The organism is Achromobacter sp. JD-1, from assembly GCF_038594925.1.
Taxonomy (GTDB): Bacteria; Pseudomonadota; Gammaproteobacteria; order Burkholderiales; family Burkholderiaceae_B; genus Achromobacter; species Achromobacter spanius_C.
Genome location: NZ_JBCGCS010000002.1, coordinates 110,590 through 197,366, shown reverse-complemented (window position 1 = coordinate 197,366; position 86,777 = coordinate 110,590). Strand labels below are relative to the sequence as shown.

The window sequence follows — 86,777 nt, the reverse complement described above, 5'->3', positions numbered from 1 at the left end:
CGTGCATCCGCCGTGCGGGGGAGGGCGAAAATTTTCTGTGCTTTCCTAGGGTAATCCCGCGTTCCAAAACGCAGTCGTGCAACCATTCGGCAAGCTGAACGAAACTATAATGAAAGAAATTTCGCTCGTACCCAGCAAGAATGCCGTCGCGCTCGCACGAAGACGGCCAGTACGGCTCTTGTATTGTTCATCCATTAATTTGGTTCGTCCTAGGGGGATCAACACCTAGGAAAGAGAGGCATGGAACTCAGTTCAGCGGCATTCTGGATAGCGCTGCTCCAGATCATTTGGGTCAATATTCTGCTATCGGGCGACAACGCCGTGGTCATTGCGCTGGCGGCGCGTTCGCTGCCTCCGGCGCAGCAAAAGAAAGCGATCACGATCGGCTCGGCCGCCGCGATCATCATGCGTATCGTGCTGACCTTGGTAGCCGCCAAGTTGTTGCTGTTGCCGTACTTGAAGCTGATCGGCGCGTTGCTCCTGGTCTACATCGGCGTGACGCTGCTGTTGCCGGAAGGCGAAGAAGATGGCGCGGGCAAGACGCAAGGTAATCTGCTGACCGCGATTCGCACTATCATGATCGCCGACTTGGTCATGAGCCTGGACAACGTGGTGGCCGTCGCCGCCGCGGCAATGGGCGATACGACTTTGCTGGTGTTGGGCCTGGCCATCAGCATCCCCTTGGTCATCTTTGGCAGCACGCTGCTTTTGAAGGTCATCGAGCGCTTCCCCGTCATCGTCTGGGTGGGTGCGGCGTTGCTGGGCTTTATCGCTGGCGAGTTGCTGGTCGGAGACCCCGCCTTGCAGGAGCCGGTGGCCCGTATTGACGCGGCCTTGGGCATTACCCATCACAGCTTCGCGCTGATGACGGGCGCACTGGGCGCGGTGCTGGTGTTGGCGATTGGTAAAGTTTTACTGATGCGCCAGAAAGCTGAATGAAAGCTGAATTACAATAATCAGTTGTTTTGAATGATCCTGCCGTGCCGCGCGCGGCGCGGCGGGATGGCCGGCTCGGGACCGGCCTTTCTTTTCATAAATGCCTTCGGGGGTTCTATAGTGCTTGAGTTTTTCCAGACGCTGAGTTGGGCAGCGGTATTCCAGATCATTCTCATCGACATCCTGCTCGGCGGCGATAACGCGGTCGTGATCGCGTTGGCGTGCCGCAATTTGGCGCCCAAGCAGCGCATGCAGGGCATTCTTTGGGGCACCGCGGGCGCCATCATCCTGCGTGTCGTGCTGATCGCTTTTGCATTGACGCTTCTGTCGATTCCGTTCCTGAAGGTCGTTGGCGGTTTGCTGCTGGTCTGGATCGGCGTCAAGCTCCTGATCCCCGAAGACGACGCGCATGGCAATGTGAAGGGCGGAACGTCCATCGCCGCCGCCATCAAGACCATCATCATCGCCGACTTCGTGATGAGCCTGGACAACGTGATCGCCATTGCCGGCGCGGCCCAGAACGCCCACGCCGACCATCAGATCGGCCTGGTCGCCTTCGGCCTGATCGTCAGTGTGCCGATCATCATCTGGGGCAGCACGCTGGTTCTGAAGCTGATCGACAAGTATCCGCTGGTTGTTACCTTTGGCGCGGCTCTCTTGGGCTGGATCGCGGGCGGCATGCTGATTACCGATGTGGTTGTCGAACGTCAATTCGGTGTGCAGCCGACTACGGTTAAAATCGCTGCAGAAATTATCGGCGCCTTGCTCGTTGTTGTCCTTGGACGGTGGCTTGCAAGCCGCAAAACCGCTTCCAAGGAATCAGCACATGAGTCTGCGTAGATCCGTCGATCCCCAGCAATCCGAATCGGGCCTGAGCCTCCTTCAGGGCCTTTTCGTGCTGGCCATCCTCGGGATAGTCGCGACGGTCATCGTCTCCAATTTCGTTTGATGACCGCTCGTGTCTCTTCCGCAACGCCTGGTCATCGCGACCCGCGCCAGCCGGCTTGCCCTTTGGCAAGCTGAGCATGTGCGTGACCGACTGCGCACGCTGTACCCAGCGTGCGCAGTTGAGCTTCTTACCCTGACGACCCGAGGCGATCAGATCCTGGACAGAACCTTGTCCAAGGTCGGTGGCAAAGGTTTGTTCGTCAAGGAACTTGAAAACGCGTTGCTCGACGGACGCGCTGATCTGGCCGTGCACTCCTTGAAGGACGTGCCGGTGGATCTGCAAGCTCCGTTCGAGCTCTGCGCAATTCTTGATCGCGCGGACCCGCGCGACGCCTTCGTCTCCAATCGCTATGCCAGCCTGGCTGATCTGCCAGCGGGTGCCGTCGTGGGTACGTCCAGCCTGCGCCGCGAATCGCAGATACGCGCGCGCTTTCCGGAGCTGGTGGTCAAGCCGCTGCGCGGCAACCTGGACACCCGCCTGGGCAAGCTGGACAAAGGCGAATACGACGCCATTGTGCTTGCCGCCGCCGGCCTGGAACGCCTGGGCCTGGGGGCGCGTATCAGCAGCCTGCTGGACCCCGCCGATAGCCTGCCGGCCGCGGGGCAGGGCGCGTTGGGCATCGAAATCCGCAACGATCGCGACGACATGCGCGCGTGGCTGGCGCCGCTGATCAGCGCGCCCACCACGTCGTGCGTGCTGGCGGAACGGGCGGTGTCGCGCAGGCTGGGCGGCTCCTGTCAGGTGCCCTTGGCGGCCTTCGCCCAGATCTCGGGCGATACGCTGTCGCTACGCGCACTGGTGGCCTCGCCGGATGGCGTACGCATGGTCCGTACGGCCCACAGCGGCCCCGTGGCCGATGCTGAAACGCTGGGCGAAGCTGCTGCACAAGAGCTGCTGGATGCCGGCGCCGCCGTCATCCTCCAGGAACTGCTGCAAGCCGATCCTCGGCCGGACTGATGTCCAGCCCCGCCCGAGTCGCCGTCCTGACGCGGCCCGAGGGCCGTAACGAGGCGCTGGCCGGCCGTCTGACCGACGCCGGCTGGTTGGCTTGCACGCTTCCAGCCCTGGAAATCCATGCATTCGAGGTTCCCGCCGCGCAGGTGCCGCGTCCGGCGGACTTCGACATGGTTGTGTTCGTCAGTGGCAACGCGGCCAAGCAATACCTGCGGCAACTTTCAGTCGCGCATGGCGAAGGCGTGTGGCCCGCTGATGTAATCGCCGCCACAGTGGGCCCCGCCAGCGCGCAAGCGTTGCGCGAATCGGCCGCCTTTTGCGCGAATACAACAGTCCTGCATCCCGGCGACGACGCGCCCAGCCACGATTCCGAAGCCTTGTGGAAGGTCCTTTGCGGCTTGCCCGGCTTGCCGTCCCGCGTGCTGCTGGTGCGCGGCACACAGGGCCGCGACTGGCTGGGCGACAAGCTTGAGGCTCACGGCGCCGTCGTGACGCGCCATGCGGCCTATCTCAGGCGTCCGGCTGTCTGGGATGCCGAGGCGCTGGCGGCGTTGCGGCGCTGGGCGGACGCGGGCGTTCGCGCCACCTGGCTCATCACCAGCGGGGAAGGCGCGGATGCCATACGCGCGAACCTGGACGCGGCGGGCCTTGCCTCATGGTGGCAACAATGCCGTTTTGTGTTGACGCACCCGTCGCTGGCGCGCCGCGTCCCACCGGCCTGTCATGGCGCCGACGGGCCAGCAATGGTAAAAATCTGCTTGCCCAACGACGAGTCGATATTCCAGGCTTTTGTTGCTGCTTGATTCGTTGCATCGGACTGACACCGAATACAATCGCGTCATGACAGACAAGACTCCCGCTACCGATCCGGTCGTTCAAACGGCCGCCCCGGGCGCAAGCGCGCCCGCATCGGCCCCGGCCGATCCCGTCAAGGCCCGTCCGGCCAAGCGCGGCAATGGCCCCTTGGTCACCGCCCTGATAATCGTCATCCTGCTGGCCGTGGGCCTGGGTTATGCGCTCTGGAAACAACGCACCCAGTTCGTGTCCGCCGGGCGCGAGGTGGCTTCCCGTATCGACACCCTGACCGCCGACGTCGCACAGGCGCGCAAGGACACGCGCGAAGCGCTGGCCTTGGCCCAGGCGCAAGCTGGCCGCGTGGGCGAGCTTGAAGACACCGTCCGCGAAACGCAAAGCCAATACAACGCGCTGCAACTGGCCTGGCAGAACTTCAATGACAGCGCCAGCGATGAACTGCTGGCCAACGACGTTGAGCGACTTCTGACCATTGCCAATCAGCAATTGCGCCTGGCCGGCAACGTCTCCAACGCCATCGTTGCGCTGGAAACCGCGCAATCGCGTCTGGCGCGTGCCGACCGCCCGCGTTTCTCCAGCCTGCAGCAAGCCATCAACGGCGACCTGGACCGCCTGCGCGCGGTGTCCACGGTGGATATCCCCGCCCAATCCGCACGCATCGAACGCCTGGTGGCGCTGGTGGGCAAGGCGCCGCTGCTGGTGCCCGATGCCGTGGCGCCGGGCGTGGCCGCCGCTGGTGAAGCCCAACCGGCTGCCGCACCCGCGCCCGCCATTGATCCGCAAGCCGGCCTGCCCGCCGACGCGCCGTGGTGGCAGCGCTGGCGTGCCGAGGTCGTCTCCTGGCCCGGCCGTGCCGGCTCGGCACTGGCCCAGGAACTGGGCGGCTTGATCACCATTCAGCGCGTTGACGAACCCGCCGCGCTGCTGCTGTCGCCAGAACAGGCCGACCAGGTGCGCGGCACGCTGCGCCAGCGCCTGCTGACCGTTCAATTGGCCATGCTGATGCGTCAGCCTGCCATCTGGAAGAGCGAGCTCGACAACGTGGGCGTGACCTTGTCCAAGTATTTTGACAGCCGCTCCCCCGACACCGTCGCCGCGCAAACGCTGGCACGCGAGTTGGCCCAGACCGACATCGCCGTGCGCATGCCTGATGTGGCCGACAGCTTGAACGCCGTGGCCGCCTTGCGCGCCGCGGGCTTCAAGACCAGCGAGCAGGACTGAACCTTATGCGTACTTGGTTCTGGACACTGCTGCTCGCCGTCATCGCCGTCGCCCTGGCGGTGGTGCTGCGCTCGCATTCCGGCAACGTGCTGTTGCTGGTCTGGCCGTGGCGCATCAACATGTCGCTCACGCTGGCGGTGCTGCTGATCGTAGCAACCTTCATCGTGCTTTATGTGGGGCTGCGTCTTCTGGCGTGGCTGCTTGCCATTCCGGACCGCGTTCGCGTGTGGCGCGGCAAGCGTGCGCAGGCGCGCGACCACGAATTGCTGGAACGCGGCTGGATCGGCCTGCTTGAAGGCCGCTACGCCGTGGCCGAGAAAGACCTGACCAAGCTGCTCGACCAGACCAAGGTGCAGACGCGCCGCGTGCTGGCGGCCTTGTCGGCGGCGCGTGCCGCGCACGGCTTGGGCGAGTTCGATCGCCGCGACCGTCTGTTGGCCACCGCGCAAGAGCAGGCTGGCACGGACCCGGGCATGGTTGAAGCCGCCGCAACGGTGTCGGCCGATATGCTGCTGGACCAGGGCCGTCCCGAACGCGCGCTGGCGGTGCTTGCGCCCCTGGCTGACGGCGGCGCTCGCCACCTGCACACGATGCGCCTGCTGCTGCGCGCACACACCGCGCTGCATCACCATGAACAAGTCTTTACCCTGGCTCGGGGCCTGGTGCGCCGCAATGCGCTGGCCCGCTCCGAAGCCGATGCGCTGATCGACGCTTCCGGCGCGGCGCGTTTGCGCGCAGCCGCCCATGGCGACGCCTGGCGCGCCATCTGGAAAGACTTGAAAGCCGAAGAGCGCCTGCTGCCCGACGTCGCCTTGTCCGGTGCGGCTGCCTTTGATGCCGCTGGCGAAGCCAACGAAGCGGCGCGCGTGCTGGAAGCCGCCATTGCCGTCAAGTTCAATCCGACCTTGGTGGCGGCTTACGCCCGCTGTGAAGCCGAGCAGGTGTCGCGCCGTCTGGCCAAGGCCGAGACATGGCTGCAGCAGCGCCCGACCGACCCCGACCTGCTCACCGCATTGGGCATGCTCTGCCTGAACGGCCAGTTGTGGGGCCAGGCCGAACGGTACCTGTTGCGCAGTCTCAGCCGGCGCAGCGATGCACAAACGCACGCCTTGCTGGGTAGCCTGTATGACCGCCTTGACCGGCCTGCTGACGCAATGCGGCACTGGCGCCTGGCAACCGCCGCCAGCATGGCGCTGCCGGTACTGGCCGCCGACGGCGCGCTGCCCGCCGCGGATACCGGCTCAGACCCGTATCGTGTAGACGCCGAAGGCGGCTATGCGGTGGGCTTGTCTGACACGGATGGCGACGCCGATATCGCTGGCGATTACCTGCCGCTGCCGCCCGCCGTGGCGGCCTCGGCCTCTGATTACGTGCTGGACCCGGATGCCCGCGTCAGCCGCGACCAGCGCGACCGCGCGCTGGCGCCCGAAGACGCGCCGCTGGCTGGCGGCACGTCCGACATTGACGAGTACTTCGACAGCGCCCCGATTCCGGCGGCGGCTTTCGATGACCCCGTGCCCACGTATTCGCAGGCGCCTGCCACCAGCCCGAAGCCCGCGCCCGCCCCGGCGTCGGCCCCCGTGCCGGCGACCAAGCCGCCGTTCAAGGACGACGGCTCGCTTTGAACATTTCTTCAGACAAACAACAAGGTTGAATCATGAGTCTTGATCGCGTCTCCCCTGGCAAGAAGCTGCCGGAAGACTTCAACGTCATCATCGAAATCCCCATGAACGCCGACCCGGTGAAGTACGAGGTCGACAAGGACACGGGCGCGATTTTCGTTGACCGCTTCATGCTGACCGCCATGCACTACCCGTGCAACTACGGCTACATCCCGCAAACCCTGTCGGAAGACGGCGACCCCGCCGACGTGCTGGTCCTGACCCCGTTCCCCATCCAGATCGGCGCCGTGGTGCGCTGCCGCGCCATCGGCGTGCTGGAAATGGACGATGAGTCGGGCGGTGACGCCAAGCTCTTGGCCGTGCCGATCGAAAAGCTGTACCCCCCGTACCGCAACATCAAGTCGTACGAAGACCTGCCGACCGAAGACGTCGCCCGCATCCAGCACTTTTTCGAGCACTACAAAGATCTCGAAAAGGGCAAGTGGGTCAAGGTCAAGGGTTGGAAGGGCGTGGACGCCGCTCACGAAGAAATCGTGAACAGCGTCGAACGCTACAACAAGGCCTGATCAGGCTTTGGTCCGCGCCGGTGCTGCACCGGCCGGGGCCCTGATGCGGCGTGGCCGCGACGGCATGATGCCGATTGCCGCCGCGCCGTTGCTTTGTGGGGCTTGCAGGTTCTGCGACACCTCGGCCGCCGCCACCTGGATGCGCGCCTGCAATACCTCCAGGCGCTGTGGCGACGTATGCGCCTGGGCGGCAATGAACACCAGGCTGCCCACCACTTTTTGCTCGGGGCTGAAGATGGCCGCGCCGATCCCCATCAGGCCGCGATCGACCTCGCCGTGCGACACACACACGCCCGCCGTGCGCAGCCGTTTCAGGTTGGCGCGGAATTCGTCCCAGTCTTCGCCCAGGCCGGCCTCGCGGATTTCGGCCGCGTGCCACAGCATCAGGTTGCGCAACTGATAGGGCGGCAGGTTCGCCAGGATAGGCTTGGCCGTGGCGCCCCGGAACATGGGAAAGGGCCGGCCGCGCGCGTAGCTCGATTCGATGGAGTTGTCGGTCCAGTAGCGGTCCACGCACATGACCTTGTCGCCGTAATAGCTGCATAGCATCAGGTTGGCGTGCAGTTCGTCGCCCGTGGCGCGCATGACGTCGCGCGCGGCGCGCATCAAGGGATCATGCTGACGCAGATGGCGGTCCAGTTCAATGATGCGTGAACCCAGCACATAGGCGCCGCCCGCCGTGGGCGCCAGCAGCCCGCTTTCGGTCAATGACTTCAAATACCGATACGCCGTGGCGCGCGAGCAATCCAGATGCGCCATGACGTCCTCCTGGAACGCGGCGGTGGTGTCGTCGCGAAAAAGGTCGAGTATGGACAGCATGCGATCGGGAGTGCTCATTGCTTCGGGACGTGCCTAGTGAATGTGGAAGCCGCCGTTGACGTCGACCACGATGCCGGTTGAATACGAGGACAGGTCCGAGGCCAGGAAAAGAATGGCTTGCGCCACTTCGGCGGGTGAGCCGAAACGTTGCAGCGGAATGCCCTGTTTGAGTTCTTGTTCCCAATTTTCGCCGAATTTTCCCAGCGTCATGTCGGTTTCAATAATGCCCGGCGCCACGCAGTTGGCGCGCACGCCGCGCGGGCCCAATTCGCGCGCCAGCGCTTTGGTGAAGCTGATGACCCCGCCCTTGGACGCCGCGTAATGCGAACCGCCCAGCAACCCGCCGCCGCGCAAGGCGGCGGTGGATCCCAGGTTGACGATGGCCGGTTGCCGCGTGCTCTCCAGCAGCGCGGGCAGGGCGGCATGCGTCACGTTGTAGGTGCCGGTCAGGTTGACGTCGACCATGCGGCGGAATTCATCTTCGGGCAAATCCCAGATGCGTGTGGCGGCGACGATGCCGGCGTTGTTGACCAGCACGTCGATGCCGCCCAGGGCCGCATTGGCCAGTTCCAGGGCGGCCTCGCACGAGACGCCGCGCGAGACGTCGCAGTGCAGGTTGACGCGGCGATCGGTCAGGGTGCTGGCGCCGCCCTCGGGGTAGGCGTAGTCCAGCACCGCGACGCTGGCGCCCTGCGCAAGAAACAGGTCGACGACCGCCGCGCCGATGCCACGGGGGTTGGCGCCCCCCGTGACCACGGCGCGCTTGCCAGCCAAGAGCGACAGCGCGCCGTCCATCACGACTTCACCAGCGAGCAGCCGCCTTCCTTGAGCGGGCGGAACGCCTGTTCGGCCGGAATCTTGCGCACCAGCTTGTAGTAGTCCCAATCGCGCTTGGACTCCGACGGCTTCTTGACCTGGAACAGGTACAGGTCGCGCATGATGCGCCCGTCTTCACGGATGCGTCCGTTCTCGGTCATGAAGTCATTGATGGGGGTCTCGTGCATTTTCTTCAGCACGGGTTCCGACGCATCCGAACCCGCTGCCTTGATGGCGTTCAGGTAGTGCATCGTGGCGCTGTAGTTGCTGGCCTGCACCATCGACGGCATGCGGCCGGTGCGCTTGAAGTAGCGTTCGGACCACTGGCGCGCCTTGTCGTCCTGGTCCCAGTAGAAGGGTTCCACCAGGTTCAGCCCTTGTGCATATTCCAGCCCCACGCTGCGCACGTCGACGATGCTCATGAAAAGCGCCGCCACGCGTTGCTTGCTGCCCATGATGCCGAATTCGAACGCCTGCTTGATGCTGTTGATGGTGTCGCCGCTGCCGTTGGCCAGGCCGATGACCTGCGCTTTCGATGCCTGCGCCTGCAACAGGAACGACGAGAAGTCCGAGCTGGCGATGGGGTGGCGCACACTGCCCACCACTTGCCCGCCCTTGGCCTTCACCACGGCCATGGCGTCGCGTTCCAGCGAATGGCCGAAGGCGTAGTCGGATGTGATGAAGAACCAGCTCTTGCCGCCGTCTTCGATCACGCCGTTAGCCACGCCGGTGGCGTAGGCATAAGTGTCGTAGGTCCAGTGCATGCCGTTGGGCGAACACGCCTTGCCCGTCAGGTCGGCCGAGCCCGCGCTGGTGAAGATCACCACGCGCTTCATCTGGCGGGTCAGGTCCTGCACGGCCAGGGCGATGGCCGAGTTGGGCACATCCAGAATCAGGTCCACCTTGTCGTTCTCGTACCAGCGGCGCGCGACCGACACCCCGATGTCCACCTTGTTCTGATGGTCTGCCGAGATCACTTCGATGGGCTTGCCCAGCACGGTGCCGCCGAAATCCTCAACTGCCATCTTCACTGCCTCGACGCCAAACTTGCCGGACAGGTCCGCCATCATGCCGGACTGGTCGCCCAGCACGCCGATCTTCACGACATCGTCCGATACCTGCGCCATGGCGGGCACGGACAGGACGCCCAACACGCAGGCGGCAAGGCTGTTCTTGAAACGGGTCTTCATGGGGTGTCTCCTTGGGGGCTAGTTCTTTTGCGCGCCGCCCTGTGCCGGGCGGTCATGCGGGTTAGTGCAGGGTCTTGCAGGGTTGAAAAGCCGGTCGGCCTATTCCAGCGTCTGGCCAGCGTAGGCGTCGATGAACAGATTGGGCTTGAGGAAAAAGCTGAGCACCAGCGCGCCGTTGGGCGCGCGGGCCACATGCTGGTTGCCGCGCGGACGCCAGACATAGTCGCCCGCGCAGACCTCGCCTTCGGCGTCCACGATGGAGCCTTCCAGCACATAGGTTTGTTCCACTTCCACGTGTTCGTGCAGCGGCAGTTCGGTGCCGGGCTGCCAACGGAACAGGGCGGTCAGCAGGCCGCTTTCCTTGTCCTGCATCAGCACCTTCATGTCGATGCCTTCCACCTGCGTGGGCTTCCAGGGCAGCTCGGCCACTTTCAGGAAGCGCGATGCCAATGGCGGCAGCGCATTGGCCGCGGGGCAGCCGGGGGTTTCAAGGGCCATGATTGTCTCCTAGCCATTACTCGTTATCGAAGATAAAGCAAGAATCTTGTTATTGAGCGTTTAAAAATAGTCGCGTATATTGAGATTGATGTCAACTTTGTTTTTGCAGCCGAAAAGCAAGGACGACACAGGCCGGACCTAGAGATTCGGTGCATATAAAACAAGGAGACAAGCTTGAAACACGACTATCTGGACCAGACGTTCGGTCTGGCGGGACGCGTCGCGCTGGTAACGGGCGCGGCACGGGGGCTGGGCTACGCCATTGCCGAAGCGCTGGGCCGAGCGGGTGCAAGGGTGGTGGTCAACGACCTGTCGCAAGCTGCCTGCGACACGGCCGTTGCCAGCCTGGCGGCGCAGGGCATCGCGGCCCATGGCGTGCCTTTCGACGTGGCGGATGCCGGCGCGGTCGCCGACGCAGTGGCTCAGTTGGAAAACGCGGGCCTGGCCATTGACGTGTTGGTCAGCAACGCCGGCAATCAAAATCGCAAACCCGTGGTCGAGATGACGCCCGCCGAATGGCAGGCGTTGCAGAACGTGCATGTGAACGGCGCCTTCCATTGCGCGCGCGCCGTGCTGCCGGGCATGGGCAAGCGCGGCTTTGGCCGCATTGTGCTGATGTCTTCCGTGGCGGGGCAGGCCACCATGCCCAACATTGCGGCCTACGCCACCGCCAAGGGCGCCATCGCTGCGTTCACGCGCGCCTTGGCCGTGGAATGCGGCGCCAGCGGGGTCACCTGCAACGCGCTGGCGCCGGGTTTCGTACGCACCGATTTCACGCAAGGCCTGCAAGACAACCCGCAGTTTCAATCGTTCCTATCTACATCGGTGCCGGTGGGCCGCTGGGCCACTCCGGAAGATGTCGCGCCCGCCGTGGTGTATCTGGCCTCGAAGGCCGCTTCGTTCGTCAACGGGCATGTCCTGGCGATCGACGGCGGCCTGTTGGCCCGCATGTAAGAGGCCCATCATGACGACCCCAAGCACCCAAGCGGTTCTATCCGCCCAGGGGCTGGTCAAGCGCTTTGGCGGCTTCAATGCCGTTGACGGCGTGACCCTTGCCCTGCACGAAGGCTCCATCCACGCCCTGATCGGCCCCAATGGCGCCGGCAAAACCACCTGCTTCAACCTTCTGACCAAGTTCCTGACGCCCGATGAAGGTGTCATCCACTACCGAGGCCGCGACATCACGGCGCTGGCGCCTGAACAGATCGCGCGCCTTGGCATCGTGCGCTCATTCCAGATCTCGGCGGTGTTCCTGGGCCTGACGGTGCTGCAGAACATGCGCGTGGCGCTGATGCGCCAGCATGGCGACGGCATGCGCTTCTGGCGCAGCCGGCGCAGTGTGGACCACCTGAACGAACGCGCGATGGAACTGCTGGACGCGGTCGGCCTGGCCAACCTGGCGGACGCGACGGCGGCTCTTTTGCCTTACGGCCGCAAGCGCGCGCTTGAAATCGCGATGACGCTGGCGCTGGACCCCGAGATCATGCTGCTGGACGAACCCATGGCTGGCCTGGGCCAGGAAGACGTAGTCCGCATCACGGCGCTGATCCGGCGCGTGTCGGTCAAGCGCAGCATCCTGATGGTTGAGCACAACCTGTCCGTGGTGGCGGATCTGTCCGACACCATCACCGTGCTGGCGCGCGGCGCCGTGCTGGCGCAGGGCGACTACGCGGCGGTGTCGCGCGACGAACGCGTCATCACCGCGTACATGGGTTCGGACGAGGAGGCGCACTGACATGCTGGCGATCAAAGACCTTAACGCCTGGTACGGCGAATCGCACGTGCTGCATGGCGTGAACATCGACGTGAATCGGGGCGAGCTCGTCACCATCCTGGGCCGCAACGGCGCCGGCAAGACGACCACCTTGCGCGCCATCATGGGCATCATGGACAAGCGGCGCGGCTCCATTCGGCTGAACGGACAAGAAACCGTGGGCATGGCGCCGCACCGCATTCCGCGTCTGGGCGTGGTCTATTGCCCCGAAGAGCGCGCGGTGTTCCGCAGCCTTAGCGTCACGGAAAACCTGATGCTGCCGCCCCGGCTGGCCGACGGCGGCATGTCGTTGGACGAGATCTACACGCTGTTTCCCAACCTGCGTGAACGCAGCGCCAGTTCCGGCGGCAACCTGTCGGGCGGCGAGCAGCAGATGTTGGCCATCGCGCGCATCCTGCGCACGGGCGCGCAATTGATCCTGCTGGACGAGCCCACCGAAGGCCTGGCGCCCGTCATCGTGCAGCAGATTGGTCAAGCCATCCGCACGTTGAAAGCGCGCGGCTTCACCATCGTGCTGGTCGAGCAGAACTTCCGCTTCGCGACCAAGGTGGCCGACCGCCACTACGTCATGGAGCACGGCTGCGTGGTGGATCAGTTGTCGGCGGATGAGGCGCGCCGCGATCCCGCCCGGATCGCACGCCGCCTGGGCGTCTGAAAGGAGAATTCCTGTGTTCGAAATTTTCGGTGTGCCGTCCTCGGCGCTGTTCGGCCAGCTTCTGCTTGGCCTGATCAACGGCTCTTTCTACGCCTTGCTCTCGATTGGGCTGGCGGTGATTTTCGGCTTGTTGAACATCATCAACTTCGCCCATGGCGCGCAGTACACGGCCGGCGCGTTTCTGGCCTGGATGCTGCTGAATTACCTGGGCGTGAACTACTGGGCCGCGCTGGTGCTGGTGCCGCTGATCATGGCGGTGTTCGCCGTCGTGGTTGAACGCCTGTTGATTTCCCGCACCTATCGCATGGACCACTTGTATGGGCTGCTGCTGACCTTTGGCATTGCCCTTCTGATTGAAGGCGGGCTGCGTCAGGCCTATGGCGTGTCGGGCCTGCCCTACACCATTCCCAAGGCGCTGACCGGGGGTGTGAACCTGGGCTTCATGTTCCTGCCTTGGTACCGCGGCTGGGCGGTGGTGGTGTCGCTGGTGCTGTGCCTGGCGGTATGGGTGCTGATCGAGAAAACGCGCGTGGGCGCCATGCTGCGCGCCGCCACCGAGAACCCCACCATCGTGCGCTCGTTCGGCATCAACGTGCCCTTGCTGATCACGCTGACCTACGCGCTGGGCGTGGCGCTGGCCTCGGTGGCGGGCGTGATCGCGGCGCCCATCTATCAGGTGAGCCCGATGATGGGGTCGAACCTGGTCGTGGTGGTGTTCGCGGTGGTGGTGATTGGCGGCATGGGGTCCATCATGGGCGCCATCGTCAGTGGCTTCGGGCTGGGCATCATCGAAGGCCTGACCAAGGTGTTCTACCCCGAGGCCGCCAACCTGGCGATCTTCATCATCATGGTGCTGGTGCTGCTGTGCAAGCCGGCCGGGCTGTTCGGCAAGCCTTTGCAGGTGCAAAACGTGCTGGCCGCCGAAGCCACGCGCCAACCGGTGCAACTGAGCCGCCGCGCCATGCGCGTGGCGATGGCGGTGCTGGCCGTGGTGGCCTTGGCCGCGCCGTGGTTCGTCTACCCCACGTTTTTGATGAAGGTGCTGTGCTTTGCGCTGTTTGCCGCGGCATTCAATCTGCTGGTTGGCTACGTGGGCTTGCTGTCGTTCGGCCATGCCGCGTTTTTTGGTGCGGCGGCGTATGCAACCGGCATCGTCATGAAGCTGCTGGGCGCCACGCCTGAATTAGGGCTATTGGCGGGCGTGGTCACTGGCGGCTTGCTGGGGCTGGTGTTCGGCGCCATCGCCATCCGCCGTCAGGGCATCTACTTCGCGATGATCACCCTGGCGCTGTCGCAACTGGTCTACTTCATTGCGGTGCAGGCGGGCTTCACGGGCGGCGAGGACGGCTTGCAAAGCGTGCCGCGCGGCAAGCTGTTCGGCATTTTCGATCTGCAAAACGTGATGCCGATGTACTACTTCACGCTGGCGGTATTTGCCCTGGGCTATGCCTTCGTGCTGCGCGTGCTGAATTCCCCGTTCGGTGAAGTGATCCGGTCGGTGCGCGACAACGAGCAGCGGGCGCGGTCCCTGGGCTATTCCACGTCGCGCTACAAGCTGCTGGCGTTCACGCTGTCGGCCTCGGTGGCGGGCTTGGCGGGTGGGCTGAAGGTGCTGGTGTTCGGCGTAGCGTCGCTGACAGACGTGCACTGGCACGCCAATGGCGAGGTGGTGCTGATGGCGCTTCTGGGCGGCATCGGCACGGTGTTTGGTCCGCTGGTCGGCGCCCTGACGTTCGTGTCCCTGCAAAACTATCTGGCGCCGCTGGGTTCGTGGGTGCTGATCGTGCAGGGGGCAATCTTCGTCCTGTGCGTGCTGCTGTTTCGAGACGGCATCATGGGCTTGGTGTCGCGCGCCTGGTTGGCGGCGACGAGCGCTAAAAAGGAGTCCTGATGTTTCTGCATGTGGTGATGTTGCAACTGTCGCCCGCCGCCGATGGCGATTTTCATGCCCGCGTTCAAGGCTATTGCGAGCGGATCCTGGCCGAATGCGACGGGGTGTCGGGTTATGCGTTCCGGCCCAATCAGGCCAGCCGCGCCGATGGCCTGACGCATGCCGTGGTGGCGGCCTTTGCGGACAGCGCGGCGCATGACCGCTATCAGGTGTCGCCCGCGCATCAGGAAATGAAAACCTACATGGCCGATTTCATCGACCGCCTGGTGGTTTTCGACGGCGAAATCCCTACGTTTTCCTGAACGAAGCGCAGGCGCGCCGGGCGGCCCGGAAAGGGATAAACTCGCGAATGATTTTTATCGCCGGGCGGGCAGCCCGGCTGAGAACCCCCGGTCGCCGGGGGTAAGATATTGGCCGGTTTACAGTCACGTACTTGTCATAGGTTGATCGCTCATGGACTACGTATTACCTCCCCAACCGCCCGTGGCGGTCCCCGTTGCCGGCAGCGCCGCGCTGTTCCCGGTGCGCCGCGTCTACTGCGTGGGCCGCAACTACGCCGAACACGCCAAGGAAATGGGTTTCACCGGCCGTGAAGACCCGTTCTTCTTCTGCAAGCCCGCCGACGCCGTGCGCTCGGTGGCTGATGGCGAGACGGGCAAGATGACGTACCCGCCCAAGACCTCGAACCTGCACTACGAAATGGAATTGGTTGTGGTGCTGGGCAAAGGCGGCCGCGACATTCCGGTCGACCAAGCCAACGATTGCGTGTGGGGTTACGCGCTGGGTCTGGACATGACCCGCCGTGACCTGCAAGGCGAAATGAAAAAGCAGGGCCGCCCCTGGGAAATCGGCAAGGCCTTCGATGAGTCCGCCCCGATCGGCCCGATCCACCCGCGCAGTGTCGTCGGCACGCTGGACAAGGGCGCGATCTGGCTGGATGTGAATGGGCAGCGCAAGCAGTCCAGCGACATCTCGCAGATGTTGTGGAATATTCCGGAAAGCATTTCCTACCTGTCGGGCCTGTTTGAACTGCAACCGGGCGACATCATCTTCACCGGCACGCCCGAAGGCGTGGGCGCCGTGGTGCAAGGCGACGTGATCACGGGTGGCGTGGAAGGGCTGGGCGAACTGCGCGTGCAGATCGTCTGACCCGTCTTGGCCTAGATTTTGTTTCTATCGTTCAGGAGTTGACAGTATGCGCGGCAAGATCGTGCTGACCGCCTTTGTCGTATTCGGATTCGTGCTCGCCGGTTGCAATACCGTGGCGGGGATGGGCCGCGATATGTCCCGGGCCGGCAATGCCATCACCAACGCGGCCGACAAGTAAGACATCGTCGGCCAGGTTGTACAGGCAGGAAAAAGCCCCTTGAAATTTCTTTCAAGGGGCTTTTTTCATGCGGAGAGCACCGTGCCGTGACGGCACAGGCCTTATAGAACATGCCTTACAGCACGTCCCCCGCATAGTCGGCCAGGCGCGAACGTTCGCCGCGCTGCAAGGTAACGTGGCCGGAATGCGGCCAGCCCTTGAAGCGGTCAACCACGAACGTCAGGCCCGAGCTGCCTTCGGTCAGGTAAGGCGTGTCGATCTGGGCGACGTTGCCCAGGCAGATCACCTTGGTGCCGGGGCCCGCGCGGGTTACCAGCGTCTTCATCTGCTTGGGCGTCAGGTTCTGCGCTTCGTCGATGATCAGGTACTTGTTCAGGAACGTGCGGCCGCGCATGAAGTTCAGCGACTTGACCTTGATGCGCGAACGGATCAGGTCCATGGTGGCGGCGCGCCCCCAGTCCCCATTGCCTTCGCCTTCGCCCATATTGAGCACATCCAGGTTGTCTTCCAGCGCGCCCATCCACGGCAGCATCTTTTCTTCTTCCGTGCCGGGCAGGAAACCGATGTCTTCACCAACCGGCACCGTGACGCGCGTCATGATGATTTCGGTGTAGCGCTTGGTTTCCAGCACCTGCGTAATACCTGCCGCCAGCGCCAACAGCGTTTTGCCCGTGCCTGCCTGGCCCAGCAGCGACACGAAGTCGCACTCCGGATTCATCAGCAGGTTCATGGCGAAATTCTGCTCGCGGTTGCGCGCGGTGATGCCCCAGACGTTGTTCTTGCCGTGGGTGTAGTCGCGCAGGGTGGCCAGCACCGCCATCTTGCCGCTGACTTCGCGCACTTGCGCGTAAAGCGGCATCTGGCCTTCGAAGTAGACGAACTGGTTGACGACGAATTGCGAGCACAGCGGGCCGTGGATGCGGTAGAAGGTGGTGCCGCCTTGCTGCCACGATTCCACGTCCTTGCCGTGCTTGTTCCAGAAGTCTTCGGGCAGTTGCATCACGCCCGAATACATCAGGTCCGAATCTTCCAGGACGTGGTCGTTGAAGTAGTCTTCCGCGGCCATGCCCAGCGCACGCGCCTTCAGGCGCATGTTGATGTCCTTGGACACCAGCACCACTTCGCGCTGCGGGAATTTTTCTTGCAAGGCGCGCACCACGCCCAGGATCTGGTTGTCGGCCTTGCCCATGGGCAGGTCGGACGGCAGCGTGCTGTGGATGGCGGTCGTCTGGAACATCAGGCGGCCGGTGGCGTCCTTGTTGCCCAGCTTGGCCAGCTCCAGCCCTTCGTCCAGTTGCGTGGCGTCTTGCACCAGCGCGTCCAGCGATCGGCTGACCTGGCGCGCATTGCGCGCCACTTCCGACATGCCTTTCTTTTGGTGGTCCAGCTCTTCCAGCGTCATCATCGGCAGGAAGATGTCGTGCTCTTCGAAGCGGAACAGCGAGCTGGGGTCGTGCAGCAGCACGTTGGTGTCCAGAACGAACAGCTTGCGCGGCTCGTTCTGGGCGCGCGGCTTGGCGCGTTTGGTTGGGCTGGTTGCGGCCTTGGCCGGACGCGCCGGTGTGCTGGCGGCGGGTGCGGGGGCGGGCGGAGGCACTTGGCGAGCGGGCGCGGGAATCTGCGCCTTGCGGGCCGGGGCCGTCATGCCGTCGAGTTCGGGCTGCATGAGCAGCTCGTCATCGTCATCGGCAAGCGCGACTTGGGCGTTGGACTGCGCAGCGGCAGTCTTGGTGGTGCGGGCCTGCGCCCGGGCGGTGTCGCCCGAGGGGAAGGTCAGGATGGCTGCGGGACGGGTGGGCAACTTCGGAAGCGGCATATGCGTCACTCTCCAGGGTGGGCCAGCTATAGCGCCTGACGGCTGTTCCGGTACGGCTAACCGATGCTTTTTGCGGCCTGCAGGACTTCCTTGGCGTGGCCCGGGACCTTCACCCCGCGCCACTCCTGCACCAGCACGCCATAGGCGTCGATCAAAAAGGTGCTGCGCTCAATGCCTCGCACCTGTTTGCCGTACATATTCTTCTGCTTGATGACGCCGAACAGATTGCACACGGTTTCGTCGGCGTCGGAGATGAGGGGGAAAGGAAGTTCGTACTTGGTCTTGAAGTTCTCATGCGACTTGAGTGAGTCGCGCGAGATACCGATGACCACGGCGCTGGCCGCCAGGAATTCGGCGTGCAGGTCGCGGAAGTCCTGGCTTTCGGTGGTACAGCCAGGCGTGTTGTCCTTGGGGTAGAAATACAGGATCACGGCGCGGCCCTGGCATTGTTCCAGGCTGATCGGGCCAATGGTGCTTTCCGCGGTGAAGGGCGGGGCGGGCTTGCCGATGCTGGGCGTCATTTCTGTGATTCTCCGTTGGGAGGGATAAGGGCGACGACCACGCGTCGGCCCTCAGCCATCAGGATGTTGTAGGTGCGAGAGGCGGCGTGCGTGTCCATGATCTCGACGCCGATTCCCATGGCCAACAGGGGACGCAACACTTCGGGACGCAGGAACTGTTGCCGGGCGCCCGTGCCCACCAGCAGCACTTCGGGCGCATTGGCCGGGCGGCTGGGGCTGGCTTCCGGTTCGTCCAGGAAGGCCATCGGGTCGCGGACGGGCTCGGTCAAGCCGGCCGCCTGATGCAACAGGGAAGAGGTGATGTCGGCCGGCGATGCAGCGGGCCATTCGGCAACTTCGCCTTCGGGGCCAAATGCGACCGACGAAGAAAAACGGACTTGGTTGACCTCGATGTAACCCTCACCGTAAGCGGTGACGGTGTTCAGCGCGGCCGTTGCAGGATCGGTATGCAGCTTCAATAAAAACTCCGGCTTGATGGGCTTGATGATAGCGCATCAGACTCGCCATGGGTTGCCATGATGGGCGCTTTTTACGAGGTAGGAACGGCCGAAAAAAACCCTGTCTTTTCAATGGGGAAACGGGCCCGTTTTTGCCCCATTTGCCGCATGGCCGTCGTTGCGCTAGATTACAGGGTTTTGCTGCGCTGCAAACGTGTGCTGGCGCGGCCTTGAGCCCTTTTCCCCTTCGCGCGACCGCGCCCTGGTTTTTTCGCCCTTTCCGCCCCTAAGGATTCCCATCATGAGGAAGTTCTCTCGCATCGAGCGTTTGCCCCCGTACGTTTTCAACATTACTGGCGAGCTCAAGATGGCGGCGCGTCGGCGGGGCGAGGACATCATCGATATGTCCATGGGTAATCCGGATGGCGCAACGCCCAAGCACATCGTCGACAAGATGGTTGAGGCCACCTCGCGCCCGACCACGCACGGCTATTCGGTGTCCAAGGGCATCCCGCGTCTGCGCAAGGCCATCTGTGACTGGTATCAGCGCCGCTACGCGGTGGAATTCGATCCGGATTCCGAAGCCATCGTCACCATCGGTTCAAAGGAAGGCCTGGCCCACTTGATGCTGGCCACGCTGGACCGCGGCGACACGGTGCTGGTGCCCAACCCCAGCTACCCGATCCACATCTATGGCGCCGTCATTGCCGGCGCCAACATCCGCTCGGTGCGCATGACGCCCGGCGTCGATTTCTTCGAAGAGCTGGAACGCGCGGTGCGCGAATCCATTCCGAAGCCCAAGATGATGGTGCTGGGCTTTCCCAGCAACCCGACCGCGCAGTGCGTGGACCTGTCGTTCTTCGAACGCGTCGTGGCGCTGGCCAAGGAACACGACATCCTGGTGGTGCATGACCTGGCCTACGCCGACATCACCTTCGACGGCTACGTGGCTCCGTCCATCATGCAAGTGCCCGGCGCGCGCGATGTGGCCGTCGAGTTCTTCACGATGAGCAAGAGCTACAACATGGCGGGCTGGCGCATCGGCTACATGGTCGGCAACCGCGAGCTGGTCAACGCGCTGGCGCGCATCAAGAGCTATCACGACTACGGTACGTTCACGCCGATCCAGGTGGCCTCGATTGCCGCGCTGGACGGCCCGCAGGACTGCGTGAACGAGATCGTGGCCCAGTACCAAAGCCGCCGCGACGTGCTGGCGCGCGGTCTGCACGAAGCAGGTTGGAATGTGGAAATTCCGAAGGCGTCCATGTATATCTGGGCGCAGATCCCCGAACCCTACAAGGCGATGGGCTCTTTGGAATTTGCCAAGCGTGTCCTGTCGGATGCGAAAGTGGCCGTGTCCCCCGGGATCGGCTTCGGCGAGTATGGCGACGACTACGTACGCTTCGCTCTTATCGAAAACGAGCAGCGCACCCGTCAAGCGGTGCGCGGCATCAAAGATATGTTCCGCAAGGACGGATTGCTGAAATGAATACCCCTGAACGCTCACCCGTCGCGCAAGGCCCCGAGGGCGGCGCGATGCGTCCCATGAAGGTGGGCCTGCTTGGTCTTGGCGTGGTTGGCGGCGGCACATGGAGCGTGCTGTCGCGCAACGCGGAAGAAATCGCGCGCCGCGCCGGCCGCCGCATCGAAGTCACGCGCGCCGCCGTGCGCGACGTGGCCAAGGCGCGCGCCCGCGTGGGCGACTCGATCCTGGTTGATACCGATGTGCATGCGCTGGTGCGCGACCCTGAAATCGACATCGTCGTTGAATTGATCGGCGGCGACACGCTGGCGCTGGAATTGGTGATGGAAGCCATCGCCAACGGCAAGCACGTCGTCACCGCCAACAAGGCGCTGCTGGCCAAGCACGGCAACGAGATCTTCGCCGCTGCCTACGAGCGCGGCGTCATGGTCACGTTCGAGGCCGCGGTGGCCGGCGGCATCCCCATCATCAAGGCGATCCGCGAAGGCCTGACCGCCAACCGCATCCAGTGGGTGGCCGGCATCATCAACGGCACCACCAACTTCATCCTGTCCGAAATGCGCTCGCGCGGGCTGCCGTTCGCCGAGGTGCTGGCCGAAGCCCAGCGCCTGGGCTACGCCGAAGCCGATCCCACCTTCGACGTGGAAGGCGTGGACGCCGCGCACAAGCTTACGCTGCTGGCGTCCCTGGCCTTTGGCGTGCCGGTGCAGTTTGACCGCGCCTACATCGAAGGCATCTCGCAACTGGCCGCCGAAGACATCGAGCACGCCGAGCGCCTGGGTTACCGCATCAAGCTGCTGGGCGTGACCAAGCGCCGCCCCGATGGCATCGAGCTGCGCGTGCATCCGGCCTTGGTGCCGTCCGAGCGTTTGCTGGCCAATGTGGAAGGCGCGATGAACGCCGTGCTGGTCAAGGGCGACGCGGTCGGCCCCACGCTGTACTACGGCCAGGGCGCGGGCGAAGAACCCACCGCTTCGGCCGTGGTGGCCGACCTGGTCGACGTGACGCGCCTGCACACCGCCGACCCGGGCAACCGCGTGCCGCACCTGGCCTTCCAGCCAGACGCCATGTCGGACACGCCGATCCTGCCGATCGAACTGGTCAGCACCTCGTACTACCTGCGCCTGCGCGTGGACGATCAGCCGGGTGTGCTGGCCGACATCGCCCGTATTCTGGCCGACCGCTCCATTTCGATTGGTTCGATGATCCAGCAGCCCTCGCACATCGGCGGCGCCGACATCATTTTCCTGACGCATGAAGCGGTGGAAGGCAACGTCAATCAGGCTATCGAGCAGATCGAGTCGATGCCGTTCGTGCGCTCCAAGGTGACCCGATTGCGCGTGGAGAACCTGACATGAAATACGTCTCGACCCGTGGCGGCATGGCCGCCCAGCCGTTTTCCGACATCCTGCTGGAAGGCCTGGCGCCCGATGGCGGGCTGGCCGTGCCGGAGCAACTGCCGCAAGTGTCCGAGCAAACGCTGGAATCGTGGCGCGGCCTGTCGTACGCGGACCTGGCGTTCGAGGTGCTGTCGCTGTTCGCCACCGACATTCCCGCCGACGACCTGCGCCGCCTGACGCGCGCCGCCTACACGCAAGAGATCTTCAACAGCGAAGACATCGTGCCGCTGCGTCCACTGGACGGCGGCCTGACGCTGCTGGGCTTGTCCGAAGGCCCGACGCTGGCGTTCAAGGACATGGCCATGCAGTTTTTGGGCCAGGTCTTCGAATACGTGCTGGCCAAGCGCGGCACCACGCTGAACATCGTGGGTGCCACGTCGGGCGACACGGGATCGGCCGCTGAATACGCCTTGCGCGGCAAGCAGGGCGTGGCTGTCTTCATGCTGTCGCCGCATGGCCGCATGAGCGCCTTCCAGCGCGCGCAGATGTATTCGCTGCAAGACGAGAACATCCACAACATCGCGGTGCGTGGGGTGTTCGATGAAGCCCAGGACATCGTCAAGGCCCTGGCCAGCGACCTGGAATTCAAGACCAAGTACCGTCTGGGCGCGGTCAACTCGATCAACTGGGCGCGCATTGCCGCCCAGGTGGTGTATTACTTTCACGGCTGGTTGCGCGCCACCGACAAGCCGGGCCAACAGGTGTCGTTTGCCGTGCCGTCGGGCAACTTCGGCAACATCCTGTCGGGCCACATCGCGCGCAGCATGGGCTTGCCGGTGCGCCGCCTGGTGCTGGCCACGAACGAGAACAACGTGCTGGAAGAATTCTTCCGCACGGGCGTTTATCGTCCGCGTCCGGCCGAGCAGACCTACGCCACGTCCAGTCCGTCCATGGACATCTCGCGCGCGTCCAACTTCGAACGCTTCGTGTTCGACCTGGTGGGCCGTGACGCCGCCCGGGTGAAGGCTTTGTGGACGGCGCTGGCGCAAGACGGCTCGTTCGACTTGTCCGACCTTAAGCCGCAGTTCGAATCGCGCTACGGTTTCGTGTCGGGCCAAAGCTCGCACGAGGCTCGCTTGTCGACGATCCGCGCACTCTACGACGAGACCGGCGTGCTGGTCGATCCGCACACGGCGGACGGCGTGAAGGTGGCGCGCGACTTCGTCGAACCGGGCGTGCCGATGCTGGTGCTGGAAACGGCCTTGCCGGCCAAGTTCTCCGAGACCATTGAAGAGGCCCTGGGCCGCCCGGCCACGCCGCCGGGCAACCTGGCCAATCTGGAATCGCTGCCGCAGCGCGTGGAAATCATGGATTGCACACTGGCTGATGTGCGCCGCTTCATCGAGGCGAACGCGAAGGTCTGAACCTGTAACCGCTTGCGGTTTATGTAAGTGCAAAAACCCCTTGCCGGCTTGTCCGCAAGGGGTTTTTTACGATGTGGGACGCGGGTATTACGTTCTTTCGCAATTTGGCCACAACCCGACACCTTATTGGGGCCAGATTCCCGATACAGTGAATTCACCTATTCACACTTGGAGAACACGCCCATGAACCTGAAGACCATGACGTTGGCCCTGGTGGTGACCGGAGTTGGGGTACTGGCCGGATGCTCGTCGCCCTCGGTCATTCAGCAACGGGACGGAAGCTCGACCGTAACGTCCGATGCTCCGTCTTATGACGAAGACGCCGGCATGTACGAGTACGACAAGGACGGCAAGAAAGTCAAAGTCAACAAGGACGATGTGAAGTCCATCGAAGAGGTCAAGTGACCGCCGTTGCGCCAGAGCCGCAATGAAAAGAAGCCCCTTGAGCAGTCAAGGGGCTTCGCGTTTCTGGCGGGGCTTACGTCTTACGTCGCCTTCGCCGCTTCTTCCGCGTGGTAGCGGCCCACGCGCTCGACTTCGTTCTTCGAGCCCAGGATCACGCTGACGCGCTGGTGCAGCTTGTCGGGCTGGATGTCCATGATGCGCTGGACGCCGTTGATGGACGCGCCGCCGGCCTGTTCAACCAGGAAGCTCATGGGGTTGGCTTCATACATCAGGCGCAGCTTGCCGGCCTTGCCGGGTTCGCGGGCGTCCCAGGGGTACATGAAGATGCCGCCGCGGGTCAGGATGCGATGCACGTCCGCCACCATCGAGGCGATCCAGCGCATGTTGTAGTCCTTGCCCAGGGGGCCGGTGGCGCCGGCCAGGCAATCGTCGACGTAGCGCTTCATGGGCGGAGCCCAGTGGCGCATGTTCGACATGTTGATGGCGAATTCCTTGGTGTCTTCGGGCACGCGGATGTTCTCGTGCGTCAACACCCAGGAACCCATCTCGCGGTCCAGCGTGAAGCCCACCACGCCGTTGCCGATGGTCAGCACCAGCATGGTCTGCGGGCCGTACACGGCATAACCGGCCACGACCTGCTTGTTGCCCGGCTGCAGGAAATCTTCTTCGCAGACGGGGGCGCCCGACACATTGTGCGGGGCCTGCAGTACCGAGAAGATGGTGCCGATGGAGACGTTCACGTCGATGTTGGACGAGCCGTCCAGGGGATCGAACAACAGCAGGTATTCGCCCTTGGGGTAGCGGTTCGGAATCAGATGGATGGTTTCCATTTCTTCCGAGGCCATGGCCGCCAGGTGGCCGCCCCATTCGTTGGCTTCAAGCAGAATCTCGTTGGACAGCACGTCCAGCTTCTTCTGCACTTCGCCTTGGACGTTTTCGCTTTCCAGGCTGCCCAGGACGCCGCCCAAGGCGCCCTTGCTGACCGCATGGCTGATGGCCTTGCAGGCGCGCGCGACCACTTCGATCAGCAGTCGCACTTCCGGCGCCAGGGCTTGGGCGGAGCGTTGTTGCTCCACCAGGTATTGAGTCAGTGTTTTACGTTTCAAAAGGGTCTCCCTATGCTGCGAATTCTAAAGCCTTGGATACGATTTCCTGCACGTTGCGCGACAGCCCTTCATGGGCGCGCACCTGTTGCAGGGCGGCCTGCATGGGCGCGCGCAGGGCGGGCACGAAGCGCGACCAGTTATCCAGCGCGCGCGCCAGCCGGGCCGCGATTTCGGGATTCAATGCGTCCAGCGCCAATACCTGTTCGGCCCAGAACGCATAGCCCGAGCCGTCCGGGTGGTGCATGCCGCGCGCGTTGTTCAGGCAGAACTGGAAAATCAGCGCGCGGGCGCGGTTGGGGTTGCGCAGCGTGAAGGCGGGGTGCGTCATGAGTTCACGCGCGGTTTGCACCGTGGTCGAGCGCGCGGCGGCCTGCAAGGCGAACCACTTGTCGACCACCAGTGGGTTGTCGCGCCACTTGTCGTAGAACGCCGCCAGCGCTTCCTGCGGGAAGTCGCCCTGGCCGTAGTTGATCAGGGCGGACAGCGCGGCCATGCTGTCGGTCATGTTGCCGGCGCGTTCGTACTGCTGTTCGGCCAGGCGTTGGGCATCATGTTCGCCTGCGGCCAGCAGGTGGCCGAGCGCCAGGTTCTTCAGCGCGCGCTTGCCGGCGGGCACCGGAGCGGGGCTGTATTCGCCCGGCGTCTGGTTCTGTTCGACAGCCTGGCGGAATTCGGCAGCCAGTTGGCGACCAAGTTCGGCGCGCAGGAAATCGCGGGCCACGGCCAATGCGGGCGGGTCCACCGCGTGCATGCGCTCGGCCAGCGTTTTTTCGGACGGCAGGGCCAGCGCGCGGGCGCGGTAGGCGGCGTCGATAGCCGGGTCGGTCAGCAGCGCGCGCCAGGCGTTGATGAAGGCGGCGTCGGCGTGCAGGGTACGACCCGCCTGACGAGCTTCGGCCAATGCGAGGATCTGGCGCGTGGCCAATTCCTGGCCGGCTTCCCAGCGGGCGAAGGGGTTGGTGTCGTGCGCGGACAGCAGCGCCAGCTCTTCGTCGGTCCAGTCATAGTCGACGATGACCGGAGCCGAGAAATCGCGCAGCAACGAGGGCACGGGGCGCTCGTCGATGTCTTCGAACACCCACTGCTGGCTGGGTGTCGTCAGCTCCAGCAACGCGGTGTCGCGGGTGGCGCCGTCGTGACGCAGCGGCAGGGCGTGGCCGGCCTGATCCAGCAGCCCGATTGCAAACGGGATGTGGTAGGGCGCCTTGACGTAGTCGGGGCCAGCTTTCTTCTCGACGCCCACGGGCAGGCATTGCTGGGTCAACGTGACCGTGCAGCGGCGCGTGGCGGGGTCATGTTCCAGCTTGACGGCAACGCGCGGCGTGCCGGCCTGGCGATACCAGCGGCGGAACACGGAAAGGTCGCGGCCCGGGTGCTGGCGGACATAGACCGATTCCATGGCGTCAACGAAGTCGTCGCAGGTGACGGCTTGGCCGTCGTGGCGGCGGAAGTATTCGTCCATGCCGGCGCGAAAGCCTTCCTCGCCCAGCAGCGTGTGCTGCATGCGGATGACTTCGGCGCCTTTTTCATACACGGTCGCCGTGTAGAAGTTGCCGATCTCCTGGTAGCTTTCCGGGCGGATGGGGTGGGCCATGGGGCCGGCGTCTTCGGGGAACTGGGCGGCGCGCAGCGCCACCACGTCGTCGATGCGCTTGACCGCGCGCGCGCTGGCCGCTGCGGCGGCATCCATGTCGTGCGCCATCATGTCGGCGCTGAATTCCTGGTCGCGGAAAACCGTCAGGCCTTCCTTCAGACTCAATTGGAACCAGTCGCGGCAGGTGACGCGGTTGCCGGTCCAGTTGTGGAAGTATTCGTGGCCGATCACGGATTCGATGCCCTCGTAATTGGCATCCGTGGCGCTGTCGGCGTCGGCCAATACGTAGGCGGCGTTGAAGATGTTCAAGCCCTTGTTTTCCATCGCGCCCATATTGAAGTCATGGACGGCGACGATCATGAAGCGGTCCAGATCCAGTTCCAGGCCGAAGCGGGTTTCATCCCAGCGCAGCGCGCGGACCAACGAATCCAGCGCCCATTCAGTCTTGGTTTCGGAACCCGGGTCGCTATAGACCTGAAGCAGCACGTCGCGGCCACTGGCCGTCTTGACGGTGGTTTCACGGTGCGTCAGGTTGCCAGCCACCAAGGCGAACAGGTAGCAGGGCTTGGGGAACGGGTCTTCCCATTCCACTTCGTTGCGGCCGTCAGGCAACTGGCGTGATGCCATGAGGTTGCCGTTGGACAGCAATACCGGGTATTGGGGCTGGGCGCGCAGCGTGACGCGATAGCGCGACATCACGTCCGGACGGTCGGCAAACCAGGTGATGCGGCGAAAACCCTCGGCTTCGCATTGCGTGAAGAAATTGCCGCCCGAGACATACAGGCCCATCAGCGTGGAATTGGCGGACGGCTTGCAGCGGCTGACGATCTCGACGCTGGCGTCGGCGGGCAGCCCGTAAATGGCCAGGTGCTGCTCGGACAAGTGATAGCTGTCGGCCGCCAGCGCGGTTCCGTTGACGCCTACCGACACGAGTTCCAGGTCTTCTCCGTCCAGGATCAAGGCCGCGTCGGCGCTGACGCCGGGCTTGCGTTGCACGCGCATCGTGCAGTGCACCTCGGTGGCGTCGGGCGCCAGATCGAAGGCCAAAGCGACTTCGGGAATGTCGTAGGGGTAGGGCTGGTAATCCTTGCGATAAACGGTAATGGGCGTGTCGGTGCGCATGGAGTTGCAGTCCTGGTTGAACGAGGGGTCTATTGTAGTAGCTGGGCGCGATGCGCCGTCTGGGGCTTGCGGGCTACGGCAAACTTTTTAGGGTGGCCATAGTCAAAGCTCAGTATGATGGCGCCGTCGTGCGCAACAGGAGTCGCAAAAATGTTCCAAATGTCATTGTTCAGTGCAGGCCGTTGGGCTGGATTATTGGCTTTGGCCGGGGCGCTGATGTTGACGGGTTGCGCCGCCCCTTCCGTGTCGGCGCGTGTCACGTCATTCCAGCAATGGCCCGCTGGCGTCGAAGGACAGACTTATCAGTTTGTGGCCGCGGACCCCAACCAGATCAATAATCTGGAATACCAGTCTTATCAGGACATGGTGCGCGCGGGCATTGGCGCAACCGGCCTGGTTGAAGCGCAACCGGGCGCCAAGGGGCGTTTCGATGTGTCTTTCACTTATGGCACGAACCAGACGCAGATCATGGTGCGCCGGGCCTACGATCCCTACTTCTATGGTGGTTATGGCTATGGCGGCTATAGCGGATTTTATGGGCCGCGCCCATGGGGGCCAGGCTTTGGCTACTGGGGGCCGGAGTGGGTGGACGTGCCCATGGCGGTGCAACGCAACACGCTCAGCCTGAAGATCCGCGATACCCAGCGGGGGGGCGCCGAGGTATACCGATCCACCGCCTTCATACTCAGTCAGGGTGATGATTTCATGCGCACAATGCCGTATCTGGTGCGCGCGATATTCGACAATTTCCCCGGAAATAATGGGGCCGAACGTGAAATCGAGTTCCCGTTGAGGTAGGCGCGGGGTCGATTCCCAGGCAAGTTTGAAAAATAAATCGGCGCACCAATGTGGTGCGCCGATTTATTTCTTACTACGGAATAGGTTTTATTCTTTGATAAGAAAACTCTCGCGGGTGGCGCCGGAAGCTTCTTCGGCTGCGAGCCAGCGCGGTGCTTTACCACGACCGCTCCAGGTTTCGCCAGTTTGGGGATGGCGATACTTGGGCGCAACGGCGCGCTTGGGGGCGGTAGCGGGGCGGGCAGCCGCGCCAACCTTGCGTCGGCCGCCCGGGGCCACGCGTGCGGGCTTGCCGGAACCGTAAGCCGCGATGATCTCTTCCGGGGTAATGTCGTATTCGCGCATGGACGTGATGATGGAGCTGATCACGGGCTTGCGACGCTTCGTTTGAAGGACTTCCGCCTTCTTTTGAAGCTTGTTGATTTCCTTCTCGATCTTTGCTTGCAGTGCTGCGTATGTTTCTCGGGCCATGGTTTATTCCTGATTATGGAACTGCTTTAATCGCCGGCGAAGTTATGTTTAATTGTTGTGCTTCGCATAATACATAAGTTACGGCTTGACTTCTCTATTTTCGGCCTAATTACTTTGTATCAAAAGGGCCGCATAGCCCGCGAGTATGCGGTTGGAGGTCTGGTGCAAGATTTGGGAAGGATATTCCCGAATTTGGGACGATTTGAAACAAACGTCGCGTTGGTCCGCAGGGCGGTCGAAACCGCCTGACAACGCCAGTTGCACGCCGCTGTTGTTTCAAATGACGAGCGAATACAGGTGTATGTCAGGTCATGTCAGGGGCATTTTCGCGCGGCCCGACTTCCATTTAACGCGGCGTGCTCAAGCTCTGTTTCGTCAAGCCATCCGGCGTCGTTCGGGGTTCCAAACCACGCCCGGCAAGACGCGCTATGCATTTTGGCATTGCTGATTTCGCGGATTGATATGGGAGCAAAAGCGTACGCCTTTAGCTGCGCCTTGTATTTTTGGCGTCGCTTGTATGACGACCTATGACTATCCGCTTACCTTGTAGGCCAAGGGCGCCGTACGGAAAAAAAAAGTGGCGTTCGGAACCGACGAAGTTGTTATGCCGCTGAACAATATTTGGTTGTAATTGCTTAACTTGATACGCACTCTTGCGTCCCCATCTTATTGGGGTGCCAATAATGTCCACCCCCGCCGCCGCTTGATCTGAACCTGGGCGGGACGCCGGACCCCGGTCGGCGGTACGATACGGTCTTGCGCATCAATGCAAAGCGTGTGCGCTCGTGTCGCGCCGATGCCCCCTGAATAGAGCCTATGAAAATCACTGATCCCGCTATTGCTTCCCTTGCCACCGCCAAATCACTACTGCTGGACCCTTGGGGCCTGACCGAAGCGGATATGGCTCGCGCATTGGGTGAAATCTTCACCCACAAGGTCGACTACGCCGATCTGTACTTCCAGTACACGCGCAGCGAGGGCTGGAGCCTGGAAGAGGGCATCGTGAAGACCGGCAGCTTCTCGATCAGCCAAGGCGTGGGCGTGCGCGCCGTCAGCGGCGAGAAAACCGCCTTTGCCTATTCCGACTCGCTGTCCGCGGATGCGCTGCTGTCTTCCGCGCATGCCGTGCGCGGCATTGCGCGGCGCGGGGCGGGCAAGGTCAAGGTGGCGGCGCAGGTCGAGGCCGAAATGGGCCGCAGCCTGTATGCCGACATCGATCCCGTTGCCACGCTTAGCGCGCCGGAAAAGGTGGCGCTGCTGGAGCGCATCGAGCGCATGGCGCGGGCGCAAGACCCGCATGTGATTCAGGTGATGGCGGGCTTGGGCGCTGAATACGACGTGGTGCTGGTGGCGGGCAGCGATGGCCGCCTGGCCGCGGATGTGCGCCCGCTGGTGCGCCTGTCGCTGACCGTGATCGCCGAGCGCAACGGCCGCCGCGAAATGGGCCATGCCGGGGGCGGCGGACGCCTGGGGCTGGCGTACTTCACCGACGAAATGCTGCAAGGTTACGTGGAACGCGCCGTGCACGAAGCCATGGTGAACCTGGAAGCGCGTCCCGCGCCCGCTGGCGAAATGACGGTGGTGCTGGGGTCGGGTTGGCCGGGCATTTTGCTGCACGAAGCCGTGGGCCACGGATTGGAAGGCGATTTCAACCGCAAGGGTTCCAGCGTGTTTTCGGGCCGCATCGGTGAGCGCGTCGCCTCCAAGGGCGTGACGGTGGTGGATGACGGCACCTTGCCGGACCGCCGCGGCTCGCTCAACATCGACGACGAAGGCAACGCCACCCAACGCAACGTGCTGATCGAAGACGGCATCTTGCGCGGCTACATGCAAGACACGCTGAACGCGCGCCTGATGAAGACGGCGGCCACCGGCAACGGCCGCCGTGAATCCTTCGCGCATCTGCCGATGCCGCGCATGACCAACACCTACATGCTGGCCGGCGACAAGCCAGCCGAAGAAATCGTGTCGTCCGTCAAGCGCGGCCTGTACGCCGTCAATTTCGGTGGTGGCCAGGTTGACATCACCAGCGGCAAGTTCGTGTTCTCGGCGTCCGAGGCCTACATGATCGAGGACGGCAAGGTGACCTACCCGGTCAAGGGCGCCACGCTGATCGGTAACGGCCCTGACGCCATGACCCGCGTCACCATGATCGGCAACGACCTGCAACTGGATTCGGGCGTGGGCACCTGCGGCAAGGACGGCCAAAGCGTGCCGGTGGGCGTGGGCATGCCAACCGTGCGCATGGAAGGCCTGACCGTGGGCGGCACTGCCTGATCGCAAAACGGGGCCGCCACATACGATTAAAAACGATGTGACGGCCCAAAAAAATTGTGCTAGAGTCGTTTCCCATGAAATTCGCGTCCCCCGCCTTTTACTTTTATTTTTATAAGTTTCTGAAGCCGCTGGCGGAGGAAGGGACGCGCTCAATCTGAAGTTTGGAAAGAATCCCCCCCCAAAAAGCCGCCAGCGAACTGGCGGCTTTTTTTGTGCCGCCGGGATCGGAACAGACCGATCGGATTTGGACCCGTTGGCGGGCAACCCAGGAGCAGTACCGTGTCACACAATACCGACGACCTTCGCATTCGAGAAATCAAGGAACTGAATCCGCCCGCGCACGTGATGCGCGAGTTCGCGTGCACCAAGGAGGCGTCCGATACCGTGTTCGCCGCCCGCCAGAGCATGCACCGCATCCTGCACGGCATGGATGACCGCATGATTGTCGTGATCGGGCCGTGCTCGATTCACGACACCCGTGCCGCAATCGAATATGCGAAGCGTTTGAAGCCGGTGCGTGACCGCTTGAGCGCCGACCTTGAAATCGTGATGCGCGTGTATTTCGAAAAGCCGCGCACCACGGTGGGCTGGAAGGGCCTGATCAACGATCCGGACCTGGACGGCAGCTTCGACATCAACAAGGGCGTGCGCGTGGCCCGTGAACTGCTGCTGGACATCAACAGCCTGGGCTTGCCGGCGGGCTGCGAGTTTCTGGACATGATTACGCCGCAGTACATCGCGGATCTGGTCTCCTGGGGGGCGATCGGGGCGCGCACGACGGAAAGCCAGGTGCACCGCGAACTGGCGTCGGGTCTGTCGTGTCCGGTGGGGTTCAAGAACGGCACGGACGGCAATGTGAAGATCGCGGTTGACGCGATCAAGGCCGCGTCGCAGCCGCACCATTTCCTGTCGGTGACCAAGGGCGGGCATTCCGCCATTGTGTCGACGGCAGGCAACGAAGACTGTCACGTCATCCTGCGCGGCGGCAAGACGCCGAACTACGACGCGGCCAGCGTGGACGCAGCATGCCACGACGTGTCCAAGGCCGGCCTGGCGCAACGCATTATGGTCGACGCCAGCCACGCCAACAGCAGCAAAGACCCCGAAAACCAGCCCCGCGTGATCGACGACGTGGCGCGCCAGATGGAAGCGGGCGACGCCCGGCTGGTCGGCGTCATGGTGGAAAGCCACCTGTTGGGCGGCCGCCAGGACATGGTGCCCGGCAAGCCCCTGGTCTACGGCCAGAGCATTACCGATGGCTGCATCGATTGGGATGCCTCGGTTGCCGTGCTGGAGCGCCTGGCGCAAGCCGTGCGCGAGCGCCGCCGCGTTGCGCTGACGTCGGGCAAGTAAGCGTGACGCGCCGCGAACCGTCTTCCTGGGGCGGTTTGCGGTGCAGCATGCGCAGCGGCGTAGAATATTCGGGTTGACGAACCCCGCAGATCCCGCGAACCCTCGCAAACCCCTGCGACTCCCCGAGAACACGCTGATCATGAACGCTCCCTTGCACGCTGAAACGTTGCGCCGTCCGGTGCCCGCCGCCTGTCTGGATGCCTTGCGCGCGCGCTTTGGCGACCGCCTGTCCGAGTCCGCCGCCGTCCGTGAACATCACGGCCGCGACGAATCGCCGTACCCCGCCATGCTGCCTGACGCCGTGGTCTTCGCGCACAGCACGGAAGACGTGGCCGCGGTTGCCAAGCTGTGCAATGAGCATCACGTTCCCCTGATCCCCTATGGCGCCGGCTCGTCGCTGGAAGGCCATATCCTGGCGATCCAGGGCGGCATCAGCCTTGATCTGTCCCAGATGAACAAGGTGTTGGCCATCAACGCCGAAGACCTGACCGCCACGGTGCAGGCCGGCGTGCTGCGCAAGCAGCTCAATGAAGAAATTCGCAGCACCGGTTTGTTTTTCCCGATTGATCCGGGCGCCGACGCCAGCCTGGGCGGCATGGCCGCCACGCGCGCGTCAGGCACCAATGCCGTGCGCTACGGCACCATGCGCGAAAACGTCATGTCGCTGACCGTGGTGACGGCCGACGGTCGCATCATCCGCACGGCGGGCCGCGCGCGCAAATCATCCGCTGGCTACGATCTGACGCGCATCTTCGTGGGCAGCGAAGGCACGCTGGGCATCATCACCGAAGTCACCGTGCGCCTGTATCCGCAGCCTGAAGCCGTATCGGCCGCGGTTTGCAACTTCCCGACGCTGGACGACGCCGTGCAAAGCGTCATCGAGATCATCCAGATGGGCGTGCCGATCGCGCGCGTGGAATTCATGGATGCCGCCAGCGTGCGGTCGGTGAACCAGTACAGCAAGCTGACCCTGCGCGAAACGCCGCTGCTGGTGTTCGAATTTCATGGCAGCCCGGCCGGCGTGCAGGAACAAGCCGAAACAGTGCAAGCCATTACCGCCGAACATGGCGGCATGGACTTTGAATGGGCCGAACGCCCCGAAGATCGCAGTCGCCTGTGGACGGCGCGCCACAACGCCTACTTCGCCGGCCTGCAACTGCGGCCCGGTTGCCGCGCCAGCACCACCGACGTCTGCGTGCCGATCTCGCGCCTGGCTGATTGCGTGCGCGATACCGTTGAAGAGTTGGAGCGCGCCAGTTTTCCGTACACCATCGTCGGCCACGTTGGCGACGGCAATTTCCATGTGCTGATGTTGTTGGACGCCGACAATCCGAAGGAATGGGAAGAGTCGGAAACGATCAACCACAACCTGGTGCGCCGCGCGATCGCCGCCGACGGCACTTGCACGGGCGAGCACGGCGTGGGCCTGCACAAAATGCAGTTCATGGCGGAAGAACATGGCGACGATGCGCTTGAACTGATGCGCAGCCTGAAGCATGCGTTTGACCCGAACAACATCTTGAACCCGGGCAAGATCGTGTCCTGGTAAAACGCCCCGCGCACCCCGAAAAGCCGACGCTTCGCCGTCGGCTTTTTTGCGTCTGATGCGCGCGCCATTACTGCTGGTTACGTATCGTGCGCGTCGGTAATCTCATGGATGCGGGTAAATCCCGGCCTGTTTTCATAGTGCGCTCGCGCTATTGTTGCGCTCATGAATTCACTGGTCGAAACCGGCCTGGCACAAGTGCAGGCGCCTTATTCGTTGCAGCAGCTCATCGAGGCGTTGTCGGCCGCGTTGCCCGCGCACTGCGTATTGTTCCGCGAAGAAGATACCCGTCCCTATGAATGTGACGGCCTGTCGTTGTATCGCGCGCTGCCCGCCGTTGTTGCACTGCCTGAAACCGAAGAACACGTGCAAGCCGTCATGCGGATCTGCAAACGCTTGAACGCGCCGGTGGTGGCGCGTGGCGCGGGCACCGGTTTGTCGGGCGGCGCCATGCCGCACAGCCAGGGCGTGTTGCTGGGGCTGTCCAAATTCAACCGCATCAAGCATATCGATCTGGCGAGCGCCACGGCGGTTGTGCAGCCCGGCGTGCGCAACCTGGCCATATCCGAAGCGGCGGCCCCTTACGGCTTGTATTACGCGCCAGACCCATCCAGCCAGATCGCCTGTTCCATCGGTGGCAATGTGGCTGAAAACTCTGGTGGCGTGCACTGCCTGAAGTACGGCCTGACCGTGCACAACGTGCTGCGCGTGCGGGTCGTCACGATTGACGGCGACATCGTAGAACTGGGTTCCGAAGCGCCCGATGCCCCGGGCCTGGACCTGCTGTCGGTTTTCATCGGTTCAGAAGGCATGTTGGGCGTGGTCACCGAAGTGACGGTGAAACTGATTCCCAAGCCTGCTTGCGCGCAGGTCGTCATGGCCAGTTTTTCCAGCGTCGAGGCGGCGGGCAATGCCGTTACGCAGGTGATCGCGGCGGGCATGATTCCCGCCGGCCTGGAAATGATGGACCGCCGCGCCACGCACATGGTGGAACCTTTCGTGCGCGCGGGCTACGACATGGACGCGCAAGCCATTCTGTTGTGCGAGTCTGACGGCACACCCGACGAAGTGGCGCACGAGATTGCGCGGATGGAAGCGGTATTCCGCGATGCGGGCGCCACACGCTGCCAGGTGTCCACATCGGAAGCCGAGCGCCTGAAATTCTGGGCGGGCCGCAAGAACGCGTTTCCGGCGGCAGGCCGGGTGTCGCCCGATTACTACTGCATGGATGGCACGATTCCGCGGCGCCACCTGGCGCGCGTGTTGGGCGCCATCGAGCAAATGGAAGACGAGTTCAGCCTGCGCTGCGCCAACGTGTTCCATGCGGGCGACGGCAATCTGCACCCGCTGATTCTGTTTGATTCGAACAAGCCGGACGAGGTGGAGCGTGCCGAGAAATTCGGCGCGGCCATTCTTGAGCTGTGCGTGCAGGTAGGAGGCACCGTGACCGGAGAGCACGGTGTGGGTATGGAGAAAATAAATCAAATGTGCGTGCAATTCTCTCGCGAAGAACTCGACGCGTTCCTGGCGGTCAAGCGGGCGTTCGACCCGCCGTGCCTGCTGAATCCTGAAAAAGTCATTCCCACGCTGGCCCGCTGCGCCGAATACGGCAAGATGCACGTCCATGCGGGTGAGTTGCGGTTCCCCGATCTCGCTCGTTTCTAGGACGTATCCCTATGGATTTTGTCCTGTCGGAATTGTGCGACCAGGTCATGACGGCCCGTGCCGGCCACAAACCGCTGTTTGTGATGGGCGGCGGCAGCAAGGCGTTCTACGGCAACTACCGCCCGGTCACGCCGCAAGACGGCCACTGCCTGTTGGATATGACACCGTATCGCGGCATCGTCAGCTACCACCCGTCCGAGTTGGTGGTGACCGTGCGCGCGGGCACGCCCTTGGCTGAACTGGAAGCGACGCTGGCCGAGAACGGACAGATGCTGGCCTTTGAACCGCCGCACTTCGCCCAAGCCGCGACGGTGGGCGGGTGCGTGGCATCGGGCCTGTCGGGCCCGCGCCGTATGAGCGCTGGCGCGCTGCGTGATTTTGTACTCGGCACGCGGCTGCTGGATTCAGAAGGGCGGATGCTGTCGTTCGGCGGTGAAGTCATGAAGAACGTTGCGGGCTACGATGTGTCGCGCCTGTTGGCCGGATCGCACGGCATCTTCGGCGCCATTCTGGATGTGTCGTTGAAGGTGGTGCCCCGCCCCATGGAAGAGCTGACGCTGGTGCTGCCCGCCACGCAGGCGCAGGCCTTGGCCAGCTTTGCGTTATGGCGTGGCAAGCCCTTGCCGATTTCCGCCACCAGTTGGACGGGCGGTGATGACAACGCCGAAGGCAGCATGCACGTGCGCCTGTCGGGCGCCCCGCCGGCAATCGCCAGCGCACGGCGCGTCGTGGGGGGCGACCCGCTGGCGCCCGACGCGGCCGATGCGTGGTGGCAGTCCCTGCGCGAGCAGACCCATGAATTTTTTCAGCCGGACCGCCCCTTGTGGCGTCTTGCCTTGCCGCCCACCGCCGCCGTGCTGGGGCTGGGCCAGACCCTGATTGAATGGGGCGGCGGGCAGCGTTGGCTGTCCGGCCAGCACGACGCGGCCACGCTGCGCGAGACCGCCGCGAGGATGGGCGGGCACGCCACCTTGTTCCGTCTTGGCAATACCAAGCCGCCGGCTGACGGTGTCTTCCATCCCCTGGCGCCTGGCGTCGCGGCGATTACCCGCCGGCTCAAGCAGGAGCTTGACCCGTCCAGCCTGTTCAACCCTGGCCGCCTGGTTCTGGAGCTATAGCGCGTCATGCAAACCAACCTGGCATCCTGGGCCCGCGACACCGACTTGGGCAACGAGGCCGACGCCATTCTGCGTCGGTGCGTGCATTGCGGTTTCTGCACGGCCACCTGTCCCACGTATCAGGTGCTGGGCGACGAACTCGACAGCCCGCGCGGGCGCATTTATCTGATCAAGCAGGTGCTGGAGGGCGCGCCGCCCACGCAATCCACGCAACGGCATCTGGACCGCTGCCTGACCTGCCGCAATTGCGAAACCACTTGTCCGTCGGGTGTCGAGTACGGTCACTTGATCGATATCGGCCGCAAGATCGTCGACGAGCGTGTGCCGCGTTCCTGGGCGGACAGGACCAAGCGCAACCTGCTGCGCCGGGCGATGTTGTCGCCGCTGTTCGCGCCCGCGATGCGGGTGGGGCAGGCGATGCGTGGACTGTTGCCCGATGCGCTCAAGCGCAAGGTGCCCGAGCGCCGCGACGCGGGCGTGCTGCCCCAGGTTGCGGGGCACGCGCGGCAAGTGCTGATGCTGGCAGGTTGCGTGCAGCCGGCCATGATGCCCACGATTGACGCCGCCACCATCCGGGTGCTGGACGCCGTGGGTATCGGTGCGCGCATTGCGCCGGGCGCGGGGTGCTGCGGCGCGGTCAGCTTCCATCTGGATGCGCAAGAGGAGGCGCTGGCGCAGATGCGCGCCAACATCGACGCCTGGTGGCCGCTGGTGCAGGACGGCGCGGTCGAAGCCATCGTCATGAATGCGTCCGGCTGCGGCGCGATGGTGAAGGAATACGCGCATCACTTGAAGCATGATCCCGCCTACGCGCAGAAGGCGGCGGACATCGTTGCGCTGGTCAAGGACGTGGCCGAAATCGTGGCGCCGCATGCCGCGCAACTGCGTGCGCGCTTGCCTGATGGCGTGCGTGCCGCCTTTCATCCGCCGTGCACGCTGCAACATTGGCAGGGCTTGCGGCCCTTGTCCGAGCAGCTATTGGTGGACTTGGGCTTTGATTTGCAGCCATTCGCCGACAAGCATCTGTGCTGCGGATCGGCGGGGGCGTACTCGGTGTTGAACCCGGAGATTGCCCTGGAACTGCGCGACCGCAAGCTGAGCGCCATCGCGGCGGGCGGGCCGGATGTGATTCTGTCGGCCAACATCGGCTGCATCGGTCATCTGCAAAGCGGCACGGATACGCCGGTGCGGCATTGGGTGGAAGTGGTGGACGAGCAGCTGCGCCAGGCGGCTGCGGGATAAGGCGAGACCTTGTGGGCGGGACAAGCCTTGCGGGGAAGTGCTGGGCCGCCTGCCACGAACGCCCGGGCTCAGGCGTTCGTGGACGGTGAACAATGCTCGATGCGTGGCAGGCGCTCTATTCGACCGCTTTCACCATGTCTTCCAGCACCTTCTTCGCATCGCCGAACACCATCATCGTGCGGTCCATGTAGAACAACTCGTTATCCAGGCCGGCGTATCCCGAGGCCATGGAGCGCTTGTTCACGATTACGGTGCGCGCCTTGTAGGCCTCAAGAATGGGCATGCCGGCAATGGGCGACTTGGGGTCGTTCTTGGCGGCGGGGTTGACCACGTCGTTGGCCCCCAGCACCAGCACCACGTCGGTCTGCGCGAACTCGCTGTTGATGTCTTCCATTTCGAAGACCTGGTCGTAGGGCACTTCGGCCTCGGCCAGCAGCACGTTCATGTGACCGGGCATGCGGCCGGCAACGGGGTGGATGGCGTACTTGACCGTCACGCCGCGCTCGGTGAGCTTGGTGGCCAATTCCTTCAGCGCGTGCTGCGCGCGCGCCACGGCCAGGCCGTAGCCCGGCACGATGGTGACGCTTTCGGCGTTGCTCATGAGGAAGGCCGCATCGTCCGCGCTGCCCGACTTGACGCTGCGTTGCTGCGCCGCGCCCGCATCCGCCGCGCCACCGGCCTGCCCACCGAAGCCGCCCAGAATCACGTTGAAGAACGAGCGGTTCATCGCCTTGCACATGATGTAGGACAGGATGGCGCCGGACGACCCCACCAGCGAACCGGCGATGATCAGCATCGGGTTGTTGAGCGAAAAGCCGATGCCGGCCGCCGCCCAACCCGAATAGCTGTTCAGCATCGACACCACCACCGGCATGTCCGCGCCGCCGATCGGAATGATGATCAGCACGCCCAGCACGAAGGCGATCAGCGTCATGATGATGAAGGGCGTCCATTCCTGCGTCAGCATGAACCACACGCCGCAGCCCAGCATCACCAACGCCAACGCCAGGTTCAGCATGTGCTGGCCGGAAAAGACGACGGGCGCGCCTTGGAACAGCCGGAACTTGTACTTGCCCGACAGCTTGCCAAACGCGATGACCGAGCCCGAGAACGTGATGGCGCCCACGAACGTGCCGATGAAGAGCTCGAAGCGGTTGCCGGTGGGAATCAGCATGCCGGCCGGCACGATGCCGAACGCATGCGGTTCGGCCACCACCGCCACCGCAATGGCCACCGCCGCCAGGCCGATCATGCTGTGCATGAAGGCGACCAGTTCGGGCATCTTCGTCATCTCGACGCGGCGCGCCATCAAGGTGCCGATGGAGCCGCCCACCAACAGGCCCAGCACGACCCAGCCCAGGCCGATGGTGGCGGTGCCCTCGCGCGCCAGGCCGATGATGAGAGCCGCCGTGGTCAGCACCGCGATCGCCATGCCGGCCATGCCGAAGGCGTTGCCCAGCCGCGACGTGGTCGGGTGCGACAGGCCCTTGAGCGCCTGGATGAAGCAGATCGAAGCAATCAGATAAAGCAGGGTGACCAGATTCAGCGAGATCATTTCGCGTCCTCCTTGCCCGGCTTGCGATCTTTTTTCTTGAACATTTCCAGCATGCGCCGCGTCACGAGGAAGCCGCCGAATACGTTCACGGCGGCAAGCGCCACGGCGAACACGCCCATGCCGCGCGCCAGCCCGCCTTCGGTCAGCGCGGCCGCCAGCATGGCGCCCACGATGATGATGGCCGAGATGGCATTGGTGACCGCCATCAGCGGCGTGTGCAACGCGGGCGTGACATTCCAGACGACGTGGTAGCCAACATAGATGGCCAACACGAAGATGATGAGGTTCATCAGGGTGGGGTTGATCGCTTCCATGTTCAAGTCCTCCGCGTCACATTGCCGCCTTCGCATACCAGGCAGGCCGCCACGATTTCATCGTCGCGCTGGATCGCCAGCGCGCCGTCCGCATTGATGATGAGCTTCAGGAAGTCCATGACGTTGCGCGCATAGAGCGCGGACGCATCGGTGGCGACCAGGCCCGGCAGGTTGGTCAGGCCGATGATCGTCACGCCATGCTTTTCAACGATCTGGCCTTTTTCGGACAGCGGGCAATTGCCGCCGCGCTCGACAGCCAGGTCGACCAGTACCGAGCCGGGCCGCATGGCGGCAACGGTGTCGGCGGACACCAGGGTCGGGGCGGGGCGGCCGGGGATCAGCGCGGTGGTGATGACGATGTCGGCCTGCTTGCAGCGTTCGGACACGAGCGCCGCCTGACGCGCCATCCAGCCGGGAGGCATGGCGCGCGCGTAGCCGCCCTTGCCTTCGGCAATTTCGCGTTCCTCGTCGGTCTCGAAAGGTACGTCGATGAACTTGGCGCCCAGCGACTCCACCTGTTCGCGCGCGGCGGGCCGCACGTCGGACGCTTCGACCACCGCACCCAGCCGTTTGGCCGTGGCAATAGCCTGCAAGCCGGCCACGCCCGTGCCCAGCACGACGGCGCGCGCGGCCTTCAGCGTGCCGGCGGCGGTCATCATCATGGGAATCAGCCGGCCGTAATGGTGGGCGGCCAGCAGCACCGCCTTGTAGCCGGCCAGGTTGGCCTGCGAAGACAGCACGTCCAGGCTTTGCGCGCGCGTGATGCGTGGCGCGGCCTCCAGGGCAAAGCCGGTCAACCCCGCGGCGGCCATGTGTTCAATGCCTTCGGCGTCGAATGGGTCGAGCATGCCGATGACGACGGCGCCCGGCTTCATCTGGGGCAATTCGGTGGGGGAGGGGGCGCGAACCTTCAGGACAAGTTCCGCGCCCAGGGCATCCTGGGTGGAACCGAGCGTGGCGCCCGCGGCCTCATAGGCGTCGTCCGGATAGCGGGCGGCGTCGCCTGCCCCACGCTCCACGACAACGGTGTGTTTGCCGCCTACGTACTTCTTGACGGTCTCCGGTGTTGCTGCGACACGGGTTTCCCCGTCTCGGGTCTCTTTTGGTATCCCGATGTGCATCGACGCCTCTCCTCAGAAGGTTCGCCGTAGTTATACACGCTAATCCTGCCCCCACGCCGCGCTCATTGCATTCGCTTGCTGCCCCCCGAGGGGGCTGGCCCGCCTTGGGAGCGGCCCGAGGGTGTGTGCCCCCACGCTGCGCTCATTGCATTCGCTTGCTGCCCCCGAGGGGGCTGGCCCGCCTTGGGAGCGGCCCGGCGGCGGGCCGGCTTCCTGCTGGCGCGTTCGTTGCTTGCGCGCGTCTTGGGCGGCAGGGGCGGTTAGTTCTTTTGGTTGAGGGCTTTTATAGGGCGAAAAAAAGCCCCATGGCGAACCATGGGGCTTGGGCTATGCAGCCCACTTGCTCCGGCCAGTCTTACCACGCCGCTGGCCGGCACTTGCGCGTAAACGTCCGGCGTCAGGCCGTTTGCGCGCGAGTCCAGTTGATCAGCGCGGCGGTCAGGTTGCGCAGATCGGCCTTCAGGCGGCCATAGTTTTCGGTGGGACGCAGCGTGACTTCGTCCATGTACAACTTGCGGTTGATTTCGATCTGCAGGCTGTGGCGGCCTTCTTCGGGGCGGCCAAAGGCGCGCACCAGTTCCACGCCCTTGTAGGGGTCGTTCACGGTCACGTTGTAGCCGCGTTCGCGCAGCCAGGCCGCGATGAATTCACGGAAGGCTGGGTCGCTGGTGCTGCCGTCGCGATCACCCAGCACGAAGTCGGGGTGGACCAGGCCGGGGCGATCGGTGGCGAAGGCGCCGGCCACGCTGGGCATGGAGTGGCAATTGATATGCCAGACCTTGCCGAACTTTTTGTGGGCGGCATCCAGTACCTGGCCGAGCGCGGCGTGGTACGGCTTCCAGCAGGCGTTGATGCGGTGGCGCACTTCTTCCACCGTCAGCTTGCGTGTGTACAAGGGCGTGCCGTCATCCAGCATGCGCCAGATCAGGCCTTTGCCCAGCTTCACCTTAGGCGACGCATTGATGGCGTCGGGCCAGGCTTCGTCCAGCAGCAATTCGTCGATCTCGTCGGGTGCGCGGTTGGCGTCGATGTAGGCGCGCGGGAACGCGGCGGCCACCATCGGTACGCCCAGATCAAGCGCATCGCCCCACAGGTCGTCAACCCAGGTGTCCTCGGCAGTGCGCAGCGCGCCAAAGTCCACCGCGGCGGCGAAGTCCGGAGGGTAGGCGGTGCCGCTGTGCGGAGAGTCCAGCACAAGCGGGGCCGAGGAGTCCGAATCCGGATATTGCTGCGGAAGGTCGAGCCGGTAAGACAGGGGTTGGGTAATTCGCATATAGAGGTACTGCGTTCGTGAATCGGAGGCCCCCGCGGCCGAAGACGGCGCGGCGGGGGCCGAAGACCGCTTAGTCGATCTTCACGTTGGCTTCTTTGGCGATGCGCTTGTTCTTGGCGATTTCGGCGGCGATCTGCTTGCTGAAGTCTGCCGGGCTGTTGGCGGCGGGCGCGGCGCCCAGCGCTTCCAGGCGCGACTTGACGTCGGCTTCCGCGCTGACCTTCTGCACGGCGGCGTTCAGCTTGGCCAGGATGGGCTCCGGCAGCTTGGCCGGGGCAACCAGGCCAAACCACGACGAGTCGTTCACGGCCGGCAGGCCGGCTTCGGCAAACGTGGGCACATCAGGCAAGGCAGCCACGCGCTTGGGCGCGGCGACGGCCATGGCGATCAGGCGGCCGGATTGCACATGCGGCAGGGAGGACGGCAGGTTGTCATACATGACGTCGACCTGGCCGGCCAGCGCGTCATTCAGCGCCGGGCCCACGCCACGGTAGGGCACGTGCATCAGGTCGGTGCCCGAGGCCATCTTGAACAGTTCGCCCATCATGTGCGAGACCGAACCGTTGCCGGCCGACGCATACGTCAGTTTGCCCGGCTCGCTCTTGGCCAGCGTGATCAGTTCGGCGATGTTCTTGGCCTTCACCTTGGGGTTGATCGTCATGATGTTCGGCACGGCAGCCAGGTTCGAGATGGGCGTGAAGTCCTTCTCGCCATCGAACGGCAGGTTCGGGTAGATGGCCGGGTTGATGCCGTGGGTGCTGACGGTGGCGATGCCCAGGACGTAGCCGTCCGGCGCGCTGCTGGCGACGAAGGCGCTGCCGATCGAGCCGCCGGCGCCGCCGCGGTTTTCAACCACCACGGTCTGGCCCAGTTCCTTGCCCAGCTTGTCCGCGAACAGGCGGCCGACGATGTCGGTGGTGCCGCCGGGCGGGAAGGGAACGATCAGGCGGATGGGCTTGCTGGGATACGCGTCTTCAGCGTGCGCGATACCCGAGGTCAGCGGCGTGGCCAGGGTCGCGGCAGCGACACACAGGCCCAGTACTACGTTACGGCGTTGCATGGATTCCCCTAATAAATTGGAAAGCGGATGCGCAAAGGCAGACGCAAACGCAATGATTCTTTCCTGGCGGGGCGGTTTGCGCAAACGAAAGTTTCTCCGTAAGCTATGACTTTTTTTCATGCCTCTTGTTTGCCGACACGGATCGGGCGTTACTTTTGTGTAACTTTTCCGTCGCGCGGCGGCACCTCGAAGGCAGGGGATGGCATCCCCGATCAAGCCCCGTTGGGGCGGGAGCCCCACGCTGTGTGGGGGCATTAAATGCGACGTTTCTGTCCCTCATTAACCGATTTGCAGGCGTTTGAAGTCGCGGCGCGGCACAGCAGCTTCACACGCGCGGCGCAGGAATTGTGTGTCACGCAGGGCGCGGTCAGTAAACAGGTGAAACATCTGGAAGAGTTCGTCGGCGTCGAACTATTCCTGCGCATCAGGCAAGGCCTGGTGTTGACCGAGGCGGGCCGCAGTTATCTGACCAAGGTGCAGGCGGGCCTGGGCCAGATCGAAGCCGCCACCGTTGAACTGATTGCGCACCAGGGGCAGGGCGGCACGCTCAACCTGACCTGTATGCCCACGTTCGGCGCCCGCTGGCTGATTCCGCGCCTGACTGCCTTCATGCGGCTGCGCCCGGACATCCATGTGGAGTTTCTGCCGCACCGCCAGGGCTATGATTTTTCCACGCCTGAGCTGGATGCCGCCGTGCGCTTTGGCGAAGGCCTGTGGCCAGGCAGTGGCGCCGACTACATCGTGGGCCGCGACATCGTGCCGGTGTGCAGCCCCCGCCTGATCCCGGGCGGCTGCCCCTCGCCCGAAGCCTTGCTGGCCTATCCGCTGCTGCACCATACGTCGGCGCTGGAAGGCTGGCGCGATTGGTTCGAGCAGGCCGGCTGCGATAGCCGGCGCAGCCTGGAAGGGGCGCGCTTTGACCAATACGCGCTGCTGTCTCAGGCGGCCGCCGCCGGTTTCGGCGTGGCGCTGATCCCGCGTTGCCTGATTGAAGACGAACTGCGCGACGGCAAGCTGGCCGTGGCCATGAAGCTGCCGATCCGCGCGCGCATGGGCTATTACCTGTGCTATCCCGAGCAGAAAGCCAACCTGCCCACCTTGCAGGCGTTTCGCGCCTGGTTGATGGAAGTCTCCCGGGCGGCCGAGCCGCAGCCCCGGGAAGACGCCGTGTCCGAACTAAAATAGCCGCATCATGAGTCAAATATCCACCAAGAAAGGCCGCGTGGTCGTGGGCATGTCGGGCGGGGTCGATTCTTCGGTCACCGCCTGGTTGCTCAAGCAACAAGGCTATGACGTCGTCGGTCTGTTCATGAAGAACTGGGAAGACGACGACGATTCCGAATACTGCTCAACCCGCCAAGACCTGTTGGACGCCGCCAGCGTTGCCGACCTGGTTGGCGTGGAGTTCGAATTCGTCAACTTTGCCGCCGAATACAAAGACCGCGTTTTCGCGGAATTCCTGCGCGAATATTCGGCCGGCCGCACGCCCAACCCCGACGTGCTGTGCAATGCCGAGATCAAGTTCAAGGCGTTCCTTGACCACGCCATGGCGCTGGGCGCCGAGCACATCGCCACGGGCCACTACGCGCGGGTGCGCGAAGTGCCGGCGGCGGGCGGCGGCACGCGATTCCAGTTGCTCAAGGCGCTGGACGCCTCCAAGGACCAAAGCTATTTCCTGCATCGCCTGAACCAGGCCCAGTTGTCGCGCACGCTGTTCCCGCTGGGCGAGATCCACAAGACCGAAGTGCGGCGCATTGCGCACGAGATCGGTCTGCACAATGCCGCCAAGAAGGATTCCACCGGTATCTGCTTCATTGGCGAGCGTCCGTTCCGCGAATTTCTGAACCGCTACCTGCCTACCGAGCCGGGTCCTATCCTGACGCCGGAAGGCCAGCAGGTGGGGCGCCACGAAGGCCTGTCGTTTTACACCTTGGGTCAGCGCAAGGGCCTGGGCGTGGGCGGCGTGAAGGGGCGCCAGCGCGAAGACGGCACGGCCGAAGCCTGGTATGTGGCGCGCAAGGACCTGGAGCGCAATATCCTGTACGTGGTGCAAGGGCATGATCACCCCTGGCTGCTGTCCAGCCAATTGCAGGCGCAGGACGCCAGTTGGGTGGCGGGCCATCCGCCCGAGATCGCGGGCTATGGCGCCAAGACGCGCTACCGCCAGGCGGATGCGGCCTGCCGTCTGGACAAGGCTGATGGCGACACCTTCGCCCTGGATTTCGCCGAGCCCCAGTGGGCCGTGACGCCTGGCCAGTCGGCCGTGCTTTACGATGGCGACGTTTGCCTGGGCGGCGGCATCATTCTGTAGCGCGCGCCTCGAATCGGCGCGCATGCGATCAAGCAGGGCCCCGTGGGTGCGACGCCCGCGGGGCCTTGTTCATGAACCTAAGAATTCAAAACGAGAGGAGAGGGTTGTGGATGTTTCGATGGTGATTTGCCTGCTGGTGCTGGGCGCGTTGGCCGGCTTCGCGGCGGGGCTGCTGGGAATCGGCGGTGGGATGCTGCTGGTGCCGCTGTTGACAATGTTGTTCTCTTGGCAGGGCATGCCGCCCGAGCTTGTGGTGCACGCAGCCATCGCCACGTCGATGACGTCCATCCTGTTCACGTCGATTTCCAGCGTGCGGGCCCATCAGCAGCGCGGCACGATCAAATGGAACATCGTATGGGCCATGGCGCCGGGCATCATCATTGGCGGCCTGGTGTCGGGCGGCGCGGTGTTCGCCGCCCTTAACACTTTGTGGCTGTCCCTGTTCTTCGCGCTGTTTGTGGGCTATTCAGGCTGGAGCATGCTGCGCAACAAGAAACCCAAGCCGGCTCGCCAGATGCCGGGGGTGGTGGGCACCAGCGCGGCGGGGGCGGGTATCGGTTTCCTGTCGGGGCTGGTGGGCGCGGGCGGCGGATTCCTGTCGGTGCCATTCATGGTCTGGTGCAACGTGGCCCTGCACAACGCGGTGTCGACGTCGGCTGCGCTGGGCTTTCCCATTGCGCTGGCCAACAGCGTGGGCTATGTGGTGTCGGGCCTGAATGAGGGCGCATCGCGTCCTGGCATGCTGGGCTATATCTATTGGCCGGCCTTGCTGGCGTTGGTGTGCACCAGCGTGCTGACCGCACCGCTGGGCGCACGGATGGCGCACCGCCTGCCGGTGCAGACCTTGAAGCGGGTGTTCGCGTGTCTGTTGTTCGCTTTGGCGGCGTACATGCTGTTCAAGGCCTGGCAGACCTTTGCGGGGCAATAGGGGCGAATAGGGGCAGGTGGTCGGCGGCGGCTTGCTATGCCGCTGCCGCAATGCAAACCGGCCGCGCATGGCGGCCGGTCGTCAAGTGCCCATGCCTGATGGACAGGCAGGCGCGCTTTACGCGGTTTGGGGCAGGGTGTCGATGAACGACTGCCGCTGCGCCAGTTTGTCGTGCAAGCGGGCCAGGTTCAGGTGGTTGGTGCGCCAGTCCAACGCGGCAAAGCGCAGGTCCAGGTAGCCCAGCGCGCAACCGACGGCAATGTCGGCCAGGCTGTAGTTGATGCCCATGCAATGGGCGTTGTCGCCCAGGCTTTTGTTCATGGCGTCCAGGCTGGCGTGGATCTTGCCGTATTGGCGTTCGATCCATTCCGGGCTGCGCTGCGCCTCGGGGCGCTGGTTTTCCTTGACGATGGCCACACAGGCGTCCAGGACGCCATCGGCGATGGCCTCCCAGCATTTGACGGCGGCACGATCGCGCCCCTGCTGCGGAATCAGGCGGGCAACGGGCGACAAGGTGTCCACGTACTCGACGATGACGCGCGAATCAAACAGCGCGCCGCCATCTTCCATGACCAGGCACGGAACCTTGCCCAGCGGGTTGTACGTTTGGATCTGCGTGTCGGCGGACCAGACGTTTTCGAGTTCAAGCCGGTAGTCCAGCTTTTTCTCGGCCATGACGATACGCACTTTGCGTACGTATGGACTGGTTAGCGAGCCGATCAGTTTCATGGAGTCACAAGCGGAGTCGAAAAGCGGCCGAAGTATAGCAGGCCGTATGACGGTCGCGCCGTCCGCGGGCCGGAATCTTCGCCAGTTTGCCACAATGTTGCGCGCCCTCGGATGATAAAATCGCCGGGTTTTCCCATCCGTAGCCATTTCTTCCCCAGACCATGCAAATCGCCGATCAGTTAAGCCAACTTAATGCCCTTTCGCCATTGGATGGCCGTTACGCTTCCCGGAGCGACGCGCTGCGCGGTCTGCTGTCCGAAGCCGGCTTCATGGCGCACCGCGTGGAAGTCGAGGTGGCCTGGCTGGTCGCCTTGTCTGACGCCGGCCTGCCTGAGCTGCCCAGCTTTTCCCCGGCCGCCCGCCAGCGTCTGCAGCAGTTGGTGCAGGATTTCTCGGAATCCGATGCCGGTCGCATCAAGGATATCGAGCGCGTTACCAACCATGATGTGAAGGCTGTCGAATACTGGTTGAAGGAAAAAGTGGCTGATGATGCCGAGCTGGCCCGCGCCGCCGAATTCATCCACTTCGCCTGCACGTCCGAAGACATCAACAACACTTCGCACGCACTGATGCTGTCGCGCGCTCGTGATCAGGTCGTGGTGCCGCGCCTGCGCGAATTGGCTGCCAAGCTGAACGACATGGCGGTAGCCCAGGCTGATCAGCCGATGCTGTCGCGCACGCACGGCCAGCCGGCCAGTCCCACCACGCTGGGCAAGGAATTCGCCAACGTGGCCGCGCGCCTGAACCGCGCCATTGCCGCCGTCGAGGCCGTTGAGCCGCTGGCCAAGCTGAATGGCGCCACCGGCAACTACAACGCCCACCTGTCGGCTTATCCGGAAATCGATTGGCCCGCCTTCAGCCAGCGCGTGCTGGCCGGCCTGGGCCTGATCCAGAACCGCCACACCATCCAGATCGAACCGCATGACTGGATGTCGGCCCTGTTTGACGCCATCACGCGCGCCAACATCATCGTGCTCGACCTGGACCGCGACATCTGGGGCTACGTGGCGCTGGGCTACTTCAAACAGCGCCTGAAGGAAGGCGAGGTCGGTTCGTCCACCATGCCGCACAAGGTCAACCCTATCGACTTCGAAAACTCCGAAGGCAACCTGGGCCTGGCCAACGCCGTGCTGCGCCACCTGGCCGACAAGCTGCCGATCTCCCGCTGGCAGCGTGACCTGACCGACTCCACCGTGCTGCGCAACCTGGGCGTGGGTCTGGGCTATTGCCTGGTAGCGTGGGATGCCTGCATGCGCGGCCTGGGCAAGCTGGAAGTGAACACGGCCGCTATCGATGCCGACATCGACGCTTGCTGGGAAGTGCTGGCAGAACCGGTGCAAACCGTGATGCGCCGCTACGGCCTGCCGCAGCCCTACGAGCAACTCAAGGCCTTGACCCGTGGCAAGGGCATCACCGAAGAAGCCCTGCGCGAGTTCATCCAGGGTCTGGCGCTGCCGGAAGAGCCCAAGGCGCGCCTGTTGGCAATGACACCTCGGTCATACATCGGGCTGGCCGCGAAGCTGGCCCGGGCGGTATAGTCGCCATGCCGCGCGCGTCATGCGCGCGGCATTCTTGTTGCACTTACGGGAGATTGCAATGCAAAAGTTGTCCACGCTTGCCGCGTTGGCCTGTATGACCGTGGCGCCGTTGCTCGCGACGACCGCCTCGGCGCAGTTCGCCAAGCCTGAAGACGCCGTCAAGTACCGCCAGTCGGCACTGACGCTGATGGCCTCGCACTTTGGTCGCATGGCGCCGGTGGTCAAGGGGCAGGCGCCGTACGATGCTGCGCAGATCAAGGCCAACGTCGAGGTCTTGAAGACCTTGTCGGCGCTGCCCTGGGCGGCTTTCGGGCCGGGTACGGAAGGCGGCGACGCGCGCCCCGAAATCTGGAGCGATGCCGCGGGCTTCAAGCAAAAGCAGCAAGCCTTCCAGGACAATATCGTGAAGTTGTCGGCCGCCGCTGATTCCGGCGATCTCGACAAGCTGCGGGCTGCCTTCGGCGACGTGGGCGCCAGCTGCAAGTCCTGTCACGACTCCTACCGCAAGAAGAAGTAAGGTCCTGCCGTCCGCGGGCGGCATTGATACTTGCCACGTAAAAGCCCTTCGATGGTTCGAAGGGCTTTTTTGTTCTTGGCCTGCCGTATCGGTGCGTGGCGGATTACGAAAAAGACATGTCGGCGACGACTTCGATTGACCGTATCCACAACACCAGGCCCGTTACGCAGGCGCCCAGCAGCAGGGCGCGCAACCACACGGCGATGCCGTCCTGCGCGGGCGGGGTGCCGGCGGGCAGGTCCTTGGCGTCGACATCGCCCGTGATGATGGCCCGCACCAGGCGCTTGCGGCGCACCAGGGCGTACCAGGCGACTGCCAGAAGGTGCAGTGCGATCAGGGCGATGATGACCCATTCGTTCAGCTTGTGCCACGAGGTCAGCGCCCCGGAGGTGGCCGCGCTGACATAACCGAACAGCGGTCCTTGCGTCATGATGTCGTCGGTGGTGAACAGGCCGCTGACGGCTTGAAAACCGACGGCCAGCAGCAGCGCCAATACCGACAGTGCGCCCAGCGGATTGTGGCCGGCGGGCGCGGCGGCGCCCTTGAGGTATTTGGCCACCGCGCCCGGGCCGCGCACGAAGGTGGCGAAGCGGGCGTAGCGCGGGCCGACGATGCCCCACAAGAGGCGGAAGATGATCAGCCCCAACGCCGTACAGCCAAAGCGCACGTGCCAGTCCATATACAGGCCGCCCAGCTTGACGCTGACGAACGCGCCGACGATACAGACGACAAGTGCCCAGTGAAAGAGTCGGGTGGGAAGGTCCCAGATGCGTACCGCGAGTCGGTTGTTCTGCATGGTGAGATGGCCAAGGCTGCGTTGCGAGCGACTTTATCACGTCAAAATGAAATCGCCGCGCACCAGGCGCGGCGAGGCTTCAAGCGAAATCGGCGCCAGGCGCCGATGGGCTCAGTACGAAGCGTTGCGCACCGATTCGATGCGATGCACATGTTCGTGGCGGAAACGGATCCGCTGGCCGGGGGCCTTCTGCGAGGTATTGCCGCAAGCCACGACTTCCGTCGTGTAGGTGGTCGTGCCGTTGATCGGCGCGTTGAAAATGACCGTTGCACGGATGGCCGGGCCGTTGGCCGGTTGCAGATGAACGATGTCGCCGATATGGATCGGGGTGTTGTCCAGCGTCGTGTGAGCGGGGCGGCGGATCAGGTCCGAGGTGGTGAAACGAGTATTCATGGTGTGTGTTCTCTTAAGTTCTAGTTATTAGAAAAGCTGCGTGTTGCGCATGCTGCGAAGGGCGGACGTACCAAAAGCGCCTCGCGTCCTCGCGGTTGCCTGTCACCGGGTTTTTCAGACAGGCCAAGCATGACACTAACGCATAAGTGTTGCCGTCAGTTTGCGCATTCTCATGTTTTTTGCGTGCGCGCGTAACGGGGTGGTGCAGCCGATGCCATCAGTCAGTCCAGGACGGTATCGGGTTCGGGCTTAAGTGGCGTGCGTGCGGTAGCAGGCGGCCTTCAGGCCCGAGGGGTCGCTCAGAGTGGGTTGGCTCTGGCGGTTTCTGTGCGGCTGCCGTCGTGGTTACGACTTGGGCTGCAACGTGTTTTGTTGCTCGTTTTTAAACTTCATTCCAAACCGGACTGGCGGGATGGTGAAGAGGTGCTTGGCTGTTGCCGTGCTTTCCAGGCGGAGGGCCGACGATTTGCGTTTTCGCGTTATGGGTTTTCGCAAACCGGATCGAAATTCCGGGTAGTTGGCAGGCTGCTGGCGTAGCGCGCTTGTTGCGGCGCGGTGAATCCGGTTCACCAGAATCAAGCCAGCTTTTTGGATCAACTTTTTGAATGTTTCCGGCCTATTTATTCTGGGAAATATGGGGGCGCAGAAAACATTAGCTGTCGATAGTATCGCAAACGAAAAGCGGCCGCAAGTGTTTTTTATAAGCAGGTGGCAAGGCCGCCGTTCTGCTTAGTGCTCTGCCGAGCGGGCTTGGCGCTGGGCCTCGATGATCAGGCCTTCGAGTTGGGGGGACATCCGCAATGCCACCTGCGCGCCCATGGATCCGTCCGGCTGGCGCTCGGTTTCCAGCGCCAGACCAATGTGTTCATCATTGAACGCATCCGGCGCGGCTTCAATCTCGACGTAGCGCGCAAGCAAGGCATCAACCGCCTTTTGAGCGTCGGCCAGGGCCTCGTCCGACAATTGGCCCTGTCCCAGGTATTGATTCACAACGCGCGCCAGGTCGTTCATGAAGAACAGCAGGGCGGCCGCGCCGCGGCAATCAGGCTGAGTGAATCCCCAGGGGGCGGAAGTGGCGTGTTGAGTCATGGGCAAAGCCGTGTGGGGTTGCGAGCGGCCGGGGCCGGAATCCGGCATTTTAAAGGATAGGAATAAGGGCGAAGCCCATTCGAAATCGGGCATGCCATAGGGCATACTTTCGACCCTGATGATCCGCCCCGCCCAACCTTGCGACCTGGCCTGCCTGGCCGATGTCGAACGCTCCGCCGCGCAACGTTTTCACGGCACCCCGATGGCGTGGGCCGCCGACGGGGACCCGCTGCCGTTGGCGGACCTGGTTGCGGCCCACGCCGCCGGCCTGCTGTGGGTGGCGCTGCGTGATGACGGGCAGGTATGCGGTTTTGCGCTGGCTCAGCCCATGGATGGGGATCTGTTCCTGGTTGAAATGTCGGTGGCCTTGCCCTCGCAGGGGCGGGGCTTGGGTCGAGGCTTGATGCAGGCGGTGCTGGGCCACGCGCGGGCGGCTGGGCGCTACGGGGCCGTCGTCCTGACCACAGATCGCGAATTGCCCTGGAATGGGCCGTTTTACCGACGGCTCGGTTTCCGCGAACTCGCACCGCCGTATTCGCCCGGCCTACAGCGGCGCGTCCAGGCGGAGGCCGACGCGGGCTTTGACCCGCGGCGGCGCTGCGCCATGAGGTATCCGCTGCCGCCTTGAACAAGGCGAAACAAGACCCGCCCTGTGTCAACTCGCTTCGATCGCAACAAAATCCGCCCGAGGGCGGTCCTACTCGGACGCTTCGGGATAATCTGCGCACTGGCGTCCGCTATTGACGGGGGCGGGCGCCAACCGGTTCATCAACCCGCTGGAGGATACGCATGTCACTGTGGCGAGCCAGCCTGACGGGGCTGGCGATGGCTTCGATGCTGTTCGTGACGGCCTGCGTCAACAAAGAACCGCAAGAGCGCGCGGCATTCATCCAGTTGCTCCAAGCGCGGATGAACAGCAATGTGCTGCTGCCGATTGCCGCGTTGAGCAAGGTCGAAAAAGAGGCGCTGGGCGACTACGCCGATGCCTACGAAGTCATTACCGATTTCCAGCAGGAAATGGCCGAGTCGGCCCGTGCGATGCGCGACGTGCTGGCGCTTGAGACGATTCGTTCGGTGGGTGACATCGTCGAGCGCAAGTCCGGTTTTGAAGCCGCGCGCAAAACGCTCGCGGAAAGCGCGGCCAAGCTGCAGGAGGCGCGTGAAACAGCGGACAAGGCGCGGGCAGAACTGCAATTGCCGGCTGATCTGGCGCCTGTCTACGATGGCGTGTATGACGAATCTGTCTCCGGGCCCGCCCTTGAACTCATGCGGGCAGCCTCAAGCATGGACTCGGTGGCACGCGATGCCCTGGGTATCGCGGACCTGGTGTCGGCCAATGCCGAAGAAATACAGTTGGTTGACGGTCAGACGCGTGTCGCCACGCCCACGCTGCAACACGAATTGAATCTGCGCTTGCAGGGCCTGAATGCACAGGCGGACGAGCTTGCACAAGCGCGACAGACCATCCTGCTTGCCGCGGGTGGTGGAGCCTGAACCGGCGCGCGCGAACAGGCTAAGTACAATGCGGGTCTCGCGGCGTTTGCCGTGCCTGGAACGAAATATGAGCCAATCCTCCAGCTTGCACTTCAGAACCTTTCTGCTCCTGCTCGTGGTGGTCTCCATCGCGTTCGGCTGGCTTTTGTGGCCTTTCTATGGCGCTGTTTTTTGGGGCGCCATTCTTGCCATCATCTTTGGACCCTTGCAGCGCCGACTGGCCAAGCGCATGGGGGGGCGGCGTAATCTGGCCGCGCTGATCACCTTGCTGGGGGTATTGCTGCTGGTCATTCTGCCGTTGGTGCTGATCAGTGGATCGCTGGTGCGCGAAGGTGCAAACCTGTACCAAAGCATCAAGTCGGGCGAACTGAATTTCGGTCTGTATTTTCAGCAGGCGATGGCGGCCTTGCCGCCGTCGGTGCATGATGTGCTGGCGCGGTTCGACCTGGCCGACATTCCCAGCCTTCAGGAAAAGCTCAGCGCGGGGGCGATGCAGGCCAGTCAGTTCCTGGCGACGCAGGCGTTAAGCATCGGGCAAGACACGTTCCAGTTCATGATCAGCTTCGGCATCATGCTGTATCTGCTGTTTTTCCTGCTGCGTGACGGGCCCGAACTGTCGGCTCGTATCAAGCGCGCGATGCCCTTGAGCGATGGGCACAAGCAGCATCTGTTTCGCAAGTTCACCACCGTTGTGCGGGCCACCGTGAAGGGCAACGTCGCGGTGGCGGCGGTGCAGGGTGCACTGGGCGGCATCATCTTTTCGATCTTGTCGATCCAGGGGGCGCTGTTGTGGGGCGTGATCATGGGCTTCCTGTCGCTGCTGCCTGCCGTGGGGGCCGGCCTGATCTGGGTGCCTGTCGCGGTCTACTTCCTGCTGACGGGCGCCGTGGTCAAGGGCGCGGTGCTGATCGCGTTTGGCGTGCTGGTCATCGGCATGGTCGACAACGTGCTGCGCCCGATCCTGGTGGGCAAGGACACCAAGATGCCCGACTACGTGATTCTGATTTCCACGCTGGGCGGCATGGCGCTATTCGGCCTGAACGGCTTTGTGATCGGGCCGCTGATCGCCGCGCTGTTCATGGCGAGCTGGGATCTTTTCTCGCAGACTTCCGACGGCATGATCGAGCAGAAGGAAGCGCCCCCAGCGTCGCGCAAATAACGATGCCGGGGCCTGCGCGCCTGCGCTGGATCAGCGCAGGCGCAGCAACTGGTCGCCGATGACCAGATCGCGTTCAGTGCGCGGCTGCGTCCGCACCAGCCCTTGCCGCAAGGCTTCCCCGATGTCGTCCACGCCCGTCATGTCGTCCATGGGCTGCTGGAAACTTTCTGCGCGCAGATAGCCCAGGTGGCGCCATTGGCCGCCGGCGGCCGGCGTAAACGCAATGAACCATTCACGCGTTCGGTGTGCGCCACTGCGTTGCGGCGCCACGTACAGGATGAGTTCGTCCTGGTCGTCGCCTGTCAGGTCAGCGAAGATCACCTGGCAGCGTTGCGTGGGCGGTGCTGCATCGGCTGGCGGGTCTGTCGGCGCGTCCGCCTGCGCATCTGCCGATATGGCGCACCCCCGTGCCTCATTGGGAAATTCGGCCCGCAGAAGGCGCCACCATGCCACGGGAACGTCATGTCCGGCAGGCGTGCTTGCCAGCGGCGGCGGGCTGACGGGCGGCGGATCCTCTGCGTCGTTCCGCGACTCGTCCCAGTTGAAATAGCTGCCCTTCAGGGTTTCAGCCGCGGCCACGGCAATCCGGGGATCCCGCGCATTGGCGGCGCCATCGGCCAGGCGCCGCAGCGCGTCTTGCCCCCATCGTCCGTAGTCTTTTCCCATGGCGTAAAAACTGAAATCCTGGGGGTCTTTGCGCCCGTCGACCAGGCGTTGAAACTGGCTTTCAGCGGTCAGCCGCATGGGGTTGGCAAGCGGCGTGTTGAACGCCAACAGCAGCGCCAGTATGGCGAAGGCGGCGGCCAGATTGGTGGCCGCCAGCGCTGCATGGTCATGCCTGGGCCGCAAGGCCGCCCAGGCATAGCCGGCGCCATACAGCACCAGTACCACGCCGCTGCCCACGCCCCAGGCGCGCAGCACTGTCCAGCCGTACTGATCCACGCGGACCACCGCGCCGTACAGCGCGACGGCCGCCAGGGGCAACAGGCACACCATTGCCCAGCGCAGGGCCCGACGCAGGCGCGGGCCGAACGGGGCGGCATTCGGGCTGTCTTGCCAGGCGGCGTTGATCAGCTTGATCCATACCAGCGAAAACGCAATCAGCGCGCCCGCGGATAACTGCACCGCCTGCAAGTCCAACGCCAGCCGCGCCGCCAATGCAACGGTGAAGGCCAAGCCCACCAGCGTGACCAGCGGCAGCAGCCAAGCATTCAACGTCAGCCAGGATCGCTGCAGCGTGTCCGTCAGCGCGGGGCGGCGGCGCACGCCGACGAGGCAGGCGGCCAGGATCATCGGCCAGACGGCAAGGCGGAATGTCGCGTCTTCAACAAGCCTGCGGACAAGCCGGATCCCAATCATGTCGAACATGGCGCCCGCCGCCGCCAGCAACAGGCAGACGCACGACGCCAGGCACAGGCTCAGGCCCAGATGGACGGTGTTGCGCCACGCCGCACGGAACACGGCGGGGTAATTCCACTGTGCCCGGCGTGTGTTCAGCGCCTGCACCAGCGGCAGCAGCACAAACCCGGCGATGCCGGTCAACAGCAATGGCATCGCGGCATCGCCGCGGCTTAGCCATCCTCCGCGTTCGTTGGGCAGCGCGCCATAGGCCGCCGTCAGGCCATAGGCCGTGACGGCCGGCAGCAGCAGGCCATAAATGAACAGCGCGGCCAGCCAGCGCCGGGTGCTTTGCATGCCCGACAGCAGGGCGCCGGCAAGCGGCGTCAACGCCAACCACTGCAGCAGGAAGTACAGGGCAAAGGGTCTGCCCCAAGGCCACGCTCGATGCGCCATCAGTTCGTGCAGGCATACGCCAAGCAGGGCGGCGATGGCGCCATAGATCAGCACGGTCCTGTCGGCCGCATCCAACGGTCCGGCGACGGTTTTTTTCAGGGACGGGTTCTTCATGCCGCGGATAGTAGCAATTTGGCGTCTTCGTGCGTTTCGGCGGCGAGGCGTGTGCGATGAAATTGTCGTCCGGCCGCTGATTTCGGAGTAAATTGGGGACGCGATACAGCCCGCCGAAAGGCGCGATAGCGCCTGCAAAAGGCGTCTGTGCATGGATTGTGCGGTTGCGGGGTTCTGCAATAATTTCTGAATTTCATCCCGCCCGGAGGCATCACCGGGGCAGGACGTATCGGGAGGCGCATGGGTCCAAGGGGGAAAGCGATGGCTGACGGCGAAAGCCTGCCTGGCGTGAGGGCGCGTCCTCAACACCGGTATTCCATGCGGACCGGTTTGCTCATCCTGGTGTTCGCCTGTATTTCTCCCGCGCTGGTCGTGGCGTCGATCGCGGTGTACGAAAGCTACGTTGTCCAGAAAGATCGGATTTTCCGCGACACGGTTTTCCTGGCACGCAACCTGACCTCTGTGCTTGACCGCGAGCTTACTGGCGTTGAAGCCGGGGTTCAGATGCTGGCATCGTCGCCAGACCTGCTGAGCGGCGATCTGGCCAGCTTCCATCAGCGCGCCCGGGATTCCGTGCGCTTCCAGATCGTGGACAGCTATGTCCTCACTGATGGGGAAGGGCGTCAGATCATCAACACCTTGGTTCCCTATGGATCAGCGTTGCCGCGCAGCGGTGCGCCACAAGCCCTGCGCCAAGTGTTCATTACACGGCAGCCAGTGCTGACGGGCTTGTTCATGGGCGGGGTCACCAAACGGCCGACCATTGCCATGGGCGTGCCCGTGGTGCGCGGCGATAGCGTCATCTACAGCTTGAATGTGGGCTTGTCTCCGGACCGCATCGGCAGCGCGCTGGGCCGGCACGCCTTGCCGGAAGGCTGGGTGGCGGCTGTGCTGGACGAATCCGGCACCATCATCGCCCGCACCGGCGACAGCTCACGGTTTGTCGGGCAAAAGGCCGTGCCTTCCTTGGTGCAGGCGATACAGCGGGAAAGCGAAGGCGCTTTTGAATCGGTCACCAAAGAGGGCACGCCCGTCTATACGGCATTCAGCCGCTCGGCGTTGTCAGGGTGGACGGTTGCCGCCGGGGCGCCCATCAGCCTGGTGACGACGAACCTGTACCGCTCCATCGGCTGGGTGGCGCTGGGCACCTTGATTGCGTTCGGCCTGGGCCTGTGGCTGGCCTTGCGCCTGGCCAACCGGCTGACCTCGGCGGTGCAAGGGCTGGTGGGGCCGGCGCTGGCGCTCGGTGAAGGGCGCACCGTTGAGCTGGCCGGCACCAGCGTCAAAGAGGCCGAAGAAGTGGGCACCGCGTTGTTGCAGGCGTCGCGCATGCTGGCGCATGCCCAGCACCTGGCGCACTACGATCCCTTGACCGGTTTGTGCAACCGCGTGCTGTTCGGAGAACTTGTCCTGCGCGAACTGTCCATGGCGCAGCGCAGTGGCGATTCCTTCGCCATCCTTGCCATTGATCTGGACGGATTCAAGGCGGTCAACGATCTGCATGGTCATGCCGCGGGCGACACCGTGCTGAAGGAAGCCGCGGACAGGATGGCGCGGGCCATCCGCGTGTCTGACGTCGCGGCCCGCTTGGGTGGCGACGAATTCGCCGTGCTGTTGATGGGCGTGGGCCAAGCGCAGGCGCAGCCGGTGGCCGAGGCCTTGGTGGACAGCCTGTCGCTACCCTATCCAGGAATTCGCGTGGCCGTATCGGCAAGTGTCGGCATTGCCGTGTATCCCGACTCTGGCATCACGATGCTGCAATTGCTGGAGCGCGCCGACGTCGCGCTGTACAAGGCCAAGGCGGAAGGCAAGCGGCGGGTGGCGTCGGACGTGTGATGGCGCGTACTACCGTGTTCACGTATCGGGCTGCGGTGCTTGCTGAGGCGCAAGCGCCGTCAGGACCTCGCCAGAGGTCAAGCGATATCGCCGTTCGCCCAGGGCGATCACGCCTTCTCCGTCCGACGTTCTGAGAATGTAGCGGGAGTCCGCCAGCGGCACAGGGCTGGACGGACCCCGGTCGTTCGCCTGCAAGAAAACCTCTATCCGGTACAGCCTGCCCGATTCCGTGCTGGCAAGCACATCGCTCAATCTACGTATGGAAATGGCCATGCGGCTGATACTCCCTCTTGATTGATGTTTCAGTGGGTCTGTCGCGTTTCCCTGCGCGGACGCCTCGATACCAAGGCTGGTCACTACGATAACGATAGGTTTTCGCTACACTGCCCGCCTGTTGCCGCGCCAGGGCGGGCATCAAGCCAATAAGCGAACACGTTCATGCGATCTTTTTCCGGCCGGCATGCGGCCACTCTCTGTGGTCTGCTGGCGATCCTGCTTTGGGGCACGGTCGTTGGACTGATTCGCGGCATCAGCGAGAGTTTTGGCGCCATCGGCGGCGCCGCGCTCATTTATACGGTAGGTTCGGTATTCCTTGTGTGTCTGCTCGGGTTTCCGGCGTTGCGGAGTTTCCCGCGTCGTTATCTCATGGTGGGCAGCCTGCTGTTTGTCACTTACGAAATCTGTCTGTCGCTGTCGCTGGGCTTTGCCATCGACCGGGAGCAGGCCATCGAGCTGGGCATCGTCAATTACCTGTGGCCCTGCCTGACTGTGTTGTTGGCCATCGTGTTCAACGGCCAGCGCGCCAACGCCTGGGTGTTGCCGGGAATAGCGCTGTCGGTATGCGGCATTGCCTGGGTCGTGGGCGGATCGGGCCTGTCCTGGGAACGCACCGTCGCAAACATATCCAGTAATCCTCTCAGCTACGGATTGGCATTCGGCGGCGCCATTATCTGGGCCGTATATTGCAATGTGACCAAGCGATTCGCCGATGGAAAAAACGGCGTGGCTTTATTTTTCATGCTGACCGCGGCGGCGTTGTGGGCAAAGTATTTTTTCAGCGCTGAACCGCCATTGACGTTTACCGGCCCGGCCACGCTGGAGCTATGCCTGACCGGCGGTGCGATGGCAGCCGGTTATGCGCTGTGGAACGTGGGCCTACTGAAGGGCAACCTGACTTTGCTGGCGACGGCGTCCTATTTCACCCCGGTGCTTTCCACCTTCTTTGCCGCCATATGGCTATCTACCCGCTTGACGGCTTCATTCTGGCAAGGCGTGGCCATGGTCACCGCCGGTTCCTTGCTGTGTTGGGTGGCCACAAGAACCAAATCCGCCCGGGGCGATTAGCCCGGGGCGGCTAAAACGCTGGGGCAGAACTATCAGTCGATCAGCATGGACAGCGCGACCGCATAGCCCAGCGGAATCAATAACAGCGACGCAAAGGTTGAACTGACAATCGCCGCCGATATCTTCAGCCAGGGCTCTGGCCCCGCGCTTCGAATCGTTTGAATCACCAATCCGACGATACCCATAACCATCAAACAGCTGATTACCACTGCTACGTAAGTCATGTTGTCTCCGTCCTCGCCTGATTAAAGGGATTCGGCGCCGCGTTGCGCGGTCTAGATGTGTGTACTGATTGTGCGCCTGTATTCGCAGAGTTGTCCCTAGGGTTTTCCTGGCACAAATGTGGCGGTGTGGTGTTTTTGCCGCGCGCCCTGCAGCATGAATCCATGTGCGCGCGCAACATTTCAAACAGCGTGCGAAAGCGCGTTTAAGGCAAGTCCGATTGCGCTACGATGGGCGCATATCTCCACGGAAAATCCGAAACATGACGCAGAAATTGCGCCCCGGCACGCGTGCCACCCTTCAAGTCAGGCAACTCTTGCCGGGAGAGTTTGCGTGGATCATTACCTTGCTTGATCCCGAAAGCGGCAATGTGCACAGCACCAATTATTCTGAAAAGCGCTACGGCAGCCAGGATGAAGCATCGGCTGCAGGCAAGGCCGCCGTCGTGGAATTTCTGGGCGCCGGTGAAAAAAATGGCTTGGTGGTGGCCAAAGACGGCAAGCTCAAGCCCTGACCCTGCCCGGTCGCCCGCGTTTTACGAACAAGCCCTCGCAAGAGGGCTTTTTGCTGGGGCGGCCATGCCGGGGCTTGGGTGGGCACGGCAATTGCTGTAGCGGTGGCGGCGCGCTTGGCGCCGCCAGAGGAGAACAAGCCATGTCCCAAATCCCGCATCGAGAGCCCGGCCTGCCGGACGATCTGCCGCCGGACGATCCGTCATTGCCCGGCAATCTGCCGCCCGATGATCCGCTGCCGGACCCCAATCAACCGCCCGACGACCCGCCGCTTGTTGATCCGACGCCGCCGGCGCCGGATCCCCGTTTGCCGGGAACGATAGATCTGGCTTGATTGCCGGTTTGCGTGGTTCGAAAACCTAAAAAGGAGACTGTCACATGCGTTCCATTCTGTTGTGGCTGCTCGGCGTGCCCATTCCCATCATCATCCTGCTGGCGCTTTTCTGGCATTGACGCCGGGCTTGGGGTTGCGGTGCCGTTCGGGATTGCCCCTTCGGTATTGCGCCCGCCCACGTCACAAAACAATGAACAAGGAATCACCATGGAAAACGCATCATCTTCAAGCCTGGCCCACGGCGGCGCCATTCCGCCGCGCGAGTCCGCCATATCGGCGGTGTCTTGGGCGGCGGTGTTTGCTGGCGCCGTGATCGCGGCGGCGCTCTCGCTGGCGTTGTTTGCGGGGGGAACCGGCCTGGGCTTTCTATCGGTTTCACCGTGGGGCGATGAGGGGATGTCGGCGCCTGCCGTCGGCATCGGCATCATTGCGTGGATGTTGTTCACGCAGATCATTTCCTACGGCATCGGTGGCTACGTGGCCGGGCGTTTGCGCACGAAGTGGGTGGATGTGCATTCGGACGAGATCTATTTCCGCGATACCGCGCATGGCTTTTTAGTGTGGGCCTTGAGTGCTGTCGTTAGCGCGGCGCTGCTGGGTTCCGCGCTGGCAACGCTGGCGTCCGGTGCGGCGAAAGCGGGGGCTTCGGTGGCGGCAGGCGCCAGCACGGCAATCACGGCAACGGCGGCGGCCGGGGCGGCGGGCGCCAGTGGCGGCGGCATGGACCGCGCAACCGACTACTTCACCGATACCTTGTTGCGCTCGGATCGGCCCGAGGCGGCGGGCGACCGTGGCGCGGCCCGCGCGGAAGTCGGCCGCATCGTCGCCATGAGCCTGGCGCGCGGAGAGATGACGCCCGAAGACCGCGACTACGTGACCAAGGTGGTGGCCGCGCAAACCGGCCAGGATCCCGCCGTTGCACAGCGCCGCGTTGAGCAGACCATCGCCAACGCCAAGAAGGCGGCCGAAGAGGCCAAGCAAACAGCCAAGGAAGCGGCCGATCAGGCCCGCAAAGCCGCCGCCGCGTTCGCGCTGTGGGGGTTTGCATCCATGCTGATCGGCGCGTTCGTCGCAAGCCTGGCCGCAACCTGGGGTGGCAAGCGCCGCGATACCCTGCGCACGCTGTAGGCGCGCGCGCAACGCAAAAGGCCCTCACCGAAGTGAGGGCCTTTCTAAATCTTGGTGGCGCATCCCTGATTCGAACAGGGGACCTGCGGATTATGATTCCGTCGCTCTAACCGGCTGAGCTAATGCGCCAATCCTTGTTCGTCATTCAGTGCTGCCTCTGCCTATAGCTTTGGTTTTTCAGCTATTAACCTTTCAGTTTTTAGCTTTATTCCGCTGCTTTATTCAGTAGCGCTGATCAACGAAGAACGAAATTCTAGCATGAAACTTTTTTTGTTTGCAAGCGGGCTTGCTGCAAAAAAACAGGAAGTGATTCACACGTCCCGAGCCAGGCGGATTCCCGAAAACTGCCAGCGGGCTTCGGGTGGGAAGAAATTGCGATAGCTCGCGCGGACGTGATCGCGCGGCGTGGCGCATGAGCCGCCCCGCAGTACGTACTGGTTGCACATGAACTTGCCGTTGTATTCGCCGACGGCGCCAGCATCAGGCTTGTAGCCTGGATAGGCGTCGTAGGCACTGGACGTCCATTCCCAGGTGTCGCCGAACAGTTGGACGGGGCCGCCCGAGCCATTGCGCGCGGGCGCCGGGCGCGGATCCAGGTGCCCGTTTTCAAGCATGTTGGCGCGGCCAGGGAAGGCGGGGTCCGCCAGTTGCCGGGCCGCATGTTCCCATTCCGCTTCGCGCGGCAGGCGTACGCGCGCCCAGCGTGCGTAGGCGTCGGCTTCGAAGTAGCTCACATGGGTGACTGGCGCCTGCAGTTCCAGTTCATGCATGCCGCGCAGCGTGAAGACGCGCCAGTCGTCGCGCTGACCTTCCCAATAAAGCGGCGCGCGCCAACCTTCGGCGCAAACGCGGTCCCAGCCGGCGGACAACCACAGCTCGGGCCGCTTGTAGCCGCCGTCCTGGATGAACGCCAGGAATTCGTGTTGTGTCACAAGCCGGTCGGCCAGATAAAACGGCGCCAGCAACACTTCATGGGCGGGCCCTTCGTTGTCGAAGCCGAAGCCCTTGCCGTCGTGGCCGATGCGAGTGATGCCGCCGCCATAACGGGTCCAGCCGGCCGGCGTTGCGGGCGGCAGCGCCGGTGCGCCCGACGCCACGTAGGCGGGCTTGAGCGGGTTGAAGGACAGCATGTGCTTCACATCGGTAAGAATCAGTTCCTGATGTTGCTGCTCGTGGTTCAGGCCCAGTTCCAGCAAGGCGTCGAAGGCCGGGTCGTTTCCGCCTAAGCGCGAGATCAGGTCGTGCATGGCGGCGTCCACATGCTGGCGGTACTGCTGCACCTCGGCAAGCGTCGGCCGCGACAGCAGGCCGCGCTGGGGGCGCGGATGCTTGGCGCCGATGGCGTTGTAGTACGAGTTGAACAGCATGCGGTACTGCGGGTGGAAGGCGGTATAGGCAGGGTGGAAGTGCGTCAGTAAAAAAGTCTCGAAGAACCAGGTGGTGTGCGCCAGATGCCATTTGACGGGGCTACAGTCCGGCATGGATTGCACCTGGCAATCTTCCGGGCTTAGCGGCGCGGCAAGCGCCGTGCTGGTAGAACGCACGGCGTCGTAGCGATCGTGCTGGCCGGCCTGCCCGCCAGCGTAGGGTCCGGTGGCGGGGTGAGTCAGCAGGCAGGCAGGTTCCATGGCGATCCTCCAGTGGCGTTGAGGGGAAAGCGCGCGTCAGGCGCGGGCGCTGAAAACCGAAAACCAGCCGCGTGAGTCCGACCAGTGGGCAATGTCGTGAAAGCCGGCGCGTTGCAGCAGGTCCGCGAACGCTTGCGGCGTGAATTTGTAGGAATTTTCGGTATGGATGCGTTCGCCAGCACGGAATTCGCGCTCGCCCCCGGGCCAGCTCACGCATACGTCGCGCAAGGCTTCCAGGTGCATCTCCACGCGCGATCGCGCGCTGTTGAAGAGCGCCAGGTGGCGCCAGTCCGCAACGTCGAAATCGGCATCCAACACGGTGTTGACATGCCGCAGCAGATTCAGATTGAACGCGGCGGTAAGGTGCAACGCGTCGTCGTAGGCGGGCTCCAGCACTTGCTTGGGCTTGACGCGGTCCACCCCCAGCAACAGGCCGCCGCCCTCACATTGCGCGCGGATGCGCTGCAGCATGGCGTGCGCATCTTCAGGGCTGAGGTTGCCAATGCTGGAACCGGGATAGAAAAACAGCCGCTGCGCGTCGGGTATGCCGTCCGGCAGGGCCAGCGCTTGCGAAAAATCCTGGCCGACCGGGGTGACGTTCAATTCCGGGTACGACAGCCGCAGCCGTTCGACGGCGGTCTGCAGGTAGTCGGCCGAAATGTCGATCGGAATGTAATGCTGAGGCTTCAGGCGGGCGAACAGGCGCTCGGCCTTGACGCAATCGCCCGCGCCCAGGTCAATCATGGATTGCACCGGCCCGATGTGGCTCGCGATGGCTTGGCCATGGCGTTGAAAAATCTCGGCTTCGCAACGGGTGGGGTAGTACTCGGGCAGTTGGGTGATCGCGGTGAACAGCGAGGAGCCCAGCGCGTCGTACAGGTACTTGGGGTCGATATGAGCGGGGTCGTCGAGCAGGCCGTCGCGCAATTCGATCTGCTCTGGGCTGGGCGCCTGGGAACCGGACTCGAAAAAATCGGAGACGGCGTGGGCAAGCACTGCAGAAGGGGAAACCATGCGTTCATTCCTTTTTTCCGAGGCGGTTGAAGCGCATTGCAAGAGGGGTATTGTGGCGGCGAGGGGGGTTGCGGTGTCAAGCGCCAGGCCGCCGAATGCAATGGACTTTTACGAAATCGAAGCCGGGCCGAAAAACGGGGCCAAGCTTCTTGCGTCCTTACCAGCAAGTTCCGATCCGACCGTCCCCGCCGCTGAAATATCGAATTACGGCTGGTTGCGAAAGCTGGAGCGGCGGCGCCGAATGATCGGCACAATGCAGATCTGGTCAACAGGACGACATCCCATCGGGGTGACGCCCCATGGGCCCAACATTTTCAAGGAGCGACTATGAATCGAAAGCACCAACGCGCCGAGATGGCTCTGCATCGCGATCGGGTCAACGACAGCTTCCGCGACCTGGTCGCCGGCACTGAAGATCTCTTGCGCTCGACGGCTTCCTACACGGGCTCCGAAATTGAATCCGCGCGCGCGCGCTTGAAGCAGCAACTGGCCGAAGCCCGCCACCATGCGGGCGATTGGGAAGGCGCGGCGCGCGAACGTGCGTATCGCGCCAAGGCCTACGCCGATGAATATGTGCATGAAAACGCCTGGAAGTCGGTGGGCGTGGCAGCGCTGTTGGGCGCTGTGCTGGGGTGCCTGGTGGCAAGCGGCCGGCGTTAAATCGGGCTTCTCTTATGAGGCCGCCTCCGGCCCTGTGCCGGACAGAATTCGCGCCGGGCAAGCCTGCAAGCTTGTCCGGCGCGCGCCGTTGGGGGCGTGCGCTGTGGCTGATTTGCGCCGTCGCCATGGCGGCTGGTTGCGCCAGTGTGCCCGATGCGCGGGAGCGCCAGGCGCGCAAGGCGCAGGCCGGCCTGTCCGCCGATGCAGCGCGTGAAAGCTACCGCCGCGGGCATGGCATCGCGGCGGACCCCAACACCCCCAAAGATGATTTCCTGGCAAGGCACCTGGCGGTGGAGCAGGCTGTCAGCGGCGCGCCTTTAGCGCCCGGCAACCGCGTCAAGCTGTTGGCTGACGGGCCCAGTACGTATCGCGCCATGCTGCAATCCATTGCGCAGGCTCGCCGCTACGTGCACATGGAAACCTATATCTTTGACGACGATGCGGAAGGCGCGCGCTTTGCCGAAGCCCTGATCGCCGCGCGCAACCGCGGCGCCGAGGTTTCGTTGATGGTGGATGCGGTTGGCACCATCAAGACGCCCGATGCCTTGTTCCAACACCTGCGCGATGCGGGCGTGCAAGTGGCGGTGTTCAACCCCGTCAATCCGGCAGCCGCACGCGCGGGTTGGTCGCCGAACCAGCGCAACCATCGCAAGGTGTTGGTGGTCGACGGCAAGGTGGGCTACGTAGGCGGCATCAACGTCAGCAGTGTTTATGAATCGTCGCCAGGCTCGGCGTCGGGTTCCGGCCCAGGCGCGGGCGGCGGGTCCGGCGCAAAGGCAGACGACCAGAAGGCCACGGGCGATGCCAAGGTCGCGCCCTGGCGCGATACGCATCTGCGCATTGAAGGGCCGGCGGTGGCGCAACTGGAGCAGGTGATCCAGGCGGGGTGGGCGTCGCAATCCGACGAACCCATCAAGGGCGGCGGCACCTATGTGGCGCCGCCCGTCGGGTCAACAACCGTGCGCATACTGGCCAACCAGCCTGACCGCAGCGACGGCTATACCGTTTATCTGACCTTGATGTCCGCGTTCGAAAGCGCGCAGAAGTCGATCCACATCACCATGGCGTACTTTGTGCCCGATCCCGCCTTCATCGACGTGCTGTCGGCGGCCGCGCGGCGGGGGGTGGACGTGGTGTTGGTGCTGCCGGGGTTCAGCGATTCGTCGCTGGTCTTTCATGCAGGGCGTTCGCACTACACCGATCTGCTTGATGCCGGCGTAAAGCTCTATGAGCGGCGCGACGCCTTGCTGCATGCCAAGACGGCGGTGGTTGACGGCGTGTGGTCCACCGTGGGCTCCAGCAATATGGATTGGCGCAGCTTTGCCCTGAACTACGAGATCAACGCGGTGGTGCTGGGGCCGGAATTCGCCGCTGAAATGGAAGCCTTGTTCCAGCGCGACGTTGCTGACTCGGTGCCCATCACTCAGGATGAATGGGGCCAGCGAGGCATCGACGACCGCTTCATGGAAACCTTTTCGCGGATGTTCGAGCGCTGGTTGTAGCCGGCGCGTCGTCCATCCGCCCCAAGGGCCAGCGCGCTATGCGCGGTGTTCGGCCAGCGCCGTGGTGATGTCCTGCGTGGGCAGGAACGACTCGGCTTGCGCCATCGCCCAACCCACGCGGAATACCTGATGGCGGAATTCACCGCGCAGCAGCTCGCCCGGCGCCAATTCAGGAAACAACGCCGACAGCAGGCGAATTTCGCTCGACGAGATGCGGCGCGCGATGTGATGCGGGCGCAACTGGCCGGGGTGGGTCAAGCCGGCGGCGGCCAGAAGTTCGGCCAGCGCGTGCAGCGTATTGCGATGAAAGTCGGCCACGCGCTGGGCCTTGTCCGGCACCACCAGCGCGCGTTGCCGCAAGGGGTCTTGCGTGGTGACTCCCGTGGGGCATTTGCCGGTATGGCAAGCCTGCGCCTGAATGCAGCCGATGGCGAACATGAAGCCGCGCGCGGCATTGCACCAGTCGGCGCCCATGGCCATTACGCGCGCCATGTCGAACGCGGTGATGATCTTGCCCGATGCACCCAGCTTGATGCGGTCGCGCAGGTTCACGCCGATCAGGGTGTTGTGCACCAGGCGCAGCGCTTCGCGCAGTGGTGTGCCCACGTGGTCCACGAATTCCACGGGCGCGGCACCCGTGCCGCCTTCCGCGCCATCGACCACGATGAAGTCCGGCGTGATTCCGGTTTCCAGCATGGCCTTGACGATGGCGAACCATTCCCACGGGTGACCCACGCAGAACTTGAAGCCCACCGGCTTGCCGCCCGACAATTCCCGCAACCGCGCCACGAACTTCATCAGCCCGATGGGCGTGTCAAAGGCCGAATGGCTGGCCGGGGAGTTGCAGTCTTGCCAAGGCGCGACGCCGCGCGCCTCCGCGATTTCCAGCGTGACCTTGCTTGCGGGCAAGATGCCGCCATGGCCGGGTTTGGCGCCTTGGGACAGCTTGATTTCAATCATCTTCACCTGCGGCGTACAGGCATTCTTGACGAAGGCTTCTTCCGAAAAGGCGCCGTGTTCGTCGCGGCATCCGAAATAGCCCGAGCCGATGTTCCACACCAGGCCGCCGCCAGGCTGGCGATGGTAGCGGCTGATGCCGCCTTCGCCGGTGTCGTGCGCGAAGTTGCCCTGGCGCGCGCCTTCGTTCAGGGCCAGCACGGCGTTGGCCGACAGCGCGCCGAAGCTCATGGCCGACACATTGAAGGCCGACATGGAATAGGGCTGCGTGCAATCGGGGCCGCCCACCGTCACGCGAAAATCGGTGTCGTTGATGTGCGAGGGCGACATGGAATGGTTGATCCACTCATAGCGGTCGCCATAAACATCTTCCTGCGTGCCGAACGGACGCTTGTCGACTTCGCGCTTGGCGCGTTGGTAAACGATCGAGCGTTGCGCGCGAGAGAACGGCGCCGCATGCGTATCGTCTTCCAGGAAATACTGGCGGATCTCTGGCCGAATGAACTCAAAGAGGAAACGCAGGTTGCCGATGACGGGGTAGTTGCGGCGGATGGCGTGGCGGGTCTGGATCAGGTCATACACGCCCAGCGCGCCCAGCATCGCCAGAGGAACGGCGGCCCACAGCCACCAGAGCGAACTTGTGAAAGCCAGGACGGCGGTGACGGCAGCGCCGGCCAGGGTCAACAAAAAGGCCGTGTAACGGCCAAGTATCCAACTCATGTTCCTCTCCGTGATGCGGAAATGCAGCAACCATACACCAGGCGGCCGTGACCAAAAAAGAAAGCCCCCTGAAAACAGGGGGCCGAGCGTGGAACACTGTTTTTCAGCAGTAGGCCATTAGCAAGCGGAAGCTGGCGGGGTTTTTTCGACCGCCAGGCCGAAGGCGGGGCGTAGCCGCACACCCAATGCACTGCCCGCGAAGGCGGCCGGCAGCCACAGCCAGGCGTGCAGGCTACCCGACAGGATGCCGCTGAAGTAGGCCCCGATATTGCAGCCGAAGGCCAGGCGCGCGCCATAACCCAGCAGCAGGCCGCCAATGACCGCAGCCGCCAGCGAGCGCGCCGGAACCTTCCACACCGGGGCAAACTTGCCCGCGGCGCTGGCCGCGGCCAGCGCGCCCAGCATCAAGCCGATGTCCATGACGGTGGTGACGTCCTGGCGCAGCGGAGCGACCAGCGACGGCTGCTTGGCCCAATAGGCCCAGCTTGCCACGTCACCGCTGACGGCATTCAAGGTCTTGGCGCCCCACAGGGCGAACGCCGACGTGATGCCCCAGGGGCGGCCAGCCAAGGCCAGCGTGGCGAAGTTCAGCACGACCAGCGCCACGCCGCCCCAGATCAGGGGCCACGGGCCTTGCAGCAAGGAGGCGGGGCGCGCGGTGCGCGACGCGAAGGAAATCACATGCCCGTGGCGGCGCTTTTCCAGGACGGTTGCGCCCCAGGCGATCAGCGCGAACACAGCCAGATTGGCGATCAGCGCGGGCGCCAGGCCCCAGGCCTTGATCAGCGAGGTGGGCGCCAACGCGGGCAGCGTGGACCACCAACTGTAGTTGGCGGTGCCGATGACCGAGCCTACGATAAAGAAAAGCAGCGTGACCAGCATGCGCGTATTGCCGCCCCCCGCCGCGAACAAGGTGCCCGACGCGCAGCCGCCGCCCAACTGCATGCCGATGCCAAAGAGAAACGCGCCCAGCAGCACCGACACGCCGGGCGGAGACACAAAACCCGTGACCGGCTGGCCAAACAGCGTGCCCGCCGCCAGGAAGGGGAAGAACAGCAGCACGCCCACACCCAGCATGAGCATCTGCGCGCGCAGGCCCGCGCTGCGGCGGTCGGACACAAAGACACGCCAGGCCTGCGTGAAGCCGAAAGAGGCGTGGTACAGCGTGATGCCCAAGAGCGCGCCGACGACCCACAGCGCACCTTGGCGCCAACTGACGGTTTGAAGTAGATACAGCGCCCCAGCCAGCAACAGCAGCAAGGCAATCCACAGCGGCTTGCGGTTGATCTGTAGCGGCGGCAGGGCCGAGGGCAGGGGCAGGGTCGAGGCGTTGGTGCTCATGGGGTATCCCGGTGGGATCGGATTCGTCAAAGCAAACGGGCGCAAGATAGGGCGCCCGTGGAGAAGGATGAAAGTTTACGGCGGTGGCTTAATTGCTAAAAACATAAATTAATGATTGATTAATAGCAAAAAGTTATTAGCGGGCACTGCGACCGAGATCCGCCGTATTCACTGCAAACGCCACACCAGCGCTGCCAGAGTCAAGAGCAATACGGGAAGCGTCAACACGATGCCCACCTTGAAGTAATAACCCCAGGTGATGCGCAGCCCCTTGCGCGCCAGCACGTGCAGCCAGAGCAGGGTGGCCAGGCTGCCGATGGGCGTGATCTTCGGGCCCAGGTCGCTGCCGATGATGTTGGCGTAGATCATGGCGTCCTTCAGCGGGCCCGTGGCGCTGGTGTCGGCGATCGACAGCGCGCCCACCAGCACGGTGGGCAAGTTGTTCATGACAGACGACAGGAACGCGGTGATCAGGCCCGTGCCCATTGCCGCGCCCCATAAGCCATATTGGGCACACCAGTCCAGCACTTGTGCCAGATGCGCGGTCAGGCCGGCGTTGCGCAGGCCGTACACAACCAGGTACATCCCCAGCGAGAAGATCACGATGTGCCAGGGCGCTTCGCGCATGATCTTGCGCGTGCCCACGATGTGTTGGCGTCCCGCGATCAACAGCAGGCCCAGCGCGCCGGCCGCCGCGATGGCGCTGACCGGAACGCCCATCGGCTCCAGCACGAAGAACCCGGTCAGCAGCAGGCCCAGTACGATCCAGCCAGCGCGAAAGGTGATGGGATCCCGAATCGCCGAGGCGGGGGCGGGCAGTTGGCTGACGTCATAACGTGGCGGAATGCTCTTGCGAAAGAACAGCAGCAGCACCACCAGCGTTGAGCCCACCGCCATCAGATTGACCGGCAGCATCACCGAGGCGTATTCGCCAAAGCCGATGCCGAAGAAGTCGGCCGACACGATGTTCACCAGGTTCGACACGATCAGCGCGATGCTGCCGGTATCGGCGATGAAGCCCGCCGCCATCACGAAAGCCAGCGACGCGCCGGGCCCGAAACCCAGCGCCAGCAGCATTTCCATGACGATGGGCGTCAGGATCAGGGCCGCGCCGTCATTGGCGAACAATGCCGACACCGCGGCGCCCAGCAGCACGATCAGCACGAACAACAGCCGTCCGCGTCCGCCGCCCCAACGCGCCACATGCAGCGCGGACCATTCGAAGAAGCCGGCTTCGTCCAGGATCAGGCTGGTGATGATGATGGCGATAAAGGTGGCGGTGGCGTTCCAGACGATGCGCCAGACATCCGCGATGTCGGCCACGTGGACCACGCCAGTCGCCAAGGCCAGGCCGGCGCCGATGACCGCGCTCCAGCCGATGGACAAGCCTCTTGGCTGCCAGATCACAAGCGTGATGGTCAGAATGAAAATGGCGGCGGCAAGCAGCATGACAGGCGATCAGGAAATAGGATGGGCGCTGATCCAGGCCACCAGCACGCTGACGGTGAGCACGGATGCAACGGTGGAAACAAGAATGGCGCGCGAGGTCACGCGGGCATCGCGCCCGTACATCTTCGCCAGCATGAAAGGGCCCGTGCCGATGGGCAGCGCGCTCATCAGCACGGCGGTCCAGGCCCACAGCGGTGGCATCGAAAATACGTAGAACGCCAGCACGGCGGTGACGGTGGGCTGCAGCAGCAGCTTGCCGACCACCAGGCGCAGTACGCCGGGGCCCGCGGTGGCGGTTTCCGTCTGCGCCAGGAACAAGCCGATGGTGACCAGCGCGCAGGGGCTGGCGGATGCGCCCAGCAGCGCAACGTAGCGGTCGATGCCGTCAGGCAGGGGCAGGCCCGTGGCCGCCCACGCCAGGCCGAGCACCGGCGCGGCCAGCAAGGGGTTGCGCATCAACGCGCGGCCAACCTTGAGCAGCGTGGTGGCGGCGTTGGGGGCTTGTTGCCGGTCGAATTCGATCAATGCGATGGCAAAGCCGAATAAAACACTGGCGGTCAGCAGTGTGGTGAACGCGGCGGGCGCCAGGCTTTCCGCGCCAAACAGCGCCACGCACAAGGGGATGCCCATATAGCCCGCATTGGCATAGGACGCCGCCAGGCCTTCGATGCTGCGGTCGGTCAGCGGGCGCCGTCCGCCACGGCCGGGCAGAAAAGATACCAGGAAGGTGACGGCAATGCCGCCGGCGAAGGCGGCCACAAAGCCCCAGTGCGCCATATGCGCCAGATCCACCTGCGTCATCGCGCGAAACAGCAGCGCCGGCAACGACAGGTAGACCACGTAGCGGTTCAAGGCGTCGGTGGCGCCAGGCCCCAGTACCTTGCCCCGGGCTGCCAGCCAGCCGGTCAGGATCAGCGCAAAGACCGGCAGGGCGGCAGTGATGACGGCGTTCATGGTTGGGGGAGTGGGCGCGGGAAGGCGCTCATTCTACTTTGGGCGGATGTGGATTCTGGCGCGCGCTGCGGGTGACCAACAGAATGCCCCCTGCGGCCAAGGCCATGCCCGGCCACGCCAGCGCCGGGATGGGTTCGCCCAGCGCCAACAGCGCAAAAATGGCGGCGCAGGGCGGCACCAGGAAAAACAAGGCGGACACGCGCGAGGCTTCGCCGTGCCGGATCATGGTCAGCAGCAAGGTGATGGCGACCAGCGAATTTCCCACGACAAGATACGCCAGCGCGGCCAGCAGCGGGCCGGTCCATTCGATGTGCATGGGTTCCAGGGCGAAGGCCAGCGGCGCCGTCACGGCGAGGCCGACGGCGTACTGCACCATGTTGGACGTGATGGGATGCGTCGCCGTGCCGTAGCGTTTTTCGTAGAGCGTGCCGCTGGTGATGCAAAGCAGCGCGCCCACGGCGAACAGCAGCCCCAGCGGCGCCAGTACGTCGATGGACGCCTTGGCCACGATGACGAGCGCGGCGCCCGCAACGCCCAGGCCCAGCCCCGTCCAGCGCCGGGCGTCGACCCGTTCATGCGCGATCATGGGCGCCAGCAGGCCGATCAGAATCGGTTGCAGCGATGCAATCAACGCAAGCCCCGCAGCGGACATGCCCAGCTTGAGCGACAGATAGGTGCAGCAGAAATAACCGGCCTGCAGCAACACACCGACCATGGCCAGATGGCCCCATGCGCGCGCGCCGCGCGGAAGCGGTGGGCGCATGATCAGCATGAATGGCGCCAGGATGAGCACTACACAGGCGTAGCGCACCGCCAGGAACGTCAGCGGGTCGGCATAAGCCAGGCCGATCTTCAGCACCACGAAGCCGCTGGACCACAACAACAGGAAAAGCGCGGGGGCGGCTTTCAACCAGGTCGGGGGTGCGGCGGGCGTCATGTTGGGTGCGGGCAACGAGGGCAAGCCGCGATCGTACCCCTTTTCGTCTCGTTGTCATCCCTGCGAGAATGCGGCGTAGGATATTTATTGTTGATGAGCCGTACGCGAGGAAATGCAGATGTCGACCAACAAGCAATCAGCGGTGCGTATTGCCCTGGGGACCTGGGACCGCCTGCGCGAAGACGCCTATTCGGTCCGCCATGAGGTATTCGTGGTTGAACAGAAGGTGCCGCCGGAGGTAGAGCTAGACGACGACGACGCCGTGTCGGTGCATGCGGTGGCCTATGGCCCCGACGGCACGCCGATGGGCACCGGCCGCCTCTTGCCCGATGGGCATATCGGCCGCATGGCCGTTCACAAGCGGGCGCGTGGCAAGGGGGTGGGCGCTCAGTTGCTTACCGCCTTGATCGAGCAGGGTCATGGCGACGGGCACCGCATGTTGGTGCTGCACGCGCAGAAACACGCGGCCGGTTTCTATGAGGCGCATGGCTTCACCGTCGAGGGCGAAGAATTCATCGAAGCCGGCATTCCGCACGTCGTGATGACGCGCGAACTGAAGTAGGGCAATACAACAGCCGGCCGATACAGCGTACGCACCGTGCAAAAGAAAAAACCCCGGTCGTTTTCACGAACGGGGTTTTTCTTGGCGCATCACGACAGGTACCTCGTGATGTAATAATTGGTGCCCAGGAGAGGACTCGAACCTCCACACCTTGCGGCACACGGACCTGAACCGTGCGCGTCTACCAATTCCGCCACCTGGGCTATGTTGCTATCCCCTTTGCGTCACAGGGTTCGTCGCTTTCGCGTCGTTTCTGGTTCAGCAGCAGAGAAGCGAGATTATGCACATTTTTTTTGGCGTACGCAAGCAAGAGTTTATAGGCAAGAGTTTATAGTGTCGCCCCATGTCCCGAGCCCTATGCACGCGTTGCCTGCGCCCCGAATCCCACTGTCTGTGCCCGCTTATTCCCGCCTTGTCATGCCGCACCCATCTGCTGGTGTTGCAACACCCTAGTGAAGCGCGCCATGCATTGAATACGGCCAGGTTGGCGGTGCTGGGCTTGGCTGGCGCGCGGCGTGTAGTGGGCGAAACCTTCACGCCCGACGTGTGGGAAAAGCCGGGCTACGCACCCCGCCTGCTGTTTCCGGGGCCCGCCGCCGACGTCTTGATGCCCGGTTATGGCCGGGATCTGGATCAGCCAATTCAATTGATCGTGCCGGATGGCACCTGGGGGCACGCGCGCAAGCTGCTGCACATCAACCCTGAGCTGGCGGCGTTGCCGCGTGTGATGTTGCCGCCGGGGCTGACGACGCGCTATCGCGTGCGCCATGCCGACATTCCGGGCGCGCTATCCACCATTGAAGCGGTGACGCACGCCTTGAACGCGATTGAAGCCCCGATGAATGTCGACGCCTTGCTGCGGCCGTTCGAAGCGCTGATCGACGGGCAGATCGAAGGGATGGGTGAGGATCTTTATGCGCGCCATCATTTGCAGCGCAAGGTGCCGTGGCGTTAATGCCATGCACCCATGGCTAGGTGGGAAGAGGGCGAATAATCAAATTGGTTGGGCGCAAACCGGGTGCATCGCATAATGCGCCCGATATATCGAATGTCAGCCCCGAATCTCAGCCCCGAATCTCAGCCGCTTGCGCTTATTGGCGCACAAAGCAAAAGCCCCGAGCATCTTTCGATATTCGGGGCCTTCAGCCTTGCTATCAACCCAGCGCTGACGCTGTTCTGACTTATATGCGGGTGGTGCCCAGGAGAGGACTCGAACCTCCACACCTTTCGGCACACGGACCTGAACCGTGCGCGTCTACCAATTCCGCCACCTGGGCACTGGAAGAGCTATTTGCTCTAGCAGGTTTGCTGCTGGTACTGCTGGTATTGCTGATTTTTGCTATCCAACCCGTTTGAAAACGGATTCGATTTAAATTCCGTGGTGCCCAGGAGAGGACTCGAACCTCCACACCTTTCGGCACACGGACCTGAACCGTGCGCGTCTACCAATTCCGCCACCTGGGCACTGAGAGAACCTTGTCAGAACTATGTGATACGCTGCGGCCCTAGTTGCATGGTTTTATTAAGCGCTGTGTGTTGATTTCAACTTGCGTTGTTTTCAACATACTGACTTAACTAAAACATGCGTCCTGAGCGCACTTGGTTTTACAATGTGGTCTTTCGACCCAGGGTTGCATGGTTTTGACACCTGATTTGCAGCCCTTCTGACCATTTCTGCTTCAGTGTTCAGCCTTGGGCGAACCACAGAAGCTGCGCATTATATACGGAAATTTTAGCTTTGGCAAAACGATCGAATAACGAATCGAAAAACAACAGATCAACATCCTTGCCCGAAGCGCCGCCGGACTTCGACCCTGACGTCCCGTCCCGTGAAGCCATTCTGACCGCGCTGCGTACCGCAGGTTCGCCGTTGTCTCCGGTGGAATTGGCCGAACGCATGGGCGTTGAGCGCGCGGCGACGATGGTCGGATTTGAACGCCGCCTGGGCGCCATGGAGCGCGACGGCCAGCTTATGCCCAACCGCAAGGGCGTCTTGCTGCTGGCCACCAAGTTGGACTTCGTTGCCGGCAAGGTGCTGGGCCACCGCGACGGCTTCGGTTTCCTGCTGCGCGATGATGGCGGGCCGGACCTGTTCCTGTCTCCGCGCGAAATGCTCAAGGTGCTGCATGGCGACCGCGTACTGGTCAAGCCCACCGGCGAATACCGGGGCAAGCCGGAAGGCACCATCGTTGAAGTCATTGAGCGCCGCACCAATAAGCTGGTGGGCCGTTTCCTGCACGAGCATGGCTTGTCCATCGTTGTGCCGGAAGACCAGCGTATCAAGCACGACATCCTGATTCCTCCCAGCGATACCAATGGCGCCCAGCATGGGCAGGTGGTCGCGGTTGAAATCATTGAGCAGCCCACGCGCCACACGCAGCCGCTGGGCCGTGTGGCTGAAGTGCTGGGCGAAATCGACGACCCCGGCATGGAAATCGAAATTGCCGTGCGCAAGTTCGACGTGCCGGTCGAGTTTTCGGAAGCCGCTCGCAAGCAGGCTGCGCGCCTGCCTGACGTCGTGCGCAAGAGCGATCTGAAAGACCGCGTTGATTTGCGCGATGTGCCACTGATCACTATTGATGGCGAAGACGCGCGCGACTTCGACGACGCCGTGTATTGCGAGCCCGTCGAGCTCGGCACGGGCCAACGCAAGCGTCCTGGCTGGCGCCTGTTGGTGGCCATTGCCGACGTCAGCCATTACGTCCGTCCCGGCGATGCGCTGGACGACGACGCCATTGAGCGCGGCACCAGCGTGTACTTCCCGCGCCGCGTCATTCCGATGTTGCCGGAATCCCTGTCCAACGGGCTGTGTTCGCTGAACCCCGACGTAGACCGCCTGGTGCTGGTGTGCGACATGGTGATCCCCGCGACGGGCGCCAAGGCCGGCACGGTCACGGCCTATCAGTTCTATAACGCGGTGATGCACTCGCATGCGCGCACCACCTACACGAACATCTGGGCGGCGTTGCAACAGCCTGGTGGCCCCGCCGCCGCCGCGATGCGCAACGTGTTGCCGCATGTCCAGCATCTGTACGAGCTGTTCCAATTGCTGGTGCAAGGCCGCAAGAAGCGGGGCGCCATTGATTTCGACACCGTCGAAACCAAGATCGTCTGCAACGAACTGGGCCGTATTGAACAAATCGTGCCGTCGGTGCGCAACGATGCCCACAAGCTGATCGAAGAATGCATGCTGGCCGCCAACACCTGCGCGGCTGATTTCATGACGCGCAGCAAGCATCCGGGCCTGTACCGCATTCACGAAGGCCCCACGCCGGAACGTCTGCAGTCGCTGCGCGAATTCCTGCGCACAATGGGCCTGTCGTTGGGCGGGGGCGATATGCCCACGGCCAAGGACTACGGCGACTTCCTCGACACCGTGCGCGGCCGTCCTGATTACCAGTTGCTGCAGTCGATGTGCCTGCGATCCATGCAACAGGCCGTCTACAGCCCCGACAACATGGGCCACTTCGGTTTGGCCTACCCGGGCTACAGCCACTTCACGTCGCCCATTCGCCGCTATCCCGACCTGCTGACGCACCGTGTCATCAAGGCGTTGCTGGCCGGGCAGCGCTATGTGCCCAGCCTGGATGACCACGCGGTGGTCATCGGGCGTACGCAGAAAGAACACGAACAGGCCATCTGGGAAAAGATGGGCCTGGTGCTGTCGGCCACCGAGCGCCGCGCCGACGAAGCGTCTCGCGACGTCGAGGCCTGGCTCAAGTGCTGGTTCGTCAAGGAACGTGTGGGCGAGGACTTCAGCGGCACCGTGACCGGCGTCGCCAGCTTTGGCATCTTCGTCACGCTGGATACGCTGCACGTTGAAGGGCTGGTGCATGTCTCCGAACTAGGTGGCGAGTACTTCCAATTCAACGACGGGTTGCATGAACTGCGCGGCGAGCGCACGGGCATGCGCTACCGCCTGACCGACAAGGTGCAGGTGCAGGTGGCGCGTGTTGACCTGGAAGCCCGCCGTATTGAGTTCCGCCTGGTGCAGGGCACGAGTTTCGACGCCTTGCGCAAGGCGTCGGCCCGGGGTCCCGACGAGCCGGTGCGCAGGGTAAAGAAGGCGGCGGCGCCGAAACCGGCTGCGCTGAAAGGCCAGACCGCCAAGGAACGCCGCGCGGACGCCAAGAAGGCGGGCAAGCCGCCTCGGACGGCCAAGCGCGCTGCTCCGGCAAAAAAGGCGACGCACAAGCGCCATTGACCGCTGGGTTGATGGCCCCTTCATGGTCAGCCCGCCGTAGGGCGGCGCGGCCATAAGGGGTAACATTGCGTTGATGGCCGGCTTGGTCCGGTGGCCCGCCCCCTTTGGGGCGGGTATTCGTTTATCTAAAGGTATTGCATTTATGGCGTCGACCCAAGTTCTAGCCGGGTTTCACGCGGTTGTCGCGCGGCTGCGCCACGCGCCCGAGTCGATCAAGGAAATCTATGTCGAGGCGTCGCGCCGCGACAAGCGCATGCAGACGTTCATCGAACAGGCCGAGAAGGCGGGCTGCCGCGTGCATCCGGTTCCGATGGAGCGCCTGGACGGGCTGTCGCGCGGTACGCGCCACCAAGGCGTAGTGGCCCTGGCCGACGAGCGCCAGCTGGCCGTGGATGTGGACGAAGTGCTCGATGTGATCGAAGGGCCGCCGCTGCTTTTGATTCTGGATGGCGTGACGGACCCGCACAATCTGGGCGCCTGCCTGCGTACCGCTGATGCGGCCGGCGTGCATGCCGTGATCGCGCCGCGCGACCGCGCGGTGGGTTTGAATGCCACCGTGCAGCGCGTGGCTTGCGGCGCGGCCGATACCGTCCCCTACCTGATGGTGACCAACTTGGCGCGCACCATGCGCAGCCTGAAGGATCGCGGCGTGTGGCTGGTGGGCACCGATGACCAGGCTACCGAGAGCATGCACCAGATCGACGCGCGCCAGCCGATGGCCTGGGTCATGGGCGCCGAAGGCGAGGGCATGCGACGCCTGACCCGCGAAACCTGCGACCAGTTGGTGAACATTCCAATGCTGGGTTCGGTGGAAAGCCTGAACGTCAGCGTGGCCAGCGCCGTCTGCCTGTACGAAACCGTGCGTCAGCGCAAAGCCTGAGCCGTTCCGTCCGATTCTTTTCCCGCTTTTTTTACACGTCAGCCCATCATGCACCAGAACGGCTTTACCACCACGATCCTCCATTCCGACCGCCAACAATCCGTCGAGCACGGAGCGGTGCACAAGCCGATGCATCCGTCGTCGGAATTCGCCTACGACGACGCGCGTGAACTGGCGGCAGTGTTCCAGGGCAAGGCGGGCTTTACCTACGCGCGCCAGGGCACGCCCACCACCACGGCGCTGGAAGCCAAGATCAACCACATGGAAGGCGGCAAGGGCACCGTCAGCTTCGCTACCGGCATGGCGGCGTTGTCGGCTATCTTCACGACCCTGCTGCGCCGTGGTGACCACATGGTGTCCAGCCAATTTGTGTTCGGCAATACCAATAGCCTGTTGGGCACGCTGCTTGAGCTGGGTGTTGAAATCACTTTCGTGGATGCGACGGACGCGGCGCAAGTGCGCGCGGCCATTCAGCCCAATACGCGCATGGTCTTTACGGAAACCATCGCCAACCCGGGCACGCAGGTTGCCGACCTGGCGGTGATCGGCGAGATCTGCCGCGAAAAAAATCTGGTCTACGTCGTGGACAACACGCTGACGTCGCCCTGGATGTTCCGCCCGTCGACGGTGGGCGCGTCGCTGGTGATGAATTCGCTGTCGAAATATATCGGCGGCCATGGCAACGCGCTGGGCGGCGCGGTGACGGACACCGGCCTGTATGACTGGGTCGACTATTCCAATATCTATGACGCCTATCGCAAGGGCCCGTCCACGGCGTGGGGGCTGACCCAGATCAAGAAGAAGGGCTTGCGCGACATGGGCGGCACGCTGGCGGCCGAGCCCGCGCACCGCATCGCCGTTGGCGCCGAAACGCTGGCGCTGCGCATGGCCAAACACTGCGCCAACGCGCTGGCGCTGGCCCGCTTTCTGAACGAACACCCTGGCGTGGCCAAGGTGCATTACCCCGGTTTGGCCGGCCACGCGCAGCATGCGCGCGCCGCCGCCTTGTTCGGCTCGCGCTTTGGCGGCCTGCTGGGCGTGGAGCTGGCCGATGGGGTGGACTGCTTTGATTTCCTGAACCGCCTGCGCATCGTGCTGATGGCAACGCACCTGGGCGACACCCGCAGCCTGGCGCTGCCGGCCGCGCACACCATCTATTACGAGATGGGCGCCGAACGTCGCAAGCAAATGGGCATTGCGGACAGCCTGATCCGCGTGTCGGTCGGCATTGAGGACGAGGCCGATCTGCTGTTTGATTTCGATCAGGCGCTCAATGGTTGCCTGAAGGGATAATTCGGCAACCGCGCGCTGGGCGTCTTTGCGACTGGCGCGCTTCAAGGACCCCCGGCTCATGCTTATACAGATTGCAGACGTTTTCACGCCCGACGAGGCGGCTGATATCCGTCAGAGGCTGGATGCCTCCGAATGGGTGGACGGCAAGGTCACGGCGGGCTACCAGTCCGCCGAGGTCAAGCGCAACCGCCAGTTGTCCGAGCAGCATCCGCTGGCGCAGGAGCTGGGCAACCTTATCTTGCAGCGGCTGGCCACGAACAACCTGTTCATGTCGGCTGCCTTGCCCCGCAAGATCTTCCCGCCCCTGTTCAACCGTTATGAGAGCGGCGAGGCCTTCGGCTATCACGTGGACAATGCGGTGCGCGGCATCACGGGTACAGCCGAGCGCGTGCGCACGGACTTGTCCGCCACGCTGTTTTTCTCGGAGCCTGATTCCTACGACGGCGGCGAACTCGTCATTGATGACACTTATGGTCCACGCGCGGTGAAGCTGCCAGCGGGGCACATGGTGCTGTACCCGGGCACCAGCCTGCACAAGGTGAACCCGGTGACGCGCGGTGCGCGTGTCAGTTCGTTTTTCTGGATGCAAAGCCTGGTGCGCGAGGATAGCCAGCGAGCATTGCTGCTGGATATGGACGTGGCGATACAACGCTTGAACCAGGACGTGGCGGGGCACGCATCCCTCGTGCAGCTGACCGGCATTTATCACAATTTGCTGCGCCGCTGGGCGGATGTTTGATTCAGGCTTGAAGTGTTTTTGGCGGTGTCGCGCAAACCCCGAAATGCGCGTTTGTGTATATTGCGAAAACGGCTAAAAGCTAGTATTGGCGCGGGTTGTGGTGAGGTTTTTGCTTGACAGCCGCTCTGCGCCAAGGCCTAATACACCTCTGCGTCGCTGACGGTTTGAAGACATTTATGTCATCAAATCCTAGGCGGCGCAGCAGTTTAAAAGTTGTGCTTTTGCAGCGCAAGAAAAGTCTATCCACTGTCTGTTCGTCGTTTGTCGGACCTTGCGATTAGTTGGTGGCGTCCCCTCATGACAGCCATGAACCCCACGGTCTCGCCAGACTCCATACCTTGTGAGGGGTACACCTGAATGAACAAAACTGAACTCATCGATCACATCGCCAGCAAGGCCGATATCTCCAAGGCTGCTGCCGGCCGTTCGCTCGACGCCCTGATCGGTGCCGTCAAGACCACGCTGAAGAAAGGCGGCACGGTAACGTTGGTTGGCTTTGGCACGTTTGCTGTGTCGGCTCGCGCTGCTCGCACCGGCCGTAACCCGCGCACGGGCGAAACCATCAAGATCAAGAAGGCCAAGGTGCCGAAGTTCCGTCCGGGCAAGGCCCTGAAGGACGCCGTCAACTAATCGACGGCAAGGCGGTCGCTGGGCACCGGCCCCACGCGATTTGCCGACAACGACGCGGTCCGGTATACTCCGGCCCGCGTATTGCTTTTGAGTACCCCGAGTTGGCTGCGAATTGGTCACTGCCTTGAACGAGTCATCGTGTTCAAGCAGCACTGAAAGTGTCAGGATCGGGTGCTTAGCTCAGTTGGTAGAGCGGCGCCCTTACAAGGCGTAGGTCACAGGTTCGACCCCTGTAGCACCCACCACCCAAAAGCGCGTTAAATCAGGCACTTAGGCTCAGCCAAGTGCCTTTTTTATTGCCCTTTTGCCACCCGAATAGGGAGTCTAAGGGAGCCTCAACCAACCATAAAGAGCTTGCTACCAACCGTCCTACGCCCTACATTGGCCGCTCTTAACGAGTAGGCGCGGGGGCAGCGGTGGCAGGAAAGAGAAAGCGGGCGAACGGCACCTGGGAATACATTTTCAAGCGCGCAGGCGTGCTGGAAAAGCCCATCTACATGACGTTCACTTCCGAGGAAGAGGGCGACGCATATGCCTCCCGACTGGAGGCGCTGCTAGACAATGGCATCGTGCCGGCGGAACACCGCGCCGAAAGCCGCATTTTGACGATTGCCGATCTTGACCGTGAGTACCAGCGGAACGCCCACCCGTCCCCCAAGGATGTGGCGGCGCTTCGTGTGGTGGTACGCATGGAGGGCGGCACCCCGCTTCGGGGCATCGCGGCGGCCTGGGTGGACAATTGGATTTCGGCCATGAAACGCATAGAGCGGCTGGCACCCGCGTCGATCAGGGCGCGCGTGGGCGCTTTGGCGCGGTGCACTGATTGGGGGATGCGGCAGGGCTATCTGACGATGCCAGATCACCCGTTCCGGTCCTTACCGAACGGGTACGCCCAATACACCGAAGAGGATCGAGTCAAGGCCGGGGGCGTGAAGCGCGTCGATCAGGAGCGTGATCGCCGGCTTGAACGGGGCGAGAATGAAGCAATCTTAGCGGTCATCGATGGCGGCGAGCTTGCAAGGAAGCATAAGCCCTATCCGCTACCGGACAAGGTGGCGCTGCGCCTTCTGTACCAGCTCGCGCTGGAATCTGCGATGAGGCTGCGGGAAATGTACACGCTGCGTGTGCATCAAGTGGATTTGCCCAAGCGGACTATCTTTCTGGACAAGACCAAGAACGGGGACAAGCGCCAGGTGCCCATGTCGAGTATTGCGCGCGGCTTGCTGGAGTCCCACATGTTGGAACGTCAGATCGCACCCGATGCGCTCTTGTTCCCCTGGTGGAACGGCGAGGATGCCTCCTTGCCGGCAACCAGCGACTTTCTGTCCAAGCTATTCGCGAATATTTTCGAACAGGCTGGATGCGAAGACTTACGGTTCCATGACCTTCGGCACGAAGCCACGAGTCGCCTTTTTGAGCGCACCCAGCTTTCGGAAACGCAGATCATGAAAATTACCGGCCACAAGAGTCAGCGGATGATGATGCGCTACGCGAACCTGCGCGGTTCTGACCTTGCCGCTGGGCTTTGGTAGGCGCCCGCATCCTGGCGCTGGTCTGCGTGACGATCATCTTCTCCAGATACCCCAGAACATCCTTGACCAGCATAACGTAGGCCCGCCCGACCTTGGCGGCGGGGATGGCGGCGTCATCGATCAAACCAAGAACGGTTTTTGGGTGAACGCTGAGTAATTCAGCGGCGCCCTGCACACCAGTGGTGGGCGAACTTGCGCCGAATTGCGCGGGGGAACGCTGAACGCGCGCTCCGCGTGTCTGTACGGGGGCTGGCAGGCCAAGGTTGCCCGCCTGGGCATTGTTGCTCTGCGTAGTCATTTCGTTTGGTCCTTATTTACCTCGGCCGGTTCGGCTTTCCAATCCCTGTAGCGCTCCAGGCTGCCCTTGGCGTTGGGCGTCGGCGGTGTGATGCCCTGATGGTTGTCCAGCCACGCCTGCACCTCGCCACCTGACCACATCTTGCGCAGGTGCGCCGGGAACACGATGCGCTCCGCTTTGGTGGCCTTGGGGGCGGTGTGGCCGTAGCGAGCCAAGGCGATGCGGGCGCCTTTCAGTGCCCATTCACCGCCAGGGCCGAGCGATGCAGGGAAGCAGGCGTAGAGGTCGGCATCGGTGGGCGTGTTCTGGGCAGCGCTGACCTGTGGCGCGGGAAGGAGGGGCAGCCACGCGCCGGACCGCCTGCGCACATCTTCAATGTGGTCGTTGTGGATCGGCCCCTCATAGCCACCATCGGAGCGCGGTCGATACCAAAACAGCGCCTCCCCGGCTACAGGAGCGCTTGCCACCACCCCAGATCCTTCGCAATGCGAGCATTCTTCCTGAACGTCGTAGGCGTCCGGACCATTGCCGCTCAGGCGCAGAATTGTCCCGTTCCCCGTACAGCGAGGGCATTGCCGCTCCACAGTATCGGCTACCGGCTCGCCCGCGTGCACGCCCTCCGCGCGCAGCTTGGACAGCGCATCGCGGATCACATCGCGCAGCTTCGCTTCTTCGCGTTCGGCCTGCTCCTTGCCGTCGCCCTGGTCGAATGGACCGCCGTAGAAGGCCCAGGCAGAGGCGAACACCTGGGCCTGTTCCATGATGGCGTCGATTTCCTTGTTTGCCGCCTGGGCGGCGCTGTTTTGGTGGGTCATGCTGCGTCCTTTGCCGCTTCGGCGGCCACCCGCTCAAAGTGGAATATGATCTTCGCGCCAGTCTCAACGGCTAGGCCGAATCGCAAAGCGTGGCGGTAGGTTGGATAGTTGTCGGTGAGAACCTTGCAGGTGCGCTGAAGCTTTAGGCGCCAGGCTTCCAGGCTCATCGCGTGCTTGTCGATGTTGCACGGCGGGCAGGCGGGCATGTAGTTCTCGGGAACGTCTCGCTCTGGGCGAAGAGGCGCACCGCTCACCAGCTTCCAGGAGCGCTCCCCGCGCACCATTTTCAGGTCGCGCTGAACCGGCTCAAGGTGATCAACGTGCCAGCGCTCCGGCAGCGGCTCCCCGCAGTACGCGCATTTGCCGTCGAACATGGCGAAGACGCGGGCGCGCTCGGCTTTACTGATCGCCATTTCGCCGCTCCCCGCCGACACCAAGATGGGCTGCGCCGATTGTTTCGACGGTCACGTTGCGGGTGCAACCTTTGCCGCAGTTTTCAGAATGCAGCGCTTTCACATTGCCGGCGTTGCTGGTGAAGTAGACCCAGCGGCCGGCATCATAGAACCTGAAGACGGTGACGCCTTTGTGAGTGAACAGCTCGTCAACCGAAATGCCTTGGTTATCGGTTCTGGACACGGAAACAGGCTCTTTTGAGCAGGCCGCCAACATTGCGGCCAACACGATGCATATCAGCGCGCGCAAGGTGGCCCTGCGGTAAGCAAGTGCGGCGCGCAGGCGCCAAATGAAATTGCTCATGCGGAGATCCTTTGCAGCTTGGCATCTTGGCGGGACCAAGAGGCCATTTCGGGCAGGTTGGCGCGGACCAGTGCCGCCGCCAGAGGCGGGCAGACGCTGTTGCCGCACATGCGGACCTGGGCGTGTTTGGGAAGGCGCCGGCCGTTGATCGTCGGCGCGATGATGTAGTCCTGCGGGAAGCCCTGGGCGGCGTACAGTTCGTGCGGCTCCAGCATTCGCATGCCGATATCCGCGATCTGGTATTCCTGGCCGGCGACGGTCACCAGGCCCAAGCGATCCTTCGTCGGAATGGTGTGCATCTGATCTGCGGCGCTCTGATCCTGCCCGCCCTGGCCGTAGTACTTGACCAGGAAGGCGCGGACCTCGCCGACGTGGGTGCCGCCTGCCGTGACGGTGGCCACCGGTTCACCTGCGGCGCTGCCCGTGCATTCGCCACGCAGCTTGATTAGGTTCGACGTGACCAAGGCGTGGTGGTCCGCAGTCGTGATCGTATGGGCGGGGCCATCCAGCGGCGCGCCTGCGCCTTCGTAGCCGCCGCCGTAGTGCTTTGCCATGAAGGCGGACACAAGGGCGTGCTTGCCGCCTTGGGCTGTTACGGTGCCCAGGGGGCGGCCCAGGTCCAGCGCGCGGGGTGCTTGCCCCTCGCGCTCGCCGTATCCCGTCTGAATCAGCGTGGGAGCAACGACCGCGAAGTGCCCACCTTTCACCTCGGCGCACTGGGTGCGCAGCGGCTCATCGGCGGGGAAATTGCGCTGGGTGGATCCGTTGGCATGTTCGGTCAAGTATGGCGCGACCACCGCCATCCCGTGGCTTGCCGTTACGGTCTTGAGCGGTTCGTGAATGCCGCTGCCCCTGAAGCAGTCGTACACGGTGCGATTGCTGGTGTGGTTGCACTTCACGATGAACGGGGCTGCGGAATCAAGGACATACCGCCGGATCCCCCGTGCTATTCGCTTCATGGTGGCTCCGGCCAGGGGGCGGGCACGTTCGAAGATGGAAGGGCAGGGGATAGACCAGTCGATGCAGTCCGCCGCCGTACGCCAGGGCTGCAAACGACCTTCAACCACATCCGGCGAAGTGGGCGCGCCATGGGTCGGCGACGGCCACACAATGGGCTGTCCATCGCAGCGGGCAATCAGGAACAGGCGCTTACGAATGGTCGGGGCTCCGTAGTCGCAGGCACGGAGTTCGCGGTGTTCGACGCGGTAGCCCTTTTCTTGCAGTTGGTGGATAAAGGACCGGAACGTCTTGCCCTTGCGGAGCGGGCACGGCTGGCCACTTTCCAGCAGAGGCCCCCACGTGCGGAATTCTTCGACGTTCTCCAGCATGATGACGCGGGGGCGGACCAGGGCGGCCCAACGCAGCACTACCCAGGCAAGGCCGCGGATTCGCTTTTCACGCGGTTTGCCGCCCTTCGCCTTGCTGAAATGCTTGCAGTCGGGGCTGAACCAGCCGAGGCCAACGGGGCGGCCCTTGGTGACTTCAAGCGGGTCAACATCCCAAACCGATTCGCAGTAATGACGGGTCTGCGGGTGGTTCATGCTGTGCATCGCAATGGCTTCGGCGTCGTGATTGATTGCCACATCCACGCAGCGGCCCAGGGCCAATTCGATGCCTGTGGAGGCACCGCCGCCGCCGGCGAAGTTGTCGATGATGAGTTCTTCGTTGATGTCCAAAACAAACTGGTCGCGGATCATGCTGTGGGTTCCTTCTGCTGGGCAATGGCGGCGTCGATGTTTACCGGGTCGAACAGTTCGTGTGCCGCGTCAAAGTCGATCCAGTTGCCCGACCGATCTTCGACCCGCTTTACGCCACCGCTCGGGCCAATCCAGAAGCTGTACCGTTGCAGGGCGCACAGGCCTTTACGCACAGCCTCAAAGGCCGCATCGCGGTCGCCCAGCGCATCGTCGGCAGGGGTAGCGGGATTGGCGCTCGACGCAGCGGTGTCGTCTTGCCGAACGACGGCTGAGACCTTGGAGCCCAGTTCCATCCAGCGTTTGGCAACGGTCACGGAATCCGTAAAGTGGGCGGGGAAGGTGCCCTCGCAGTACCAGCCGATGATGGGCTGCTGGCCTGTATTGCAGGTGGCGGTCATGGCGTCGCGCCCTGGTCGGAGGGGATTTCGGCCTGGCCGGCAGCAGCTGCGGCTTCTGTCTGACGGCGCTGCTTTTCGGCTTGCTTGGCGCGGACGGTTTCGACAGCACCGTGAGCGTCGAACAGATCGATAAGCGCGGTGGCCGGAATGGTGATCGTCTCGCTGGCTACGCGACCTTCCTTGATGTCCACAAGGGTTGCGCGCTGGTTGGCATCCAGGCCCTTGATAAAGGCGTCCACGCCGCTGATGAGCGGGGACACTACCTTGCGGGGCAGGGCGCGACCGTGGATGCTGCTGGGCGTCACCCTGGACTTGCCGGTGGCCTTGGCCTTTTCAAGCTGGGCTTGCAGGAAGGCGCCGGCGGCTTCGCCATGCTTGGCGATTGCTTCGATGGCAGTAGACGCCTTGACCGCGCCGGAAAGCACCAGTGCGTGTACGTCGCTGTTGGCGTGGGCCAGGCTGATCATCTTTGCGACCCACTGCGGGGACACCTGTTCAAGG

Annotated in this window: 85 protein-coding genes and 5 tRNA genes (1 of these 90 running past the window's edge); 50 read left to right on the top strand and 40 right to left on the bottom strand. The window is 63.5% G+C overall.

Annotation, left to right across the window (positions count from 1 at the left end):
- Positions 1-240 precede the first annotated feature (240 nt).
- The 7 genes from WBR68_RS04120 to ppa all read left to right on the top strand — a co-directional run bounded on the left by WBR68_RS04120 (position 241) and on the right by ppa (position 7,061).
- Positions 241-939: a TerC family protein gene (locus WBR68_RS04120; RefSeq protein ID WP_050446013.1), complete on the top strand. Its 699-nt coding sequence runs from the start codon at positions 241-243 to the stop codon at positions 937-939.
- A gap of 117 nt (positions 940-1,056) precedes the next feature.
- Positions 1,057-1,776 carry a TerC family protein gene (locus WBR68_RS04115; RefSeq protein ID WP_039883011.1) on the top strand — a complete coding sequence of 240 codons (720 nt, stop codon included), beginning with the start codon at positions 1,057-1,059 and terminating at the stop codon, positions 1,774-1,776.
- 118 nt (positions 1,777-1,894) lie between these two features.
- Positions 1,895-2,842, top strand: coding sequence for a hydroxymethylbilane synthase (hemC, locus tag WBR68_RS04110; RefSeq protein ID WP_230693596.1), 948 nt, complete (start codon positions 1,895-1,897; stop codon positions 2,840-2,842).
- Entirely contained in the window at positions 2,842-3,642 is an 801-nt protein-coding gene (locus WBR68_RS04105) for a uroporphyrinogen-III synthase (protein ID WP_230693595.1), read from the top strand. The genes hemC and WBR68_RS04105 overlap by 1 nt, the downstream gene beginning before the upstream one ends.
- A gap of 37 nt (positions 3,643-3,679) precedes the next feature.
- The gene (locus WBR68_RS04100) at positions 3,680-4,873 is read left to right on the top strand and encodes a uroporphyrinogen-III C-methyltransferase (protein ID WP_127183851.1); all 1,194 of its coding nucleotides are present in this window, start codon (positions 3,680-3,682) and stop codon (positions 4,871-4,873) included.
- 5 nt (positions 4,874-4,878) lie between these two features.
- Positions 4,879-6,498, top strand: a complete 1,620-nt coding sequence (locus tag WBR68_RS04095; protein ID WP_050446010.1) for a heme biosynthesis HemY N-terminal domain-containing protein — start codon at positions 4,879-4,881, stop codon at positions 6,496-6,498.
- Positions 6,499-6,530: 32 nt separating this feature from the next.
- A complete protein-coding gene (ppa, locus tag WBR68_RS04090; RefSeq protein ID WP_050446009.1) occupies positions 6,531-7,061 on the top strand; it encodes an inorganic diphosphatase in 531 nt (176 codons plus the stop codon).
- Here the strand turns inward: ppa and WBR68_RS04085 are convergent, their stop codons facing one another.
- The 4 genes from WBR68_RS04085 to WBR68_RS04070 form a co-directional block, all read right to left on the bottom strand.
- Complete coding sequence (locus WBR68_RS04085) at positions 7,062-7,898, bottom strand: IclR family transcriptional regulator (RefSeq protein WP_230693594.1); 837 nt, start codon at positions 7,896-7,898, stop codon at positions 7,062-7,064. It lies immediately after the preceding gene.
- A 15-nt stretch (positions 7,899-7,913) separates the two neighbouring features.
- On the bottom strand, positions 7,914-8,675 hold the full coding sequence (locus WBR68_RS04080) for an SDR family oxidoreductase (RefSeq protein ID WP_050446005.1): 762 nt from the start codon (positions 8,673-8,675) through the stop codon (positions 7,914-7,916).
- The gene (locus tag WBR68_RS04075) at positions 8,675-9,886 is read right to left on the bottom strand and encodes an ABC transporter substrate-binding protein (protein ID WP_230693593.1); all 1,212 of its coding nucleotides are present in this window, start codon (positions 9,884-9,886) and stop codon (positions 8,675-8,677) included. Before WBR68_RS04075 ends, WBR68_RS04080 begins: the two co-directional genes overlap by 1 nt.
- 99 nt (positions 9,887-9,985) lie before the next feature.
- Entirely contained in the window at positions 9,986-10,384 is a 399-nt protein-coding gene (locus tag WBR68_RS04070; RefSeq protein ID WP_050446001.1) for a cupin domain-containing protein, read from the bottom strand.
- A 174-nt stretch (positions 10,385-10,558) separates the two neighbouring features.
- Between WBR68_RS04070 and WBR68_RS04065 the strand changes: the two genes are divergently transcribed.
- From WBR68_RS04065 to WBR68_RS04035, 7 genes are all read left to right on the top strand, one after another.
- Positions 10,559-11,338, top strand: coding sequence for an SDR family NAD(P)-dependent oxidoreductase (locus WBR68_RS04065; RefSeq protein WP_230693592.1), 780 nt, complete (start codon positions 10,559-10,561; stop codon positions 11,336-11,338).
- Between the two features lie 10 nt (positions 11,339-11,348).
- A complete protein-coding gene (locus WBR68_RS04060; RefSeq protein WP_127183854.1) occupies positions 11,349-12,119 on the top strand; it encodes an ABC transporter ATP-binding protein in 771 nt (256 codons plus the stop codon).
- Between the two features lies 1 nt (position 12,120).
- Complete coding sequence (locus WBR68_RS04055; protein ID WP_127183855.1) at positions 12,121-12,813, top strand: ABC transporter ATP-binding protein; 693 nt, start codon at positions 12,121-12,123, stop codon at positions 12,811-12,813.
- A gap of 13 nt (positions 12,814-12,826) precedes the next feature.
- Positions 12,827-14,704, top strand: coding sequence for an ABC transporter permease (locus WBR68_RS04050; protein WP_230693591.1), 1,878 nt, complete (start codon positions 12,827-12,829; stop codon positions 14,702-14,704).
- Positions 14,704-15,006, top strand: a complete 303-nt coding sequence (locus tag WBR68_RS04045) for a Dabb family protein (RefSeq protein ID WP_230693590.1) — start codon at positions 14,704-14,706, stop codon at positions 15,004-15,006. The genes WBR68_RS04050 and WBR68_RS04045 overlap by 1 nt, the downstream gene beginning before the upstream one ends.
- A gap of 151 nt (positions 15,007-15,157) precedes the next feature.
- Complete coding sequence (locus WBR68_RS04040; RefSeq protein ID WP_230693589.1) at positions 15,158-15,853, top strand: fumarylacetoacetate hydrolase family protein; 696 nt, start codon at positions 15,158-15,160, stop codon at positions 15,851-15,853.
- Between the two features lie 46 nt (positions 15,854-15,899).
- A complete protein-coding gene (locus tag WBR68_RS04035; protein ID WP_006218367.1) occupies positions 15,900-16,031 on the top strand; it encodes an entericidin A/B family lipoprotein in 132 nt (43 codons plus the stop codon).
- Positions 16,032-16,146: 115 nt separating this feature from the next.
- Here WBR68_RS04035 and WBR68_RS04030 read toward each other — a convergent pair whose 3' ends face one another.
- From WBR68_RS04030 to WBR68_RS04020, 3 genes are read right to left on the bottom strand one after another with little or no spacing between them, the layout of a single operon-like run.
- On the bottom strand, positions 16,147-17,847 hold the full coding sequence (locus tag WBR68_RS04030; protein ID WP_230693588.1) for a PhoH family protein: 1,701 nt from the start codon (positions 17,845-17,847) through the stop codon (positions 16,147-16,149).
- A gap of 56 nt (positions 17,848-17,903) precedes the next feature.
- Complete coding sequence (locus tag WBR68_RS04025) at positions 17,904-18,368, bottom strand: peroxiredoxin (protein WP_050445991.1); 465 nt, start codon at positions 18,366-18,368, stop codon at positions 17,904-17,906.
- Complete coding sequence (locus tag WBR68_RS04020; RefSeq protein WP_050445990.1) at positions 18,365-18,826, bottom strand: Mth938-like domain-containing protein; 462 nt, start codon at positions 18,824-18,826, stop codon at positions 18,365-18,367. Before WBR68_RS04020 ends, WBR68_RS04025 begins: the two co-directional genes overlap by 4 nt.
- 280 nt (positions 18,827-19,106) lie before the next feature.
- Here WBR68_RS04020 and alaC point away from each other — a divergent pair, with 280 nt between their 5' ends.
- The 4 genes from alaC to WBR68_RS04000 all read left to right on the top strand — a co-directional run bounded on the left by alaC (position 19,107) and on the right by WBR68_RS04000 (position 23,457).
- Positions 19,107-20,294, top strand: a complete 1,188-nt coding sequence (gene alaC, locus WBR68_RS04015; protein ID WP_050445988.1) for an alanine transaminase — start codon at positions 19,107-19,109, stop codon at positions 20,292-20,294.
- Between the two features lie 47 nt (positions 20,295-20,341).
- Entirely contained in the window at positions 20,342-21,646 is a 1,305-nt protein-coding gene (locus WBR68_RS04010) for a homoserine dehydrogenase (protein ID WP_230693681.1), read from the top strand.
- Positions 21,643-23,052, top strand: a complete 1,410-nt coding sequence (gene thrC, locus WBR68_RS04005) for a threonine synthase (protein ID WP_230693587.1) — start codon at positions 21,643-21,645, stop codon at positions 23,050-23,052. The genes WBR68_RS04010 and thrC overlap by 4 nt, the downstream gene beginning before the upstream one ends.
- 183 nt (positions 23,053-23,235) lie before the next feature.
- Positions 23,236-23,457, top strand: coding sequence for a YgdI/YgdR family lipoprotein (locus WBR68_RS04000; RefSeq protein WP_050445986.1), 222 nt, complete (start codon positions 23,236-23,238; stop codon positions 23,455-23,457).
- An 80-nt stretch (positions 23,458-23,537) separates the two neighbouring features.
- Here WBR68_RS04000 and WBR68_RS03995 read toward each other — a convergent pair whose 3' ends face one another.
- Positions 23,538-24,563 (bottom strand): class 1 fructose-bisphosphatase, encoded by a 1,026-nt coding sequence (locus WBR68_RS03995; protein WP_050445985.1) that lies wholly within the window; start codon positions 24,561-24,563, stop codon positions 23,538-23,540.
- 10 nt (positions 24,564-24,573) lie between these two features.
- Positions 24,574-27,279 (bottom strand): aminopeptidase N, encoded by a 2,706-nt coding sequence (gene pepN / locus WBR68_RS03990; protein ID WP_050445984.1) that lies wholly within the window; start codon positions 27,277-27,279, stop codon positions 24,574-24,576.
- 150 nt (positions 27,280-27,429) lie between these two features.
- On the opposite strand from pepN, the gene WBR68_RS03985 reads away from it, so the two are divergent.
- Positions 27,430-28,077, top strand: coding sequence for a DUF4136 domain-containing protein (locus tag WBR68_RS03985; protein ID WP_050445982.1), 648 nt, complete (start codon positions 27,430-27,432; stop codon positions 28,075-28,077).
- A gap of 87 nt (positions 28,078-28,164) precedes the next feature.
- Here WBR68_RS03985 and WBR68_RS03980 read toward each other — a convergent pair whose 3' ends face one another.
- Positions 28,165-28,548, bottom strand: a complete 384-nt coding sequence (locus WBR68_RS03980; RefSeq protein WP_050445980.1) for an H-NS histone family protein — start codon at positions 28,546-28,548, stop codon at positions 28,165-28,167.
- Positions 28,549-29,364: 816 nt separating this feature from the next.
- On the opposite strand from WBR68_RS03980, the gene tldD reads away from it, so the two are divergent.
- The 6 genes from tldD to glcF all read left to right on the top strand — a co-directional run bounded on the left by tldD (position 29,365) and on the right by glcF (position 37,749).
- Positions 29,365-30,825, top strand: a complete 1,461-nt coding sequence (gene tldD, locus WBR68_RS03975; RefSeq protein ID WP_050445979.1) for a metalloprotease TldD — start codon at positions 29,365-29,367, stop codon at positions 30,823-30,825.
- Positions 30,826-31,104: 279 nt separating this feature from the next.
- Positions 31,105-32,178 carry a 3-deoxy-7-phosphoheptulonate synthase AroG gene (aroG, locus tag WBR68_RS03970; protein ID WP_050445978.1) on the top strand — a complete coding sequence of 358 codons (1,074 nt, stop codon included), beginning with the start codon at positions 31,105-31,107 and terminating at the stop codon, positions 32,176-32,178.
- A 139-nt stretch (positions 32,179-32,317) separates the two neighbouring features.
- Positions 32,318-33,727 carry an FAD-binding oxidoreductase gene (locus WBR68_RS03965; RefSeq protein ID WP_050445977.1) on the top strand — a complete coding sequence of 470 codons (1,410 nt, stop codon included), beginning with the start codon at positions 32,318-32,320 and terminating at the stop codon, positions 33,725-33,727.
- A 162-nt stretch (positions 33,728-33,889) separates the two neighbouring features.
- On the top strand, positions 33,890-35,389 hold the full coding sequence (locus tag WBR68_RS03960; protein ID WP_230693586.1) for an FAD-linked oxidase C-terminal domain-containing protein: 1,500 nt from the start codon (positions 33,890-33,892) through the stop codon (positions 35,387-35,389).
- An 11-nt stretch (positions 35,390-35,400) separates the two neighbouring features.
- Positions 35,401-36,507, top strand: coding sequence for a glycolate oxidase subunit GlcE (gene glcE / locus WBR68_RS03955; protein ID WP_127183858.1), 1,107 nt, complete (start codon positions 35,401-35,403; stop codon positions 36,505-36,507).
- A gap of 6 nt (positions 36,508-36,513) precedes the next feature.
- Entirely contained in the window at positions 36,514-37,749 is a 1,236-nt protein-coding gene (glcF, locus tag WBR68_RS03950) for a glycolate oxidase subunit GlcF (RefSeq protein ID WP_230693585.1), read from the top strand.
- 115 nt (positions 37,750-37,864) lie between these two features.
- On the opposite strand, the gene WBR68_RS03945 is transcribed toward glcF, so the two are convergent.
- From WBR68_RS03945 to WBR68_RS03925, 5 genes are all read right to left on the bottom strand, one after another.
- Positions 37,865-39,304, bottom strand: a complete 1,440-nt coding sequence (locus WBR68_RS03945) for an NAD(P)(+) transhydrogenase (Re/Si-specific) subunit beta (RefSeq protein WP_050445973.1) — start codon at positions 39,302-39,304, stop codon at positions 37,865-37,867.
- On the bottom strand, positions 39,301-39,618 hold the full coding sequence (locus WBR68_RS03940) for an NAD(P) transhydrogenase subunit alpha (protein WP_008164347.1): 318 nt from the start codon (positions 39,616-39,618) through the stop codon (positions 39,301-39,303). Before WBR68_RS03940 ends, WBR68_RS03945 begins: the two co-directional genes overlap by 4 nt.
- Before the next feature lie 2 nt (positions 39,619-39,620).
- Positions 39,621-40,739, bottom strand: coding sequence for a Re/Si-specific NAD(P)(+) transhydrogenase subunit alpha (locus tag WBR68_RS03935; protein WP_050445972.1), 1,119 nt, complete (start codon positions 40,737-40,739; stop codon positions 39,621-39,623).
- A 397-nt stretch (positions 40,740-41,136) separates the two neighbouring features.
- Positions 41,137-42,012, bottom strand: coding sequence for an N-formylglutamate amidohydrolase (locus WBR68_RS03930; RefSeq protein ID WP_230693584.1), 876 nt, complete (start codon positions 42,010-42,012; stop codon positions 41,137-41,139).
- 70 nt (positions 42,013-42,082) lie between these two features.
- A complete protein-coding gene (locus WBR68_RS03925; RefSeq protein WP_050445970.1) occupies positions 42,083-43,072 on the bottom strand; it encodes a Bug family tripartite tricarboxylate transporter substrate binding protein in 990 nt (329 codons plus the stop codon).
- A 258-nt stretch (positions 43,073-43,330) separates the two neighbouring features.
- Between WBR68_RS03925 and WBR68_RS03920 the strand changes: the two genes are divergently transcribed.
- From WBR68_RS03920 to WBR68_RS03910, 3 genes are all read left to right on the top strand, one after another.
- Positions 43,331-44,257, top strand: coding sequence for a LysR substrate-binding domain-containing protein (locus tag WBR68_RS03920; protein ID WP_127183861.1), 927 nt, complete (start codon positions 43,331-43,333; stop codon positions 44,255-44,257).
- A gap of 7 nt (positions 44,258-44,264) precedes the next feature.
- On the top strand, positions 44,265-45,383 hold the full coding sequence (mnmA, locus tag WBR68_RS03915) for a tRNA 2-thiouridine(34) synthase MnmA (RefSeq protein WP_230693583.1): 1,119 nt from the start codon (positions 44,265-44,267) through the stop codon (positions 45,381-45,383).
- Between the two features lie 106 nt (positions 45,384-45,489).
- Positions 45,490-46,311, top strand: coding sequence for a sulfite exporter TauE/SafE family protein (locus WBR68_RS03910; protein WP_050445965.1), 822 nt, complete (start codon positions 45,490-45,492; stop codon positions 46,309-46,311).
- Between the two features lie 117 nt (positions 46,312-46,428).
- Here WBR68_RS03910 and WBR68_RS03905 read toward each other — a convergent pair whose 3' ends face one another.
- The gene (locus WBR68_RS03905; RefSeq protein ID WP_050445964.1) at positions 46,429-47,040 is read right to left on the bottom strand and encodes a glutathione S-transferase; all 612 of its coding nucleotides are present in this window, start codon (positions 47,038-47,040) and stop codon (positions 46,429-46,431) included.
- Between the two features lie 161 nt (positions 47,041-47,201).
- On the opposite strand from WBR68_RS03905, the gene purB reads away from it, so the two are divergent.
- Both purB and WBR68_RS03895 read left to right on the top strand, forming a co-directional pair.
- Positions 47,202-48,578 carry an adenylosuccinate lyase gene (gene purB / locus WBR68_RS03900; RefSeq protein ID WP_230693582.1) on the top strand — a complete coding sequence of 459 codons (1,377 nt, stop codon included), beginning with the start codon at positions 47,202-47,204 and terminating at the stop codon, positions 48,576-48,578.
- A 58-nt stretch (positions 48,579-48,636) separates the two neighbouring features.
- Entirely contained in the window at positions 48,637-49,095 is a 459-nt protein-coding gene (locus tag WBR68_RS03895; RefSeq protein ID WP_050445962.1) for a c-type cytochrome, read from the top strand.
- A 103-nt stretch (positions 49,096-49,198) separates the two neighbouring features.
- Here WBR68_RS03895 and WBR68_RS03890 read toward each other — a convergent pair whose 3' ends face one another.
- From WBR68_RS03890 to WBR68_RS03880, 3 genes are all read right to left on the bottom strand, one after another.
- The gene (locus tag WBR68_RS03890; protein WP_050445961.1) at positions 49,199-49,891 is read right to left on the bottom strand and encodes a cytochrome b/b6 domain-containing protein; all 693 of its coding nucleotides are present in this window, start codon (positions 49,889-49,891) and stop codon (positions 49,199-49,201) included.
- Between the two features lie 111 nt (positions 49,892-50,002).
- Positions 50,003-50,284, bottom strand: coding sequence for a hypothetical protein (locus WBR68_RS03885; RefSeq protein WP_050445959.1), 282 nt, complete (start codon positions 50,282-50,284; stop codon positions 50,003-50,005).
- A gap of 729 nt (positions 50,285-51,013) precedes the next feature.
- Positions 51,014-51,373, bottom strand: coding sequence for a hypothetical protein (locus tag WBR68_RS03880; RefSeq protein WP_050446083.1), 360 nt, complete (start codon positions 51,371-51,373; stop codon positions 51,014-51,016).
- A 118-nt stretch (positions 51,374-51,491) separates the two neighbouring features.
- On the opposite strand from WBR68_RS03880, the gene WBR68_RS03875 reads away from it, so the two are divergent.
- The 3 genes from WBR68_RS03875 to WBR68_RS03865 all read left to right on the top strand — a co-directional run bounded on the left by WBR68_RS03875 (position 51,492) and on the right by WBR68_RS03865 (position 54,026).
- Positions 51,492-52,001: a GNAT family N-acetyltransferase gene (locus WBR68_RS03875; protein ID WP_230693581.1), complete on the top strand. Its 510-nt coding sequence runs from the start codon at positions 51,492-51,494 to the stop codon at positions 51,999-52,001.
- 161 nt (positions 52,002-52,162) lie between these two features.
- Complete coding sequence (locus WBR68_RS03870) at positions 52,163-52,867, top strand: DUF3053 family protein (RefSeq protein ID WP_127183863.1); 705 nt, start codon at positions 52,163-52,165, stop codon at positions 52,865-52,867.
- Between the two features lie 67 nt (positions 52,868-52,934).
- On the top strand, positions 52,935-54,026 hold the full coding sequence (locus WBR68_RS03865; protein ID WP_050445955.1) for an AI-2E family transporter: 1,092 nt from the start codon (positions 52,935-52,937) through the stop codon (positions 54,024-54,026).
- Positions 54,027-54,056: 30 nt separating this feature from the next.
- On the opposite strand, the gene WBR68_RS03860 is transcribed toward WBR68_RS03865, so the two are convergent.
- Positions 54,057-55,934: a DUF4153 domain-containing protein gene (locus WBR68_RS03860; RefSeq protein ID WP_230693580.1), complete on the bottom strand. Its 1,878-nt coding sequence runs from the start codon at positions 55,932-55,934 to the stop codon at positions 54,057-54,059.
- A 261-nt stretch (positions 55,935-56,195) separates the two neighbouring features.
- Here WBR68_RS03860 and WBR68_RS03855 point away from each other — a divergent pair, with 261 nt between their 5' ends.
- Complete coding sequence (locus WBR68_RS03855) at positions 56,196-57,770, top strand: sensor domain-containing diguanylate cyclase (protein WP_127183866.1); 1,575 nt, start codon at positions 56,196-56,198, stop codon at positions 57,768-57,770.
- An 18-nt stretch (positions 57,771-57,788) separates the two neighbouring features.
- Here WBR68_RS03855 and WBR68_RS03850 read toward each other — a convergent pair whose 3' ends face one another.
- Positions 57,789-58,043 (bottom strand): hypothetical protein, encoded by a 255-nt coding sequence (locus WBR68_RS03850; protein ID WP_050445951.1) that lies wholly within the window; start codon positions 58,041-58,043, stop codon positions 57,789-57,791.
- Between the two features lie 165 nt (positions 58,044-58,208).
- Here WBR68_RS03850 and yddG point away from each other — a divergent pair, with 165 nt between their 5' ends.
- A complete protein-coding gene (yddG, locus tag WBR68_RS03845) occupies positions 58,209-59,114 on the top strand; it encodes an aromatic amino acid DMT transporter YddG (RefSeq protein ID WP_050445950.1) in 906 nt (301 codons plus the stop codon).
- Positions 59,115-59,146: 32 nt separating this feature from the next.
- On the opposite strand, the gene WBR68_RS03840 is transcribed toward yddG, so the two are convergent.
- On the bottom strand, positions 59,147-59,338 hold the full coding sequence (locus WBR68_RS03840) for a hypothetical protein (RefSeq protein ID WP_230693579.1): 192 nt from the start codon (positions 59,336-59,338) through the stop codon (positions 59,147-59,149).
- Between the two features lie 260 nt (positions 59,339-59,598).
- Between WBR68_RS03840 and WBR68_RS03835 the strand changes: the two genes are divergently transcribed.
- The 3 genes from WBR68_RS03835 to WBR68_RS03825 all read left to right on the top strand — a co-directional run bounded on the left by WBR68_RS03835 (position 59,599) and on the right by WBR68_RS03825 (position 61,310).
- Positions 59,599-59,850, top strand: coding sequence for a hypothetical protein (locus WBR68_RS03835; RefSeq protein ID WP_050445948.1), 252 nt, complete (start codon positions 59,599-59,601; stop codon positions 59,848-59,850).
- Positions 59,851-59,990: 140 nt separating this feature from the next.
- Positions 59,991-60,182, top strand: coding sequence for a hypothetical protein (locus tag WBR68_RS03830; RefSeq protein WP_050445947.1), 192 nt, complete (start codon positions 59,991-59,993; stop codon positions 60,180-60,182).
- 207 nt (positions 60,183-60,389) lie between these two features.
- Positions 60,390-61,310, top strand: a complete 921-nt coding sequence (locus tag WBR68_RS03825) for a hypothetical protein (RefSeq protein WP_050445946.1) — start codon at positions 60,390-60,392, stop codon at positions 61,308-61,310.
- A gap of 52 nt (positions 61,311-61,362) precedes the next feature.
- Here WBR68_RS03825 and WBR68_RS03820 read toward each other — a convergent pair.
- From WBR68_RS03820 to egtD, 3 genes are all read right to left on the bottom strand, one after another.
- A tRNA-Met gene (locus WBR68_RS03820) sits at positions 61,363-61,439 on the bottom strand.
- Positions 61,440-61,621: 182 nt separating this feature from the next.
- The gene (egtB, locus tag WBR68_RS03815) at positions 61,622-62,938 is read right to left on the bottom strand and encodes an ergothioneine biosynthesis protein EgtB (protein ID WP_050445945.1); all 1,317 of its coding nucleotides are present in this window, start codon (positions 62,936-62,938) and stop codon (positions 61,622-61,624) included.
- A 36-nt stretch (positions 62,939-62,974) separates the two neighbouring features.
- Positions 62,975-63,952 (bottom strand): L-histidine N(alpha)-methyltransferase, encoded by a 978-nt coding sequence (gene egtD, locus WBR68_RS03810; RefSeq protein ID WP_230693578.1) that lies wholly within the window; start codon positions 63,950-63,952, stop codon positions 62,975-62,977.
- On the opposite strand from egtD, the gene WBR68_RS03805 reads away from it, so the two are divergent.
- The 3 genes from WBR68_RS03805 (at position 63,951) to WBR68_RS03795 (ending at position 66,114) form a co-directional block, all read left to right on the top strand.
- Positions 63,951-64,283: a hypothetical protein gene (locus WBR68_RS03805; protein ID WP_230693577.1), complete on the top strand. Its 333-nt coding sequence runs from the start codon at positions 63,951-63,953 to the stop codon at positions 64,281-64,283. The two genes, egtD and WBR68_RS03805, sit on opposite strands and share 2 nt — an antisense overlap.
- On the top strand, positions 64,280-64,612 hold the full coding sequence (locus tag WBR68_RS03800; protein WP_050445943.1) for a DUF883 family protein: 333 nt from the start codon (positions 64,280-64,282) through the stop codon (positions 64,610-64,612). The genes WBR68_RS03805 and WBR68_RS03800 overlap by 4 nt, the downstream gene beginning before the upstream one ends.
- Positions 64,613-64,737: 125 nt before the next feature.
- Positions 64,738-66,114 (top strand): phospholipase D-like domain-containing protein, encoded by a 1,377-nt coding sequence (locus WBR68_RS03795; RefSeq protein ID WP_230693680.1) that lies wholly within the window; start codon positions 64,738-64,740, stop codon positions 66,112-66,114.
- A 36-nt stretch (positions 66,115-66,150) separates the two neighbouring features.
- Here the strand turns inward: WBR68_RS03795 and WBR68_RS03790 are convergent, their stop codons facing one another.
- From WBR68_RS03790 to WBR68_RS03770, 5 genes are all read right to left on the bottom strand, one after another.
- Positions 66,151-67,791 (bottom strand): FMN-binding glutamate synthase family protein, encoded by a 1,641-nt coding sequence (locus WBR68_RS03790; protein ID WP_050445941.1) that lies wholly within the window; start codon positions 67,789-67,791, stop codon positions 66,151-66,153.
- 117 nt (positions 67,792-67,908) lie between these two features.
- The gene (locus WBR68_RS03785) at positions 67,909-69,132 is read right to left on the bottom strand and encodes a YeeE/YedE family protein (RefSeq protein WP_230693576.1); all 1,224 of its coding nucleotides are present in this window, start codon (positions 69,130-69,132) and stop codon (positions 67,909-67,911) included.
- Between the two features lie 168 nt (positions 69,133-69,300).
- Complete coding sequence (locus WBR68_RS03780) at positions 69,301-70,581, bottom strand: arsenic transporter (protein WP_050445939.1); 1,281 nt, start codon at positions 70,579-70,581, stop codon at positions 69,301-69,303.
- Positions 70,582-70,590: 9 nt separating this feature from the next.
- Positions 70,591-71,535 (bottom strand): AEC family transporter, encoded by a 945-nt coding sequence (locus WBR68_RS03775; RefSeq protein WP_230693575.1) that lies wholly within the window; start codon positions 71,533-71,535, stop codon positions 70,591-70,593.
- 28 nt (positions 71,536-71,563) lie between these two features.
- On the bottom strand, positions 71,564-72,472 hold the full coding sequence (locus WBR68_RS03770) for a DMT family transporter (protein ID WP_127186282.1): 909 nt from the start codon (positions 72,470-72,472) through the stop codon (positions 71,564-71,566).
- Positions 72,473-72,584: 112 nt separating this feature from the next.
- On the opposite strand from WBR68_RS03770, the gene WBR68_RS03765 reads away from it, so the two are divergent.
- Positions 72,585-73,034: a GNAT family N-acetyltransferase gene (locus WBR68_RS03765; protein WP_370641185.1), complete on the top strand. Its 450-nt coding sequence runs from the start codon at positions 72,585-72,587 to the stop codon at positions 73,032-73,034.
- Positions 73,035-73,152: 118 nt separating this feature from the next.
- Here the strand turns inward: WBR68_RS03765 and WBR68_RS03760 are convergent.
- Positions 73,153-73,237, bottom strand: a tRNA-Leu gene (locus tag WBR68_RS03760).
- 140 nt (positions 73,238-73,377) lie between these two features.
- On the opposite strand from WBR68_RS03760, the gene WBR68_RS03755 reads away from it, so the two are divergent.
- Positions 73,378-73,989, top strand: a complete 612-nt coding sequence (locus WBR68_RS03755) for a tRNA-uridine aminocarboxypropyltransferase (RefSeq protein ID WP_230693574.1) — start codon at positions 73,378-73,380, stop codon at positions 73,987-73,989.
- Positions 73,990-74,226: 237 nt separating this feature from the next.
- On the opposite strand, the gene WBR68_RS03750 is transcribed toward WBR68_RS03755, so the two are convergent.
- A tRNA-Leu gene (locus WBR68_RS03750) sits at positions 74,227-74,311 on the bottom strand.
- Between the two features lie 102 nt (positions 74,312-74,413).
- Positions 74,414-74,498, bottom strand: a tRNA-Leu gene (locus WBR68_RS03745).
- A gap of 274 nt (positions 74,499-74,772) precedes the next feature.
- Here WBR68_RS03745 and rnr point away from each other — a divergent pair.
- The 7 genes from rnr to WBR68_RS03710 all read left to right on the top strand — a co-directional run bounded on the left by rnr (position 74,773) and on the right by WBR68_RS03710 (position 82,312).
- Entirely contained in the window at positions 74,773-77,238 is a 2,466-nt protein-coding gene (rnr, locus tag WBR68_RS03740; RefSeq protein WP_050445935.1) for a ribonuclease R, read from the top strand.
- A 142-nt stretch (positions 77,239-77,380) separates the two neighbouring features.
- On the top strand, positions 77,381-78,118 hold the full coding sequence (rlmB, locus tag WBR68_RS03735; protein ID WP_100857043.1) for a 23S rRNA (guanosine(2251)-2'-O)-methyltransferase RlmB: 738 nt from the start codon (positions 77,381-77,383) through the stop codon (positions 78,116-78,118).
- A 48-nt stretch (positions 78,119-78,166) separates the two neighbouring features.
- Positions 78,167-79,411: a cystathionine gamma-synthase family protein gene (locus WBR68_RS03730; RefSeq protein WP_050445933.1), complete on the top strand. Its 1,245-nt coding sequence runs from the start codon at positions 78,167-78,169 to the stop codon at positions 79,409-79,411.
- Positions 79,412-79,469: 58 nt separating this feature from the next.
- Positions 79,470-80,150 carry a Fe2+-dependent dioxygenase gene (locus tag WBR68_RS03725; RefSeq protein ID WP_050445932.1) on the top strand — a complete coding sequence of 227 codons (681 nt, stop codon included), beginning with the start codon at positions 79,470-79,472 and terminating at the stop codon, positions 80,148-80,150.
- Positions 80,151-80,507: 357 nt separating this feature from the next.
- A complete protein-coding gene (locus WBR68_RS03720; RefSeq protein ID WP_003812968.1) occupies positions 80,508-80,780 on the top strand; it encodes an HU family DNA-binding protein in 273 nt (90 codons plus the stop codon).
- 169 nt (positions 80,781-80,949) lie between these two features.
- Positions 80,950-81,025: transfer RNA gene (locus WBR68_RS03715), tRNA-Val, on the top strand.
- Between the two features lie 171 nt (positions 81,026-81,196).
- Positions 81,197-82,312, top strand: coding sequence for a site-specific integrase (locus WBR68_RS03710; RefSeq protein ID WP_230693573.1), 1,116 nt, complete (start codon positions 81,197-81,199; stop codon positions 82,310-82,312).
- On the opposite strand, the gene WBR68_RS31480 is transcribed toward WBR68_RS03710, so the two are convergent.
- The 7 genes in view from WBR68_RS31480 to WBR68_RS03680 are tightly spaced (each overlapping or abutting the next) and all read right to left on the bottom strand, a layout consistent with a single transcriptional unit that may run on beyond the window.
- The gene (locus WBR68_RS31480) at positions 82,233-82,610 is read right to left on the bottom strand and encodes a helix-turn-helix domain-containing protein (RefSeq protein ID WP_370641184.1); all 378 of its coding nucleotides are present in this window, start codon (positions 82,608-82,610) and stop codon (positions 82,233-82,235) included. The genes WBR68_RS03710 and WBR68_RS31480 overlap by 80 nt on opposite strands.
- Positions 82,607-83,425 carry a hypothetical protein gene (locus WBR68_RS03705; RefSeq protein ID WP_230693572.1) on the bottom strand — a complete coding sequence of 273 codons (819 nt, stop codon included), beginning with the start codon at positions 83,423-83,425 and terminating at the stop codon, positions 82,607-82,609. Before WBR68_RS03705 ends, WBR68_RS31480 begins: the two co-directional genes overlap by 4 nt.
- Complete coding sequence (locus tag WBR68_RS03700) at positions 83,422-83,838, bottom strand: HNH endonuclease (protein WP_230693571.1); 417 nt, start codon at positions 83,836-83,838, stop codon at positions 83,422-83,424. The genes WBR68_RS03705 and WBR68_RS03700 overlap by 4 nt, the downstream gene beginning before the upstream one ends.
- Positions 83,825-84,181, bottom strand: a complete 357-nt coding sequence (locus WBR68_RS03695) for a hypothetical protein (protein ID WP_230693570.1) — start codon at positions 84,179-84,181, stop codon at positions 83,825-83,827. The genes WBR68_RS03700 and WBR68_RS03695 overlap by 14 nt, the downstream gene beginning before the upstream one ends.
- On the bottom strand, positions 84,178-85,878 hold the full coding sequence (locus WBR68_RS03690; RefSeq protein ID WP_230693569.1) for a DNA cytosine methyltransferase: 1,701 nt from the start codon (positions 85,876-85,878) through the stop codon (positions 84,178-84,180). The genes WBR68_RS03695 and WBR68_RS03690 overlap by 4 nt, the downstream gene beginning before the upstream one ends.
- Positions 85,875-86,276, bottom strand: coding sequence for a hypothetical protein (locus WBR68_RS03685; protein ID WP_230693568.1), 402 nt, complete (start codon positions 86,274-86,276; stop codon positions 85,875-85,877). Before WBR68_RS03685 ends, WBR68_RS03690 begins: the two co-directional genes overlap by 4 nt.
- Positions 86,273-86,777 carry the 3' portion of a ParB/RepB/Spo0J family partition protein gene (locus WBR68_RS03680; RefSeq protein ID WP_230693567.1) on the bottom strand. It continues 497 nt past the right edge of the window, so 505 of the gene's 1,002 nt are visible here — the last part of the coding sequence; the start codon falls outside the window, past its right edge — the gene reads right to left on this strand; it ends in the stop codon at positions 86,273-86,275. Before WBR68_RS03680 ends, WBR68_RS03685 begins: the two co-directional genes overlap by 4 nt.

What these genes read in the sequence shown, in the direction of transcription:
- WBR68_RS04120 (WP_050446013.1), top strand. Translation starts at nt 241, where the DNA reads ATGGAACTCAGTTCAGCGGCATTCTGGATAGCGCTGCTCCAGATCATT.
- WBR68_RS04105 (WP_230693595.1), top strand. Translation starts at nt 2,842, where the DNA reads ATGTCCAGCCCCGCCCGAGTCGCCGTCCTGACGCGGCCCGAGGGCCGT.
- WBR68_RS04100 (WP_127183851.1), top strand. Translation starts at nt 3,680, where the DNA reads ATGACAGACAAGACTCCCGCTACCGATCCGGTCGTTCAAACGGCCGCC.
- WBR68_RS04095 (WP_050446010.1), top strand. Translation starts at nt 4,879, where the DNA reads ATGCGTACTTGGTTCTGGACACTGCTGCTCGCCGTCATCGCCGTCGCC.
- ppa (WP_050446009.1), top strand. Translation starts at nt 6,531, where the DNA reads ATGAGTCTTGATCGCGTCTCCCCTGGCAAGAAGCTGCCGGAAGACTTC.
- WBR68_RS04085 (WP_230693594.1), bottom strand. Translation starts at nt 7,898, where the DNA reads ATGAGCACTCCCGATCGCATGCTGTCCATACTCGACCTTTTTCGCGAC.
- WBR68_RS04080 (WP_050446005.1), bottom strand. Translation starts at nt 8,675, where the DNA reads ATGGACGGCGCGCTGTCGCTCTTGGCTGGCAAGCGCGCCGTGGTCACG.
- WBR68_RS04075 (WP_230693593.1), bottom strand. Translation starts at nt 9,886, where the DNA reads ATGAAGACCCGTTTCAAGAACAGCCTTGCCGCCTGCGTGTTGGGCGTC.
- WBR68_RS04070 (WP_050446001.1), bottom strand. Translation starts at nt 10,384, where the DNA reads ATGGCCCTTGAAACCCCCGGCTGCCCCGCGGCCAATGCGCTGCCGCCA.
- WBR68_RS04060 (WP_127183854.1), top strand. Translation starts at nt 11,349, where the DNA reads ATGACGACCCCAAGCACCCAAGCGGTTCTATCCGCCCAGGGGCTGGTC.
- WBR68_RS04055 (WP_127183855.1), top strand. Translation starts at nt 12,121, where the DNA reads ATGCTGGCGATCAAAGACCTTAACGCCTGGTACGGCGAATCGCACGTG.
- WBR68_RS04045 (WP_230693590.1), top strand. Translation starts at nt 14,704, where the DNA reads ATGTTTCTGCATGTGGTGATGTTGCAACTGTCGCCCGCCGCCGATGGC.
- WBR68_RS04040 (WP_230693589.1), top strand. Translation starts at nt 15,158, where the DNA reads ATGGACTACGTATTACCTCCCCAACCGCCCGTGGCGGTCCCCGTTGCC.
- WBR68_RS04035 (WP_006218367.1), top strand. Translation starts at nt 15,900, where the DNA reads ATGCGCGGCAAGATCGTGCTGACCGCCTTTGTCGTATTCGGATTCGTG.
- WBR68_RS04030 (WP_230693588.1), bottom strand. Translation starts at nt 17,847, where the DNA reads ATGCCGCTTCCGAAGTTGCCCACCCGTCCCGCAGCCATCCTGACCTTC.
- WBR68_RS04025 (WP_050445991.1), bottom strand. Translation starts at nt 18,368, where the DNA reads ATGACGCCCAGCATCGGCAAGCCCGCCCCGCCCTTCACCGCGGAAAGC.
- alaC (WP_050445988.1), top strand. Translation starts at nt 19,107, where the DNA reads ATGAGGAAGTTCTCTCGCATCGAGCGTTTGCCCCCGTACGTTTTCAAC.
- WBR68_RS04010 (WP_230693681.1), top strand. Translation starts at nt 20,342, where the DNA reads ATGCGTCCCATGAAGGTGGGCCTGCTTGGTCTTGGCGTGGTTGGCGGC.
- thrC (WP_230693587.1), top strand. Translation starts at nt 21,643, where the DNA reads ATGAAATACGTCTCGACCCGTGGCGGCATGGCCGCCCAGCCGTTTTCC.
- WBR68_RS04000 (WP_050445986.1), top strand. Translation starts at nt 23,236, where the DNA reads ATGAACCTGAAGACCATGACGTTGGCCCTGGTGGTGACCGGAGTTGGG.
- pepN (WP_050445984.1), bottom strand. Translation starts at nt 27,279, where the DNA reads ATGCGCACCGACACGCCCATTACCGTTTATCGCAAGGATTACCAGCCC.
- WBR68_RS03985 (WP_050445982.1), top strand. Translation starts at nt 27,430, where the DNA reads ATGTTCCAAATGTCATTGTTCAGTGCAGGCCGTTGGGCTGGATTATTG.
- WBR68_RS03980 (WP_050445980.1), bottom strand. Translation starts at nt 28,548, where the DNA reads ATGGCCCGAGAAACATACGCAGCACTGCAAGCAAAGATCGAGAAGGAA.
- tldD (WP_050445979.1), top strand. Translation starts at nt 29,365, where the DNA reads ATGAAAATCACTGATCCCGCTATTGCTTCCCTTGCCACCGCCAAATCA.
- WBR68_RS03965 (WP_050445977.1), top strand. Translation starts at nt 32,318, where the DNA reads ATGAACGCTCCCTTGCACGCTGAAACGTTGCGCCGTCCGGTGCCCGCC.
- WBR68_RS03960 (WP_230693586.1), top strand. Translation starts at nt 33,890, where the DNA reads ATGAATTCACTGGTCGAAACCGGCCTGGCACAAGTGCAGGCGCCTTAT.
- glcE (WP_127183858.1), top strand. Translation starts at nt 35,401, where the DNA reads ATGGATTTTGTCCTGTCGGAATTGTGCGACCAGGTCATGACGGCCCGT.
- glcF (WP_230693585.1), top strand. Translation starts at nt 36,514, where the DNA reads ATGCAAACCAACCTGGCATCCTGGGCCCGCGACACCGACTTGGGCAAC.
- WBR68_RS03945 (WP_050445973.1), bottom strand. Translation starts at nt 39,304, where the DNA reads ATGATCTCGCTGAATCTGGTCACCCTGCTTTATCTGATTGCTTCGATC.
- WBR68_RS03940 (WP_008164347.1), bottom strand. Translation starts at nt 39,618, where the DNA reads ATGGAAGCGATCAACCCCACCCTGATGAACCTCATCATCTTCGTGTTG.
- WBR68_RS03935 (WP_050445972.1), bottom strand. Translation starts at nt 40,739, where the DNA reads ATGCACATCGGGATACCAAAAGAGACCCGAGACGGGGAAACCCGTGTC.
- WBR68_RS03930 (WP_230693584.1), bottom strand. Translation starts at nt 42,012, where the DNA reads ATGCGAATTACCCAACCCCTGTCTTACCGGCTCGACCTTCCGCAGCAA.
- WBR68_RS03925 (WP_050445970.1), bottom strand. Translation starts at nt 43,072, where the DNA reads ATGCAACGCCGTAACGTAGTACTGGGCCTGTGTGTCGCTGCCGCGACC.
- WBR68_RS03920 (WP_127183861.1), top strand. Translation starts at nt 43,331, where the DNA reads ATGCGACGTTTCTGTCCCTCATTAACCGATTTGCAGGCGTTTGAAGTC.
- mnmA (WP_230693583.1), top strand. Translation starts at nt 44,265, where the DNA reads ATGAGTCAAATATCCACCAAGAAAGGCCGCGTGGTCGTGGGCATGTCG.
- WBR68_RS03905 (WP_050445964.1), bottom strand. Translation starts at nt 47,040, where the DNA reads ATGAAACTGATCGGCTCGCTAACCAGTCCATACGTACGCAAAGTGCGT.
- purB (WP_230693582.1), top strand. Translation starts at nt 47,202, where the DNA reads ATGCAAATCGCCGATCAGTTAAGCCAACTTAATGCCCTTTCGCCATTG.
- WBR68_RS03895 (WP_050445962.1), top strand. Translation starts at nt 48,637, where the DNA reads ATGCAAAAGTTGTCCACGCTTGCCGCGTTGGCCTGTATGACCGTGGCG.
- WBR68_RS03890 (WP_050445961.1), bottom strand. Translation starts at nt 49,891, where the DNA reads ATGCAGAACAACCGACTCGCGGTACGCATCTGGGACCTTCCCACCCGA.
- WBR68_RS03885 (WP_050445959.1), bottom strand. Translation starts at nt 50,284, where the DNA reads ATGAATACTCGTTTCACCACCTCGGACCTGATCCGCCGCCCCGCTCAC.
- WBR68_RS03880 (WP_050446083.1), bottom strand. Translation starts at nt 51,373, where the DNA reads ATGACTCAACACGCCACTTCCGCCCCCTGGGGATTCACTCAGCCTGAT.
- WBR68_RS03875 (WP_230693581.1), top strand. Translation starts at nt 51,492, where the DNA reads ATGATCCGCCCCGCCCAACCTTGCGACCTGGCCTGCCTGGCCGATGTC.
- WBR68_RS03870 (WP_127183863.1), top strand. Translation starts at nt 52,163, where the DNA reads ATGTCACTGTGGCGAGCCAGCCTGACGGGGCTGGCGATGGCTTCGATG.
- WBR68_RS03865 (WP_050445955.1), top strand. Translation starts at nt 52,935, where the DNA reads ATGAGCCAATCCTCCAGCTTGCACTTCAGAACCTTTCTGCTCCTGCTC.
- WBR68_RS03860 (WP_230693580.1), bottom strand. Translation starts at nt 55,934, where the DNA reads ATGAAGAACCCGTCCCTGAAAAAAACCGTCGCCGGACCGTTGGATGCG.
- WBR68_RS03855 (WP_127183866.1), top strand. Translation starts at nt 56,196, where the DNA reads ATGGCTGACGGCGAAAGCCTGCCTGGCGTGAGGGCGCGTCCTCAACAC.
- WBR68_RS03850 (WP_050445951.1), bottom strand. Translation starts at nt 58,043, where the DNA reads ATGGCCATTTCCATACGTAGATTGAGCGATGTGCTTGCCAGCACGGAA.
- yddG (WP_050445950.1), top strand. Translation starts at nt 58,209, where the DNA reads ATGCGATCTTTTTCCGGCCGGCATGCGGCCACTCTCTGTGGTCTGCTG.
- WBR68_RS03840 (WP_230693579.1), bottom strand. Translation starts at nt 59,338, where the DNA reads ATGACTTACGTAGCAGTGGTAATCAGCTGTTTGATGGTTATGGGTATC.
- WBR68_RS03835 (WP_050445948.1), top strand. Translation starts at nt 59,599, where the DNA reads ATGACGCAGAAATTGCGCCCCGGCACGCGTGCCACCCTTCAAGTCAGG.
- WBR68_RS03830 (WP_050445947.1), top strand. Translation starts at nt 59,991, where the DNA reads ATGTCCCAAATCCCGCATCGAGAGCCCGGCCTGCCGGACGATCTGCCG.
- WBR68_RS03825 (WP_050445946.1), top strand. Translation starts at nt 60,390, where the DNA reads ATGGAAAACGCATCATCTTCAAGCCTGGCCCACGGCGGCGCCATTCCG.
- egtB (WP_050445945.1), bottom strand. Translation starts at nt 62,938, where the DNA reads ATGGAACCTGCCTGCCTGCTGACTCACCCCGCCACCGGACCCTACGCT.
- WBR68_RS03805 (WP_230693577.1), top strand. Translation starts at nt 63,951, where the DNA reads ATGCGTTCATTCCTTTTTTCCGAGGCGGTTGAAGCGCATTGCAAGAGG.
- egtD (WP_230693578.1), bottom strand. Translation starts at nt 63,952, where the DNA reads ATGGTTTCCCCTTCTGCAGTGCTTGCCCACGCCGTCTCCGATTTTTTC.
- WBR68_RS03800 (WP_050445943.1), top strand. Translation starts at nt 64,280, where the DNA reads ATGAATCGAAAGCACCAACGCGCCGAGATGGCTCTGCATCGCGATCGG.
- WBR68_RS03795 (WP_230693680.1), top strand. Translation starts at nt 64,738, where the DNA reads ATGGCGGCTGGTTGCGCCAGTGTGCCCGATGCGCGGGAGCGCCAGGCG.
- WBR68_RS03790 (WP_050445941.1), bottom strand. Translation starts at nt 67,791, where the DNA reads ATGAGTTGGATACTTGGCCGTTACACGGCCTTTTTGTTGACCCTGGCC.
- WBR68_RS03785 (WP_230693576.1), bottom strand. Translation starts at nt 69,132, where the DNA reads ATGAGCACCAACGCCTCGACCCTGCCCCTGCCCTCGGCCCTGCCGCCG.
- WBR68_RS03780 (WP_050445939.1), bottom strand. Translation starts at nt 70,581, where the DNA reads ATGCTGCTTGCCGCCGCCATTTTCATTCTGACCATCACGCTTGTGATC.
- WBR68_RS03775 (WP_230693575.1), bottom strand. Translation starts at nt 71,535, where the DNA reads ATGAACGCCGTCATCACTGCCGCCCTGCCGGTCTTTGCGCTGATCCTG.
- WBR68_RS03770 (WP_127186282.1), bottom strand. Translation starts at nt 72,472, where the DNA reads ATGACGCCCGCCGCACCCCCGACCTGGTTGAAAGCCGCCCCCGCGCTT.
- WBR68_RS03765 (WP_370641185.1), top strand. Translation starts at nt 72,585, where the DNA reads ATGCAGATGTCGACCAACAAGCAATCAGCGGTGCGTATTGCCCTGGGG.
- WBR68_RS03755 (WP_230693574.1), top strand. Translation starts at nt 73,378, where the DNA reads ATGTCCCGAGCCCTATGCACGCGTTGCCTGCGCCCCGAATCCCACTGT.
- rlmB (WP_100857043.1), top strand. Translation starts at nt 77,381, where the DNA reads ATGGCGTCGACCCAAGTTCTAGCCGGGTTTCACGCGGTTGTCGCGCGG.
- WBR68_RS03730 (WP_050445933.1), top strand. Translation starts at nt 78,167, where the DNA reads ATGCACCAGAACGGCTTTACCACCACGATCCTCCATTCCGACCGCCAA.
- WBR68_RS03725 (WP_050445932.1), top strand. Translation starts at nt 79,470, where the DNA reads ATGCTTATACAGATTGCAGACGTTTTCACGCCCGACGAGGCGGCTGAT.
- WBR68_RS03720 (WP_003812968.1), top strand. Translation starts at nt 80,508, where the DNA reads ATGAACAAAACTGAACTCATCGATCACATCGCCAGCAAGGCCGATATC.
- WBR68_RS31480 (WP_370641184.1), bottom strand. Translation starts at nt 82,610, where the DNA reads ATGACTACGCAGAGCAACAATGCCCAGGCGGGCAACCTTGGCCTGCCA.
- WBR68_RS03705 (WP_230693572.1), bottom strand. Translation starts at nt 83,425, where the DNA reads ATGACCCACCAAAACAGCGCCGCCCAGGCGGCAAACAAGGAAATCGAC.
- WBR68_RS03700 (WP_230693571.1), bottom strand. Translation starts at nt 83,838, where the DNA reads ATGGCGATCAGTAAAGCCGAGCGCGCCCGCGTCTTCGCCATGTTCGAC.
- WBR68_RS03695 (WP_230693570.1), bottom strand. Translation starts at nt 84,181, where the DNA reads ATGAGCAATTTCATTTGGCGCCTGCGCGCCGCACTTGCTTACCGCAGG.
- WBR68_RS03690 (WP_230693569.1), bottom strand. Translation starts at nt 85,878, where the DNA reads ATGATCCGCGACCAGTTTGTTTTGGACATCAACGAAGAACTCATCATC.
- WBR68_RS03685 (WP_230693568.1), bottom strand. Translation starts at nt 86,276, where the DNA reads ATGACCGCCACCTGCAATACAGGCCAGCAGCCCATCATCGGCTGGTAC.